99 protein-coding genes, 1 other RNA gene and 1 pseudogene (2 of these 101 only partly in view) are annotated in these 115,343 nt (G+C 53.3%); 89 read left to right on the top strand and 12 right to left on the bottom strand.

The window, feature by feature from the left end; all coding sequences use genetic code 11:
- Positions 1-373: the final stretch of a LacI family DNA-binding transcriptional regulator gene (locus tag HQN87_RS04635; protein ID WP_173128479.1), read on the top strand. It extends 653 nt beyond the left edge of the window; 373 of the gene's 1,026 nt are visible here — the last part of the coding sequence; the start codon falls outside the window, past its left edge; its stop codon occupies positions 371-373.
- Positions 374-533: 160 nt separating this feature from the next.
- Here HQN87_RS04635 and HQN87_RS04630 read toward each other — a convergent pair whose 3' ends face one another.
- Entirely contained in the window at positions 534-1,487 is a 954-nt protein-coding gene (locus HQN87_RS04630) for a sugar kinase (RefSeq protein WP_173128476.1), read from the bottom strand.
- A 341-nt stretch (positions 1,488-1,828) separates the two neighbouring features.
- On the opposite strand from HQN87_RS04630, the gene HQN87_RS04625 reads away from it, so the two are divergent.
- From HQN87_RS04625 to holA, 5 genes are all read left to right on the top strand, one after another.
- Positions 1,829-2,470 carry a bifunctional 2-keto-4-hydroxyglutarate aldolase/2-keto-3-deoxy-6-phosphogluconate aldolase gene (locus HQN87_RS04625; protein ID WP_173128473.1) on the top strand — a complete coding sequence of 214 codons (642 nt, stop codon included), beginning with the start codon at positions 1,829-1,831 and terminating at the stop codon, positions 2,468-2,470.
- Positions 2,471-2,788: 318 nt separating this feature from the next.
- Positions 2,789-3,049 (top strand): hypothetical protein, encoded by a 261-nt coding sequence (locus HQN87_RS04620; protein ID WP_173128470.1) that lies wholly within the window; start codon positions 2,789-2,791, stop codon positions 3,047-3,049.
- Between the two features lie 191 nt (positions 3,050-3,240).
- Positions 3,241-3,792, top strand: a complete 552-nt coding sequence (locus tag HQN87_RS04615; protein WP_068724820.1) for an RNA polymerase sigma factor — start codon at positions 3,241-3,243, stop codon at positions 3,790-3,792.
- Positions 3,789-5,033 (top strand): anti-sigma factor family protein, encoded by a 1,245-nt coding sequence (locus HQN87_RS04610; protein ID WP_173128467.1) that lies wholly within the window; start codon positions 3,789-3,791, stop codon positions 5,031-5,033. Before HQN87_RS04615 ends, HQN87_RS04610 begins: the two co-directional genes overlap by 4 nt.
- Before the next feature lie 286 nt (positions 5,034-5,319).
- Complete coding sequence (gene holA, locus HQN87_RS04605) at positions 5,320-6,339, top strand: DNA polymerase III subunit delta (RefSeq protein ID WP_173128464.1); 1,020 nt, start codon at positions 5,320-5,322, stop codon at positions 6,337-6,339.
- A 178-nt stretch (positions 6,340-6,517) separates the two neighbouring features.
- Here the strand turns inward: holA and rpsT are convergent, their stop codons facing one another.
- Positions 6,518-6,790, bottom strand: coding sequence for a 30S ribosomal protein S20 (rpsT, locus tag HQN87_RS04600; protein ID WP_039309591.1), 273 nt, complete (start codon positions 6,788-6,790; stop codon positions 6,518-6,520).
- 180 nt (positions 6,791-6,970) lie between these two features.
- Between rpsT and gpr the strand changes: the two genes are divergently transcribed.
- From gpr to HQN87_RS04570, 6 genes are all read left to right on the top strand, one after another.
- Complete coding sequence (gene gpr, locus HQN87_RS04595; protein WP_173128461.1) at positions 6,971-7,981, top strand: GPR endopeptidase; 1,011 nt, start codon at positions 6,971-6,973, stop codon at positions 7,979-7,981.
- A 169-nt stretch (positions 7,982-8,150) separates the two neighbouring features.
- On the top strand, positions 8,151-9,521 hold the full coding sequence (locus HQN87_RS04590; RefSeq protein WP_173128458.1) for a stage II sporulation protein P: 1,371 nt from the start codon (positions 8,151-8,153) through the stop codon (positions 9,519-9,521).
- A gap of 34 nt (positions 9,522-9,555) precedes the next feature.
- Positions 9,556-10,068 carry a hypothetical protein gene (locus tag HQN87_RS04585; protein WP_173128455.1) on the top strand — a complete coding sequence of 171 codons (513 nt, stop codon included), beginning with the start codon at positions 9,556-9,558 and terminating at the stop codon, positions 10,066-10,068.
- 128 nt (positions 10,069-10,196) lie between these two features.
- Positions 10,197-12,008: a translation elongation factor 4 gene (gene lepA, locus HQN87_RS04580; RefSeq protein ID WP_173128452.1), complete on the top strand. Its 1,812-nt coding sequence runs from the start codon at positions 10,197-10,199 to the stop codon at positions 12,006-12,008.
- A gap of 173 nt (positions 12,009-12,181) precedes the next feature.
- Complete coding sequence (gene hemW / locus HQN87_RS04575; protein ID WP_173128449.1) at positions 12,182-13,354, top strand: radical SAM family heme chaperone HemW; 1,173 nt, start codon at positions 12,182-12,184, stop codon at positions 13,352-13,354.
- A gap of 74 nt (positions 13,355-13,428) precedes the next feature.
- A complete protein-coding gene (locus HQN87_RS04570) occupies positions 13,429-13,938 on the top strand; it encodes an N-acetyltransferase (RefSeq protein ID WP_173128446.1) in 510 nt (169 codons plus the stop codon).
- A 100-nt stretch (positions 13,939-14,038) separates the two neighbouring features.
- Here the strand turns inward: HQN87_RS04570 and HQN87_RS04565 are convergent, their stop codons facing one another.
- Positions 14,039-14,704 (bottom strand): hypothetical protein, encoded by a 666-nt coding sequence (locus tag HQN87_RS04565; RefSeq protein WP_173128442.1) that lies wholly within the window; start codon positions 14,702-14,704, stop codon positions 14,039-14,041.
- A gap of 261 nt (positions 14,705-14,965) precedes the next feature.
- Between HQN87_RS04565 and hrcA the strand changes: the two genes are divergently transcribed.
- The 4 genes from hrcA (at position 14,966) to dnaJ (ending at position 19,835) form a co-directional block, all read left to right on the top strand.
- Positions 14,966-15,997 carry a heat-inducible transcriptional repressor HrcA gene (hrcA, locus tag HQN87_RS04560; protein WP_173128439.1) on the top strand — a complete coding sequence of 344 codons (1,032 nt, stop codon included), beginning with the start codon at positions 14,966-14,968 and terminating at the stop codon, positions 15,995-15,997.
- 49 nt (positions 15,998-16,046) lie between these two features.
- The gene (gene grpE, locus HQN87_RS04555; protein ID WP_246552972.1) at positions 16,047-16,634 is read left to right on the top strand and encodes a nucleotide exchange factor GrpE; all 588 of its coding nucleotides are present in this window, start codon (positions 16,047-16,049) and stop codon (positions 16,632-16,634) included.
- Between the two features lie 109 nt (positions 16,635-16,743).
- Positions 16,744-18,591 carry a molecular chaperone DnaK gene (gene dnaK, locus HQN87_RS04550; RefSeq protein ID WP_173128436.1) on the top strand — a complete coding sequence of 616 codons (1,848 nt, stop codon included), beginning with the start codon at positions 16,744-16,746 and terminating at the stop codon, positions 18,589-18,591.
- A 119-nt stretch (positions 18,592-18,710) separates the two neighbouring features.
- On the top strand, positions 18,711-19,835 hold the full coding sequence (dnaJ, locus tag HQN87_RS04545; RefSeq protein ID WP_173128433.1) for a molecular chaperone DnaJ: 1,125 nt from the start codon (positions 18,711-18,713) through the stop codon (positions 19,833-19,835).
- Between the two features lie 451 nt (positions 19,836-20,286).
- Here the strand turns inward: dnaJ and HQN87_RS32650 are convergent, their stop codons facing one another.
- Positions 20,287-24,429 carry a S8 family serine peptidase gene (locus HQN87_RS32650; RefSeq protein WP_301953152.1) on the bottom strand — a complete coding sequence of 1,381 codons (4,143 nt, stop codon included), beginning with the start codon at positions 24,427-24,429 and terminating at the stop codon, positions 20,287-20,289.
- Between the two features lie 472 nt (positions 24,430-24,901).
- On the opposite strand from HQN87_RS32650, the gene HQN87_RS04535 reads away from it, so the two are divergent.
- The 13 genes from HQN87_RS04535 to HQN87_RS04475 all read left to right on the top strand — a co-directional run bounded on the left by HQN87_RS04535 (position 24,902) and on the right by HQN87_RS04475 (position 37,168).
- Positions 24,902-25,261 (top strand): hypothetical protein, encoded by a 360-nt coding sequence (locus HQN87_RS04535; protein ID WP_173128427.1) that lies wholly within the window; start codon positions 24,902-24,904, stop codon positions 25,259-25,261.
- A 26-nt stretch (positions 25,262-25,287) separates the two neighbouring features.
- Entirely contained in the window at positions 25,288-25,476 is a 189-nt protein-coding gene (locus tag HQN87_RS04530; protein WP_425516969.1) for a YfhD family protein, read from the top strand.
- Between the two features lie 125 nt (positions 25,477-25,601).
- Entirely contained in the window at positions 25,602-25,976 is a 375-nt protein-coding gene (locus tag HQN87_RS04525; protein WP_173128424.1) for a hypothetical protein, read from the top strand.
- Positions 25,977-26,105: 129 nt separating this feature from the next.
- The gene (locus HQN87_RS04520) at positions 26,106-27,017 is read left to right on the top strand and encodes a methyl-accepting chemotaxis protein (RefSeq protein WP_173128420.1); all 912 of its coding nucleotides are present in this window, start codon (positions 26,106-26,108) and stop codon (positions 27,015-27,017) included.
- A gap of 208 nt (positions 27,018-27,225) precedes the next feature.
- Positions 27,226-27,723, top strand: coding sequence for an RNA polymerase sigma factor (locus HQN87_RS04515; protein WP_254075369.1), 498 nt, complete (start codon positions 27,226-27,228; stop codon positions 27,721-27,723).
- Positions 27,683-29,344, top strand: a complete 1,662-nt coding sequence (locus HQN87_RS04510) for a DUF4179 domain-containing protein (RefSeq protein ID WP_173128414.1) — start codon at positions 27,683-27,685, stop codon at positions 29,342-29,344. Before HQN87_RS04515 ends, HQN87_RS04510 begins: the two co-directional genes overlap by 41 nt.
- A gap of 109 nt (positions 29,345-29,453) precedes the next feature.
- Positions 29,454-30,032, top strand: coding sequence for a DNA-3-methyladenine glycosylase I (locus HQN87_RS04505; RefSeq protein ID WP_173128410.1), 579 nt, complete (start codon positions 29,454-29,456; stop codon positions 30,030-30,032).
- Between the two features lie 89 nt (positions 30,033-30,121).
- Positions 30,122-31,177, top strand: coding sequence for a 50S ribosomal protein L11 methyltransferase (gene prmA, locus HQN87_RS04500; RefSeq protein ID WP_173128407.1), 1,056 nt, complete (start codon positions 30,122-30,124; stop codon positions 31,175-31,177).
- Between the two features lie 2 nt (positions 31,178-31,179).
- Positions 31,180-31,863: a site-2 protease family protein gene (locus HQN87_RS04495; protein ID WP_173128403.1), complete on the top strand. Its 684-nt coding sequence runs from the start codon at positions 31,180-31,182 to the stop codon at positions 31,861-31,863.
- A gap of 165 nt (positions 31,864-32,028) precedes the next feature.
- Positions 32,029-32,793, top strand: a complete 765-nt coding sequence (locus HQN87_RS04490; RefSeq protein WP_173128399.1) for an RsmE family RNA methyltransferase — start codon at positions 32,029-32,031, stop codon at positions 32,791-32,793.
- Between the two features lie 3 nt (positions 32,794-32,796).
- Positions 32,797-34,149: a tRNA (N(6)-L-threonylcarbamoyladenosine(37)-C(2))-methylthiotransferase MtaB gene (gene mtaB, locus HQN87_RS04485; RefSeq protein ID WP_173128396.1), complete on the top strand. Its 1,353-nt coding sequence runs from the start codon at positions 32,797-32,799 to the stop codon at positions 34,147-34,149.
- A 265-nt stretch (positions 34,150-34,414) separates the two neighbouring features.
- Entirely contained in the window at positions 34,415-36,643 is a 2,229-nt protein-coding gene (locus HQN87_RS04480; RefSeq protein ID WP_254075350.1) for a hypothetical protein, read from the top strand.
- A 99-nt stretch (positions 36,644-36,742) separates the two neighbouring features.
- Positions 36,743-37,168 carry an RpnC/YadD family protein gene (locus HQN87_RS04475; protein ID WP_173128389.1) on the top strand — a complete coding sequence of 142 codons (426 nt, stop codon included), beginning with the start codon at positions 36,743-36,745 and terminating at the stop codon, positions 37,166-37,168.
- Positions 37,169-37,306: 138 nt separating this feature from the next.
- Here HQN87_RS04475 and HQN87_RS04470 read toward each other — a convergent pair whose 3' ends face one another.
- Positions 37,307-38,296, bottom strand: a complete 990-nt coding sequence (locus HQN87_RS04470; protein WP_173128385.1) for a Na/Pi cotransporter family protein — start codon at positions 38,294-38,296, stop codon at positions 37,307-37,309.
- 106 nt (positions 38,297-38,402) lie between these two features.
- Here HQN87_RS04470 and HQN87_RS04465 point away from each other — a divergent pair, with 106 nt between their 5' ends.
- From HQN87_RS04465 to recO, 21 genes are all read left to right on the top strand, one after another.
- Positions 38,403-39,803, top strand: a complete 1,401-nt coding sequence (locus HQN87_RS04465; RefSeq protein ID WP_173128382.1) for a class I SAM-dependent rRNA methyltransferase — start codon at positions 38,403-38,405, stop codon at positions 39,801-39,803.
- Positions 39,804-40,116: 313 nt separating this feature from the next.
- Positions 40,117-43,779 carry a helicase-exonuclease subunit AddB family protein gene (locus tag HQN87_RS32235; RefSeq protein WP_254075349.1) on the top strand — a complete coding sequence of 1,221 codons (3,663 nt, stop codon included), beginning with the start codon at positions 40,117-40,119 and terminating at the stop codon, positions 43,777-43,779.
- A complete protein-coding gene (locus tag HQN87_RS04450; RefSeq protein ID WP_173128379.1) occupies positions 43,776-47,966 on the top strand; it encodes a UvrD-helicase domain-containing protein in 4,191 nt (1,396 codons plus the stop codon). Before HQN87_RS32235 ends, HQN87_RS04450 begins: the two co-directional genes overlap by 4 nt.
- A 54-nt stretch (positions 47,967-48,020) precedes the next feature.
- Positions 48,021-49,208: an exonuclease SbcCD subunit D gene (locus HQN87_RS04445; RefSeq protein WP_173128376.1), complete on the top strand. Its 1,188-nt coding sequence runs from the start codon at positions 48,021-48,023 to the stop codon at positions 49,206-49,208.
- Positions 49,205-52,867 carry an AAA family ATPase gene (locus tag HQN87_RS04440; protein WP_173128373.1) on the top strand — a complete coding sequence of 1,221 codons (3,663 nt, stop codon included), beginning with the start codon at positions 49,205-49,207 and terminating at the stop codon, positions 52,865-52,867. Before HQN87_RS04445 ends, HQN87_RS04440 begins: the two co-directional genes overlap by 4 nt.
- 1,225 nt (positions 52,868-54,092) lie before the next feature.
- The gene (locus tag HQN87_RS04435; protein ID WP_173128370.1) at positions 54,093-54,452 is read left to right on the top strand and encodes a histidine triad nucleotide-binding protein; all 360 of its coding nucleotides are present in this window, start codon (positions 54,093-54,095) and stop codon (positions 54,450-54,452) included.
- A gap of 142 nt (positions 54,453-54,594) precedes the next feature.
- Positions 54,595-54,768 carry a 30S ribosomal protein S21 gene (rpsU, locus tag HQN87_RS04430; RefSeq protein WP_005547957.1) on the top strand — a complete coding sequence of 58 codons (174 nt, stop codon included), beginning with the start codon at positions 54,595-54,597 and terminating at the stop codon, positions 54,766-54,768.
- 15 nt (positions 54,769-54,783) lie between these two features.
- On the top strand, positions 54,784-55,227 hold the full coding sequence (locus HQN87_RS04425) for a GatB/YqeY domain-containing protein (RefSeq protein ID WP_173128367.1): 444 nt from the start codon (positions 54,784-54,786) through the stop codon (positions 55,225-55,227).
- 244 nt (positions 55,228-55,471) lie between these two features.
- A complete protein-coding gene (locus tag HQN87_RS04420; RefSeq protein ID WP_436836454.1) occupies positions 55,472-56,803 on the top strand; it encodes an NfeD family protein in 1,332 nt (443 codons plus the stop codon).
- 35 nt (positions 56,804-56,838) lie between these two features.
- The gene (gene floA / locus HQN87_RS04415) at positions 56,839-57,840 is read left to right on the top strand and encodes a flotillin-like protein FloA (protein ID WP_173128361.1); all 1,002 of its coding nucleotides are present in this window, start codon (positions 56,839-56,841) and stop codon (positions 57,838-57,840) included.
- Positions 57,841-57,856: 16 nt separating this feature from the next.
- A complete protein-coding gene (locus HQN87_RS04410; protein WP_173128358.1) occupies positions 57,857-58,462 on the top strand; it encodes a hypothetical protein in 606 nt (201 codons plus the stop codon).
- A 172-nt stretch (positions 58,463-58,634) separates the two neighbouring features.
- Positions 58,635-58,928, top strand: coding sequence for a sporulation protein YqfC (gene yqfC / locus HQN87_RS04405; protein WP_173128355.1), 294 nt, complete (start codon positions 58,635-58,637; stop codon positions 58,926-58,928).
- On the top strand, positions 58,925-60,106 hold the full coding sequence (gene yqfD / locus HQN87_RS04400; protein WP_173128352.1) for a sporulation protein YqfD: 1,182 nt from the start codon (positions 58,925-58,927) through the stop codon (positions 60,104-60,106). The genes yqfC and yqfD overlap by 4 nt, the downstream gene beginning before the upstream one ends.
- Positions 60,107-60,121: 15 nt before the next feature.
- Positions 60,122-61,093, top strand: coding sequence for a PhoH family protein (locus HQN87_RS04395; protein WP_173128349.1), 972 nt, complete (start codon positions 60,122-60,124; stop codon positions 61,091-61,093).
- Positions 61,094-61,110: 17 nt separating this feature from the next.
- Complete coding sequence (locus tag HQN87_RS04390; protein WP_173128346.1) at positions 61,111-63,390, top strand: HD family phosphohydrolase; 2,280 nt, start codon at positions 61,111-61,113, stop codon at positions 63,388-63,390.
- Positions 63,362-63,862: an rRNA maturation RNase YbeY gene (ybeY, locus tag HQN87_RS04385; protein WP_173128343.1), complete on the top strand. Its 501-nt coding sequence runs from the start codon at positions 63,362-63,364 to the stop codon at positions 63,860-63,862. The genes HQN87_RS04390 and ybeY overlap by 29 nt, the downstream gene beginning before the upstream one ends.
- Entirely contained in the window at positions 63,862-64,257 is a 396-nt protein-coding gene (locus HQN87_RS04380) for a diacylglycerol kinase family protein (protein ID WP_173128340.1), read from the top strand. The genes ybeY and HQN87_RS04380 overlap by 1 nt, the downstream gene beginning before the upstream one ends.
- A gap of 255 nt (positions 64,258-64,512) precedes the next feature.
- Positions 64,513-64,932: a cytidine deaminase gene (locus HQN87_RS04375; RefSeq protein ID WP_173128337.1), complete on the top strand. Its 420-nt coding sequence runs from the start codon at positions 64,513-64,515 to the stop codon at positions 64,930-64,932.
- Between the two features lie 642 nt (positions 64,933-65,574).
- Complete coding sequence (gene era, locus HQN87_RS04370; protein ID WP_173128333.1) at positions 65,575-66,465, top strand: GTPase Era; 891 nt, start codon at positions 65,575-65,577, stop codon at positions 66,463-66,465.
- Positions 66,466-66,572: 107 nt separating this feature from the next.
- On the top strand, positions 66,573-66,716 hold the full coding sequence (locus tag HQN87_RS04365) for a YqzL family protein (RefSeq protein WP_173128330.1): 144 nt from the start codon (positions 66,573-66,575) through the stop codon (positions 66,714-66,716).
- 36 nt (positions 66,717-66,752) lie between these two features.
- Positions 66,753-67,508: a DNA repair protein RecO gene (gene recO, locus HQN87_RS04360; RefSeq protein WP_173128327.1), complete on the top strand. Its 756-nt coding sequence runs from the start codon at positions 66,753-66,755 to the stop codon at positions 67,506-67,508.
- Between the two features lie 70 nt (positions 67,509-67,578).
- On the opposite strand, the gene HQN87_RS32025 is transcribed toward recO, so the two are convergent.
- A complete protein-coding gene (locus HQN87_RS32025; RefSeq protein WP_216857142.1) occupies positions 67,579-67,737 on the bottom strand; it encodes a hypothetical protein in 159 nt (52 codons plus the stop codon).
- Between the two features lie 220 nt (positions 67,738-67,957).
- Between HQN87_RS32025 and glyQ the strand changes: the two genes are divergently transcribed.
- From glyQ to rnpB, 9 genes are all read left to right on the top strand, one after another.
- Positions 67,958-68,845, top strand: coding sequence for a glycine--tRNA ligase subunit alpha (gene glyQ / locus HQN87_RS04355; protein ID WP_173128324.1), 888 nt, complete (start codon positions 67,958-67,960; stop codon positions 68,843-68,845).
- Complete coding sequence (gene glyS / locus HQN87_RS04350) at positions 68,838-70,919, top strand: glycine--tRNA ligase subunit beta (protein WP_173128321.1); 2,082 nt, start codon at positions 68,838-68,840, stop codon at positions 70,917-70,919. Before glyQ ends, glyS begins: the two co-directional genes overlap by 8 nt.
- A gap of 186 nt (positions 70,920-71,105) precedes the next feature.
- The gene (locus HQN87_RS04345) at positions 71,106-71,567 is read left to right on the top strand and encodes a YaiI/YqxD family protein (RefSeq protein ID WP_173128315.1); all 462 of its coding nucleotides are present in this window, start codon (positions 71,106-71,108) and stop codon (positions 71,565-71,567) included.
- 30 nt (positions 71,568-71,597) lie between these two features.
- A complete protein-coding gene (gene dnaG, locus HQN87_RS04340) occupies positions 71,598-73,433 on the top strand; it encodes a DNA primase (protein WP_216857141.1) in 1,836 nt (611 codons plus the stop codon).
- Positions 73,434-73,473: 40 nt separating this feature from the next.
- Positions 73,474-74,607, top strand: a complete 1,134-nt coding sequence (gene rpoD, locus HQN87_RS04335; RefSeq protein WP_036690273.1) for an RNA polymerase sigma factor RpoD — start codon at positions 73,474-73,476, stop codon at positions 74,605-74,607.
- Between the two features lie 120 nt (positions 74,608-74,727).
- Positions 74,728-75,555 (top strand): hypothetical protein, encoded by an 828-nt coding sequence (locus HQN87_RS04330; RefSeq protein WP_173128312.1) that lies wholly within the window; start codon positions 74,728-74,730, stop codon positions 75,553-75,555.
- Positions 75,552-76,331, top strand: coding sequence for a tRNA (adenine(22)-N(1))-methyltransferase (locus tag HQN87_RS04325; protein WP_173128309.1), 780 nt, complete (start codon positions 75,552-75,554; stop codon positions 76,329-76,331). Before HQN87_RS04330 ends, HQN87_RS04325 begins: the two co-directional genes overlap by 4 nt.
- Complete coding sequence (locus HQN87_RS04320) at positions 76,307-77,422, top strand: Nif3-like dinuclear metal center hexameric protein (protein ID WP_173128306.1); 1,116 nt, start codon at positions 76,307-76,309, stop codon at positions 77,420-77,422. The genes HQN87_RS04325 and HQN87_RS04320 overlap by 25 nt, the downstream gene beginning before the upstream one ends.
- A gap of 78 nt (positions 77,423-77,500) precedes the next feature.
- Positions 77,501-77,918: RNase P RNA component class A (gene rnpB / locus HQN87_RS04315), an RNA gene on the top strand.
- A 119-nt stretch (positions 77,919-78,037) separates the two neighbouring features.
- Here the strand turns inward: rnpB and HQN87_RS04310 are convergent.
- Positions 78,038-79,252, bottom strand: a complete 1,215-nt coding sequence (locus tag HQN87_RS04310; protein WP_173128303.1) for an aminotransferase-like domain-containing protein — start codon at positions 79,250-79,252, stop codon at positions 78,038-78,040.
- A gap of 95 nt (positions 79,253-79,347) precedes the next feature.
- On the opposite strand from HQN87_RS04310, the gene pdxR reads away from it, so the two are divergent.
- The gene (pdxR, locus tag HQN87_RS04305) at positions 79,348-80,787 is read left to right on the top strand and encodes a MocR-like pyridoxine biosynthesis transcription factor PdxR (protein WP_173128299.1); all 1,440 of its coding nucleotides are present in this window, start codon (positions 79,348-79,350) and stop codon (positions 80,785-80,787) included.
- A gap of 7 nt (positions 80,788-80,794) precedes the next feature.
- On the opposite strand, the gene HQN87_RS04300 is transcribed toward pdxR, so the two are convergent.
- A complete protein-coding gene (locus tag HQN87_RS04300) occupies positions 80,795-82,663 on the bottom strand; it encodes a S8 family peptidase (protein WP_173128296.1) in 1,869 nt (622 codons plus the stop codon).
- A 231-nt stretch (positions 82,664-82,894) separates the two neighbouring features.
- Here HQN87_RS04300 and HQN87_RS04295 point away from each other — a divergent pair, with 231 nt between their 5' ends.
- The 6 genes from HQN87_RS04295 to thiI all read left to right on the top strand — a co-directional run bounded on the left by HQN87_RS04295 (position 82,895) and on the right by thiI (position 87,692).
- Positions 82,895-83,392 carry a YpuI family protein gene (locus HQN87_RS04295; RefSeq protein WP_173128293.1) on the top strand — a complete coding sequence of 166 codons (498 nt, stop codon included), beginning with the start codon at positions 82,895-82,897 and terminating at the stop codon, positions 83,390-83,392.
- Between the two features lie 167 nt (positions 83,393-83,559).
- Entirely contained in the window at positions 83,560-83,781 is a 222-nt protein-coding gene (locus HQN87_RS04290) for a DUF1540 domain-containing protein (RefSeq protein WP_216857140.1), read from the top strand.
- An 11-nt stretch (positions 83,782-83,792) separates the two neighbouring features.
- Positions 83,793-84,197 carry a hypothetical protein gene (locus tag HQN87_RS04285; protein ID WP_173128290.1) on the top strand — a complete coding sequence of 135 codons (405 nt, stop codon included), beginning with the start codon at positions 83,793-83,795 and terminating at the stop codon, positions 84,195-84,197.
- 188 nt (positions 84,198-84,385) lie between these two features.
- On the top strand, positions 84,386-85,099 hold the full coding sequence (locus tag HQN87_RS04280; RefSeq protein ID WP_173128287.1) for a lytic transglycosylase domain-containing protein: 714 nt from the start codon (positions 84,386-84,388) through the stop codon (positions 85,097-85,099).
- Between the two features lie 142 nt (positions 85,100-85,241).
- Positions 85,242-86,393 carry a cysteine desulfurase family protein gene (locus HQN87_RS04275; RefSeq protein ID WP_173128284.1) on the top strand — a complete coding sequence of 384 codons (1,152 nt, stop codon included), beginning with the start codon at positions 85,242-85,244 and terminating at the stop codon, positions 86,391-86,393.
- A gap of 57 nt (positions 86,394-86,450) precedes the next feature.
- Positions 86,451-87,692, top strand: coding sequence for a tRNA uracil 4-sulfurtransferase ThiI (gene thiI / locus HQN87_RS04270; RefSeq protein ID WP_173128884.1), 1,242 nt, complete (start codon positions 86,451-86,453; stop codon positions 87,690-87,692).
- A 24-nt stretch (positions 87,693-87,716) separates the two neighbouring features.
- On the opposite strand, the gene HQN87_RS04265 is transcribed toward thiI, so the two are convergent.
- A complete protein-coding gene (locus HQN87_RS04265) occupies positions 87,717-88,412 on the bottom strand; it encodes a TerC family protein (protein ID WP_173128282.1) in 696 nt (231 codons plus the stop codon).
- 141 nt (positions 88,413-88,553) lie between these two features.
- Between HQN87_RS04265 and HQN87_RS04260 the strand changes: the two genes are divergently transcribed.
- The 6 genes from HQN87_RS04260 to HQN87_RS04235 all read left to right on the top strand — a co-directional run bounded on the left by HQN87_RS04260 (position 88,554) and on the right by HQN87_RS04235 (position 94,169).
- Entirely contained in the window at positions 88,554-89,213 is a 660-nt protein-coding gene (locus HQN87_RS04260) for a TerC family protein (protein WP_173128280.1), read from the top strand.
- A gap of 183 nt (positions 89,214-89,396) precedes the next feature.
- Positions 89,397-89,909 (top strand): hypothetical protein, encoded by a 513-nt coding sequence (locus HQN87_RS04255; protein WP_173128278.1) that lies wholly within the window; start codon positions 89,397-89,399, stop codon positions 89,907-89,909.
- Between the two features lie 254 nt (positions 89,910-90,163).
- Complete coding sequence (gene typA, locus HQN87_RS04250; protein WP_173128276.1) at positions 90,164-92,008, top strand: translational GTPase TypA; 1,845 nt, start codon at positions 90,164-90,166, stop codon at positions 92,006-92,008.
- Between the two features lie 122 nt (positions 92,009-92,130).
- Complete coding sequence (locus HQN87_RS04245) at positions 92,131-92,427, top strand: YlaH-like family protein (RefSeq protein WP_173128274.1); 297 nt, start codon at positions 92,131-92,133, stop codon at positions 92,425-92,427.
- A gap of 83 nt (positions 92,428-92,510) precedes the next feature.
- Complete coding sequence (locus HQN87_RS04240) at positions 92,511-93,620, top strand: LCP family protein (protein ID WP_173128272.1); 1,110 nt, start codon at positions 92,511-92,513, stop codon at positions 93,618-93,620.
- A gap of 96 nt (positions 93,621-93,716) precedes the next feature.
- Positions 93,717-94,169, top strand: coding sequence for a pyridoxamine 5'-phosphate oxidase family protein (locus HQN87_RS04235; protein WP_173128268.1), 453 nt, complete (start codon positions 93,717-93,719; stop codon positions 94,167-94,169).
- A 57-nt stretch (positions 94,170-94,226) separates the two neighbouring features.
- Here the strand turns inward: HQN87_RS04235 and HQN87_RS04230 are convergent, their stop codons facing one another.
- On the bottom strand, positions 94,227-94,802 hold the full coding sequence (locus tag HQN87_RS04230; RefSeq protein WP_173128265.1) for a YhcN/YlaJ family sporulation lipoprotein: 576 nt from the start codon (positions 94,800-94,802) through the stop codon (positions 94,227-94,229).
- Between the two features lie 107 nt (positions 94,803-94,909).
- On the opposite strand from HQN87_RS04230, the gene HQN87_RS04225 reads away from it, so the two are divergent.
- Positions 94,910-96,241: a PhoH family protein gene (locus HQN87_RS04225; protein ID WP_173128262.1), complete on the top strand. Its 1,332-nt coding sequence runs from the start codon at positions 94,910-94,912 to the stop codon at positions 96,239-96,241.
- 495 nt (positions 96,242-96,736) lie between these two features.
- The gene (locus HQN87_RS04220; protein ID WP_216857139.1) at positions 96,737-97,969 is read left to right on the top strand and encodes an extracellular solute-binding protein; all 1,233 of its coding nucleotides are present in this window, start codon (positions 96,737-96,739) and stop codon (positions 97,967-97,969) included.
- On the opposite strand, the gene HQN87_RS04215 is transcribed toward HQN87_RS04220, so the two are convergent.
- Complete coding sequence (locus HQN87_RS04215; protein ID WP_216857138.1) at positions 97,961-99,097, bottom strand: coiled-coil domain-containing protein; 1,137 nt, start codon at positions 99,095-99,097, stop codon at positions 97,961-97,963. The two genes, HQN87_RS04220 and HQN87_RS04215, sit on opposite strands and share 9 nt — an antisense overlap.
- 172 nt (positions 99,098-99,269) lie before the next feature.
- Complete coding sequence (locus HQN87_RS04210) at positions 99,270-99,506, bottom strand: DUF2626 family protein (protein ID WP_173128255.1); 237 nt, start codon at positions 99,504-99,506, stop codon at positions 99,270-99,272.
- Between the two features lie 345 nt (positions 99,507-99,851).
- On the opposite strand from HQN87_RS04210, the gene HQN87_RS04205 reads away from it, so the two are divergent.
- The 15 genes and pseudogenes from HQN87_RS04205 to HQN87_RS04140 form a co-directional block, all read left to right on the top strand.
- Positions 99,852-100,499 carry an RsfA family transcriptional regulator gene (locus HQN87_RS04205; RefSeq protein ID WP_173128252.1) on the top strand — a complete coding sequence of 216 codons (648 nt, stop codon included), beginning with the start codon at positions 99,852-99,854 and terminating at the stop codon, positions 100,497-100,499.
- A gap of 136 nt (positions 100,500-100,635) precedes the next feature.
- Positions 100,636-101,616 carry a ketopantoate reductase family protein gene (locus HQN87_RS04200; protein ID WP_173128249.1) on the top strand — a complete coding sequence of 327 codons (981 nt, stop codon included), beginning with the start codon at positions 100,636-100,638 and terminating at the stop codon, positions 101,614-101,616.
- 6 nt (positions 101,617-101,622) lie between these two features.
- Positions 101,623-102,009 (top strand): DUF3397 domain-containing protein, encoded by a 387-nt coding sequence (locus HQN87_RS04195; RefSeq protein WP_173128246.1) that lies wholly within the window; start codon positions 101,623-101,625, stop codon positions 102,007-102,009.
- Positions 102,010-102,159: 150 nt separating this feature from the next.
- Entirely contained in the window at positions 102,160-103,878 is a 1,719-nt protein-coding gene (locus HQN87_RS04190; RefSeq protein WP_173128244.1) for a peptide ABC transporter substrate-binding protein, read from the top strand.
- Between the two features lie 226 nt (positions 103,879-104,104).
- Positions 104,105-105,037 (top strand): ABC transporter permease, encoded by a 933-nt coding sequence (locus tag HQN87_RS04185; RefSeq protein ID WP_173128242.1) that lies wholly within the window; start codon positions 104,105-104,107, stop codon positions 105,035-105,037.
- A 3-nt stretch (positions 105,038-105,040) separates the two neighbouring features.
- Positions 105,041-105,988, top strand: a complete 948-nt coding sequence (locus HQN87_RS04180; protein WP_301953151.1) for an ABC transporter permease — start codon at positions 105,041-105,043, stop codon at positions 105,986-105,988.
- Between the two features lie 5 nt (positions 105,989-105,993).
- A pseudogene (locus tag HQN87_RS32230) lies at positions 105,994-106,485 on the top strand (oligopeptide/dipeptide ABC transporter ATP-binding protein); the annotation flags it as partial.
- 8 nt (positions 106,486-106,493) lie between these two features.
- Positions 106,494-107,414 carry an ABC transporter ATP-binding protein gene (locus tag HQN87_RS04175; RefSeq protein ID WP_173128879.1) on the top strand — a complete coding sequence of 307 codons (921 nt, stop codon included), beginning with the start codon at positions 106,494-106,496 and terminating at the stop codon, positions 107,412-107,414.
- Between the two features lie 186 nt (positions 107,415-107,600).
- Positions 107,601-109,232 (top strand): bacillithiol biosynthesis cysteine-adding enzyme BshC, encoded by a 1,632-nt coding sequence (gene bshC / locus HQN87_RS04170; protein WP_173128240.1) that lies wholly within the window; start codon positions 107,601-107,603, stop codon positions 109,230-109,232.
- A 25-nt stretch (positions 109,233-109,257) separates the two neighbouring features.
- Complete coding sequence (locus tag HQN87_RS04165) at positions 109,258-110,529, top strand: adenosylhomocysteinase (RefSeq protein ID WP_173128238.1); 1,272 nt, start codon at positions 109,258-109,260, stop codon at positions 110,527-110,529.
- Positions 110,530-110,737: 208 nt separating this feature from the next.
- The gene (mraZ, locus tag HQN87_RS04160; protein WP_173128235.1) at positions 110,738-111,175 is read left to right on the top strand and encodes a division/cell wall cluster transcriptional repressor MraZ; all 438 of its coding nucleotides are present in this window, start codon (positions 110,738-110,740) and stop codon (positions 111,173-111,175) included.
- Positions 111,176-111,215: 40 nt separating this feature from the next.
- Positions 111,216-112,169, top strand: coding sequence for a 16S rRNA (cytosine(1402)-N(4))-methyltransferase RsmH (gene rsmH / locus HQN87_RS04155; RefSeq protein WP_173128233.1), 954 nt, complete (start codon positions 111,216-111,218; stop codon positions 112,167-112,169).
- A gap of 23 nt (positions 112,170-112,192) precedes the next feature.
- Entirely contained in the window at positions 112,193-112,588 is a 396-nt protein-coding gene (locus HQN87_RS04150) for a hypothetical protein (RefSeq protein WP_173128231.1), read from the top strand.
- A 47-nt stretch (positions 112,589-112,635) separates the two neighbouring features.
- Entirely contained in the window at positions 112,636-114,867 is a 2,232-nt protein-coding gene (locus HQN87_RS04145; protein ID WP_173128228.1) for a penicillin-binding transpeptidase domain-containing protein, read from the top strand.
- Positions 114,868-114,960: 93 nt separating this feature from the next.
- A protein-coding gene (locus HQN87_RS04140; RefSeq protein WP_173128225.1) for a stage V sporulation protein D crosses the window boundary here: on the top strand, positions 114,961-115,343 show its beginning. It continues 1,546 nt past the right edge of the window; the window shows 383 of its 1,929 coding nt (coding positions 1-383); it begins with the start codon at positions 114,961-114,963; its stop codon lies off the right edge, out of view.

The following is a 115,343-nucleotide window of genomic DNA, read 5'->3' as shown; positions in this document are numbered from 1 at the left end:
ATACATGCGCAGTGTGCCCCGCGAAGATATCGCTGCTGCACTGGACGAGCTGCTGCAGCTGCCCCAGCCGCCGACAGCGCTGCTTGCCGCCAATGATCTGGTGCTGGGCGAAATTCTTAAATATGCGAACCGCCATGCCATTGCGATCCCCGGCCAGTTGTCGGTTATCGGCATTGACGATGCCGAATTCGCCCGAATCTACAATCCTGACATTACTACGATCCGTCAGCCTGCTTACGAGATGGGGATGCAGGCAGCGAAGATTATGCTCTCATTGATCAACGATGCGGACGGCGCAATCCCTATCACTTACAGATTTCCGCCTTCCTTGCAGCAGGGAGCCTCTGTACAATCACCGGCCCATTCGAATTAAAACGGTTTGCTATTCGATCTGCATACCAAAAGGACCGCTCTCCAAGCCGTAAGGCTTCATGTGGCGGTCCTTATTTGTGAACAAGCTATCCAAGGGGCTTGAGAAGCTAAGGATGGATAGCAGCTAGGCTCCTTTTGCAGCACCAGAAGGTCTGCTTACATTACACGCCTGCGTTCATGAAAGCTTCCAGCTCATCGCGGGTCGGAAGTCCATCCATATCGCCAGGCGACATTACGGCGAGTGCGCCGATTGCATTGCCGCGCTTCACGGCTTCGGCTACGCTCAGCTTCTCCAGCATGGCACTGATGACGCCAACCGCGAAGCCGTCTCCGGCACCAACAGTATCCACAACCTGCTCTACCTTGAAGCCGTCCACATAACCTTCTTCACCAGCGGAGGTTTTGTAGTATGCACCCTCAGGACCGAGCTTGATCACTACAAGCGATACGCCGCGCTCCAGATAGAACCCGGCAATCTCCTCCGGCGTCTCAAGGCCGGTGAGGATCTTGCCTTCGCTGTGTCCAGGCAGGAACCAGTCGCAGCGGGTCGCCAGATCATTAATTGTGTTGACCATGGTTTCGGTGTCCGGCCAGAGGGTAGGACGCAGATTCGGGTCGAGCGATACGGTTGCGCCGCGCTGCTTCATGAATTCCATGGCATGCAGCGAGAACTCGTGACAGGAAGCCGAGAGCGCAGCAGAGATGCTCGTTACATGCAGATGGCCTGCGGAAGCGAAGTATTCCTCATTGAAGTCGGCCAGGCTCAGCTTGGAGGCGGCGGAATTTTTGCGGAAATATTCAACCTTGGGATCTCCGGTCAGTACCTTGGATTTGATCAGCATACCTGTGGGGAATTCCGGGGTAGTTGTGATGCTGGCGGTATCAATCTTCTCCTTGTTCAGTGCTGAGACGATGAATTGCCCGAAGTTGTCTTCGCCCAGCTTGGTCACATAACCGGTCAGATGCTTAAGGCGCGATAATCCGGTCGCTACATTGCTCTCTGCACCTGCCAGCGCCTTGGAGAAAGAAGTGACCTCATGTAAGGGGCCGGCTTCATTGGCGTAGAACATGGCCATCGGCTCTCCGAATGTAACTGCATCCAGTTGTTTGTTCATCAATAGTTCCTCCTAAAATGAAACCGTTATTATGGTGTGGAATAGAATATAAGTTGAAATTATCACATAAAACGGTTTTGTACAATATAGCATTGCTCATCCAGCGGGAAAATTTGGGGCGGGAAATGAGCGTGAAAGTCCGTAGAACGTTGATACATAAGTGTTTTGTGCATAGATTTGAAGAAGGATGCCTCTGCGCGGATAAATATATATTGACTGATGGCGACATTATTATTACTATTTTCTTAGAGGGATACTGCCTGATGTTAGTAAATTAGATAAATTAGTTTATCTAAATTAATATTCTTGCTTGAAATATAACCAGAGAGGGAGTTTCTACCATGAAAAAAATTAAAGTATTGCAGAATATCACATCTGTCGGCGTAGTAGCCGTTATCCGTGCGGACAATGCGGATGATGCCTATGCAATGTCGGTAGCCTGTATAGAGGGCGGACTGAACAATATAGAAGTTACCTTTACGACTCCGGGTGCAGAAGTAGCGATCAAGCGCCTCGTTGCCGAATATGGGGGCCGCGCTGTGATTGGTGCCGGTACTGTGCTTGACCCGCTTACGGCAAGAATCGCTATTCTGGCAGGCTCGGAATTTGTGGTCAGCCCGTCTTTTGAAGAAGATACCGCCAAGATGTGTAATCTGTACGGCATTCCGTATATGCCAGGCTGCATGACGCTGAATGAAATGAAGGAAGCCCTGAAGCTGGGCGTGGATGTGCTGAAGCTGTTCCCTGGCAGTGCGTTCGGACCGGATTATGTCAAGGCTGTCAAGGGTCCTATGCCGCACGTGAACATTATGCCTACCGGCGGCGTGGATTTGAACAATATGGAGAAATGGATCAATAACGGCTGCATCGCTGTCGGTATCGGCGGCAATCTGACTGCACCGGCCAAGGAAGGCCGTTATGACCAGATCACGGAGCTGGCTGCGCAGTATGTAGCGAAGTTCAAGGAGATCAAAGGCCTGTAACTTAGAATTAAGCCAGACTCGCTCGCCGATCTGGAGACTCTCCATATAATAGGAATGTCTTGTCTCTATGGGGCAAGGCATTTTTTGTTGAAACGGTACCATCCATTAAAAGGAGGGCAAAGCCATGTCCACTTGCTTGCCTATCATGCTCGGTAATCAGGAAATTAAGATACGTTTTTCCATTTGCTTGTTGCCGGGGGCGGAGATAGTCAGCGGGTGTAAATGATGGAAATGCTGATGATCAGGGCAATACTTAGCTATAGGGATGGTGCATAAGCGCCTGCCGATATTTGAGAAGTTGACCTGAAAGGTGATGCCATGACCGGCGATGAGCTTCGCAGCAAGCTGTACCCGACACTGATAATAGAAGAAGCCGATTATGTGGGAATCAGAACTGCAGTACATGGCTGCAGGGTGAGCGCAGGAGCGATTTATCAACTGCACCGTAACTATAATCATCCGCAACTTTTTGAGCAGGGGGAAGTATATGTGCTTGATGATGATTCCAGAGAGAATTATGCGGTGCTCCTGCTGTGTGCTACAACATTATATACATTGAAGGAGCCGTCTTCTTCGTAGCCTGGTCTGGTACGGAGCGGACGGCTTGTCATGTCATTTCTGTAACTAACTTCTATAAAAAGAGTATTTGAATGATTGCAGCATCCCTTGTATGCTTAGTAGGGATTGTGGACTATAAAAAAATGATTACAGCTTGCAACAAATTCGCAGTCTTGCGCGTCAGTAAGATTGCATAGAGAGGGGGAACCTTCGTGGTGGAGCAGGGACTCATCAGAGCCGCTCAAGCGGGCGATCGCGACGCTCTAATCACCCTATTGCGCGAAATTGAAGGGCATGTATATAAGACGGCCTTCTATATTCTGCATAATGAACAAGATGCTCTGGATGCCTCCCAGGAAGCGTTGATCCGGGTGTACACCAAGATCGGCTCCTATGAGGAGAAGGCTCAGTTCAAAACATGGGTTCAGCGGATAGTAACCAACATATGTATTGACAAATTCCGGAGAACGAAGCCTACAGTTTCTATTGATGAACACGAAATGGTGTTCCAGGATAATAAACATAACGTAGAGCGCGAAGTGATGTCGGGTTATCTGGCGGAGGATATCCGTGAGGCCATTGACCAGCTTCCGGAGCATCACAGGACCGTGATCGTGCTTCGCTATTTACAGGATTTTTCTTACAACGAGATTGCAGATTGTCTGGATCTGCCTTTGAACACGGTGAAATCTTACCTGTTCCGGGCGCGGCAGCAACTGCAGAATAGACTTCAGGAGTATCAGAAAGGTGGTGTGTCAGGATGAAGTGCGCGGAGGTGATGGAATGGATGCACCGCTATTTAGATCATGATCTCAGTCAGGAAGAAATGCTTGAAATGTTCCGTCATATCGACGATTGTCCTTCCTGCGCGGAAGTCTTGGACCGGCTGACGATGCTCTCCGAGCAGCTTGAACAGCTTCCGGAGGTGAAGCCGCCGTTCAGTCTGGTCGACTCTATCCTGCCTCAGCTGGAGCAGCTGGACCGGGGTGTCCGGGAAGAGCCTGCTGTGATGGAGCCGGAAGATCCCAAGGTTATTCCCTTTACACGTTCAAGCACCCGCGAGAAGACGCCCAAGGGCGGTTCCCTGGCTAAGCGGACAGGCATAGGTGCTGCTGCGGCAGCGGTGATTCTGCTCTTTGCCATACTCAAAATGCCGGAGAGTATACCGGGTGCGGACATGAACATGGCTTATGATAAAAACAGCAATGAGGCGGCAAGCTCCAGCCTGAGAACGGGGAGCGCAGAGAATTCAGCTCCGGCTGCCGGACAGGCGGACAGCGGCGGCAGCGGGGATGTCAGCTCCATGGATCAGGTAATGCCGAGTGATTCTGCGGACGTTAATCTGAAGAATACACCGCCTGCCCCCAGTGAGAATGCTGACACAGCGGCAGGAGCCGTTAGCGGTCCTGCCATGAGCAAGGAGCCTGTTGTAACAGAAGCTCCTCCGCTACACAAAAGTACGGCTACTTCGCCTCCGGCGGACAGCCCCCGGAGCAGCGGTCAGGCGAATACTCAGTCCGCAGGCCCCAAGAGTACGATTCTGAGTACACCGGGGCAAGAGATTGCTTCGGATGACAAGCCGGCTGGAGATGCCCGGATAGCACCGACTCCAACCCCTGCAGAGCCGGAGGCGTTTAGCCTGATGGCTGCCGAGACTTCATGGCCTTCTCCGGACGGGCGCTACACCGCAGAGCTGGCCGGCAAGCAGGTGGTAATCTACAGCTCGCCCGCAGAGGGGACAGGAGAACGCGTGGCGCTGACCTCTCTTCCTGTAGAGGGGGATTGGGTCTCCGGTGAGTGGTCGGGAGATGGCAGCCAGTTCACCTATGTGTCGCAGCTTCAGGATGGCACGCAAGCAACGAAGGTGTACACCGTTCCGGCAGAGCTCAGCGCACCGGTACCAACACCAACACCGGTACCTTCTACTTCTCCGGAGGCTTCCGCCGTCCCTTCCCCGGATTCCAGCCCGGCTGTGACGCCGGATGCGGCAACATCCACAAAATAGGCGATAACCGGAACTATTTATGGACCTGGTGAATATGCTAAGGTAGGAGAACAAAAATTACAGGATCCTGCGAGTATCGTCGGTATGACCGGCGGCACGGAGAGTTTCTAGAGCTTCTCCCTCCGTCGTTTATATAGATGCGCCGCTTAAACGGAGCAACTTTGGCCCTGGCTGCCGAGGTTGCTCCGTTTTTGTGTGCTATGTTTTCAGATGTTTTTTTGTTAAAATGTACGAATGTATGTGTTGTATACCGACCAGGCAAGAAACAAGAAAAGGAAGTGGCGGGATGGATGCCAAAACGGCGGCCAAAGACATCAAACAAGGGAAGGTCTCTCCGCTGTACCTGCTGTATGGCAGTGAGAAATTCCGGATGAATGAATTCACGGCCATGCTGGAGGAACACCTGATAGCCAAAGAAGACCGCGATTTCGCGGTGATCCCCTTCGATCTCTCCGAAACTCCGGTGCAGGCGGTTATAGAAGAAGCGGAGACGGTTCCGTTCATGGTCGAGCGCAAGCTGCTGCTGGTGCGGGATGCGGCTTTGTTCACGGCAGGCAAGGAGAAGGTCAAGCTTGAACATAATGTAGAGATGCTGAGTGAGTATATGCAGCACCCTGCCGAATTCAGTGTGATTGTATTTATGGTGAACGGCGACAAGCTGGATGAGCGGAAAAAAATTGTCAAAAGCATCAAAACCGCCGGTACAGTGCTGGCGTTCAATCCCCTGGGGGCGGAGGAGCTGCTGCGCTGGGTGGAGAAGGGCTTCCGCGAACGCGGCTGCTCGATTGCCCCCGGGACAGCCGAGGCTCTGATCGCAAGCAGCGGGACCGGGCTTCAGGGCTTGTCGGCAGAGATGGACAAGCTATGCCTGTTCGCCGGTACCGGCGGGCGGGTGGATGCAGCAGCCGTGGAGAGCCTGGTCCACCGGGGGACGGAGCAGAACATCTTTACGCTGGTCGAGGATATTGCGAATCTGCGTCTCGATAAGGCGCTAAATACGCTCTATGAGCTGCTGAAGCAGCGCGAGGAGCCGATCAAGATTGCCTCTCTGATTACCCGGCAGTTCAGAATTATTCTGCAGGTCAAGGATTTGTCTGCCCTCAGCTACTCCCAGGGGCAGATTGCCTCCCAGCTCGGACTGCATCCGTACGCGGTTAAGCTTGCCGGGGAGCAGGCTCATAAGTTCGGAAGCCAGCGTCTGCGGCAGATTCTCAGTATTCTGGCCGATCTGGATTATCAGATGAAGACAGGGGCAGTCGATAAGGTGCTGGGGCTGGAGCTGTTTATGCTGCGCCTTGGAGCCTGAGCTGTGAGCGTATACGATTGCAAAAGAGCCTGTCCATCCCGTGATACATATGGGTGTACAGGCTTTTTAAAGTTGCACCTAAATTCAAATAATGCTGTTAACAAACATAAAAAAACCTAACCGTATGCAGCATAGCGGTCAGGTTCTTCAATTGCTCGTTATGATTGTCGCCCTTGGCTTAGGCTTGAGCCTTAAGAGCGTTCAATTTCTTAGCCAAGCGTGATTTTTTGCGGGCAGCCGCATTTTTATGAACCAGGCCTTTAGTTACAGCCTTGTCCAGCTTTTTGGAAGCCGCTTGGAAAGCAGCGTGAGCAGTTTCAACTTCCGTACCTGTCAGTGCTACATCAGCAGTTTTCACAGCTGTACGAAGCGCGGACTTCTGGGAAGCGTTCAGAGCACGGCGTTTCTCGATCGTCTTGACGCGTTTAACCGCGGATTTGATATTTGGCATTGCATTCACCTCCTGAAAGACATTCGAAATCAACAAATGATTCACAACTTAAAATAGTTTAGCATGAAGAGTAGCAAAAAGCAACAGAAAAAGCATTGGAATTCCCTCGCAGCGGTTTGTATAAACAGAGGCTTTCTCTCGCACACTATCAGCAATATGCAAAAGGAGGCTGGACTAATAATGGAACTGGATCTTCAGCTGTATTCGGTACGTACGGATTTGGCGGTGGAAGCGAAGGAAATGGCAGAGCGGCACTCCAATGCGCCGATACCTGGCGTTAATGAAGAAGTGGAAGAAGCCGATGGCATCAAGGTTACCAGACTTTCTGTAGCAGACCCTGCCGGTTCTCAGGCTATCGGACGGGCTATCGGCAATTACGTGACCCTTGAGGTGCCTGCGCTGCGCGGAGGGGACACCGGTCTGCAGCAGAAGGTCTCCATTGTGTTTGCCCGTGAATTCGAGCAGTTCCTGGTCAAAATCGGCATCGGCCGCGATTCCAAGGTGCTGATCGTGGGCCTCGGCAACTGGAATGTGACGCCAGACTCGCTGGGGCCGCTGGTCGTGGAGAATGCGCTGATTACCCGGCAGTTCTATGAGCTGATGCCCGATCAGATCTCGCCCGGTTACCGGAATGTGAGTGCGATAGCTCCCGGAGTGCTTGGGCTGACAGGGGTTGAATCGAGTGAGGTCGTTCAGGGGATTGTGGACCGGACCCGCCCGGATGTCATTATTGCCATTGATGCGCTGGCTTCCCGTTCGCTGGAAAGAATTAATACAACGATCCAAATTGCCGATATCGGCATTCACCCCGGCTCAGGCATCGGGAACAAGCGCAGGGGGCTGACCAAGGAAGTGCTGGGCGTTCCCTGCATCGCGATTGGCGTCCCCACGGTCTGCTATGCTTCCACGATCGTCAATAACGTACTGGAGATGATGAGCAGACATTTCGGACAAATGGCTGACGGAGGCGCCCACACCAAAGAGATTATGGGACTGCTTGATGATATCTCCGAGCATGAGCGGCTGGCCCTGGTGAAGGAAGTGCTCGAACCTCTGGGGCATGACCTGATTGTTACCCCCAAGGAGATTGATGAATTTATTGAAGATATCGCCAATATTGTGGCAAGCGGCCTCAACGCTGCACTGCATGAAGCTGTAGATCCGGGCAATGTCGGAGCCTACACTCACTAATTGGCTTCAGAACAGGCCCGCACCGACTGCCGCAAGGCAGTAGTGGTTGCGGGTCTATTTCTACTTCTCGCCCAAACTGTCTCTCATTCTGTAGTTCTAGCATAACTCTTCCGCTCATAGATTTGGAGTATGAGAGATTACAGAGGGCTTAGAGGAGGACATAACAATCATGAACAGAAAATGGTTTCAGCTATGGAATATTGGGCGGCTGCGCGGACGGCTGATGGATATTCTGTCGCTGGGAAGGACGATGCTGCTGCTGGCCGGAGGTTCACTTGTGTTTTTCATGCTGCTTGGAGCCGGCGGGTTAGCCGGGCAGAAGCTGAACTCTTCACCTATTCCGTCTATGAAGGGGCTGGCCGCCTCGCTCTCCAGCGGGTTCTTCATGGAACTGCTGGGTATGGAGGTTCCCCATCTGCCGCAGGGCAAGGAGCCTTCGGCCTTCTCGGGGGACAAGGTAACCTCCTTCGTATTCCGGCTGCTGACCAGCGTCGATCCGGGTGACCCGAAGAGTCTGGTCTCGCGTGAAATGCCCGGACTTGCTGCAGATGATCCCTTCCTGCTGCGGGAAGGCTCAGGAGGGAGCACGGGGGCGCCTGCCGATTATCATCCCGGGGGAGATGAACTGGCGGCCGGGGAAGAGCCGGGTACAAGTGCCGATCCTGGGGGGGCAGAGACCGGAACGGATACGGGCAACGGCGAAGGCCATCCGGGCGGAGAGGTTACGCCGCCGGAGGCCTCGCCTGCCCCTGATTCACCCGGAGAGGATGTGGACCAGGGTTATTCCGGGAGCGGTGATCCGGAGAACCAGACCGGAGATACCTCTATTAAGCGTATTCTTGTCTATCATTCTCATCCCCGGGAGGCGTATAACCCGCTGCTTGGCGCACAGAGTGATAATCCCAGCTCTGCCGTCCCTTCCAAGAATGTAATGCTGGTGGGGTCCTATATTGCCAAGAGACTGGAAGAACGCGGGATCGGGACGGTTCATGCACAGGAGGATTATGCCACGGAGGTACCGGGCTACAACTGGAACTTCTCCTATAAATATTCACGGATGACTGTGAAATCGGCAATGGCAACCCATGATAGCATGAGCGAGCTGATTGATATCCACCGGGATTCACAGCGGCACGGCAAAACAACCGCACAAATCAACGGCAAAAATTACGCCCAGGTGTACTTCATTTTGGGTCATGCGAATAAAAACTGGAAACAAAACGAGGCCTTCGCCAACAAGATCCATCAGCTGCTGGAGAAAAATTATCCTGGGATCTCCCGCGGCATATGGGGAAAATCCTCCGGAAACGGGAATAATGGGGAATATAATCAGACGTTATCCCCGAACAGTGTCCTGATTGAGGTCGGCGGAATCGACAACAGTGCCGATGAGCTGAAGCGGACAGCGGATATTCTGGCGGATGCGATTGCTGATGTGTATTGGGACAGCCGGGATGCGGAGAAGGCGGCAGCGCCTGAACAGGGCCAGGTTCAATTGGAAGGTACTGATGCGAAGACGCCTGCAGGCGGGGCTTCCTGAGCGGATAACATTATATTGAAAAGGAGCGGGGCATATGACGCGGTTCGGTAAAAAGCTGGTAGTGGTCGGGATATGGGCGGGAGTGGGGCTGCTGATTGGCCTGCAGTTCGGCGGAAGCGGCGGTTCGGGAATCTCCGGCATGCTGCCGGACTGGAGCAAGCCGGCCGGGAATACGGCAGCAGTCCGGCAGCTTCCGGCGGGTCAGAACGGAACGGCTGGAGCTGCGTCTGTTCCGGCTGCTGGTACGGCACCAAATGGACAGGCATATGTATACGTGCCTGTGGCCATTGATCCGGCAACGGGTGCTTATACCGCACTGCCGGTACAGCAGCCGTTGCCGGATCAGGGGAAGACTGCCGGTTCGGGAAGCCTTCCCCAGCAGGAAGTGAAGGACTATTCTACACTTAGTCCTGAGCAAATTCTGCTTCCGGAGGAGCAAAAGCCCACGGTGGATGTGCTGGCGGATAAGACAGCCGGTCTGCTGCAGCAGGCCTCGCAGAAGGGCATCCGCTGGGTGGTCTCACTCTTCGATTCATCGGAAGAGTGAGCCGGGGCGGCGGAATTTCCGGCCGTCCCGGCAGTTTCTTTCTTTTCCAGGAGCCGGCGGGATTGATGGGTGAAGCCCGTACTGTTATAATAAGTGGATTAACATTAGGCTGTCTGTGGGGGTAAGGAATGACTGACGTTCAGAAACGACAACAACAAATCCGCAATTTCTCGATTATTGCACATATAGACCATGGCAAATCGACACTGGCTGACCGCATTCTGGAGTATACGGGTGCGCTCACTTCGCGTGAAATGCAGGAGCAGGTACTTGATCAAATGGATCTGGAGCGCGAGCGCGGCATCACCATCAAGCTGCAGGCCGTTCGCCTGACTTATCGTGCCGATGACGGACAGGATTATTATCTGAATCTGATTGACACACCGGGGCATGTCGATTTCACCTATGAGGTATCCCGCAGTCTTGCGGCCTGCGAAGGCGCATTGCTGGTTGTGGATGCAGCGCAGGGGATTGAGGCCCAGACTTTGGCTAACGTGTATCTGGCTCTGGATAACAATCTGGAGATTCTTCCGGTACTCAACAAGATTGATCTCCCGAATGCCGATCCCGACCGGGTGAAGCAGGAGATTGAAGATGTCATCGGGCTGGATGCAAGTGATGCGGTTCTGGCTTCGGCCAAAGCAGGCATCGGCATCAAGGAGATTCTTGAGCAGGTCGTGAAGCAGGTTCCCGCGCCGACAGGCAACTCGGAAGAGCCGCTGAAGGCGCTGATTTTCGACTCCCATTATGATCCGTACAAGGGCGTTATTGTCTACGTCCGCGTAATTGACGGCAGTATCCGGGCCGGTTCCAAGATCAGAATGATGGCTACCGACAAAACCTTTGAGGTTATAGAGGTCGGGGCCTTCATGCCGCGTATGACCATTGTCAATGAACTGAACATCGGCGATGTCGGTTTCATTGTGGCCGGGATCAAGCATGTAGGCGACACCCGTGTCGGGGATACGGTGACGGATGCCAAGCGTCCGACCGCTGAGCCGCTGCCGGGCTACCGCAGAATTAACCCGATGGTCTACTGCGGTCTCTATCCGATTGAGACTTCCGATTATAACGATCTTCGTGAAGCGCTGGAGAAGCTGCAGTTGAATGATGCTTCCCTGAGCTTCGAGCCGGAAAGCTCCAGTGCCCTGGGCTTCGGCTTCCGTTGCGGCTTCCTTGGGCTGCTGCATATGGAGATCATTCAGGAACGGATTGAGCGTGAGTTCAATCTGCCGCTGATTACAACGGCACCGAGCGTTATCTACCGGATTAAGCTGACCAACGGAGAGACGATTCAGATTGACAATCCGTCGCATTATCCGGAGATCGGGACGATTGATTTCATTGAAGAACCGTATGTGAAGGCGGGGATCATTGTACCTAACGACTTCGTGGGTACCGTTATGGAGCTCTGCCAGAACAAACGCGGCGAATTCGTTAACATGGAATATCTTGATACGAACCGCGTAACGATTACGTATGAGATTCCGCTGTCCGAAATCGTCTACGACTTCTTCGATCAGTTGAAATCCGGCACTAAGGGTTATGCTTCCTACGATTACGAAATCTCCGGCTACCGCCAGTCTAACCTGGTGAAGATGGACATCCTGCTGAATAATGAGCAGGTGGATGCATTGTCCTTCATCGTTCACCGCGACCGGGCGTATAACCGCGGACGGGTCATCTGTGAGAAGCTGCGCGGCATTATCCCGCGCCAGATGTTCGAGGTGCCGATCCAGGCATCCGTCGGCACGAAGGTTGTAGCACGTGAGACCGTTAAGGCCATGCGCAAGAACGTGCTCGCCAAATGCTACGGCGGCGATATCTCGCGTAAGCGGAAGCTGCTGGAGAAGCAGAAGGAAGGCAAGAAGCGCATGAAGCAGGTCGGCAGCGTTGAGGTGCCGCAGGAAGCGTTCATGGCCGTGCTTCAGATTGAATAGCCGGGTATAAGCTCCCTTAGCTTATGGCTAAGATTATAGTCGGAATATATCGCTCTATTTCTCACAGAAACGGTTGCCGTCCTAAGCAGGGCGGTGCAGCCGTTTCTTCTTGCTTTTCAGCAGCAGTGGCTGCGGCAAGCTTATACATTAATAATGGAATAAAGGAGACTGCTATGAACACAACGAACAATGGCCGTCCCCCTGAGGCTGTATATATTCATATCCCGTTCTGCACGAATAAGTGCTTCTACTGTGATTTCAATTCTTATGTGCTGAAGGACCAGCCGGTGATGGATTATCTCTATGCGCTCGACCGTGAGATGGAAATGACCGTGAAGCACACGCCTCCGGGGGTGATCAAGACTATATTTGTCGGCGGGGGTACGCCTACTGTACTGAAGCCAGATGAGATGGCGTATTTCCTCCAGTCGGTCCGCAGGCATTTCCCGCAGTGGGACGAGAATATTGAGTTCTCTATGGAAGCTAACCCCGGCACTACCGATATTGATAAGCTCAGAGTCATGAAGGAAGGCGGGGTCAACCGGGTCAGCTTCGGGGTGCAGGCGTTCCAGAATGAGCTGCTGAGCGGAATCGGCCGGATTCATGATGTGAATGACGTATACCGCAGTCTGGAGAATGCCCGTGCGGTCGGGCTGGATAACCTGTCTCTGGATCTGATGTTCGGCCTGCCGAACCAGACAGTGGATATGCTGAGAGAGAGCATCACCAAGGCGCTGGAGCTGGATCTTCCCCATTATTCCATCTACAGCCTGAAGGTGGAGGAGAATACGCTGTTCCATACTCTGTTCAACAAAAACAAGCTTCCGCTGCCGAATGAAGAGGATGAGCTGGCGATGTATCTGCTGCTTATGTCTACCATGGAGGCTGCGGGGTATACGCAATATGAGATCAGTAATTTTGCCAAGCCGGGGCTGGAGAGCCGCCACAACATCACGTACTGGCGCAATGAGGATTATTATGGCCTTGGCGCAGGAGCGCACGGGTATGTGGGCCGGCAGCGGCACATGAATATCAAGGGCGTGAATCCGTATATTGAAGCTTCGCGCAGCGGGCTGCCGCGTCTGGACAGCTTTGAGATCTCCGAGCAGGAGGCGATGGAGGATTTCATGATGGTTGGCCTGCGGATGCGCGAAGGGGTATCGGATGCGGACTTCCGCTCACAATTCGGGAAGCCGCTGGAGGAAGTTTTTGCCGGCCCGCTGCATAAAATGCTTAAGGCGGGGCTGCTGGAGCAGACCGGGGACACCTATCGTCTGAGCAAGCAGGGCATCCTGTTCGGGAACGATGTTTTTGGCGAATTTGTCGGTGCTTTGACAGAGGTTTAATTTTGAAATACCCCTTGAATTGTAATTCACTCTGTTGTATATTTATTCATATTAACAACGAGGGGTGAGTCAAAGTGCTTGTCAAAACAGATGGGTTCCGCCAGGAATCTGCTGCGGGAGAGCAGCAGGTGATATGCAGAAATGCTACGGTGGAGGATGTTGAGCCGCTGTATCTGATGATAGAGGAGTATGCTAAGCAAGGGATTATGCTGCCCCGTTCAAGGCAAGCACTGACCCGCCAGATCGACCAGTTCGTGATTGCTGAAATCGGCGGCAAATTTGTCGGCTGCGGTTCCTTGTTCCGGCTGGGAAGCGACCTTGTTGAGGTACGGTCGATTGGTCTGAACGATGCAGGCAAGGGCAGAGGCGTAGGCTCGATCATTCTGGAGAAGCTGACGGAAGAAGCCAGACGCCAGAAAATTCCGAAGATTATGGCGCTGACCTATGCAGTGGATTTCTTCCTCAGAAACGGCTTTGATGTGGTAGAGAAGGAGATTTTCCCCGAGAAGGTCTGGACCGATTGTGTGAACTGCAAGAAGCAGCATGCCTGCGATGAGATCGCGGTGCTGAAGAGATTGGACTAATCCGGCGGGCACCCGCCCCCGGTAAATTATATAATAAGAAACCACTGTCCTTCCCGGGAGCGGATGCTTTAAGGGGAACAGTGGTTTTTTGATGAATAGGTTATTGTGCATAGATAAGCTTGCGCTGCTGCTCTACAAGTTCGGCAAGCTCCGGTGTGGCATATGCGGAAGGCAGGAAGGATGGGAACATTGTATTATAGGTAATTCTTACGGCAGACCCGTCCTTCATTTCGATCTCCATCCAGTACTTGTCGCCTACCCAGCTCTTGGTCTGCTTGGACAGCTCCTCGAACGGGAGGTATTCCAGCTTGGGGAACTCTCGGATGAACACGGCGTTGGCCTCCGGGGTGAAGTCCATCAGGTCAGACCCGTCATTGCCGCTGATGAAGCGGACGGTTTGTATTTTGCCGGCAACATCCAGCAGATCGTTAAGCGTTCTGGCAGCAGGATTGTTGCTTGCTTCATATAGCCTGTCCCCCGCCCAGAGTCTCGCCGATGTCTTATAACCCTTCACTTCATACAGCTCCGTTCCCACCGCAAGATTGGTAGCATCGCCATCCTGGAGCCCCTGCCGGGGACACTCATGCTCGGATTTACTATAAGTGATTGTACCGATGGCCTTGCCTTTCGCAAGCGGGCTGGGATCGGGACCGGTCTGATCAGCATATAGGACGCCGTCCCATTGCAGGATGGATACATAATCCGCATCGACACCGATGCACTTGCTCTGTAATATCTTATGGGTGCAGCCCGTAAGGATTAGCATAGTTAAAAGGACTGCGGATATAGCAGAGCCCCCTGTTTTCATTACACGCATCTCATCACTCCCTGATTATTGGACGCCATCATCCAGGAAATGGTTGCGGTTATTTATGCGAAATAATGTTTTGACTGAAATAGGCGCAGGTTAGGGCGCTGAATGACTTGACAATGCTGAGGTCAGTTTGGTATTTTTGTATTAGTGGTTAGCACTCATCTCGTTAGAGTGCTAACGAATCGGAGCCACAGCCGGATAGGAGGGAATAACATGTTAACTGAACGCCAGAGAATGATACTGAATGCAATTGTCGATGATTATATTTCTTCTGCTGAGCCGGTAGGCTCGCGCAGTATCTCGAAACGCGGGGATGTGGGCTACAGTCCTGCCACGATCCGCAACGAAATGGCCGATCTGGAGGATCTGGGTTACCTGGAACAACCTCATACTTCGGCAGGGAGAATCCCGTCCCATAAGGGCTACCGCTATTATGTGGATCATCTGGTACCGTGGAATTCCGCCGAAACGGCCGAACTGGGCACGATCCGCGCTTTTTTCGCAGAGAAGCTGAATGCTACGGAGCAGGTCATCCAACATGCGGCAATGATTCTTTCCAATATGACGAATTATACTTCCATCCTGCTTGGACCGGAGGTTTTTCATACTTCATTGCGCCATTTCCAGCTGCTTCCGCTCGATGACAAGACCGCTGTGGCGATTATCGTTACAAGCACCGGGCAGGTAGAGAACAAGACCGTAAGCCTTCCTCCCGGGATATCAGTATCCGAGATGGAGAAGGTCGTGAATCTGCTGAACAGCAAGCTGGTCAATGTACCGCTCTATAAGCTGAAGAGTCAGCTCTATTCCGAGCTGGGTGAAGAAATGCAGCGTCACATCTCCCACTATGAAGAATTAATGCAGGTGCTGGATACGGCACTTGAGAGCGACCATGAACAGCGTATCTACCTAAGTGGAGCTACGAATATGCTCACCCAGCCGGAGTTCAAGGACGTCGATAAGGTGAAGACTATTCTGGATCTGCTGGAAGAGACACCTACCCTGCTCAAAATGCTTACCCCGGCCAGCGGCGGAACAGGAATGCAAGTGCGCATTGGTACAGAGAATAAGCATGAGGCCTTCGCCAACTGCAGTCTGATCACCGCAACGTATTCACTCGACGGCAAGCCGCTGGGAAGCATCGGTATCCTGGGCCCGACCCGAATGGAGTACGCGCGTGTCATGGGTATTCTGGGGATTCTATCCCGGGATTTGACAGCGATGCTGGCACACTGGTATAAGTGAACAGAGTGTAATTGTTCATCGTGAATGATACTAAGGAGGTGAAGACAACTTGAAAGAGGAAGAGGTTCAAGAAATGAATGAGAAGAATGATCCTAAGGTGAATGAGAACCAGGCGGCCGATGAGGCTGAAGCTGGAGCAGACAGCGGCTCATTTACGGCTGAAGAGGCCGGCGAGGCGGCTTCAGACAATGAGGAATACAGAAGGCTGCAGGAGCTTGCAGATGAACATCAGGCGCGTACCTTGCGTGTGCAGGCTGATTTCGATAACTTCCGCCGCCGGACCCAGAAAGAAAAGGAAGAGCTGGCGCAATATGCGACCTCGAAGCTCGTAACCGAATTACTTCCGGTCATGGATAATTTTGAACGCGCATTGGCTACTCCGGCGGCAGGTGCCGATTCCGAGGCGTTTATCAAAGGCGTGAATATGATTTTCCGCCAGCTGGAGGGAGTCCTGAAGTCTGAAGGACTGGAAGCCATGGAAGTGGTAGGACAGCCTTTTAACCCTGAATATCATCAGGCGATCATGCAGGTGGAGAGCGAGGAGTACGGGGAAGGTATCGTGACGGAAGAAGTCCAGAAGGGCTATCTCCTGAAAGATAAAGTTCTTCGTCCGGCCATGGTCAAAGTCAGCATGTAGTTCTGTTCTATATAAGGCAAGACTGCAAGATATGGCGAAGCACAATTCTACTATAATATAAATGGCTGAAGCCCCGGGCTTCACATTATTTCTGAGGAGGCAAATTACAGTGAGTAAAGTTATCGGTATTGACCTTGGAACCACGAACTCTTGCGTTGCCGTTATGGAAGGCGGCGAAGCCGTCGTTATCCCGAATCCGGAAGGTGCGCGTACAACCCCATCTGTTGTAGGCTTCAAGAAAGACGGCGAGCGCATCGTCGGTGAAACAGCGAAACGCCAGGCGATTACGAACCCTGACCGTACCATCGCTTCCATCAAGCGCCACATGGGTACGGGCCACAAAGAAAGCATTGACGGCAAAGACTACTCTGCACAGGAAATTTCGGCAATGATTCTCCAGAAGCTGAAATCCGACGCTGAAGCCTATCTGGGCCAGACCGTAACCCAGGCCGTTATTACGGTTCCTGCATACTTTAATGACAGTCAGCGTCAAGCTACCAAGGATGCGGGCAAAATTGCCGGCCTTGAAGTACTGCGTATTGTCAACGAGCCAACGGCAGCCGCACTTGCTTACGGTCTGGAGAAATCCGAAGACCAGACGATCCTGGTCTATGACCTTGGCGGCGGTACGTTCGACGTATCGATTCTTGAACTGGGCGACGGCTTCTTTGAAGTTAAGGCTACCAGCGGTGACAACCGTCTGGGCGGTGATGATTTTGACCAATTGGTTATGGATTATCTGGTGTCTGAATTCAAGAAAGAGCAAGGCATTGACCTGAGCAAGGACAAAGCAGCGGTACAACGTCTGAAGGATGCTGCAGAAAAGGCTAAAAAAGAGCTGTCCGGCGTACTGACTACTACAGTGTCGCTTCCGTTCATTACGGTGGTAGACGGAGTTCCTCAGCACTTGGAGATCAACCTGACCCGTGCCAAATTCGACGAGCTGACAGCAAGCCTGGTAGAGCGTACACTGGGACCTACCCGTCAAGCGCTGAGCGATGCCGGCATGACGCCTGCTGATCTGAACAGAATCGTACTGGTCGGCGGCTCCACACGTATTCCTGCGGTACAGGATGCAATCAAGAAGCTTACAGGCAAAGATCCGCACAAAGGCGTTAACCCGGATGAAGTTGTAGCCCTTGGTGCTGCTGTTCAAGCTGGCGTACTGACCGGTGATGTAAAAGACGTAGTGCTCCTCGACGTAACTCCGCTGTCCCTGGGGATCGAAACTGCAGGCGGCGTATTCACGAAGATGATTGAGCGCAACACTACCATCCCTACAAGCAAATCGCAGGTATTCTCGACCTTCGCTGACAACCAGCCAAGCGTTGAAATCCACGTATTGCAGGGTGAGCGCCAGATGGCGAACGGCAACAAGACGCTGGGACGCTTCATGCTGAACGAGATTCCACCGGCACCGCGCGGCGTACCGCAGATCGAAGTTACCTTCGATATCGACGCCAACGGTATCGTTAACGTATCCGCTACAGACAAAGGCACCAACAAGAGCCAGAAGATCACCATCACTTCCTCCAGCGGCCTGAGCGATGCCGAAGTGGAACAGATGATGAAGGATGCTGAGCTGCACGCTGAGGAAGACCGCAAGCGTAAAGAACTGGTCGAAGCGAAGAACGGCGCTGACCAGCTCGTCTACTCCACGGACAAAGTCATCAAAGACCTTGGAGATAAGGTTGATGCTTCTGAGATTGACAAGGCCAATGAAGCTAAGGATAAGCTGAAGGCTGCACTTGAAACTGACAACCTGGAAGAGATCAATGCAGCTACAGAGGCGTTGAACGAGATCGTACAGCAATTGTCCGTGAAGCTGTATGAGCAGGCTGCACAGGCAGAACAAGGCGCTGAAGGCGGCCAGGGAGCTTCTGAAGGCAACGCCAAGAAAGACAACGTGGTAGATGCGGATTACGAAGTGGTTGACGATGAGAAGAATCAAGGGTAACCTTGAACGATAAGTTCTATTTTGGACAGAAGGGAAGGTCAAGACCGGGGCATCCCGTGTTTTGACTTTCCTTTTACCTTGTAAATAGGGATAATTGACGATGTGCGGAGGTGAAAGCAGTGGCAGATAAACGTGATTATTATGAGATTCTGGGCCTCGGCAGAGATGCTTCAGAGGATGAAGTGAAGAAGGCGTACCGCAAGCTGGCGCGCCAGTATCACCCGGATGTGAATAAGGCCAGCGATGCTGAGGCTAAGTTCAAAGAAGTGAAGGAAGCTTATGACGTCCTCAGCGATGGACAGCAGCGGGCAAGTTATGACCAATATGGACATATTGACCCTAATCAGGGGATGGGCGGCGGCTTTGGCGGCGGTGGCGGAGATTTCGGCGGTCTTGGCGATATCTTCGATATGTTCTTCGGCGGCGGCGGACGGCGTGATCCGAATGCACCGCAGCGCGGCGGCGATTTGCAGTATACGATGACCATTGAGTTCAAGGAAGCGGTGTTCGGCAAAGAGACCGATATTACCATTCCGCGCACGGAGACCTGCGATACCTGCTTCGGCTCCGGTGCCAAGCCGGGCACGAAGCCGGAGACCTGTTCGGTATGCCACGGCAGCGGACAACAGGAATTCGTGCAGAATACACCGCTTGGACAGATGCGTAACCGCCGTCCCTGCTCACACTGCAGCGGCACAGGCAAGATCATCAAAGAGAAATGCACCACCTGCGCAGGTCAGGGTAAGGTTAAGAAGCAACGCAAGATTCATGTGCGTATCCCTGCCGGTGTCGATGACGGCGCACAGCTGCGCATGACCGGTGAAGGTGAAGGCGGCACACGCGGCGGCCCGGCCGGAGATCTGTACATTGTGATCCGCGTGAAGAATCATGACTTCTTCGAACGCGAGAACGATGATATTATGTGCGAGGTTCCCTTAACGTTCGCTCAGGCGGCGCTCGGTGACGAGATTGAAATCCCTACTCTGACGGAAAAAGTGAAGCTCAAGATTCCGGCGGGCACCCAGACCGGAACCTTCTTCCGCCTCAAAGGTAAGGGCGTTCCTCATCTTCGCGGCAATGGCGTCGGCGATCAGCATGTCCGCGTCATTGTGGTCACGCCAAGCAAGCTCAGCGATGAGCAGAAGGACCTGCTCCGCCAGTTCGCCTCCTACAATGGAGAGAACACGCATGAACAGGAGCAGTCGTTCTTCGACCGCGTGAAGCGGGCGTTCCGCGGGGACTGATCTTTTCATAGCATTGAATAATGGTTACACCAAGGATACAGCCGCGCCCCGCCTCCAGTGATGGAGGCGGGGCGCTTCTTGTAGATGTGGCGGAGATATAGGGAATCGAATAGGAAAGGAGGGGAGTCCCAGCCTGTTGATTGTACTTTGTACAGTAGATGACTTGAAAATCGGCCGAAAAATACAATCTATGGTACTTTGTACAATTGAATTTTGTGAAAAAGGTGTTTTGGAGCATCTATCCGGAATTCAAATGTATGAAATACATTAGATAAAGTTTTAGGACGAATAAAAGCAAAATCTATTGTATGAAATGCAATCTGCGCCTAATGGTGAACAGAATGGGGGCACAGGACCCTCCAGTGTTAAGATTAATCTTGTATGAACAAACAAAAGGCTGTCCCAAGTAGTCATATCCATGACTATGGGACAGCCTTTTATGTTTCTTCTACTACTCGATCAATCCGCTCTTGCTCAGCAATGCGTAGAGTGCAGCGGCTGCTGTCTCACGGGTTGCCGGAGCTTTGGGATTGAATGCAATGCCTGATTCGCTGGCGAAGATGCCGGCTTTGCTTAGGGATTGCAGACTGTCCTTGGCATAAGGTGCTACGTTGGCACTGTCAGTGTACGTAGTGAACGAAGGATTAGCGACAGCCTTCAGTTCAGTTCCTGTCAGTTTCAGCGCTCTGTCCAGAATGACAGCGAGCTCCTGACGGGTTACTTTTTGCGTTGGAGCAAACTTGCCGTTGCCAATGCCCAGGATCAGACCTGCTTTGGAAGCGGCCGCAACATCCTTGGCATACCAGTCCGATGATTTCACATCAGAGAAGGTTACGCTGGCATCGGTACGCAGACCCAGTGCACGGGTTAACAGTGCTGTGAACTCGGCACGGGTCAGATTGCTCAGCGGCGAGAAGGTCGTTGCCGAGGTGCCTTGGATAATCAGCTTGTCGGCCAGAGTCTGAATAGCGTCAGACGCTTTAGAAGAAGCGATATCCGTGAAAGCTGCTGCCGGTTTGCTGACTGCTCCATACACGGAGAAGCCCGGACGGCTTACCGTAACAATCGTTGTTCCATCTGCCTGAGGTGAGAAGACAGAAGCAACCGGGGTTACCAGTCCGTCTTTTTCAAAGAGTACGCCTGCGGTCTTCGGTTCGATCTTACCAGGTACAGTGAAGGAGCGCTTAATGAATACGTTGGTTGGAACGTTCAAGTAAGTGCTGCCTGTCGCTGTAGTCCATGAAGCTTCAAAGGATACCGGGGTTCCGATGACCTTGGCACCCGGAGTAGCTGCAATCAGCTTGCCTGCTGCATCAGGCTCTTGCTTGATTACAAGCTTCAAGCTCTGGCCTGCAGGAGAAGCTGCCAGCAGGGATACCGGCAAGGATACAGCAGATCCGCCAATATTTACAATGATCGAGCTGCCAGCTTGAAGGCCGGCCAGCAATTTCAACTGATCTGCCGTCAAGCTCAATTCAGCAGCTTTGTCAGTAAGAGTGCTTACTGATATCACAACGGCTGTCTTGGTGGCAGTGGCTTTGGCCAGAGCAGCCTTCAGATCGCTGTCACTTACCGTTACTGTTGTCACGCCATCCTTCGAGGAAGTTATAGGCGTTACCGTTACTTGCTGGACCCCTTCTTCAACTAGGGACTTAACCGTGCCTGGAACCACAACAGGAGTCGGCGTTACCACTGTACCGCCACCTCCACCACCGCCGCCACCGCTGCCACTGTCGGAGACTGTTACAAAGCGGAATGAAGTGTAAGTGCTGTAGTATTCATCATTATTCAAGTCAATCTTAATTGGAGTCTTTGTGTTGTCTTCAGCAGTAATTCCAAGAATCTCAAGCTTGTAAGTCCCGTCTGTAATACTTGCTACTGCGGGGTTACCGTTGGTGTCCAGAATAGGGTCACCATTGTGATCATACGGATGATAAGTGGCACCTATAACTGTGGTGTAGCTGCCCGGCTCAAAGAATTTATCCGGTGAACCGGTAGTGGATACCTGGAAGGAGCCTTTCTTGATATCATCAAGGCCAACCAGATTCACTTCATAGTAGTTAATATTCTTAGCTTTCAGTTTGTAGTTCAGAACCGCACCTGAATTAGTGTAGACGATTGGTTGGCTCAGTGTAGCTTCTTGAATGCCAGTACCCCAACTTGGCTGTTCTGTTGTCTTATCTACACTGATAGCAAACGGCAAGTGCAGAGTAGGAAGATTTGGTTGACCATCTGCCTTCAGTACGATATTGCCTTGCAGCGATTGTGGCACAGTATCCGCAGCGACGTTAACCTTCAGGTTGAAGGTGGAGGCACTCTTACCGGAGGCTGTTACCGATGATTGATCCAGGGTTGCAGAGACATGCTCTGGATCACCATAGTTCCATTCCACGGAAGCAGAATAGGTGAGGGCAGTGTCGCTCATATTTTTCAATTGCAGCACTTGGCTAGCTTCAGAACCAGGCAGCAGTGTGCCAAAGCTTGTAGAAGGGTTGTAGTTAATCACATTCTGCGGGACAAAGTTCTTGTCCAGAATGGAGATTGGCTCAATCGATTGCAGCAGTGCCGGAGTAATGATAGCATTCTCTACATTGGCGCGCCCAGGACCTTGAAGATAAAGGTCTTCCGGACTGTCTTGATACATTAACCGTTCTGCTGTATTGGCAAGCGCGGCGCGAATATCAAGTGGAGTGTATTCCGGGTGTGCCTGCTTGATCAGCAAGGACAAACCTGCCACATGAGGTGTAGCCATGCTGGTGCCGCTAATGCGATTGTATGCTTTGGAATAATCTGTTTCTGGATGACCTTTGCCATAAGCCGGCCATGTAGACAATACTCCATCACCAGGAGCAACGATGTCCGGTTTGATGCTCAGATTGCCGTCAAAGTTCGGTCCTAATGAAGAGAAATTACTCATTGTATCACCAGTTGTCATTTCATGGTTATATTCTGAACCAAAGGTGAAATATGTTGGATTATCACCATTTGCCAGAATTGCTCTGGCTAACTTGCGTCCTTTGGAGCCTTCGATGTCAAACGTAGGAATGTTCTGATATCCATTGCCTAAATTCACACCGATGAAGTCACTACGGTCTTTGTAGTCTTCGTCTAGAATAGCTTCACTCTTACCGTCTACCTTCTGGGCGTTGCCGTTGAAAATTACGATAGCGTTAGCATTATGGGCTTTTGCAATCGCAATTTTGTCTGCAAAACCCAGTTCACCACGTGATACCAAAACGATGGAACCGCTAATGTCTTCTGCAGGGTAATCTTCTTCTGCCCCAAGGTCAGCATATACAACTCGGACAGGCTTTGTGCCAATGAGAGTTGCGAAATCATCGTTTGCTAGCTCATACGCCATCATATGGAATGGGAAATAGGTATCGTAAGTAACAGAAGTTACCGAGTTTGCAATTTCTGCCTTGAATTCGCCGGAGTAAGCGTCAATAGGGCTGGTCACTGAACCTACTGAAATGCCCAATTGGGAGGCCGCCGGGGAGCCCATGGAGAAATAACCCGCTTCCCCGTTGTTCCCATTAGCAATTACAGCAGTCACTCCAGAGAGTACCGCATTATTAATCGCAATGGAGTCCGGGGAATTCACGTCCTTCTCGGAATCGGAGCCGAGCGACAAGTTGATGACATCCATGCCATCCTTCACCGCACGTTCGATTCCGTCAATGACTTGAGCGGAAGATCCGGAGGAAGTATTCGGCTTCTCAAGATTGCGGCCCAATACTTTATAGACGTACAGTTCCGCTCCCGGAGCTACGCCCTTTTGCGCAACATCCCCTGTGGCTGCATACTGACCGATGATAGTGCCGGCTACATGCGTACCGTGGTAAGTTCCCGCATAGCCTACACCATATTCGATATCTTCTTCCGGAGTCAACGGAACTTCTTCATAAGGATCATTGTCCTGATAGAAGGAGTCATAACCGCCCTTATAAGCCGGGGCAATATCCGGGTGCGTATAGTCAACACCGGTGTCGATCACACCGACTTTCAGTCCTTCACCGTCGAGACCTTGGTCTGCTGCCCAATCAGCATGAATCTGCTTCAGGGGGGCATTGTCGTTTCTGTACGTTACTTCGCTAACCGTCTGATCAGGGAGAGCGTACCAGGTGCTGTTCGGATAGATGGAGGTAACACCTGAGAGCTTGGCCAGCTCCGGGATCTTGTCCGCCGGAACAGTGACTTCAAAGCCGTTCAGGATGGTGTCATACTTGTAATTGACGGTCAGGTCAATGCCTTTGGCTTCGGCCTGGTCAAGCACCTTCTCCTGTTGACTCTTCGCCGCAGCTTCAGTGGCCGTGTTGGCGAGAGAAGTGATTCCTTGCTTGGCGGCATATTTGCCGACTGCGGCAGGCTGACCGCTGAGTTGAACGATAACCCGGACCTGATTAGAGGATTTGGTGTTAATCTGTGGAGAAATGAAAGGCTGATTCTTCTGAATCAAGGCTGGAAGATGAGTGCTGGATACCGGCGTCTGCAGGCTGCTGGCGGCGAATGCCGCGCCCGGAACTAGACTTGCAGTTACGCCTAATGATAATGTTAGTAATGATAGCTTACGAGGTAGTTTTGTCCACTCCAAATGTAATCCCCTCCACAATATGATGTTGGTTCTGGCTCACATCTCTCCTGCTTCAGACAGTAGGCGGATTCTCCTTTTCTATTAATCCGGTTTTATTCCGTCAAGATTACTAGGAAAAATATTAAGAAGATTTTACCACTGGTTATTTGTAAAATCCACACTAAATTTATAAAGTTTTGAAAACGAATTCTTTTCAATGAAATGTAATGTGACATATTTCGGCTATTAAATATAAAAAAGGACTATAAAAGACAGGAATATACAAAATAAAAAAATATAAAAATCGTATTTTGTCATAAATACTCACATGATTGGTATATGAGAACTAGGACCTGATTTGCAGGTCCCGGTCGTATCTGTCTCCAATTGAAGGAGCCGCTTCTTGAACAAACGTATAAATTCCTGTCCTGAAATCCAAAATAGACTGTAACCTTTGGTGAATGTATTCCATTGTAGAAGGCGGGGAATTCCCATGTCTGAAAAAAGTATACTGGCGTACTTCAAAACCCCGGAAGAAGCGGAAGGCGTCTCCCGCAAACTGCAGGCATTGCGTGCTGAGGAGATCTCCATTGACCGGTTCAGCAGATTCGGTGGAGCCGGGGAGCAGTCGGGAGTGAATCCGGTTACCGGCAATTTGGCGAGCATGGATTCCATGACCGCGGTCAGTGACCATGCGGGCATCTTAGCGGCGGCACATACGAGCGGCAGCGGGATGAGCCACGGCGGGGACGGCGGGCCGACTGGCAGAGATATCCTGCTGACGGTCATTGTGGATCCAGCCATCCACGATCAGGCTTTGTCGCTTATTGAGGAAGCCGGCGGAATGATTTGAAGGTCTGACTACTTACGAGGGAGCTGATGGCAGGAATGGATAGAGAAAACTCGAAAATATTCTCCAAAACGGAAAAAATGAAAATGCTCTATGAGGCAAAGGCGGAGGATGTTGAATTCTCGGCGGCCGAAGCGGATCACGATGATATAGAGGCGATGGATCGCTCACGGGAGGCCGATAAACGGCAGCTGGAAGAGATTATAAAGAAGGACTGAGATTACAGGCTAAGTCAAGAAGAAATGAGCAAACGAATTGTGCAACGGATACCCCGCGCGAGTGGGGTATTTTTGTGCGTGGCGGTGTATAATGGAACGATATGTTGAACCGGGAGGTTGCTTAAGTGAGTACTGTTATAATGTGGGTTGGACTGGCGCTGCTTGTGGCGCTGTTAACCTTCCTGAACCAGAAGCAAGTCTATTCTTCCAGAGTCAAAAAAGCCTACCGCGAGCTTCGGGAGCTTACGGTGAAAGTCCGTGCCGAACAGTCGGAGGCGGCTGATCTGGAACGCTGGGAACCCTCGCTTGCCGAGATGGAGAAGCATCCCAATGAGTTCAACAAGCTGGAGCAGGAGATCGGTCTGCGCCGGGCCTTCGTCCAGTATCTGGAGCGGCATCATCCGCAGGATTCCAGGCTCCCGGGCCTTCAGGAAGCAGCCGCTTATCAGAAGGATAGTGTGTGGGGAATTAAAATGGGGGATTACGGCCCCAGGAAGTAGTTCGGCACACTTTTTTGTGAGATTAATATCATCCAAATGCTTCGGGCATCCGTTAATATGAATATAGGAATCATGAGGGTACCCGTCCGGAATCTTGATAAAAATTGAGTTATATAGGGAGTAGTCAACATGGAAAATCCAGCAGACCCGGTAGTTACAGACGAATTGGTTGTCAAAGCCTTGGAAAAGAATCTCGCCATGATCCGGTTCGATCTTGACCGCCGTGTCGCCTATGTGAATGAGATCTTTGCCCAATCGGTAAAATACAAGGTAGAGGATATGTACGGTATGCAGCACAAGCAGCTCTGCTTCCCTTCGTTCGTAAACAGCCCTGAATATGAGTTGTTCTGGCAGAATCTGTTTGCGGGCCGGAGCTTTCAGGACAAGATTGAACGGATGGACGCAGAGGGGAATTCGGTCTGGCTGGAGGCCACCTATATGCCGGTGTTCGATGAGACGGGTACCCATGTCATTGGCGTATCGAAGGTAGCCACCAACATTACGGACAGACAGAATAACATGAGCCATGTAGTGGAGCTGATGCAGGGAATGGCGGACAGTCTGAATCAGCGTGCCGACAAAGGGATTGAGCGGAGTCAGGAGCTGCTGCTGAGCATTGATAAGATTGCAGAGGTGTCGAGCGAGAATACCGAAACGCTGCTGAGTCTCCAGAAGCAGGCGGCTGCGATCCGCGGTGTGGTGCAGACGATCCGTGATATTGCCTCCCAGACTCATCTGCTTGCGCTGAACGCGGCCATTGAGGCAGCCCATGCCGGAGAGTTCGGCCGGGGATTCGATGTGGTAGCCAAGGAAGTAAGGAAGCTCTCCGCCATGGTTCAGGATCAGATCACCGAGGTACGGGACAGTGTTCAGGCCATTACCGAAGAGGTAGGCAGAATATCGACCGGATTAAATCTGGTGCAGGATAATGTGGAGCTAAGCCAGCAGCAGATTCAAGTGGCGCTGAATGAATTCACGTTGATTGCCACCTCTGCCCAGGAGCTGGATAATCAGGCGCGCGAGGTCATGAACATTATCTGAGACTTATATTTCCTTATACAGCATGTATCCCGTTCATTGCGGGAGGACATGCTTTTTTTAATTTCAAGGGTGAGTAGAGAAAATGAACCTTTTGCAGCCGGGGATTGTTATAAGAGGTAGTTCAAACAAGAAAGGAGGACATACTCAAGTGGGCAACAAGGAATTGTTCCAGACCTACAGCAAGGAGGTATACCGGACCTGCTACTATATGGTGCACGATGCTGTCGATGCCGAGGATCTGTGCCAGGAGGTGTTCATCACCCTCTTCCGCAGCGAATGGCAGAGCATTGAATATTTGAAGGCCTGGATTATGAAGGTTACCGTCAACACCTGCCTGAATCATTTGAAACGCAGAAGCAGTCTGCAGCAGAAGCTGACGGCAAGCCTCCATATATTGAGAGAGAATGCGGAACCTCCGGTGGACAGGCTGGTTGAGCAAAAGGAAACGAAGCTGGAGTGGGCAACCTATATGTCCCGTCTCCCGGCGAAGTTCAGGGCGGTGCTGACCCTGCGTTATATGCATGATTTCAGCCTGGAAGAAATCCGCAATATGCTGGATATTCCGCTGGGGACGGTTAAGTCCAGGCAGCACAAAGGGCTGCGCTTGATGAAGAAGATTCTTGAAGATGCAGGAGTACAGACCTTATCTAAGGAGGAAGAACCCTATGGACAGAACAGAAACACAGCTAAAGCGTCGACTAAATGAGGAGGAGGTAACTTATCCTGACTTTGATCAGATGTGGGAACGGATGGATCAGGCCGGATATACTTCCTCTCAAGGCAGAAGCCGTGCAGAAGCTGCGGCTCCAAGCCGCCACCGCAACTGGCGCAAGATCACCGTCGCTGCTTCTCTCAGTGCACTTTTGATGGCAGTCCCTGTATATGCCGCTGTCCAATATGACTGGGGCAGCCTGCTTAAGGATAAGGGGGGTGTACAGACCGCATTGGCGCAAAATATGGGCCAGCCGCTTGGACAGACGATTACCAGGGATGGAATAACCCTGACGCTACATACAGCGCTCACCGACGAGAACCGGACGGTGATTCTGTACAGCCTGGATGTGGGTCCGGACGGGGGCGACGGCAAGTTGTGGAGCATCAATGGAATGGCCCTCAAGGATGGCTCGGGACGCAGAAACCAGGAATTCAACAATCAGCAGTGGGACGAGAAGAACAAGCGGTACAACGGTTATTTCGAGACGGACTGGACGCCGGATCAAGAGACAGCCAAGGTAAGTCTGACGGCTGAGCGGATTCAATTGTACTCGCAGCAGGAGGTAGACTTGAAGCTGGATACGGACTCGCCGGAGCGGCAGAGCTTTCCTGTGAACCGGGATGGACTGGAATCCTTCAGCGTTCAGCCCTTTAAGGAAGGTACTGACCATCTGATGCTCTCCACTGCCGCCATCTTCGATGATCCGGAAGCCAAGAACTGGGCCTTTCCGCAAATCACTGCTTACCGGGGAGGGCAGCTTGTAAAGAACTCGCGGGCAGGAGCAATGGGCAAGCCGGGAGATAACGGAGAATACACCTCGGTTCAGTATTACAAACCTGCCGATGTGCCGAAGGATCAAACCGTCTATAAGCTGGATTACACGAAGCTTGAACGGAACATCGACGGTCCTTGGGCGTTTGATTTTGAACTGAGCAAGAAGAAGATGGCGGGCGCGACAATCAAAACTGCGCTGGATCTGCCCCTGGAAGCAGGAAATACAGATAATCGTATTGAGCAGATGGTTGTGACACCTACGCAGGTCCGTGTGTCGGTTCGCAGCACAGCTAAGCCGTTCTCTGAATTGCCGTATGTCAATTATTCTCTCGAGGTGGGCGGTCGGACGCTGGAAGGCGGATTATGGTATTCCATGTCTGAGGACAAAGAGCTGATTGCAGTGCGCTTCGAGCGGCCGTCGGACCTGGAGATTACCAACGACACGCCAATGACGCTTGTAGGTAATTATAAGGTTACCCGGCATAGGGGTGACAAGAAGCCGCTTCAATTAACTAACATCTCCAGCGAGAAGCAGACGGTGATCCGGGAGACCGGCGGTTATCCGGTACAGTGGACCTACTATATGCAGGGTGCGGATCTCTATGTGGAGACGAGGAGCGATGATCCGAAGTTTGGCGGCGTGAACCAGACTCATATCGGTACCGGTAAGGACCGGATCGTAAGTAAGATCGTTTCAACGAAATTCCGCGGAGACGGAAATAACCGGAGCATTGATGTATATGAGAACTTCAAGGGAACAGAAGCTTCTATATACATGTTCTTCTACACCACCAACGAGCCTGACCAGGAGACGCGGGTGCAGCTGCAGGGACAATAGTGACATTATTTTAACGGGAAGAACCTTGTGTTCTTCTCTTTTTTTCGTATACAGTTAGAAGATACGGCTATGAAAAGCTGTAGGAACACAGGGAAAAGGGAGAGGACGTATGGAACTGACGCGCTGTGACTGGGTGAATGCGGACCCGGTATATATAGCTTATCATGATGAGGAATGGGGCAAGCCGCTGGTTGACGACCTGAAGCTGTTCGAGCTGCTGATGCTGGAGGGCATGCAGGCCGGACTGAGCTGGTATACCGTACTGAAGAAGCGGGAGAGCTTCCGGGAAGCCTTTGACGGATTTGATCCGCAGAAAATTGTACTGTACGGGGAGGACAAAATTGCTGAGCTGATGAACAATGAGGGGATTATCCGCAACCGCCTGAAGATTAAGTCTATAATCACCAATGCGGAGATATATTTGCAGATCTGCCGGGAGGAGGGCAGCTTTGCCGGATATCTGTGGAGCTTCGTCGGCGGGGCGCAGGTGGTGAATCACTGGAATACTAGAGCCGAGGTCCCCGCGACCACTCCCCAGTCCGATCAGATGAGTAAGGCGCTGAAGCGCAAAGGGATGAAATTTGTCGGGTCAACGATTTGTTATGCCTTTATGCAAGCTTCGGGTATGGTGGATGACCACATGATGGATTGTTTTTGCCGCAGCAACAAGGCTCAAGCCGAGGGCTAACCCGCAGTTTGGCACTGCACGGGTAAGAAATGCTATACTATCGTAGATAAGCAGTAATGCTCGCAAAACTTTTAGGAGGATTTATTAACATGCTATGGCACGAACTGACGGTACATACCACGGAGGAAGCCCAGGAGATGATATCCAATCTGCTGGTCGAGGCCGGAGCGGGCGGAGTTTCCATTGAAGAATCCGGGACACTGAATAAAATACGGGATACACGTTATGGTGAATTATACGATGAACCGCTAAATGATATCCCTGAAGGGGAGGCGGTCATTAAAGGCTATTATGCTGAATCCGAAGCTATGGATGAGATTGTGGCTGAGCTGACTCCAAGGGTGGAGGAGCTTAGAACGTTCGGCATTGATCCGGGCCTGGCGCAGATCTCCTGGAAGACGGTGGATGAAGAGGAATGGGCCCATGCCTGGAAGCAGTACTTCAAGCCGCTGCGCGTCTCGGAACGGCTGACTATTAAGCCAACATGGGAAGAGTACACCCCGGCCTCTGCGGCTGAGAAAATTATTGAAATTGATCCCGGCATGGCCTTCGGAACCGGGACTCATCCGACGACGGCACTCTGCCTCCGCGCTCTGGAGAAGCACATTGTCAGCGGTGATGAAGTGATTGATGTCGGCACAGGCTCCGGTATTCTGGCCGTGGGGGCAGTGCTGCTGGGGGCTTCATCGGTACTGGCGCTGGATCTGGACCCGGTGGCGGTGGTCAGCGCCCGCGAGAACGTGGAGCTGAACCGGCTGGAGGCGGCTGTCACAGTGAAGGAGAGCGACCTGCTCTCGCTGCTTGGCGGTGAGGGAGCGTCGGATACCGCAGCGGGCGGCATGTGGCCGTCAGCCAGACCCGGCCATTCCATTGAGCCGGACGCCATGCCTGCTGCTCCGGCTGAAGGCGGACTGGGCGTTACCCTGCCGGTACGGGTCGTAGTGGCCAATATTCTGGCCGAGATTATTGTATTGTTCACGGATGATGTGTACCGTGCGCTCCAGCCGGATGGCATCTATATCACCTCCGGTATTTATAAGGATAAGGAAGAGCTTGTGGCGCAGGCGCTGAAGTCTTCCGGTTTCGAGATTATAGAAGTAACCCGCGAAGAAGACTGGGTGGCGTTTACAGCCGGAAAGAGGTAGAGATGGGTTCCCTGGATCAATTTTTAGTATATCCCTTGCAGCAGCTTCCGTTTTTTCTGATTACGATTGTGATTGCTTTTACGGTACATGAATTCGCACACGCCTATTTTGCCAATAAATTCGGCGACCCGACAGCTCGCCTGCTGGGCCGTATGACCCTGAACCCGGCGGTGCATTTTGATCTCTTCGGAATTATTCTGCTGCTGATTGCCGGCTTCGGCTGGGCGCGTCCGGTTCCGGTGAACCGGGATAATTTCCGCCGTCCCCGTCTGATGGGCGTGATTGTATCTGCTGCCGGACCCATCAGCAATTTGCTGCTCGGTATTCTGGGGGCGCTGATCTATGCGATCCTGCTGGGAACCGGCACGATGGATTCGATCAAGAACGAGCAGGTGCTCCGCGCGCTGATCTGGTTCTTCGGGATGTTCATCCACTTCAACTTCTTCCTCTTCGTGTTCAACCTGATTCCGCTGCCGCCGCTGGACGGTTACCGGATCGTGGAGGATATCGCACCGCGTCCGATCCGGGGAAGACTGCAGCAGTATGAGCAGTGGACGGTCTTTATTTTCCTGCTGATTATCTTCATTCCGGGTCTGCGTGCGTACACGATAGAACCGCTTAGTTATTGGGCGACCCAGACCGGCAATGATTTCCTCCGGCTGTTCCTAAAGATGTTCGGGGTCTGAGTACAGCAGTACGGACAGGGGCTGTTCAGTCCAGGACAAACGTTGTAGAATATAATGTGATTATTTTACGAGCATGAATGATGTGTGTGAAGCGGCGGCCGGAACCTGTGATGACGGGGACTACGCCGCTTTTACGCTGAATAACGGACAGGATGAGGATGAGAGATGCAGCGTTATTTCGTAACTCCGGCACAGTTCGGACAAGACAGGGTTAGCATTGACGGCGAAGACGCCCGTCATATTGCCAAGGTGATGCGCGGCAAGGCCGGGGACAAGCTGATCGTCAGCGACGGTGTGTCCCGCGAGGCGCTGGCCGAGATCGCTGAAATAGAGATTGGCCTGGTTACCGTGAGTATACTGGAGCCCTTGGCCATGACGCATGAGGCGCGTATCCAGATTACCGTTGCCCAGAGCCTGCCCAAAGGGGACAAGCTGGAGACGGTTATCCAGAAATGCACCGAGATTGGTGCGGTGGCCTTCACGCCTTTTCTCTCGGAGCGGACCATTGTGCAATACGATGAGCGCAAGGAGAGCAAGCGGGTAGAACGCTGGCGCAAAATCTGCAAGGAGGCCGCTGAGCAGGCCCACCGGAACATCGTTCCGGAAGTGCGTTCGCCGCTCAACTGGAGGCTGCTGCTGAGCAGCTTCAGCGGGTATGATGCCGTGTACTTCTGTTATGAGAAGGAAGAGGGGCTGCAGCTCCGCAGCGCAGCCGCGCCGTGGCTGGCATCGCTTCCGCAGGATGCTGCCGCCAAGGTGATGATTGTGGTTGGGCCGGAGGGCGGCTTCAGCCTGGAGGAGTGCCGCCAGGCTGAAGAAGCCGGAGCCGTCTCTGTCGGCCTGGGTCCGCGTATTCTGCGCTGTGAAACCGCAGGTATGGTTGCCGCCGCCTGCATTTTATATGAATCCGGAGAAATGGGGGGAGCTTAAACAATGCCATCCGTAGCTTTTTATACGTTGGGATGCAAAGTCAATTTCTATGATACTGAAGCCATCTGGCAGCTATTTAAGAATGATGGATACGAGCAGGTGGATTTCGAGGGTACCGCCGATGTCTATCTGATTAACACCTGTACGGTGACCAATACGGGCGACAAAAAAAGCCGGCAGATGATCCGCCGGGCCGTGCGCCGCAATCCGGACGCTATTGTAGCGGTAACCGGCTGCTATGCGCAGACCTCACCCGGAGAGATTCTGGACATCCCCGGAGTGGATCTGGTCATCGGCAACCAGGACCGTGAACAGATCATGACCCATGTGAAGAATATTCAGGAATCACGCCAGCCGGTGAATGCAGTCCGCAACATTATGAAGACACGGGAATTCGAGGAGATGGATGTGCCCGGGTTCGCCGACCGGACGCGGGCGTTCATGAAGATTCAGGATGGCTGCAACAACTTCTGCACATTCTGTATCATTCCCTGGTCGCGCGGCCTGTCGCGCAGCCGTGATCCGAAATCCATTGTGGCCCAGGCGCACCAGCTGGTGGAAGCCGGTTACAAGGAGTTCGTGTTGACGGGCATTCATACCGGGGGGTACGGCGATGATCTGGATAACTACCGTCTCGCGGATCTGCTCTGGGAGCTGGATAAGGTGGATGGGCTGGAGCGGGTACGGATCAGCTCCATCGAGGCGAGCCAGATTGACGAGAAGCTGATGGAGGTGCTGAACCGCAGCACGAAGATGTGCCGTCATCTGCATATTCCGCTCCAGGCGGGCCATAACGAGGTACTGAAGGCGATGCGCCGGAAGTATACTACGGAAGAGTATTTTGCCAAAATGCAGCTAATCCGCCAGGCCATGCCGGATGTGGGGATTACAACCGATGTGATCGTCGGCTTCCCGGGCGAGACGGACGAGATGTTCCGGGCTGGCTATGACTTCATGAAGGCGGTCAACTATTCCGAGATGCATGTGTTCCCGTATTCCAAACGGACCGGGACCCCGGCGGCACGGATGCTGAATCAGGTCGATGAAGAGATCAAGAATGCGCGTGTGCAGGAATTGATTGATCTCTCCGAAGAGATGCAACTGGCCTATGCCCGGAGCTTCGTCGGCAAGACGTTGTCCGTTATCCCGGAGCGTGCTGCCAAAGGCTCGGCAGGACGCAGCATACAGCATGGCTTCAGCGACAATTATCTCCAGATTCTGTTCCCGGGCGATGATTCGCTGCAGGGTGAGCTGTGCCAGGTGAAGGTAACGGAAGCCGGCGTGAATGAATGCCGCGGTGAGCTTGTCAGTGTGAGCCAGCCGGCAGCAGCCGGGCTGGGCGGAAGTGTCCGTTAGGACAGAGACTTACCAATGAAAGGATGTCTATTTAGCCCTGATGGCGACTAGACATCCTTTTTTCGTTAGCTCGTAAGGGCGGAAGGGAATTTTGGAGCTGTAGGAGCTATATAGTTACAAAGACCTGAATTTGCCCGGGATTTGAAAAAAACTGAAAATAGGGTAAAGACTTGGGCCTTATTTGTCGATATAGTGGAAGAGTGTGGTAAAAATCCACCGATAATAAGACCGTCTAAGGAGAGAACAGATGACCGTGTACAGGAAAATGACAAAAACGCTCCTCATTATGATATTGCTCGTTGCTGCAGCTTTTCCGGTAACCGTCTTTGCCGCTGCTGGAGACACTATCTCTATTGAATTCGACAGCTCCGCCAAGGTAGAACTTACCGTTGGCCAGTCGCCGAAGCAGCTTAAGGTATATGCCAATGTAGAGGGCTCCGCTTCCAAACGGGATGTAACGGCAGCCGCCACATGGACCTCCTCGAAGCAGGAAGTCGTAACGGTACTGAACGGCCAGCTGAAGCCGGTGGATGCCGGAACGGCAATGATTACAGCAACCTACAATAATGCAATAGCTTCGGTAGAGGTGTCGGTCTCCCATTCCTTCAAGGAACTGAAATTGACCCGCAGTACAGAGGGCAGCTATAAATTAGGCGACAAAGAGGAATTGCTGTCCGTTACGGCAACCGCCATCGGCGGAACTTCAGCCACGGCGCAGAAGGATGTAACGAAGGACGTTGAATGGAGCAGCTCGAATACTGGCGTGCTGACCATTGCAGCAGGTAAGATTACGCTGGTAGGTGAAGGTAAGGCTACGATTACCGCCAAGTACAAAGGATTAACCGAGACGATCAAAGCGGTGGTGGAGCTTCCTTATGCCGCCATTATGCTCAAAGACAAGAGCGGCACTGTTGTCAAAGAACTCGAAATGCTGGTCGGGGATAATCCGGTGCATGTGACTGCGGTGACCAAAGCCACAGCGGTGAGTCCAGAGCTCACGATCGACAAAGAGGCAGAGTGGAGCAGCTCCAGCGAAAGTGTAGCTACAGTAAAAGACGGCGAGATTACCATTCTCGGCGTGGGCAAGACTGTCATTACCGCAAGCTATCTGGGTGTCACCCAGTCGGTGGATGTCTATGTGCGCGCACCATATGAAGCGCTTGTGCTGAAGCCTTCCGGCGACCAGTCACTTTTCCTGGGGGAGAGTCTGAATGTAACGGCAATGATGCGCAATGCGGTCAATTCGACCTCGAACGAAACAGCATCCGCAGTCTGGACCTCTGACAACCTGATGAACGCTACGGTGACTGCCAATACGGCGGATGCGGCCAACGCTTTTGCCACGGTTACAGGTAAAGCGGTAGGGACCTCGATCATTAAGGCGAGTTATCTGGGCATCAGCAAAACCTTCAAAATCACCGTCCTTCCAACCCTGACGGAGCTCAGTCTGGAGAAGACGGAACAGGAAATATACACGGCGGATGCTGTAAGCCTGCCGAAGGTGAACGGAACCAAGTATGATGGAAGCAAGCTGGATATCAGCGATGAGATGGATTGGACCTCTGCGAATGAAGAGATTGTCTCCATCAAGGACGGGAAGCTGGTTGGCGGCAAGGCAGGCACAGCTATCCTGACCGGGAAGCTCAAGGCTGGCGAAGTGAATTCCGCCTCCGCTGCAGCCATCCGCTCCAAAAGCGTTCAGTTTACTGTAACGGTTCAGAATAAAGTGCTTGTCCTGATTGGACCCGATGCTGCTCTGGGAGTAGTAATCGGTGAAGAATTGCCGCTGCCCGCTGTCCAGGCTGTGCTGGAGAATGGCGACGAGCTGGATGTATCGGGAAGCATCAAATGGGAGCTGAGCGGCAGCAATGCGGTTCTTAAGCAGACCACTGCTGCCAAGACGATCAAGGGACTGGTCAAAGGGACGGCGACCCTGAAGGGCACCTACTCCAACAAGACGATCAGTGTTCCGGTAACGATTGAACAGAAGGTTGTGAAGCTGGTTGTGGAACCGGCAACGCTGGAGATGAATATCAAGGCCTCCAAGAGTATTAAGGTCACCGGGTATTTCTCCAACGGCAAATCTGCCAACTTCTCAGGGGCGATGAACTGGGAATCCTCTAACCCTGCTGTAGCCTCGATCAAAGGCACTTCCGTCAAAGCCTTGGCAGAAGGTACAACTACACTGAGCGGCTCCTATCAGGGAATTCAGGCAACGGTCAAGATCAATGTTGTTCCCAAGCTGATGAAGCTGACGGTCAGTGAGAAGCGGCTGAGCCTTGCGCCGGGTGCAGGCAAAAGCGTGGTTGTAACTGCGCTGTATGATACCGGCCAGACTGCGGTAGTCACGGGAAGCATGGTCTGGACCAGCTCCAAATCCTCTGTAGCCAAGGTGAACGCATCCGGTATGATTACAGCGGTAAGCAAGGGAACTACATCTGTTAAAGGAAAGCTGGGTACCAAGACAGTATCGGTATCGGTCAGTGTGAAATAGTGTAATGCTGCTGCTGGCGGTTAAGGCAGCAACCAGACCTGTGCATTCGTCCAGCGGACGGTGTGCGGGTCTTTTTTGTTGAGTTAAGTAGGGCAATTTATGAATTCGGACAATGCGGTGGCTGCTGCGTTATTAGCCAAGATGGGTTATACTACAAGAGAAGCAAGGGAAGTACGCCGGGAATTCCTGCGTATGTTCATGAAGCTCCGGACGCGATTGGATCAGGGGCGATTGGCGCTAATTATGTCGGTGGCGGATTTGTATTTCAAGCCGGACCGGACACAGGATGAGGAGATTCTAAGAGAATTAATAGATCATTACCCGGAGGAGGGGGAAGCCATAATGGAATTGATGCCAGCCTGGAAACGTTGGGGATACGAAGAGGGCAAAGCCGAAGGAATAGAGGAAGGCAAAGAAGAAGGCCAAGCGGAGCTTATCCGTAAATTGCTGCTCCATGGATTTTCTCCGGAAGCGGTATCAGAGGCCGTCGAATTGCCACTCGATAAGATTAAGAAGCTGATGTAGATATAGACCCGGGGTGAATGTTACCCAAGGTCTTTTTTTTCGTGCATGAATTCCCGCTGGTTGACAGAGAAATCCTTGATTAGAACTGCGGGGCTGTTTGCAGTATAATTAGGGCGGCGATCACGATTCTCGGAAGGCTCAGGGCTGCAGCCGCTGCTCCAGCCTGGACCATACAGGCAGATAACATAGCGGCAGCACCCCAAGTGAGCAGACGACATTGAACAGAGTCTGGGCGTGGGCCAGCTGAGCGGCAGGCCCGCCGCCGATCCAGGCGGATAGGGACTGCAGCGGCCCTATAAAAGGCAGGAACAGCAGGGCGCCGCCGACATTGAGCGTCACATGCGACCAGGCGACGAATACGCCGGAAGGCGTACTGCCGATGGCGGCAATGACGGCAGTGGCGCAGGTGCCGATGTTCGCGCCGAGGACAATGGCAATGCCAAGTGCTGGAGGCATCACGCCGCTGGTAGCGAGGCCCATCGCCATGCCGATGACCGCCGCGCTGCTGTGCACCATCGCGGTCAGCACGGCCCCGGCGGCCAGGCCCCAGAGCGCGCTGGTGGCGGCATGACCAAGGAACCAGCGGAACAGGCCGCTGCCTTCAAGAGCGGGGCCGATGGACTGCATGACCGCGATGCCCCACAGGATCAGTGCGAATCCGAATACCGCCAGGCAGATGAACTGCAGCGGTCCCGAGATTCGGCGGCAGGTCTCAAGCAGCCGCCACGACTGCGGCGGCAGCTCGCCGGCCATCACGGCGGCGGCCCACAGGCAGAGCGCGGCGATCAGCAGCGGCATAGCCAGTGTGCTGATCTGCAGGCTGATCAGCTCTGTCGTCAGGCAGGTGCCGATATTGCTGCCGAGAATAATGCCGAGCGTGCGGGCATAGGTCAGCAGCCCGGCATTGACCATGCTGATGGTCAGCACCGTCACGGCGGTGCTGCTCTGTAGCAGCGCAGACAGCAAGGCGCTGGCAATCAGGCCTTTGGCCGGTGTAGAGGTAGCCTTGTGCAGGCTGCGCTTCAGCAGCGGACCGGCCAGCCGTGACAGTGAAGCTTCCATCACCTTCATGCCGGCGAGGAATATGGCAAGACCGTAAAGGACAGGGAATAGCAGTTCACGGATCATAAGGACAGGCTCCTTTTTGAACAGGGGTTGTACCCAATATATGAACGCCAGGCGTGGGACATGTATATTAATCCGGCAACAAGACAAGAACAGGGAGTTGAAGTCATTGGCATCGGTAATTCTGGAACGTAACCGTAAAAAAAGACTGGAGCAGGGCCATCCATGGGTCTACGCCAGCGAAGTGGCCTCGGTGGACGGAGAGCCGCAGGCAGGAGGACTGGTGGATGTACTGAATCACCAGGGGCGTTATCTGGCTACCGGTTATTACAATCCGGCCTCGCAGATCCGGGTAAGAATCCTGTCGCAGCGTAAGCTTGCAGCGATGGACACGGCGTTTTTTGCAGAACGGTTCGCGGATTGTCTGCGGCACAGGGAACGTTTCCTGCCGGGGGCAGACGCCTATCGTCTGGTGTATGGGGAAGCGGATTTTCTGCCGGGGCTGGTGATCGACCGCTTCGGTGAGGTGCTCGTGGTGCAGCTGTTGACGCTGGCGATGGATCAGCACCGGTCCGAGATTGTTGAAGCGCTGGTACAGGTGGTGGCGCCGCGGGGCATCTACGAGCGGAGCGATGTCAGTGTACGGGAGCTGGAGGGACTGGAACAGACCACGGGTGTGCTCTACGGCGAATGCCCGCGTCACATCACCGTTAGTGAGAATGGGCTGAAGGTGATTGTGGATATTGAAGAGGGGCAGAAGACAGGGTACTTCTTCGATCAGCGGGAGAACAGGGCGTCTATCGCTCCGCTGATGAAGGGCTGGGGCGGACGCAGCGGAATTACACTGCAGAGTATAGAGGCCGAGGACGGTACACTCCAGACGCTGCCGGTTAACAAAAGCGGCAAGCCGGTCTCCTTCCCGTACTGGGACGGTGCTACCGTACTGGAATGCTTCGCGCATACCGGAAGCTTCACGCTGCATGCCTGCAAGTACGGCGCCAAGAAAGTAACCTGCCTGGATGTCTCCGCACATGCCATCGAGAGTGCGAAGGCCAATGTAGAGATCAACGGATTCAGCGACCGGGTTGAGTTCGTGGTGGATGATGCGTTCGCCTTCCTGCGCAATCAGGTCAAGGGACAAGAGGAACGCAGCGAGCGGGCTACAGGCCCGGCGGCGGAGGCCAAGCCCGGCTCCAAACCGGCAGCCAAGGCAGACACCGCGAAGCCGATGACCGCCGGCGGCGGACGTACGTGGGATGTCGTGATTCTGGACCCGCCCGCTTTTGCCAAGACCAAAAGTGCGGTTGCAGGTGCGGTCCGCGGCTACAAAGACATCAATCTGCAAGGCATGAAGCTGGTCAATGAAGGTGGATATCTGGTTACCGCCAGCTGCTCGTACCATATGCAGCCGCAGTTGTTCCTGGATACGATTATGGAGGCGGCCAAGGATGCGGGCAAGGTGCTGAGACTGATCGAATGGCGGGCCGCAGGCAAGGACCATCCGCAGATTCTCGGCGTAGAAGAAGGACATTATCTGAAGTTCGCCATCTTTGAAGTGCGCAGCAAATAAAGGTCGTAGACTGGCGAAATAGCCGGTTAGGCAGGAGAGTCTCTTTAATAGAGGCTCTTTTTTTCTTGTTTTATAGGAAATATTAATATCCGTCTGTTGCAGGCTGAATGAGAAAATGACGAGCGCCTTGTCGCCGGATTTCCACCGCGAACAGCGGGATCCATCTGGAAATCTGCAGTGGCAGGCATTTGTAAACTATGGCAAACGTACGTTCTGGAGCGCGCGGAGGAGGTGTGCTATACTATTGGAACGAGAGTTACATAGATTGTGATTGGCATAGAGTGCTAGTGTTCAACGGAAGGGGTCTGCTGAAATGACGGTTAACTTTATCATCGGCCGCTCGGGCAGCGGCAAGACTACTACAATATGGGAGAGGGTATCCTCCCGGCTGAAGTCAGAGCCGCTTGGAGCGCCGATTATTCTTCTGGTGCCGGAGCAGGGCTCGTTCGGTGCGGAGCGCGGACTGCTGGCAGCGGGCCAAGTGCAGGGAAGTATCCGTGCACAGACGCTAAGCTTCTCGCGGCTGGCCTATCGGGTGAAGCAGGAGACCGGCGGCAGCGCAAGTCTGCCGATCAGCGAAGAAGGCAAGAAGATGCTGATCTATAAGATTATCAGCCGGCGCAAGGAAGAACTGAAGCTGTTCGGCGCTTCTTCGGACAGGCCCGGATTTGTGGAACGGCTCAGCAGTCTGCACACGGAGCTCAAGCGCTGCTGCCTTGGAGCCGGTGACCTCGAAGAACAGCTTGGCAGAATGCGGGATGCCCTGGGAGGAAGTCCGATTCTGGCCGGCAAACTGGAAGATCTGCACACCGTCTACAGCGAGCTGGAGCAGGAGATGTCACAGCTCTATATTGATGAAGAGGACAGGCTGGCCGAACTGGCTGAGCATATCATTGATTCGGCTTACCTCCGCGGCTCAGAGATTTGGGTGGACGGCTTCCACGGCTTCACCAACCAGGAATTCATCGTTCTGCGTGAGCTGATGCAATACGCCGACAAAATGACCATTGCCCTGACGCTTGACCGGACGTATCCGTCAGAACAGGCTCCGCATGAGCTGGAGCTGTTCCATCCGCCCGCAGTTACTTATATTAAGCTGCGCGGGATGGCGGAGGAACTGGGCCTTACAGTATGGGATGAGCTGCTGGCTCCGCCGGTGCTCCCCAGATTCATTGACCGTCCGGCACTTGCCCATCTGGAGCGCGGGCTGCAGCGCCGGATGGCATGGGGAGGTTCAGCCGAACAGGTGAATGAAGCTATCAGTATCCGGGCAGCAGCTTCACGCCGGACCGAGGTGGAGGGCGTACTGCGTGAGATGCTGGACCTGGCCAGAGATTCGGGGGCGAAATATGGCGAGATGGCTGTATTCATGCGGAATATGGCGGATTATGAGCCGCTGCTTGCCCCGCTGTTCCAGGAATTCGGGGTTCCGTTCTTCCTGGATCAGAAGCTGAATGAGCTGCATCATCCGCTGGTGGAATTCATCCGTTCTGCCCTGGATGTGGTCCGCCGCCGCTGGCGTTATGAAGATGTGTTCCGCTGTGTGAAGACAGAGCTGCTGCTTCCGCTGGACGGGAGTATTACCCGGGCGCATATGGATGAGCTGGAGAACTATGTGCTGGCCTGCGGCATTCACGGCTACCGCTGGACGGACGGACGCTCCTGGAAGGGCATTCCCCGTCTCTCCCTGGAGGGCAGTGAAGCCGTGGATGAAGCGATGCTGGCCAGGATGGAGGCCTGCCGCAGAGCGGTAACAGGACCGCTGCAGGCTTTTGAGCAGAGAATCAAAGCCAGCCGCAGCGGTCTGGAGCTGTGCAGGGCAGTCTATCTTCTGCTGGAAGATACGGAAGCCGCCCGCAAGCTGGAACGGATGGGAGCGGAAGCGCTGAAGCAAGGCCTTCCTGAAGCGGCCCGTGAGCATAACCAGCTGTGGGGCGCTGTTCTGGATCTGCTCGACCAGATTGCCGAGATGATGGGTAAGGAACGGATGGAATTCGGTTTGTTCGCCGGGGTGCTGGAGACCGGACTGGCTGAGCTTAAGCTGGGGCTTGTTCCGCCTGCCTTGGATCAGGTGCTGATAGGTACGATGGACCGGACGCGGGTGTCCGGAGTGAAGTATGCGTTCCTGCTGGGATTCAATGAAGGTGTCGTTCCCGCACAGTTCAAGGAAGACGGCATCTTGTCCGAGGGGGAACGCCTGTTGCTGGAGAAGTCCGGGCTGGAGCTTGGTCCAGGCTCATCCCGCAAGCTGCTGGATGAACGGTTTCTGATCTACAATGCGCTTACGGCGGCCAGCCGGAAATTATGGGTGAGTTATGCCGCCGCAGATGATGAGGGCAAGGCACTCTTGCCCTCGGAGGTGATCCGTCAGCTGCAGCAGTTGTTCTCCCAGCAGCTAGTTCCACAGTTTATGTCAGGAGTTCCGCAATCGCCGTCCCCAGCTGATGACGGAGAGGCTGTGCATATGAGCTATATCGGCCATCCCGAGCAATCTCTGCGCATGCTGATGCTTCAGCTCCGGCAGTGGCGCCAGGGATCAGAGATTCCCGGATTATGGTGGGATGTGTATAACTGGTTTGCGGCGGGAAGGCCGGCAGATTCAACGGGAGACAGGCTCTCAGATATAACGGTTGATCTGCACTCAGGCGTGATGCTGAATTCAGAGCCGGATAAACAGGTAGACCCGCATACAGGTACTTCGCCGGATTCAAGCGTGAACGGGCAGCCGTTCCTGCAGCCGATGAAGCCGCAGCTTGACCGGCTGCTGGGTTCACTGTTCTACCGCAATGAAGGCATCCGGCTGAAGAAGGAGACCAGTCTGAGGTTGTATGGCGGCTCTACCCTGCGCGGAAGCGTGTCGCGTATGGAGAAATTCGTCGCTTGCTCGTTCTCCCACTTTGCCTCCTATGGACTTAGGCTGAAGGAGCGCCAGCTCTACAAGCTGCAGGCACCGGATATCGGTCAGCTTTTCCATGCGGCCTTAAGCGAGATGGCCAAGCAGCTTCAGGAGCAGGGGCGCAGCTGGGGCAGCCTGACGGCTGAGGAATGCCGCAAGGAGGCGGGGGCGACAGTGGACCGTCTCTCTCCGCTGCTTCAGGGGGAGATTCTGATGAGCAGCAAGCGCTACAGCTATATTTCGCGCAAGCTGAAGAACATCGTCGGCCGCGCCTCGGTCATTCTCGGTGAGCATTCGCGCCGGGGCAGCTTCGAGCCGGTTGGACTGGAGCTGGATTTCGGCCCGGGCAAGGACCTGCCTCCGCTGAGAATTACACTGCCGAACGGCTGTGTGATGGAGGTGGTCGGCCGAATTGACCGTGTAGACAAGGCGGAAGGCGAGCAGGGGGTTCTGCTGCGGGTTATTGATTACAAATCCAGCCAGAAGGATCTTAAGCTGCATGAGGTCTACTATGGATTATCTCTGCAAATGCTGACCTACCTGGATGTCCTGCTCACCTACTCGGAGCAATGGCTGGGTACAGCTGCCCTTCCGGCTGGTGCGTTATATTTCCATGTTCATGATCCGCTGCTGGCTTCAGCCAACGGAATGAACCGGGAGCAGGCGGAGCAGGAGCTGATGAAGCGCTTCAAGATGAAGGGGCTGCTGACGGCGGACCGCGAGGTGGTCTCCCTGATGGATACGACACTGGATAAAGGGTATTCATCCATAGTTCCTGTTGCGCTCAAAAGCGACGGCAGCTTCTACAGCAGCGCGTCTGTAGCTACGCCGGAGCAGTGGGGACAACTGCTGACTTCGGTGCGCAGCACTATATCGGATATCGGGACAAGCATTACAGAAGGCGATGTGGCGATTAAGCCTTACCGTATCCAGCAGGAGACAGCCTGCACATTCTGTTCTTTCCGTCCGGTGTGCCAGTTCGATGAGACAGTAGAGGGCAATGGATACAACCATCTGAGCAAGCCGGGCAAAGACGCGATCTGGGAGCTGCTGTCCCGCAAAGGAGGAGAGAAACGGTGAACCTAAGACCTGAAATAGAAGCGAAGCCTGAAGGCAGTCTGTGGAGTGATGACCAGTGGAGCGCCATTGCCGAGCACGGCAGCGATATCCTCGTGGCGGCGGCAGCTGGTTCCGGCAAGACGGCGGTGCTGGTGGAGCGGATTATCCGCAAAATCAGCAACCTGGAAGCGGGCTTCAGTGTGGACCGGCTCCTGGTGGCCACCTTCACCAAAGCAGCAGCCTCCGAGATGCGCCAGCGTATCCGTGAGGCGCTGGAGCGTAAGCTGGAAGAGAGCGCGGATGCGGAGCATGAGTACTTGCGCCGCCAGCTTGCCCTGCTGGGCAGAGCCTCCATTACAACGCTGCATTCCTTCTGTCTGGAGGTCATCCGCCGGTATTACCAGCTGATTCCGATTGATCCAGGATTCCGCATTCTGAATGAGCATGAAGCGGAAATGATGCGCCAGGAGCTGCTGGAGGAACTGATGGAGGAGAAATACGGTGAGGTTAACACGGATGGCGAAGATACGGTATTCGTACGGCTGGCGGACTGGTTCAGCGGTGAGCGCAGTGACGATGCTGTGCATGCGCTGATTCAGCGGCTGCATGATTTCGCACGCAGCCATCCCTGGCCGGGGCAATGGCTGCGGGATACCGCTGCCGACTTTTCGCTGCCGGATACGCAGTCGCTGAGCCACTCGCCTTGGGTGCAGAGCATCCTCGCCGAAGCGAAGCTGACGCTAAGCGGGGCGATCAGCCAGCTGGACCAGGGCAGGGACATGGCCCTTCAGCCTGGGGGACCGGCGCCTTATGCGGACAATCTGGCAGCTGATAGGGAGATGGCGCAGGGATTGCTGGAGGCGGTGGAAGATCAGCCATGGTCCGCTCTGTATGACATATTCATGGAGATCTCTTTCAGCAAGCTGAGGCCGTGCAAGAAGGATGCTACGGACCCAGGGCTTCAGGAGCGGGTGAAGGCCATCCGTGACAATGTCAAAAAAAGCTTGCTGGAGCTGCAGAAATCATTGTTCGGCCGCCCGGCGGAGGTATTCCTTGGGGAGCTGCATGAGGCGGCTCCGCTGATGCATGAGCTGGCGGAGACCGTTATTGAATTCGGCGAGCGTTACCGGCTGGAGAAGGCGGGCAGAGGCCTGGTCGATTTCAGTGATCTGGAGCATTATTGCCTGCAAATTCTGCGTCACCCGGATTCGGTTCCGGGACACTCGCTGCCTTCAGATGCAGCGATGGAATACCGCAGCCAGTTCGATGAGGTGCTGCTGGATGAATATCAGGACACGAATAGCGTACAGGAGGAGATTGTCCGTCTGATCTCCCGCGAGTCCCCCGGCAACCGCTTCATGGTCGGGGATATGAAGCAGAGTATCTACCGCTTCCGCCTGGCTGAGCCGGGCCTGTTCCTGGACAAATACCGCCGGTTCAGCAGCGGACAGCCCGCTGTTGAACCGGCGGAGGATGAGTCCGCATCAGGCCGGGATGCCTTGGCCGGCGGATCGGTTATAGATCTGGCCCGCAATTTCCGCAGCCGTATGGAGGTTGTGAATGCCGTGAATATGATTTTCCGGCAGATTATGGACAGTAATGTAGCCGAAATAAGCTATGACGAGCGCGCAGAGCTGGTCTATGGGGCGAGCTTTCCCGGCGCGGAGGAGAAAGGGCCGGATACTTACTTTGCACCAGAGCTGCTGCTGATTGACCGAGGGGCTTCTGCATCTGCACCCGGTTCGACGGAGGAAGCCGGTGAGGAGGATGAGCTGGGCCAGCAGGAGAATGAAGCTGTAGAGAGCGAGACGGCGCAGCTGGAGGCCCGGGCTATTGCCCGGCGCATTCTGCAGATGACAGGCATGACCGGCGGTGAGCCGCTCCTGATCTACGACAAAGCGCTGCGGATGATGCGTCCGGTCGTATACGGCGATATTGTTATTCTTCTGCGCTCCGCCCGTGTGTGGACGCCGCAGATCATTGAGGAGCTGCGGGGTGAAGGTATCCCTGCATTCGGGGACCAGAATAAGGGCTATTTTGAAGCTACAGAGGTGGAGATTGCGCTATCGCTGCTGCAGATCGTCGATAATCCCCGCCAGGATATCCCCCTGGCCGGAGTGCTGCGTTCACCGGTGGTGAACCTGCGCGAGGAGGAGCTGGCGAAGGTACGGCTGTGCAGCAAGGGCTCATTCTATGATGCACTGGTGGCAGCAGCGGACTGGCAGCCGGAAGCGGAAACCGGGAATGTGCAGCCCGGTACACCGTCACTTACAAATTGGGCAGCTTCTGCAATACTGGAAGATGATGACGGAGCAGCGGGGGAAGTCTCGGCTTCTGCGGAGAGGCTGCCCGGCGACGATCTTGTTGCCTGGAATCGGGAAGCGGCGCCGGAGACGGTTGCTGCGGATTCGGGTGTCTCTGAGGCGGTGAGAGAAATTGACGGGCAGCTCCGGAACAAGCTGAAGGCCTTCCTCGATCTGCTTAACGGCTGGAGAGATGCTGCCCGGCAGGGAAGTCTGAGTGTGTTAATCTGGCGTATTTACCGGGAGAGCGGGTATCTGGAATGGCTCGGAGGACTCCCTGGAGGCTTCCAGCGCCAGAACAATCTCCGGGCACTCTATGACCGCGCGGTTCAATTTGAGAATGAGACCTCGGCCAGAGGGTTGTTCCGTTTCCTTGTCTTCATCTCGCGGCTGAGGGAGAATGGCGGTGATCTGGGTGTTGCCGGCGGAAGCGGGGAGGAAGCCGGAGGCGTGCGGATCATGACGATTCATAAGTCCAAGGGTCTGGAGTTCCCGGTCGTCTTCCTGGCAGGCATGGCCAAAATGTTCAACCGCCAGGATCTGCATTCTCCATTCCTGATGCACAAGGAGCTGGGCTTCGGCCCCCGCTTTGTGGAGCGGGAGACGCGGGTCAGCTACCCGACGCTGCCTTATCTCGCCATTAACCGCCGTTCACGGCTGGAGCTGCTGGCGGAGGAGATGCGTGTGCTCTATGTCGGGCTGACCCGTCCGCGCGACAAAATGATTCTTGTCGGCACCCTGAGGGATTTGCCGCGTACGGTATCCGGCTGGACGGCCATGCAGGGCCGCGAAGAGCTGCTGCTGGCTGACCATCTGCTGGCCCGGGGGCGCAGCTATCTGGACTGGGTCGGACCGGCGCTAATCCGCCATCCTGCTGCGGCTATTCTGCGCAAGCTGGCCGGAAGCGAGGGAGCGGTATCCACCGTACTGCATCAGGATGAGTCCAATTGGAGCATTACAACGGTTAATGTGCAGGAGCTGGGCTCCGGGACCCTCGCGTCACCAGACGAGGATCATGACAAGAACAGGCAGCGCAGTCTGGTGCTTGATGCCCTCCGCAGGGGCAAGGCCGTCCCCTCGCTGGCAACACCAGCTGCGGAGCAGATTGCGGACAGGCTGGAGTGGGCTTATCCCTATGCAGCGGCTTCGGGCATTCCGGCCAAAACCTCGGTTACCGAGCTGAAGGCCTTGTTATCCATGCAGGAGCAGCCTTCCCATGATCTTTTGGAAGAGAGGGCTGCCGGAGAAGGACGGGAAATGCGCAGCGGAGCTGGCGGACATGGATACAGGGACAGTCTGCATCTGCAGCGGCCCCGATTCATGGAGGCACGGGGATTGACCCCCGCCGAGCGCGGAACGGCATACCACACCGTAATGCAGCATATTCCCCTGGATGAGCCGCTGAACCGGCAGGTCCTTGAAGCGACGCTGGAGCGTCTGGTAAGGCTTGCTATTCTAAGCAGGGAGCAGGCGGACGCAGTGGCGCTGGAGGAGATTGAGGGCTTTTACAGCAGTGAACTGGGCCGCAGGCTTATGCAATCCGCATGGAAGACAAGAGAGCAGCCGTTCAGCTACAGCGTACCTGCGGACGAAGCCTACCAGGGGCTGGACTATCTGAATGAAGCGGCCGCGGGGCTTGCAGGGGAAGACGGTAGAGGTGCTTACAAGGAAACTGTACTGATCCAAGGGGTAATTGACTGCCTGTTCCGTGAAGAAGGGCGGCTGATTCTGCTGGATTACAAAACAGATGCTATACCGCCGCAGGAAGACGGGCTGAAGCTATTGTCGGAGAAATACCGTTTCCAGCTGGAGCTGTACAGCAAGGCTCTGCTTGATATTCTGGGCGAGCCGGTCAGCGAGGTGTGGCTGTTCTTTTTCGACGGGGGCCGCGCGGTAAGGCTATGAGGTTCGGATACAAATCTATGATTGCCGCAGACAGGCGGGGAAAAGAGGGCGTAAATGCGCATATTGCATACGGGAGACTGGCATCTGGGGCGGACGCTGGAGGGCAGAAGCCGGCAGAAGGAGCAGGAGCAGTTCATGGATGAACTGGTGGAGATTGCAGATTCCTCCGGGGCGGATCTGATTCTGATGGCGGGAGATGTCTATGATTCGGTCAATCCTCCCGCTGCGGCTGAGCAGCTGTTCTATGATGCGGCGGCCAGACTGACAGCGAACGGCCGGCCGCTGGTTGTCATCTCCGGCAATCACGACCAGCCGGAGCGTGTGGCTTCCGTATCCCCGCTTGTCCGCAGACAGGGAATCACGCTGGTGGGGATGCCGACTTCCGAGCCGGTGACAGTGCATGCTGCAAGAACCGGTGAGATTGCCAAAATCGCTGCGCTTCCCTACCCCTCCGAAGCCCGGCTTGGCGAGCTGCTCGCCGGGGACAGCGGAGAGGCTGAGCTGCGGCTGGCTTACAGTGCACGCGTCGGCAGGCTGATGCAGATGCTCGGCCGGGAGTTCACACCGCAGACGGTCAATCTGGCGATGAGCCATATTTATGTGCTGGGCGGTGTGGAGTGTGACTCCGAGCGGCCGATTCAGGTAGGCGGTGCCTATACCGTTGATCCTTCGGCCCTCTCCTGCGGCGCACAGTACACGGCGCTTGGCCATCTTCACCGTGCCCAGCGGGTCAAGGGCGACGGAATGATCCGCTACAGCGGCTCGCCGCTGGCGTACAGCTTCTCGGAAGCAGGACAGGCAAAGTCCGTGGCATTGATTGACGTTGCCCCCGGCGGGGAGCCTGTGTTCGAGGAGATCTATCTGCGCAGCGGGCGTCCGCTGGTGAACTGGAAGTCTGCGGGCGGATTGCAGGAGGTGTACGGCTGGCTGGATGAAGGCAGGGATGCGGGCGCATTCATTGATCTGGAGCTTCGGCTGACAGAAGCCATGTCCATGAACGATATCCAGCGTCTGCGCAAGTCACGGGAAGGCATCGTACATATCCGTCCGATATATCCGCAGATGGAGCAGGAGCTGGAAGAGACGGCACGCTCACGGATGCCGGTGCAGGAGCTGTTCCGCAGATTCTATCAGCGCCAGACCGGCGGGGCGGAACCTGAGGACAGCCTGATTGAGCTGTTCCTGGAGCTGGCGGAGGAAGAACGGCAGGAGCCTGCTGAAGGGGAGGAGTTACTGAAGTGAAACCGATACTACTGAAGGTGTCCGGGCTGCAGAGCTACAGGGAGCAGCAGGAGATTGATTTTGCCAGTCTGACCGAGACGGGATTGTTCGGGATTTTTGGCCCGACCGGCAGCGGCAAATCCAGCCTGCTGGATGCCATTACGCTGGCGATGTACGGCAAGGTAGAACGCGCGGTGAACGGAACCCAGGGCATCATGAACCATTCCGAGGATCAGCTCAGTGTGGCGTTCACCTTCGAATTGACCTCGTCTTCGGGGACAAGGCGCTACCGGGTGGAGCGTAAGTTCAAACGGACCGGCGAACAGTCCGTCAGCAATACGATCAGCCGGTTCATTGAGGTTAAGGAGGACGGGGATACCGTCATGGCCGATAAGCTGGCGGATGTCACCCGCTGTGTGGAAGAGCATATCGGACTGAAGATGGATGACTTCACCCGGGCGGTTGTCCTGCCGCAGGGCAAGTTCGCCGAGTTCCTGTCCTTGCGCGGTGTAGACCGCAGGCAGATGCTCCAGCGCCTGTTCCATCTGGAGCAGTATGGAGACGGTCTGGCACTGAAGCTTAGCCGCCGCGTCAAAGAGAATGAGGCGGCGCTCCGCGCTGTTGAAGCCGAGCAGCAGGGGCTGGGCAGCGCAGGCAAGGAGGATGTGGATGCCGCAGCCGTCCGCGTGCAGGAGGCGGTCCGCCATGCGGCGGACTGCCGCAAGCGGCTTGCAGAGGCGGTAGAGCGCGCTGAGCGCTACGCCCGTATCCGCGAGCTGCAGGACGAGCATGAGCGCCGCAGGCTGCAGCGGCAGGCGCTTCTGGCCCAGGAGGAGCAGATCCTCCTCCTGGAGCAAAGGCTCGGCAAGGCGGACGATGCCGAGCGGAGATTGCCCGCGCTGAAGGCCTGGCGCAGCGCGGAAGAGGCCTGGAAGGCCCGGGCGCAGCGCGCCGTGGGCCTTGAGGCACTGGCCGCAGCTGCCGTGCAGGAAGCGGCGGCAGCGGGGGAAGCGGAAGCGGCGGCACAAGCCGCGCTGTCCGCAGGTGAGCCGGCCCTCCGTCAGGAGGAGGGCCGGTACCGGCGCGCGCTCGAGCTGGAAGCTGAGCTCGGCGAATTGCACCGCGAGCGCGCGGCGCTGCAGGCACGCCGCGAGGAAGCCGCCCGGGGCCTGGCCGCCGGGAGGGAGAGCCTGGCCCGGGAGCGTGAACTTTTGGCCCGCGGCCAAAAGAAACAGCACGAGCTGCAGCAGAGCCTGCAGCCGCTGGCGGTCCGCTCCCAGGAGCGGCAGTCTCTGCAGGAAGCCATGCAGAGACTGCAGGGACTGCGTTCTGCCGAGGCCCAGCGGGAATCGGCAGAACGTGAGCGCCAGGACCGCGCGGCGGTGCTCGCGGCGGCGCAGGCGCGGCTGGCCGCTGCTGCTGCGCGGCGGCAGGCGCTGGATGCCGGGCGCGGAGAGCTGCTGGCCGCCGCTGCCCTGCACCAGGAAGAGCTGCGGGCGGCCGAAGGGACAGCGGGAGCCGCTGCCGGCCGCTTGGAGCTGCACATCAGCGCGCTGGAGGCTGCCCTGAAGGAGCAGGAGGTTCACCGGCTCTCGCAGGCGCTCGCCGGTGAACTCCAGGCAGGGGTTCCCTGCCCGGTATGCGGCAGCGAACATCACCCCTCCCCTGCGCTGAAGCAGGAGCAGGGGGCGCTGGATGAGCTGGACACCCGGCTCCGCCATGTCCGCACTCAGGCCCGGCAGGCGCTGGAGACGCGCCATCTGCTGCATAGCCTGCTGGCGCAGGACAGTTCATGGCTCGCTCAACTAGGGGGAGCAGCACCGGAAGAAGCAATGAACCAGACTGCCGCTGGAACAGAAACAGCTACGGACAAGACCACAATCCTTGCCTCCCATGCCGCTCCTGGTACCCTCGACAGCACCGAGTCTCACTCAGGTTCCGGTTCCCTCACCCGTGCAGAACCTCACCCAGGTTCCGGGTTCCCTGCCAGTGAAGAGACCCACGCAGATTCCAGTTCCCTCGCCAGTGAAGAGACCCACCCAGGTTCCGGGTTCCCTGCCAGTACTGAGTCCTACGCGGATTCCGGTTCCCTCAACGCTCCGGCGGCGCCAACAACCGCACCGCTGCCGGATGAACTTGCTCTAGCCGCGATGAATAACGAGCTGTCCGCCTTGAACGACCAGTTGTCGGCCCTCAAAGGCCGCTCCGCAGAGCTGCGCCGTGCGGCCGCAGACTGGCAGCGTTCCATGCAGGAGCTGGAGCAGCTGTATCACAAGGAAGCGGCAGGTGTTGAAGCGGAGCAGACCTGGCTGCAAGATCTGGCTGCCAAGGCAGCACAGCTGGCCGGTTCCGCCGATAAGCTTAGGGAAGAATGGAACAGCCGCTTTCCGGAGCTTGCCCCGGAAGCGGCTGAGGCAACCTACCGTGAGATGCTCGGCAAGGATGAACGCGCCGAGGAAATCCGCAGCCGGCTGGAGATCAGCGTCAAGTTCCTGGAAGATAAGAGTCTCGCGGTGCAGACGCTGAACGAACAACTGGCCGGGCTGGACAAGGAGCTGGCGCAGTGGGATGCGCAGCTGGAAGGCAAGGAGGCGCTTGCGCGCGACAAAGAGCAGCGGCTGAGGGAAGGGACCGGCGGCCGCCCTGCGGGGGCGCTGCTGGCCGAGTGTGAGCGCAGGCTGCTTGAACTGCAGACTGCGCTCGAACGCAGCCGGCAGGGACACCGCCTGGCAGCGGAGAAGGCCCAGCAGCAGACCCGTGAAGCTGCGGTAGCCCGTCAGGCGGCAGAGTCGGCGCAGGAGCATTATACTGCAGCCGCTGCCCAGTGGGAGGAGAGTCTGCAGTCTTCACCGTTCGCCTCAGCCGCAGAGGTCGAGGCCTCGTCGCTGGAGATTGGAGAACGGACGCAGGCCGCTGAGCGGGTGAAGGCGCACCGGGAGGAGGAAGCTGAGTGTGCGCTGCAGCTGCGTAGCATTGAGGACAAGCTGGCTGGAGCTGTGCTCAGCCGTGAAGAATGGCAGGAGAGCCAGGAAGCGCTGCGCAATTGCAGGGAGGACGACGAAATCTCGCTTCAGGCCCGGGCACGGGCGGAGCGGGATCTGGAGGATCTGCAGCAGCGCCATATCCGCTGGGTGGAGCTTGAGGACAAGAGAGCGGGATATGCGGCGCTTCAGGAGCGTTTATCCAAGCTGCAGACTGTGCTGCGCGGCAATGCTTTTGTGGAGTATATTGCGGAGGAACAGCTGATGCAGGTCTGTCAGGCCGCCTCACAGCGGCTCCGTTTCCTGAGCAAGCAGCGTTACGCGCTGGAAGTGGATTCGGGCGGGGGATTCGTCATCCGGGATGACGGGAACGGCGGCGTCAGACGGCCGGTGTCCACGTTGTCCGGGGGAGAGACCTTCCTGACCTCCCTGTCGCTGGCGCTTGCCCTGTCGGCCCAGATCCAGCTGCGTGGGCAATATCCGCTGCAATTCTTTTTCCTGGATGAGGGCTTTGGCACACTGGACCCGGACCTGCTCGATACAGTGATTACTTCACTGGAGCGGCTGCATAATGATCAGTTGTCCGTAGGCATCATCAGCCATGTCCCCGAGCTTCGGGCCCGACTGCCGCGCAAGCTGATTGTAGTTCCCGCAGGGCAGGGCGGCGGGGGTTCAACGATCCTGCTCGAAAAAATGTAATACCCGGGGTTGGAAGTGATAAGAATCACAGATACACCTCCAACCCCCTGTTATAATACAGCTAAGCCGACATTATTTGAAACACCTCGGCGGACGTATGACAGGGAATTGTTCCTTATCATACGTCCGCCGCCGAAGCAGCTTATCTAAGCTGTGAAGGGTGTTTCTTTTTTTTGTCTTTTTTTATTTACAAGATGCTCATACGGGGTTACAGACAGTAACTTATCCTTCTTCGTTCTTTGTTTTCATTGAAAGGGTACCCTTCCCATTTAAGAGGATAGCAATGTTGCATCACTTATATTTGAATTTACCGAAGTAAAGGGTAGCCGCAGACCTGTTATAATACAGCCTGTCCTTCCTGTTTTTATTAAAAAGAGTCATTATGCTTCACATGCTAACTTCTCCTTCTATTTCTCGCAGAAACGAATGTCGTGCTTTACAAGGAAGTCGGACCATTTATTATGCATAAGGATTAGAAGTCAAAGGGAGAAATGATTAGAAGCAGTCGGAATTCGGCTACACATAGTGAGGTCAAAGTGAGCTAATCCCTGTGCTTGTGCCGAGTGTGGGTGAAGAAGAGCAATGAGTAACATTAATGCACCTGAATTCACCATACGCTACCCAAATGAGCCAATGAGGAGCATTAATGCACTTGAATTCACCATACGCTACCCAAATGAGCCAATGAAGAGCATTAATGCACCTGAATTCACCAAACGCTACCCAAAGGAGCCAATGAGGAGCATTAATACACCTGAATACACCAGACGTAGCCCAAATGAGCCAATGAAGAGCATTAGTGCTCCTCATTATGCCGGATCCCGCCAGAAGTAGGCGAATGGAGAATCCTGAGTTCGCCTTACAGGCTTCATTGGTCGCCTTACAGGTACATAGGCCGCATTACAGACTGCATGAGCCGCATCATTTCTTACTTCATTCACCAGTTAGAGTGTTTTGTATACGAATCTGCCTGAATTTGAGCGGATGATTCTGCTGGCAGCCCGGCACCTGTTATTTGTTTGCAGGGAATGCCGTCCCTGACTTTCACAATCGCTCAACATCCTGTATGATTAGAGCCATATACTAACTATTTGTCGCGAAGCAAATCAGGCCGGAAGTCAGGAAGACATTCAGGCAAATGCGCCCCGCCGGACACCAGGACTGTGCCGCGGAAAGTGCCGGATGCAAGCTTCTGCATTACACAATCAATGGGAGGAAGCGTGGTATGGAAACTGTATTCAGCAAAATTATTGAAGGTTCGATCCCGTGCAAAAAAGTGTTTGAAAACGAGCGGATTCTCGCATTCTACGACATTGAGCCTGCAGCCCCAGTGCATGTGCTGATTATCCCGAAGAAATTCATCGCTTCCATGAATGACGTTACGCCTGAGGATCTGCCGCTGATCGGCGAGATTCATGCCGTGGCCCAGCAGATTGCAGGTGAGCTGGGAATCGCGGATACCGGATACCGGCTGATCAACAATTGCGGCCCGGACAGCGGGCAGGCGGTGCCTCATTTGCATTATCATCTGCTTGGGGGTACCAAGCTCGGAGCGCTGGTTGGGAACTCCGCTTCCCACGCCTAAGAAGGAATTTTAAGCACACAACCCCGGACTGAAAAAAGAATAAAACGAAGGTTGACACCTTATTTAGGTTTGACCTATAATGAAAGGTGATGAACCGTGTTGTTATGCTCTTGGACGGTCTGGTCGGAGGGAGGGAAAACTGGTGTCTGAAACGAAAGTTCGCAAAAACGAGACAATTGATGCTGCACTTCGTCGCTTTAAACGTTCCATTGCTAAGGATGGTGTCTTGGCTGAGGTGAAGAAACGCAAGCATTATGAGAAGCCAAGCGTAAAGCGCAAGAAGAAGTCTGAGGCTGCTCGTAAGAGAAAGTTTTAGGAGGATTACCCACGCATGAATCTTAGCGAACGATTGAACGAAGATATGAAGCAAGCGATGAAGAGTAAGGACAAGTTCACACTCTCCACCATTCGAATGGTTCGTTCTACAATAAAGTATCTTGAAATAGATTTGAAGAGAACATTAGACGACAACGAAGTGCTTGATATCCTTAGTCGTGAAATCAAACAGCGCAAAGATGCCCTCCAAGAATTTGAAGCAGCGGGTCGCGAAGAGCTTGCCGCGAGTACTAAGGCAGAAATCGAGATTATCATTAAATATCTTCCCGAGCAGCTTTCCGAAGAAGAAATTAAAGTAATTGTACAGCAGACCATCCAGGAAACCGGTGCTTCTTCGAAAAGTGAAATGGGTAAGGTGATGAGCGCACTGATGCCTAAGGTCAAAGGTCGCGCCGATGGTAAACTCGTGAACCAGGCGGTTCAGCAATTTCTGCAATAATATAACGCTAGCACCCCTTTAATTAGGGGTGTTTTTCATTATATACATAATTAATCCCAGTTTTCCTAGTGCAATATGAATGTGCAAAGCCGATGAAACGCCCGGATCGAACCGGTCGTACTAGGATTATCTGCTGCGTTATAATATATGATAAGAATGCGAAAGGTTACATGTGCTTACAAAGGGGGGCGCCAGCTTGAACAGGTTACGCACCATCATCTTGTCCTGCATCGCCGCATGGCTGATTCTTCTGCTGCCGGTAGCGGGGACTGCCCGGGCAGATAATGAAGCGGTTCGTGCACCGGGGGCGGCTGCAGGTGAAACGGTGAACGGACCGGTCTTCGTTATTCCGGTAGATCAGGAAATCGAACGCGGCCTGCAGAGTTTCCTCGAACGGGGATTCCAGGAGGCGGCCAATTACGGCGCGGTTCTGATTGTTCTGGAGATTGATACACCCGGAGGACGGGTGGATTCCGCCGAAAGCATCGGCACGATGGTCAGGGACAGCAAGATTCCGACCGTGGCCTACATCAAGGGCAATGCTGCTTCCGCAGGCAGTTATATCGCGCTGAACGCCGGGGCTATTATCATGAAGCCGGGGAGTATGATCGGTGCCGCGTCGCTGGTGGACATGAACGGGAAGAGCGTAGAGGATGCCAAAATGATATCGTATTGGAAATCCAAGATGACCGGGGCCGCAGCGCTGAACGGGCGTGATCCGGAAGTGGCGGCGGGGATGGTGGATCTCCAGCTGGCCGTGAACAAGCCCGAACTCGGCGTGAGCAAGAGGCAAGGGGAGATCATTGCTCTAAGCAGCGAGGAAGCGCTTCAGGCCGGTTACGCTGACCGGATTGCAGGCACAGCCAATGAGGCGATTAGTTGGCTGGGTTACTCCACAGACGACATTTTTCGCGTTGAGCACACCGGTGCGGAGAAAATGTCGCATTTTCTGACCAACCCGGTGATTATGGTCATTCTGCTCTTCGTCGGAATTGCCGGGGTGTTCATTGAGCTGCTGGTGCCCGGCTTTGGGGTGCCCGGAATTGTCGGTACACTGGCATTCGCCCTCTATTTCTTCGGCAACTATGTGGCGGGCTTCGCCGGGGCGGAGACGCTGCTGCTGTTCATTCTGGGGCTGGTGATGCTCGTGCTGGAGCTGTTTGTCCCGAGCTTCGGAATCCTGGGGCTGCTGGGCTCAGTCAGTCTTGTGGCGGGTGTTGTCCGAGCGGCATACAGCTTCACCCATGCGATGTTCAGTCTGGGAATTGCTTTTTCAGCAGCGGCAGTTGTGATAGTGATTGTCGCCGTAGCCTTCAAGGAGCGGGGAATCTGGAACCGGTTCATCCTTCAGGACAGCCTTACCAAAGATCAGGGTTATGTGCCTGTCCAGGAGAAGCTACGTCTGATCGGAGCCTCAGGAATCAGTGTAACGCCGCTGCGTCCAGCCGGAACCGCCGCCATTGGCGGTGAGCGGATAGATGTGGTTACAGAGGGCGGATTCATTGATGCGCACACTGCGGTTTCAGTGGTGAAGGTCGAGGGAGGCCGTGTGGTTGTGAAGGAAGCTGTGAACTAAGGCTGCTCAAAAAAATTACGGAGGTTATCAAACGTATGATGGAAGCATCTATGATTACTTTTCTGCTGATCGCGGTTGTCGTGATCATTGTACTAAGCGTATTCTTCAGCTTCTTCCCGGTTATGCTCTGGGTGTCTGCCTGGGCATCCGGTGTCAAAATCAGCATTATTACACTGGTGGCAATGCGTCTGCGCCGGGTCACGCCGAGCCGGATTGTCAATCCGCTGATTAAGGCCACCAAGGCCGGGCTCGGTCTGAATATCAATCAGCTTGAGAGCCATTACCTTGCCGGAGGGAACGTAGACCGGGTAGTTAATGCGCTGATTGCAGCTCAGAGAGCGGATATTCCGCTGGAATTCACGCGTGCCGCGGCCATTGATCTGGCCGGACGCGATGTGCTGCTGGCCGTTCAGATGAGCGTTAACCCGCGGGTAATCGAGACGCCGATTGTTGCGGCCGTTGCCAAGAACGGGATTGAAGTTAAGGTCAAGGCGCGGGTGACGGTCCGGGCGAATATTGACCGCCTTGTCGGCGGTGCGGGGGAAGAAACCATTATTGCCCGTGTCGGCGAGGGGATTGTAACCACAGTAGGCTCAAGTAATTCGCATAAGGACGTACTGGAGAATCCCGATTCCATCTCCCGGACGGTTCTGTCCAAGGGGCTGGATTCAGGTACAGCCTTTGAGATTCTGTCGATTGATATTGCGGATGTGGATGTCGGCAAGAATATCGGCGCTTACCTGCAGACTGAGCAGGCGGAGGCGGATAAGCGCATTGCCCAGGCCAAGGCGGAGGAACGCAGAGCCATGGCCGTTGCCCATGAGCAGGAAATGAAGGCCCGGGTGGTCGAAATGAAGGCACTGGTGGTTGAATCCGAATCCCAGGTTCCGCTGGCGATGGCCGAAGCGCTGCGCTCCGGCAAGCTTGGAGTGATGGATTACATGAATCTCAAAAACATTGAGGCCGACACGCAAATGCGCGGTTCGCTCGGCAAACTAAACGACGGGGACGACAGCAGCCGTCCGCCCCACAAATAAAGGGATGTGATTCCCCATGAGCAGCTTGATCTATTTGGTGGTGATTGCAGTGATCGCGATCATTACGAACTGGAATAAAAATAAAGGAAAATCAGCCCCGCGCGGAGGCATGCCGACCTTTGGCGGCGGGGGCGAAGGCAATCCGCTGCGCCGCCCCCGTACTCCTGCCCGGACAGCGGACAGCGGACGCCCTGAACAGCCGGGCAGCGGATTCCCGGCGCCTGCCGGAGGCCGGGCGGCTTCGGGCCGGCCTGAGCCGGAGCAGGAGGCGCAGGAGTCCGGCGCAACGCCTGAGTGGCCCGGGCAGGCGGCACAGCCTGCTCCTGATTACGAGACAGGCGAAGGCGTGTCTCTGGAGCAGACCGGGGACCTGGACGGCGTAGAGGTCCGTATAGCGCGCATGCAGGAGGAGCTGGAGCGAATGCAGGCTGCGTTTGACGGGATGGCGGCAGCCGTGCCGTCTGCGGGCTCTGATGCTGCAGGAGACAGCCGGGACGCATCCCAAGATGCACTTGCCCGCCATCTGCTCGTCGGTGACCGTGAAGCGCTGCGCAGCGGCCTCATGTGGGCTGAGGTGCTGGGCCCGCCCCGTGCCCGCCTGCCGCATTCCACGCGCCGCTAAAGCGGAGCACTGCCGTTAGCGGCGGCCGCTTCCGGCCACAATTCCATTGATCTATACACATAAGCTTGAATCTGCTCCCTGACCGGAGAGGATTCAGGCTTTTTTTTGCTCTCATAAAAAAGTGCGTTACCGCATAAGGTGTACAGAAGGCAGGAAGGGGGAGCGTCTACTTATGACCCGTATCGGCCGCAGGCTGCGGGGATGGACAAACGGGGTACTGGATCTTCCGCAGGATGTGCTGCAGGAGATGCCCCGGATCACCCTGATCGGCAACAAGGAACTGTATATTGAGAACCACCGCGGCGTGCTGCATTTCTCATCGGAGCAGCTCAGGCTGGCGCTTGTCAAAGGCGTTCTGGAGATTACCGGCGAAGAGCTGGTGATCCGTAATATTCTGGGCCAGGAGCTTGCTGTAATCGGGATTATCAGTGAAATCAGATATAAGGAAAGTGGGGAGAATCCATGAAAGAGCCGCCTCTGTCATCGCTGCGGGGGTTCGTTACACTGCATGTGACGGGACCGCAGGTGGAACGGTTTATCAATGCTGTAACCGGAGCGGGCATCATCATCTGGGATGTGAGGCCTGCCGGGGACGGCGCTTCTTTGAATCTGCTGCTGGATGACTTTTTCAGTCTCCGCCCGCTTCTGAAGCAGACAGGCTGCCGGATGCATGTTACGGCCCGTCACGGGCTTCCGTTTAGAATCGCGCGCTTGTGGAAACGGAAGTTTTTTGCCGCAGGTGTGCTTGTGTTCGGTGTAGGGCTGCTGCTGCTGTCCTCTATGGTGTGGAGCGTCAAGGTTGAGGGGAATACCCGCATTCCCACCGAGGACATCCTGGAAGCCGCCCGCAGGGAGGGGGTCTACCCGCTTCAGTGGATCTGGCGTATGAAAGAGTCGGACGAGCTATCCAGGGAGCTGACCAGCCTTGTTCCGGGGCTGACCTGGGCCGGGTTCCACCGGACGGGGACGAGCATTACCATCCAGGTCGTCGAAGCCGACCGCCCGGAGCAGAAGCCGCTGCTCAGCCAGCGTCATCTAATCAGCCGGACCGATGCGGTAGTCACCGAGATCTATGCAGAGCAGGGCAGACCTGTCGTGAGCCGCAATTCACGTGTCAAAAAAGGGGATATCCTGATCTCAGGAGCGCTGGGTGACGAGGAAAATACAGAATTTGTGGTTGCCAAAGGCAACGTTAAAGGCCTGGTATGGCATGAATACAAGCTGGAGGTGCCGCTCCAGAGAACGGGCAGCGCTTATACTGGAGAACGCAAAGACCGCACATATCTCGTACTCGGCAAATGGGCGGTTCAGCTCTGGGGCTACGGGGATTCCGGCTTTGACAAATCGCGCACGCTTACGGAGCCCGACATGCTGTCTTGGCGTTCCTTTGAGCTGCCGCTGGGCCTGATGACCGAGAAAGAGCTGGAGGTTAAATATACCACTGAAGCGCTTACTCCGGAGGAGGCCCGTACGGAAGGGCTGACGCGGGCGAAGAGTGATATTTTCGCGCGTTATGGCGCTGATAGCGTCATCAAAAGTCAAAAAATTTTGCATGAGAAGAAAGAGAATGGTAAAGTTTATATGAAAGTGCTGTTTGAGGTGGAAGAGAGAATTGCGGAAGAACTTCCGATAGTAAACAATTGAGGAGAATGAGGCTACTTGTCAGAACAGACTGCAAGCATTCAAATATCTTTACAAAATGCGGGAGAAGCGCAATCCCTGTTCGGCCCGCAGGACGGATTCCTGAAAATCATCGAAAAAGAGATCCCGGCGGTCATCAACTCACGTGAAGCAGAAATTACCATACGCGGTGCGGAGCGGGAAGTGGACATGCTGGGTCAATTGTTCAACGTGCTGCTGTCCCTCGTACGCGGGGGTTACGTGCTAAGTGAACGTGATGTGCAGTATGCCGTGGAGCTGGCGAAGGATTTCCGTGCCGACCAGCTGCTTGACCTGTTCAAGGGTGAGATTACGACGACTTTCCGGGGCAAACCGATCCGTGTCAAGACCATTGGCCAGAAACATTATGTGACAACGATCAAAAAGCGTGATATCGTCTTTGGCATCGGGCCGGCGGGAACCGGTAAGACCTATCTTGCCGTGGTGCTCGCCGTAACCGCACTGAAGGAAGGCTCGGTTAAGCGTATCGTGCTTACGCGTCCGGCCGTGGAGGCTGGGGAGAACCTGGGCTTCCTTCCGGGAGATTTGCAGGAGAAGGTTGATCCTTATCTTCGTCCGCTCTACGACGCCTTATATGACGTTATGGGGCCTGATCAGGTGGCCAAGGCGCTGGAGCGCGGGCTGATTGAGATTGCACCGCTTGCTTATATGCGCGGGCGTACGCTGGAGGATGCTTTTATAATCCTCGATGAAGCCCAGAATACGACTCCAGAGCAGATGAAAATGTTCCTCACCCGTCTGGGCTTCGGCTCCAAGATGGTCATCACCGGCGATGTTACCCAGATCGATTTGCCGCGCGGCAAGAAGTCAGGGCTGATTGAAGCCAAAACGATTCTTTCCGGTATTGAGGAGCTTGGCTTCGTCTACTTCGCAGAACAAGACGTAGTCCGGCATTCCCTGGTGCAGAAAATTATCGTTGCCTATGACCGCTCTGCCGAAAACCTCCAATAAAAAAGGGGATTGTCTTCATGGCCTCAAAGCAACCATCGAAATTAAGCGGATTTGTATATAGCACCAGCGGGTGGAAGTATAGCGCGGTTTCGCGCTATGCTCTTTTCCTGTTACTGGGGCTTGTATTCTACTTCAGTCTATCCTCTGATCTGCTGCCCAAAAAGTATGATATCAAAGAGGGGACCCGCAGTGCCAAGGAGATTACAGCCCCCAAGCAAATCCTGGACACCAATGCCAAGCTGAAAGCCCAGGAGACAGCGGCCGAGAACGTGACCAACCGGTATGCAATCATACCTATGAGAACTGAGAATCTCGTAACCCTGCTGCTAGACCGGATCGACCGGCTGAATCAGGATGATACGATATCACAGAGCGAGAAGACGGAAATCTACCGGGAGGAGATTCCGCGGCGCGCCAGTGATTTTATACTTAATTTTGTGGCTGCCAGCAGCAAAGCCGGAACGTATTCCGAGCATCTGCTGGATGAAATGCAGTCTGTCATCAACGACCAGACCTATGTTATTCCGGAAGAAACGTATATTAAGATCCCACGGCTGACCTCCCAGGACATCATCGAGATGAAGCCGGTCGCCCGGGATATAGTCATCAAGCTGATGAATGACCAGATTACCGACGCCCAGACCGCACGCGCCAAGGTGGCCGAGCAGGTCAGCGTCAGTTCACTGAGCCAGCGGACCGCCCGTGAGGTGGTGCAGGAGCTGGTGCGGCTGGTTATAACCAGCAACAAATTCTATGACGAGGAAGCCACGAAGGAAGCGAAGGTGCAGGCCCGCCAGAATACGCCGGATGTGTTCATCGAGCAGGGGGATGTGCTGGTCGCCAAGAATCAGGAGATTACTCCCGAGCTGTATAAGCTGCTGGATGAGAACGGGCTGCTCAGCAAAGAAGTCAACTATTGGCCGCAACTGGGCCTGCTGCTGCTCTCTGCGCTTCTGTCCTTTGGCCTCCTGACCTTTATCCGTTATAGCGGAGGAGCCTCCGGGTTCAAGTATAATAACTCCCAGCTGCTTATGCTGGTACTGGTATTTATCATTACGATTATTATGATGAAGCTGACCGCCTTCCTGCAGACGGACGTCAGGACGTATATCGGCTTCCTGGCTCCGGTTGCTGTCGGGGCGATGCTGATCACGATGCTGCTGGACATGACCTTAGCCTATTTCTGTTCCATTCTGTTCAGTGTATTGGCCAGTATTATCCTGAATGTCCAGCAGAGCACCGTATTTGATTTCACCTTCGGGTTCTTTGCCCTTATCGTGAGTTATGTCGCGATCTTCTCCACTCATCGTGCCGGACAGCGCTCTACGCTGCTGAAGGGCGGGATCATGGTGTCCCTGTTCGGCTGTCTGACGGTAGCCATACTGACCATGTTAAGCGGAGGCGTGTGGAACGAGACCAATACTTTGTATGCCCTGGGCTTCTCCTTTGCCGGCGGTCTGCTCACTGCTGTACTGGTCATCGGGCTGATGCCTTTCTTCGAGGCTACGTTCGGCATTCTGTCGGCTCTGAAGCTCGTCGAATTATCGAACCCGAACCATCCGCTGCTGCGCAAGCTGCTTACAGAGACGCCGGGAACCTATCACCACAGTGTGATGGTGGGCAATCTGTCTGAGGCTGCGGCGGAAGCGATTGGTGCGGACGGCCTGCTCTGCCGGGTGGGGTCGTATTATCATGATATCGGCAAGACGAAGCGGCCGTTCTATTTCATCGAGAACCAGAACAATATGGAGAATCCTCATGACTCAATTGAGCCGAAGCTGAGCAAATCCATCATTGTGGCCCATGCCCGTGACGGGGTCGAGATGCAGAAAGAATATAAGCTGCCGAAGCCGATCCGGGATATTGCGGAGCAGCATCATGGCACGACCTTCCTGCATTATTTTTATCATAAAGCGCTGAAGCTTGCGGAAGAAAAAGGGGTGGAGCCGGACTTCACGGAGGAAGATTTCCGTTATCCGGGCCCGAAGGCGCAGTCGAAGGAATCGGCAGTCGTCGGGATCGCCGACAGTGTGGAGGCCGCGGTCCGTTCGCTCCGCAAACCGACCGTTGTGCAGGTTGAGACCATGATTGAGAAAATCATCAAAAGCCGGCTCGATGACCATCAGTTCGATGAATGTGATCTGACCATCAAGGAGCTGGATATTATTGCACGGACACTTAAAGAGACAGTAATGGGCATTTTCCATTCCCGGATTGAATACCCCGAGGATGTGCGCAAGCCCAAAAAAGAGGAAGGGGCCAGCAAAAATGAGCCTGAGCGTCGTTTGGAACAATGAACAGGATGAATATGAAATTAACGGCGATCTGATTGAGCTGCTGGAGAAAATTCTGCAGAAGGCGGGTGAAGCCGAAGGGATTGACACGGGCGAAGTGGATCTTACCTTTGTCAATAATGAACGTATTCATGAGCTGAATCTGGAATACCGGGGAATTGACCGTCCGACGGATGTGCTGTCCTTCGCGATGAATGAGACCGGGGAAGACGAACCGGAGATTATATACGCTGAGGCAGAGGAAGATGAAGATCTGGAAGAGGTTCCTTACGTGCTGGGGGATATCATCATCTCTGTCACCCGTGCGCAAGAGCAGGCGCTGGAATACGGCCATTCGCTGGAGCGGGAACTGGGCTTCCTGTTCGTCCACGGGTTCCTGCATTTGCTGGGCTATGACCATCAGGAGCCGGAAGCCGAGGCCGAGATGATGTCCAAGCAGGAGAAGGTGCTGGCTCAGGTCGGGTTGACACGCTAATGGTCAAGAATACGGCGGTTGGCCACAAAAAATTCTGGCATTCCTTCCGGTTTGCGGCTCATGGCATTGCGGCGGCGTTCCGGTCGGAGCTGAATATGAAGGTGCACAGCGGCCTCGCTGTTCTTGTGCTGGCCGCCGCTGCTGTATTCAGGCTCCCTCTGTCAAGCTGGATGCTGCTGCTGCTGGCGATCACACTGGTGCTTGCAGCCGAGCTGCTGAACACGGCGATTGAAGCAACGATTGACCTGCTCTCGCCGGAGATACACCCCTTGGCCAAGAAGGCCAAAGATACCGCCGCAGGAGCCGTCCTGCTTACGGCGGTGTTTGCCGTTATAGCCGGAATCTATGTTTTTTATCATCCCGTGATGGACTGGATCACGAGTCTTATGTCATAATCAGTTTACAACTTCAGCTTATGTAAGAGGCGGACCCGCTTTGTGCGTTCCGTCATCTTTACTTAGAACGACAAAACCGGGTTAAGTTTGTTATGTTTACAAAGCGGGTTTTGTACGAAGAATAACCGATGCGGTGAATGTTTACGGTGCTTAAGCGGATGCTCACAAAACTTAAGCGGATGCTTACGAGGCGAGTTTTATTTCGAAGAAGATTCAATGAAGTGAATGCTCAATAAAACTTTCAGGAGGACAACTATGGATTCTGCTCTACTTCTTCAGGAAGCGATCAAGGCAAGAGCCAATGCATATATACCGTATTCCCGGTTCGGGGTCGGTGCTGCGCTGCTGGATCAGGACGGCAAGGTCCACCACGGCTGCAATATTGAGAATGCCGCTTACGGTCCAACCAACTGCGGTGAGCGGACCGCCATGTTCCGCGCGATTGCGGACGGTCATAAGCCGGGTACCTTCAAAGCCATCGCTGTGGTGGCCGATACGGATGGACCCGTGTCGCCTTGCGGCGTCTGCCGCCAGGTAATGGTTGAGTTGTGCGGGCCTGACATGCTGGTCATCCTCGGTAACCTGAAGGGTGACATTGTGGAGACTACCGTGCGTGATCTGCTCCCGGGCGCTTTCGGCCCTGCGGACCTAGAGCAGGGGCAGGCTCCGGAGTAAACGGCAAGGTTGTAAAGACGGTTGCCGTACGGTAGCAGGATCATAAGTACATACCGTATGAGCCCGGGCTTTAAGTGTATTTGGTACAACTATATTTCCGTCAGGCTAGCTATAATAGGGTTTAAGTGTAAAATGTACAACTAAATTCGCGGTGGATTGCCAAAAGTGGCTTTGCTGAGGAAAATAGATGTACAAATTACAGCTAAACTGCAAAAACCTCTGATTTTGAGCAGAATAAGTGTACAAAATACAACTAAAAAATGTTATCAGGTGTATAGTTACCTAGGCAGTTCGATGTTTAGGTATCCAAGTAACCAGCTTCTTCACGCGCCGAAGTGAAGCGTGTTCCCGCAGGGAACGTAAGCGCTCATGCTCCAGAGCGTCTTGTTCACGCCAAACGTTGGCCACCGCCAATTAACCGCGCCGCAGTCAAGTGTGTTCCTGCAGGGAACGAAAAGCGATCCTGCTTCCCAAGTCTCTTACCGTGCCAAGCGCTGCGCCCACGCCAGTTCCGGGTGTCCAGAGGGCCGGGGCCCTTGGGGTCCCCCTTGGCGAAGGGGGATTTAGGGGGATCGAACTCTTTTGATCGAACTCTTTTGACGCTTTTGACCAAGTTGTTAGACAAATAGGAAGGAAGATTATATGAAATTCAAATCAGGGTTTGTCGCCATTATCGGCAGACCGAACGTAGGCAAATCAACGTTAATGAATCAGGTGATCGGCCAGAAGATCGCCATTATGTCGGACAAGCCGCAGACCACCCGCAACAAAATTCACGGGGTATATACGGCAAATAACTCACAGATCGTATTCCTGGATACACCGGGTATTCATAAAAGACAATCCAAGCTGGGCGATTACATGAATCAGACGGCGATGAGCACTCTGCATGAAGTGGAAGCGGTATTGTTCCTCGTGGATGCCTCAGAGGGTATGGGCGGCGGCGACCGCTTTATCGCGGAACAGCTGGGCGCGATTAAGACACCGGTTATTCTGGTCATGAACAAAATTGATAAGATTGAGCCGGAAGCGCTGCTGCCGATGATTACGGAATACAACAAGCTGCATGAGTTCGCCGAAATCGTACCGATCTCTGCCAAGATGGGTAATAATGTCAACACGCTGCTGGAGCAGGTGCAGAAATATCTGCCGGAAGGCCCGCAGTATTATCCTGACGACCAGATTACCGATCACCCCGAGCAGTTCGTCTGTGCGGAGCTGATCCGCGAGAAGATTCTGCATCTGACCCGCGAAGAGGTCCCGCATTCCATTGCGGTGGCGATTGAGGACATGAGTGTTGAGCCTAACGGGGTTGTGCATATTTCGGCAGTTATTTTTGTGGAGCGGGATTCCCAGAAGGGGATCATTATCGGCAAGCAGGGGGCTCTGCTGAAAGAAGTCGGACGCCGTGCGCGGACAGATATTGAGAACCTGCTGGGCTCGAAGATTTTCCTGGAATTATGGGTGAAGGTGAAAAAAGACTGGCGCAACCAGGACCGCGTACTGCGGGATTTGGGCTTCCACAAAGATTGATTACCCTCCTCCAGCAGCCTTGGCAGGAATTGCAAGGATAGATCCCCCAGCTTCGCACATCCTACTTCTGAAGGAACATCGTGTTTCCGAAGAAAGGATGAATACGAATGCGGAATTTTTCGTGGAAGTATTTTGCAATGACTGGAGATCTCGATGCGTATTTGCTGTACAGGGAAGCTGGGGATTCGCCGGAGGGCAGCGGTCCGCTGCCGGCGGAGGAAGAGATGGATATCAATGAAGAAGCACAATAAGAACTGGTTGCTTGCCGAGTGGTTGGGGGAAGAGGCATGCTATACAGGGTGGAAGGGATCGTCATCCGCAGCATGGACTACGGCGAAGGGAACGCCATTATTACGCTTTGCACCGAGAACGCCGGTAAAGTAGGGGTTCTGGTACGGGGCGCCAAGAAGGTCAAAAGCCGCCATGCTGCCCTGATCCAGCTGTTCACAACAGGAGAATTTGTGTTCTTCCGCAACAACGGCGGACTGGGAACACTGAATGCCGGAGAGATCACGAAGTCCCATCACCCGCTGCGCGAGGATCTTGTCAAAGCGGCATACGCATCTTATGCCTGCGAGCTGCTCGACCGGGTGCTGCATGATGAAGAGACGGGCAGCTTCTGGTTCCGTCAATTAAGCGCCTGCCTGAATGCACTTGAAGAAGACAAAGAGCCTGGCATCATCATCAATGTATTCGAAATGAAGGTATTGCAGGCTGCAGGCTACGGCCCGCAGCTTGATACCTGTATCGTCTGTGACAAGGACAAGCCGGAGGAAGAGCTGAGAATCAGCCCCCGCCTTGGCGGCGTTTTATGCCGAAGCTGCCGTCATAATGATCCTGCGGCGATGGAGATTTCCCCGCGGGCCCTGAAGCTGCTGCGGGTATTCGCCGCACTTGATCTGACCCGGCTCGGCAATGTGGATGTGAAGCCGGAGACCCGCACCGAGCTCAAGACCGTGATGCGCGGATTTATGGATATGCAGCTGGGGCTCAGACTGAAGTCACAGAGCTTCCTGGACCAGCTCGACAAATACAATATTTGACGAAACACGAATTATCCGTTACTATAAGTTCAGTTTCATTGAATGAATAATTTGCCGTGTCTGCTCCAGATTATGGAGAGAGTGCATTGATCGGGAAAGTAGTGAACTGAATTGTCGCTTCAGCGAGCCGGGGAGAGTGGAAGCCTGGCGGGACAACGTTCATGAACAGGGCGCCCGGGAGTACGGAAGCGGCAGCATGAAAAGTGGATTTCGCGCGAAGCGTAATCAAGTAGGGTGGAACCGCGGGAGAAGAACTTATAGCTCTCGTCCCTATGTCTGTTCATCAGGCATGGGGGCGGGAGCTTTTTTGCATGTGGCAGGGACTGGAGAGAACTCTCCCATCGTCCGCCGCAGAATATAGAAGCTAGTGCCGCCTCCATCGCGCAGCAGCAAGAGACAGTCACAAGCAAGAGGCAGTACACACTTGTAAAGCGAAGGAGCCGGTAGTTATGAACTTTCAGCAGATGATTCTCACCCTGCAGCAGTTCTGGGCAGCCCAGAATTGTATTCTCGTCCAGCCGTATGATACGGAAAAAGGGGCGGGCACGATGAATCCTATGACTTTTTTGCGTTCCCTGGGTCCGGAGCCGTGGAAGGTTGCTTATGTTGAGCCTTCACGCCGTCCGTCCGACGGCCGGTATGGAGAGAACCCGAACCGTCTGTACCAGCATCACCAGTTCCAGGTCATCATCAAGCCATCACCCGATAATATTCAGGAGCTGTACCTGGACAGCTTGAAGGCACTGGGCGTAGATCCCCTGCTGCATGATGTGCGGTTTGTCGAGGACAACTGGGAGAATCCGTCCCTGGGCTGTGCGGGTCTCGGCTGGGAAGTCTGGCTGGACGGGATGGAAATCACCCAATTCACTTACTTCCAGCAGGTAGGCGGAATTGAAGCAAGTCCGGTAGCGGTGGAGATTACCTACGGTATGGAGCGTCTCGCCTCCTACATTCAGGATAAAGAAAATGTCTTCGACCTGGAATGGGTGGACGGCATGACTTACGGGGATGTGTTCCATCAGCCGGAAGTCGAGCATTCCACGTATACCTTTGAAGTCTCAGATGTCAAAATGCTGTTCAGCCTGTTCAACACCTACGAAGAGGAAGCCCGTAGAGCGATGGAGAATCACCTTGTCTTCCCGGCCTACGATTATGTGCTGAAATGCTCGCACACCTTCAACCTGCTGGATGCGCGCGGAGCAATCAGTGTAACCGAACGTACAGGTTTCATTACAAGAGTACGTAATCTTGCCCGCACCGTAGCGGCAACATATCTGGAGGAACGCGAGAAGCTGGGCTTCCCGCTGCTGAAGAAAGAGGGTGCTGACCTTGTCTAAGGATATTCTGTTCGAGATCGGTCTGGAGGAAATCCCTGCACGCTTTATCCGCGCGGCTATGGAACAATTGAAGGACCGGACCGTGAAGTGGCTGGAAGCCTCGCGGATCAGCCATAGTGGCGTTACAGCCTATGCGACACCGCGCCGTCTGGCCGTACTGGTGAAGGATGCTGCGGAGCGCCAGGAGGACGTAAGTGAAGAAGTCAAAGGTCCGTCACGCAAAATCGCCCTGGATGCCAGCGGCGAATGGAGTAAGGCTGCACTGGGCTTTGCCCGCAGCCAGGGCGCCACACCGGAGCAGTTCACGTTCAAGGAGCTAGCTGGCGTCGAATATATCTATGTGACCAAGAGCAGCACCGGTATCGAAACAGCCTCATTGCTCTCGGAAGGCCTGTCAGGCATTGTAAGTGCCATGACTTTCCCGAAAAATATGCGCTGGGGTGCTTATGATTTCAAATTTGTCCGTCCGATCCGCTGGATGGTTGCTCTTTTCGGTCAGGAGATTATTGACCTTACGATTACCGGAGTCAAAGCCGGCAATGTGAGCCGCGGCCACCGGTTCCTCGGAGAAGAAGCGGTGATTGCTGAACCTGCCCTATACGTGGAAGCTCTGCGCAGCCAGCATGTGCTGGTAGATGTGAAGGAACGCGAAGAGCTGATTCTAAGCGGAATTCATAAGCTTGCGGAAGAGAAAAGCTGGAAGATTGCCATCAAGGAGGATCTGCTGGAAGAAGTGCTGTTCCTGGTAGAGACACCGACCGTCTTGTTCGGTACCTTCGACCCTGCCTTCCTCAATATTCCGCAGGATGTGCTGATTACCTCCATGCGTGAGCATCAGCGTTACTTCCCTGTTTTTGGAGCAGACGGCAAGCTGCTGCCATTCTTCGTAACCGTGCGTAACGGCAATGCCGTCTCGCTGGATGTTATCGCCAAAGGCAACGAGAAGGTGCTGCGCGCCCGGTTGTCGGACGCCAAGTTCTTTTATGAAGAAGATCAGAAGCTGCAGATTAACGATGCGCTGGCCAAGCTGGAGAATATCGTCTATCATGAAGAGCTGGGCAGTGTCGGTGACAAAGTGCGCCGTATCCGCGCGATTGCAGACCGTCTTGCTGTGAAGCTTGGGCTGCCGGCAGGAGCTGCTGCTGAAGTCAGCCGGACTGCGGATATTTGCAAATTCGATCTGGTTACCCAAATGGTGGGTGAATTCCCTGAGCTTCAAGGCACGATGGGTGAGGATTATGCCCGCAAGGCCGGTGAGCCTGAGCAGGTGTCGAAAGCGGTCTTCGAGCACTATCAGCCGCGATTCGCCGGAGATGCTGTTCCTTCTACACAGGCAGGCCTTGTAGTCAGTCTTGCCGACAAAGTCGATACGATTGTTGGCTGCTTCTCCATTGGAATCATCCCGACCGGTTCCCAGGACCCCTATGCGCTGCGCCGTCAGGCGGCAGGCATTGTACAGATCGTGCTGGAGCATCAGCTTAATATCAGCCTGGAGGAGATTTTTGCCGCGGCGCTGGAAGTTCATGAAAGTTTACGGTCAGAGAAACATTTCACCCCTGAACTGCGTATTAACCTGTACGAGTTCTTCGGCCTGCGCGTCAAACGGCTGCTGTCTGACAACAATGTCCGCTATGACGTTGTGGATGCAGCACTAGCCGCAGGGTTCGATGATATCGTTGATGTAGTAAGCAGAAGCCTGGCCTTGATGAATGCGGTGACAGATGTGGCAGATTTCAAAATCACTGTGGATTCACTGACCCGTGTCAGCAATCTGGCCGCCAAAGCCCCGGAAGGTGCAGTGATCGAACCTTCACTGCTTAAGGAAGAGGCGGAGCAGAAGCTGTACGATACTTGGCAGAGTATTCATGAGCCTTACCGCGCAGCACTGGAAGTCAGACATGCTGCTGAAGCGCTGCAGATTCTGTCGGGCCTGAAGGATGCCGTTACCGGATTCTTCGATTCGGTTATGGTTATGGCTGAAGACGAGGCGGTTCGCGTTAACCGTCTGGCGCTCTTGTCAGGCATTCATGCGGATTCCAGATTGTTTGCCGATTTCAGCAAGCTGGTGTGGTAATCACGGGCTGTTTTAAGTAATGTTTGTGATTTTATGGTATAGATCGAGGGTTTAGGGTATAAATATACGGAACGGTGCCAATGCGTAAGTTGACATTCGTTCCGTATTTATGCTTTACGAAAGAAGGATTTTGCCGGGCACGGAGCGTAATATATATTACACGGGAATTTGGTGAGGCTTGTGGTAATGTCCCAGTCCAGAAAGATTGTCGTTGATGGGGATGCTTGTCCGGTCAAGACGGAGATTATTGCCGTGGCCCGCAGCTTTGGCCTTCCGGTGCTGATGGTTTCCTCCTACGATCATGTGCTGAGAGCCGAAGAAGGCGTTACGGTGGTCCAGGTGGACCGCGGGGCTGACAGTGCCGATTTGTATATCGCCAACCATATTGCTGCAGGAGATGTCGTAATTACGCAGGATTATGGACTCGCGGCGCTGGCGCTGGGCAAACGCTGCAAGGTGCTCTCGAACCGTGGACAGGAATATGAGGATTCCAAAATGGATTTTATGCTGGAGGGCAGACATGCCCGCGCGGTAGAACGCAGACGGGGCCACTATTCCAAGGGGCCAAAAGCGATTACCGCAGAGGAAAAAACTTTTTTTCAACATAAACTGACAAAACTTTTGAGAATTTTGCAGGAGAATGTCTAGCTGTAGCGAATTATATTTATTTGTTAAGAGATGAAGGTGGTTGAAGTGGCTAGCGGACATGGTACGATTCCCGAAGAGGTTATCGAGAACGTGCTGGCACGGCATGATATTGTCGATACAGTCAGTAAGGTTGTCCAATTGTCCAAGCAAGGCAAATATTTATGGGGCCTCTGCCCGTTCCATTCGGAGAAATCGCCTTCCTTCACCGTCACCCCTGACCGGGGGGTCTTTCATTGCTTTGGCTGCGGTATGGGCGGAAATGCCATCAAATTCAGGATGGAAATCGAAGGATTATCTTTCCCCGAAGCAGTCAGAATAATGGCGGAAGAGAGTGATATCCCCGTTCCTGAGGGTAGAGGCGGGGCCATGGCTCCGCCTGATCCGGAGCGGGACAGGCTGATTCAGGCCTATGAATTATCGGCGAAGTTTTATCATTTTTTGCTGAAGAACACGGAATACGGCACTGCCGCCATGGATTACTTAAGAACCCGGGGCTTCAGCGACAAAATGATCGACCAGTTCCAGATTGGCTATGCGCCTGACCGCTGGGACACGCTGCTGCAGTTTCTGGAGAAACGCAGCTTCGATCTCGCCGAGATGGAGAAGGGCGGGCTGCTGTCCGTCCGGGGAGAGAACAAAGGATATCTGGACCGCTTTCGCGGCCGGGTTATTTTTCCGATTGCGAACCGGATGGGCAAGACGATCGCCTTCGCCGGACGAATTCTCGGGGAAGGGCAGCCGAAGTATCTGAACTCCCCAGAGAGCCGGTTATTTAACAAAAGCCGGATTCTGTACAATCTGCACCAGTCCAAAGCATCCATCCGCAAAACGCGGCAAATCGTCCTGTTCGAGGGATACGGTGATGTCATTTCGGCTTGGGAGGCAGGTGTGCATAACGGGGTAGCCACGATGGGAACATCGCTCACCGAGGGTCATGTGGCATTGATGAAGAGCCTCGGGGATGAGATTGTGCTTGCCTATGATGGAGATAAGGCTGGACAAGCCGCAGCCCTTAAGGCTATTCCCCTCCTGGAAGACAGCGGGCTGAGAGTTAAGGTTGCACTGCTGCCAAGCGGTCTGGACCCGGATGAATTCATCTCCCGGCATGGCGGGGACAGGTTCAGGGAACAGGTGATTGACTCTGCGGTGTCCTCCATCAAATTTAAGCTTATATATCTGAAAAAAAACCATATACTCCTAGAGGAAGACGGCAAAATTGCCTATGTCAAGGAGGCTCTGGAGATTATCGCCGGGCTTCATTCTTCAACGGAGCGGGAGGTGTACCTGCGGGAAATCTCCTCCGAACTTGAGCTGTCCTATGACAGCTTGAAGCAGGATTGCAATTTACTTCGGGCCTCCATGCAAAAAAACAACCCCGAAGGGGATAATAACGATAAAAGGTGGAATAATGGTAGGCATAAAAAAGGGCAAGTGCAGACACCTACATTACTGCCTGCTTACCATGTTGCGGAACGGCGCCTTTTGTCATTCATGATTCAGGACCCGGAAGCGGCGGCCTATGTGGGTGAACGGCTCGGGGAAGAGTTCAATATTGATGATCATGCGGCAATAGCCGCTTATCTATATGCTTACTATGCGCAAGGCAAACCACCCGGCATCAGCCGGTTTCTATCATCGCTTCAGGATGACCGTCTGGAGAAAACCGCAACGGCAATCTCCATGATGGACACCCCTCCGGACTGGAACACGCAGGTGCTGGACGATTGTATTCGTGAAGTGCAGAAGTATCCTCTGCTGCGCAAAATTGAGCCCAAGCGTGAAGAGATGATCCAGGCGGAGAAATCCGGTGACTTTTTGCGTGCAGCACAAATAGCAAGTGAAATTTTAGCCCTAGAGAGACAATGAGAAGTTGACAGGATGTACCTAGGGAGGAGGGAGTCGAATTATGGCGAACGATCAGCACACTGAACTGGAAGCGGAATTTACTCTGGATCAGGTTAAGGATCAGCTTATTGATCACGGCAAGAAAAGATCATCACTCAATTACAAAGATATTATGGAGAAATTGTCACCATTTGATCAGGACCCTGAGCAGATGGAGGAATTCTACGAACAGCTCAGCGATCTGGGGATCGAGGTTGTGAATGAGAATGATGAAGAGGTGAACAGCCTCCGCCCAAGCGAGGACAATGAGGACAAAGAGGGAGATGACTTCAGCTTTGACGATGATTTGTCGCTGCCTCCGGGTATCAAGATCAACGACCCCGTCCGGATGTATCTGAAGGAAATCGGCCGTGTGCCGCTGTTATCGGCTGACGATGAAGTGGAACTGGCGATGAGAATCAAGAACGGCGATGAGGAAGCGAAGCGGAGACTGGCAGAAGCGAATCTGCGGCTCGTGGTCAGTATCGCCAAGCGTTATGTGGGCCGCGGGATGCTGTTCCTGGATTTGATTCAGGAAGGCAATATGGGTCTAATCAAAGCGGTTGAGAAGTTTGACCATAACAAAGGGTTCAAATTCAGTACCTATGCAACCTGGTGGATTCGCCAGGCGATTACACGTGCGATTGCCGACCAGGCGCGTACGATCCGTATTCCGGTGCATATGGTCGAAACCATTAACAAATTGATCCGGGTCTCCCGTCAATTGCTGCAGGAGCTGGGACGCGAGCCGTCGCCGGAAGAAATTGCGGCAGAGATGGAGCTTACCGTTGAGAAGGTTAGAGAGATTATGAAGATCGCCCAGGAGCCGGTATCCCTTGAGACACCTATCGGTGAGGAAGATGATTCGCATCTGGGAGATTTCATCGAGGATCAGGAGGCGTTGGCGCCTGCAGATGCAGCGGCTTATGAGCTGCTGAAGGAACAGCTGGAGGATGTACTGGACACGCTCACGGAGCGTGAAGAGAATGTGCTTCGGCTACGCTTCGGACTGGATGACGGCCGGACGAGAACGCTGGAGGAAGTGGGCAAGGTGTTCGGCGTTACCCGTGAGCGGATTCGTCAGATCGAAGCTAAGGCGCTGCGTAAGCTGCGTCACCCGAGCCGCAGCAAGCGGCTGAAGGATTTCCTCGAATAGGCTATACAACCGGACCTTCTGCTGCACGGTGGCAGGGGGTCCTATGTGTTTGTGGGGGGTCCCGCTTGGCGGGGGTTCTTGCTATACGGTGAAGGCAAGTTCTGGAAAGAGGGATGCCGGTTGAATCTGGAGAAACGTGACACTATATTAAGAGAAATCCAATACTGGAGAAGAAGCAAGCTGCTGCCCGAGCAATACTGTGACTTCCTGACCAACCTCTATGATGAGGATCAAGCAGAGATGAAAGACAGCAATCCGGTATCCTTGCGGAATCTCCAGCAGGGAAGCATCAAAATTTGGCTGTTTGGTTTTGGAATTATTTCCTTGATTTTCTTGATTAGTCTTTATTTTAGCGTTTTTCCCTGGCCTTTGCAACTTGGAACGGCGCTCAGTGTCTTAATTATTTGTTATGGATATTCGGCTATTTATTTGAACCGCAACAAGATGATCAGTCTGATGCTGGCGGGAATTGGCAGCGTATTAACGCTGGGATTCGGACTCTGGCTGATTGAGCTGCATGATCTTGATCCGGCTTTCTGGAGGCCTTTGTTAATTGCAGGCTGCGGTCTTTTATGGTGCGTGCTGGGATTCTTACTGCGCATCGGACTACTTCACTTCTGCGGATATGCCTTTTGGGCACTGCTGTATGCAGGGTTCTTCGGCCAGGTACGGCCGGATGCATCTATGCTTGAGCTGGAGCTGCTCTGGCTGCCGCTGTGTGTACTCATGATCTGGATGAGCTGGCTGCTGTATCACAAGGTCAGCGGGGTCTCAGGAGTGTATCTGGGCGTTGGAGTCTCCCTCTGGCTGATGCCGGAGGTGGATGCGTTGTGGCTCAGATCGGGATTCCCCGAATGGACTACACTTGTATTAATACTGAAGATAGCAGTGGGGCTTGCGCTGCTGTTCCTCTTCAGAAAAAAATGGATAACGTGGGTGGCCTCATGAACAACGTAAAATTATCAGACCGGCTTCAGCTGCTGCTGGAGCAGGTGCCGCAGGGCAGCAGACTGGCCGATATTGGATCGGATCACGCGCTCTTGCCGGTTGCGGCTGTACAGAGCGGAATAGCTCCTGCTGCCATTGCAGGCGAAGTGAATCCTGGTCCCTATGATGCTGCACTCCGGGGCGTAGCAGAAGCAGGGCTCGGCGGACAAATCACCGTACGGCGCGGAGACGGGCTTGAGGTGCTGGAGCCTGGAGAAGCGGACTGCATCACCATTGCCGGTATGGGCGGATCATTGATCGCAGCTATACTTGAACGCGGTCGGAAGCTGGGTAAGCTGGCCGGAGTGAAGACCCTTGCGCTGCAGCCGAATGTAGGCGAGGATATTCTCCGCCGCTGGCTGCTGGATAACGGCTGGGTGCTGGTCTCGGAGCATATTTTGGAAGAAGACGGCAAACGGTATGAGATCCTGACAGCTGTTCCTGAAGATGCTGAAGCTAAGCGGACGAATGAACAGCTCTACAGCGAATATGCTCTCGCTGGAGGCAAGGTAGTCTGTGACCAAGCGCTGCTGCTGCAGATGGGACCCTGGCTGCTGCAAGCACCGAATGAAGTGTTCGCGGCTAAGTGGCAGGGGGAAATCGCCAAGCTGGAAGGGATTCTAAGCTCGCTGTCGCGTTCAGAGCTGGAGGCGGCAGAAGAGAAGCGCAGCAAGATCAGACTGCAGATTAAGCGGATTACGGAGGTGCTGGAATGTTTGCCAAAGGACAGACTGTAATTGGATACATGGAGCAGCTTGCCCCGAAGCATCTGGCGGAGGAATGGGATAATGTCGGGCTTCAGGTAGGCAGCCTGCAGAAGGAGATTACCGGCGTACTGGTTGCTCTGGATGTCAATGAGCATATCGTGGACGAGGCGGTGGCCAAGGGCTGCAATCTGATTATTGCTCATCATGCTGTTATTTTCCGGCCGATCAAAGGCATTCTTACCGATACTCCCATGGGCCGGCTGTATGAGAAGCTGATCAAAAACGACATTGCCGTGTACATCAGCCATACCAATCTGGATGTGGCAGAAGGCGGAATGAACGACTGGATGGCGGAAGCGCTGGGCATTGAGAACGGCGCACCGATCAAGGATATTCATACGGAGCAATTGTCCAAGCTCGTGGTATTTGTGCCGAAGGATCATCATCAGAAGGTGCTGGATGCCGTCCTGAACGCCGGAGCGGGCTGGATTGGCAATTACAGCCATTGCAGCTTCAATATCGAAGGCTATGGAACCTTCATCCCGCAGGAAGGCACAGACCCGTATATCGGTACGCCGGGCAAGCTGGAGCGCGCTGAAGAAGTCCGTATCGAGACGATTGTGCCGCATACCATCCGGAACAAAGTCGTACAGGCCATGCTGAAGGCCCATCCGTACGAAGAGGTGGCCTATGATCTGTATTCTATGGACCTCAAAGGCCGCAGCCTTGGACTTGGACGGGTGGGGAAGCTGACAGAGCCAGCCACGCTTGGAGAATTCGTCGAAACGGTCAAACGCGGGCTGGATGTGGAGAGCGTACGGGTCGTTGGAGATCTGAACCGTCCGATCCGCAAGGCAGCAGTGATGGGCGGGTCCGGTGCCAAGTACTACAACAGCGCCATCTTCAAAGGGGCCGATGTGCTGGTGACGGGAGATATTGATTACCACACTGCGCAGGATGCGCACCTGGCTGGTATCGCATTGATCGATCCGGGTCATAATGCGGAGAAGATTATGAAGGAGAAGGTGGCCGAATTTCTGTCCGGCAAGCTGACTGAGCATAAGTATGGCACAGGGGTACATGCTTCTGCGCTGAATACCGAGCCTTTTCATTTCATGTAACTGTATTTCAGGGAGACTGTAATTATTTACACTTGTGCGGGCTTATGCATATCTGTATAATATACAATGTTGTTTCGGAAAGTTTGACAGACAATCGCCGGTATGCGTGTGAACGTATGCGGGAGGAAAGTCCGGGCTCCACAAGGCAGGGTGCTGGATAACGTCCAGTCGGCGCGAGCTGAAGGATAGTGCCACAGAAATGGACCGCCGATGGCCGCTTTCGGGCGGCACAGGCAAGGATGGAACCGAGGTGTAAGAGACCCCGAGGAACGCTGGTGACTTCGTTCCTGGTAAACCCCATCTGGAGCAAGACCTAATGAGACGCAGCAGCTTCCTTAACCGGGAGCCGCAGCCTTCGCCTGAGGCGCGTCTAGGTTGGTCGCTGGAGCTGTGCAGTAATGTATGGCCTAGATAGATGATTGTCGCTTATGGTGGGAGGGTAGTTCCCGTTTGAACCACAACGAGCACAGAACCCGGCTTACGGCAAACTTTCCTAACTGACAACTATGACTATCTCTCAATAGCTAATACGTTAATAAAACAGCGATTCTCCGGTTACTTGGAGAATCGCTGTTCTGCGTTCCGGGCCTGTCCAGAGTAGCGTACACGCTTGAATTATAGAGGGAGCAGGCGCTGCTCATAACGGGACAGTGCAGTCTCCAGCCGCTTCACGGCAAGCGGAAGCAACTCCGGCCGTGTATGAGTGAAATTCAGGCGCATGGCATTCCTCAGCGGCTGCTCGGAGTAGAACACTTCACCGGGAACAAAGGCCACCCCCTCCTCTACGGCAAGCGGCAGCAGATCGGCAGTATGGATATGGGCAGGCAGGCTCAGCCATAGGAACATGCCGCCGCGAGGCTCCAGGAAGCTCGCTTCCTGCCAACGCTGCGAAGAGAGCTCTGCCGAGAGCAGCCTCATCCGTGACTTATACTCCCGGGAGATCCGGCGGATATGTGCTTCAAGGTCGAACACGAGCAGTAGCTCATGCAAGGCCCGCTGATCTATCGTACTGGAGTGCAGATCGGCTGCCTGCTTGGCCTTGGCGAGTATCTGGACCAGCTCCGCAGGACCCGCGATCCAGCCTGTGCGCAGCCCGGGTGCTGCAATTTTGGAGAAGGTGCCTGTATAGACCACACAAGGATCGCCGCCCAGTCCTCTGTCAATAGCAGCCAGGGTAGGCGGATAAGCTTGCGGTGATTCATCAAAGGCAATCTCCCCGTACGGGTTATCCTCCAGAATCAGCACACCATATCTCCGGCACAGTGCCACCACTTGTTCACGGCGTTCTCTGCTCCAGGTTGCACCTGTCGGATTGTTGAAGGTAGGCACAGCGTACAAGAGCTTAGGGCGGTGTGTGCGGAGCTGCTCTTCCAGATGCTCTGGAAGCATTCCTGCATGATCGCTCATCACAACCTGAATGTCGGCGCGGTAAGAACCCAGGACCTGCAAGGCAGCAAGATAAGTCGGTGCCTCCACAAGCACGGTGTCCCCCGGATCAAGCATTATCCTGCAGAGCAGATCTATTGCTTGCTGGGAGCCGGTAGTGAGGATCATTTCATGGGCGGACACAGGCATACCCTGCTGCCCCAGTCTGGCCGCGATCTGTTCCCGCAAGGGAAGATAGCCTTCAGTCAGTCCATATTGCAGCGCAGTAGGACTGCTCGTCAGTACACGGCTGTAAGCCTCCCGGATCGCCTCTGCCGGAAACAGCTCTTCAGCAGGCAGTCCGCCTGCGAGCGAGATGATGTCTTTGCCCTGTGTAATTTTGAGAATATCGCGGACAGCGGAGGACCCCAGATGGTTTGTCATTTCCGCATAGTTGATCTTCATATTCATGCTCCCTGCTATTCTGAATTTTGTAGTATCATAACGTTATAGCGGTATAACAGTAAAGCGGTAAATATAACAGTCAGGAGGAAGCAGCCATGCATATTGAATTACTCCGTAGCGGCGACAAATCGCTGCCGCAGCAGATCAGTGAGACGATCTCCCAGCGGATAACCTCAGGACTGCTGCAGCCGGGTTCCCGGCTGCCGTCCGTCAGAGGCCTGTCTTCCTCCTTGAAGGTAAGCCAGGTAACGGTAAGCAAGGCTTATGCAGACCTGGAGACACGAGGGCACATCCTGTGCAGCCAGGGCAAAGGCTGCTATGTAACCGATCGGGAGCCAGGCAAGCAAGGCGCAGCAGCCGGATGGCAGGACGGTTACGATGACTATCTGCCCCGGGCCCAGCTATGGCGTAATTTCGATGTTACAGAGGTGGACTATCCCTTTCACCTGGCGGCCATTCACAGCAGCCTTCTCCCGCTCGGGACGATTGGAGCGACGATGGCGGCTCTCGTAAGGGAACAGCCGGAGCTGATGGCCACCTACGGTAACTTCCAGGGTGATCCGGAGCTGCGCGAGGTGATGCGCAGGCATCTGCAGAGCCGCGGAATCCGGCTTAGCTCCGGTGATTTGATGATCACCAGCGGCTCCCAGCAGGGGATTGATCTTGTGGCCCGGACGTTCGTTGGTCCGGGGGATACCGTGTATCTGGAAGCGCCCAGCTACACAGGGGCGATTGATGTTTTTGCCGGGCGGGGAGCAGAGATGATCTTCGTTCCGATGGACGGGGAAGGTATGAGGGTAGACAAGCTGACAGCAATGTGTGACCGGAAGCCGCCTAAGCTTATCTATACCAATCCGACCTTTCAGAATCCTAGCGGAGTCACGATGAGCATGACAAGAAGACAGCGGCTGCTGGAGCTTGCCCGCAGCTACCACTGTCTCATTGTGGAGGATGATCCGTTCAGTGACCTGTATTTCCATCAGCCGCCTCCGGCTTCCATCAAGTCGATGGATACCGCCGGGCATGTAGTGTATATGAAGAGCTTCAGCAAGGTCCTGGCCCCCGGCTGCAGAATCGCCTGTGTTGCCGCTGAGGGCAATATTCTCTCCAGGCTGATCGCTGCCAAGTCTGCGAGTGACCTCGGCAGTCCGCTGTTGACCCAGCGGGCCGTATTACCCTTCATAGAACGCAAATATGAGGACTATGCAGCGAAGCTGAGGATAGCGCTGCGTATGCGTCAGGAAGCGGCGGCGAAGCTGCTTAAGCAGTATGCCCCGGCCGGGGTAACCTGGCGATTGCCGGAGGGCGGCTTGAATCTGTGGCTGCAGCTGCCGGATTCTCCTGCGATTGACAAGCTGCATGCCCTGGCTGAGCAGGAAGGAATTTCGTTCCTGCCGGGCGATGTCTGCTATGCCGGTGATATGCCCTCACGGCATATCCGGCTATGTTATTCGCAGCTTACGCAAGAAGGCATGGAGCGTGGACTCCGGCAGTTCCTGCTGCTGCTGGAACGGCATTTGCGCTTCGGCAGCTAGCTTATTGCTATTGTATAGAGTTCAACTGTTTGCCGACATGCTGCGGGAACAATTGCAGCGGAACCTCGCCTCCGCCTGCCGCCTGGAGGGTGCGGTAGATATCGACCTGGCCCCAGCCGTAATATTTATCATGTCCGGCATTCCCCAGATCCACAGCGTTAGTAGTCAGTAACTCCGTGACCTCCTTATTGGTCAGTGCAGGATTGAGCGAGCGCACCAGCCCGGCCAGGGCGGCCACATGAGGACTGGCCATCGAGGTACCGGATAATGCCGCATACTGGTTATCAGGATAGGTGCTGGCAATACTCTCCCCCGGGGCAGCTACATCAATGTATTCCCCGTAATTGGAGAAGGAGGCTCTGTCTCCGGAGGCGTTGGTTGCAGCTACCGCAATAACCTCTTCATATGCCGCCGGATAACCGGGACGCTCCGTATTGTCATTACCTGAAGCGGAGACAATGACGATATCGCGGTCGTAGGCATATTTAATGGCATCATGCAGAAACTGTGAGTCGGCATAGTTGCCAAGGCTGAGATTAATCACCTTGGCACCCTGGTCAGCCGCCCAGATGATCCCTTCGGCAACCGAATAGGTCGTGCCCGCCCCGGAGTTGTCGAGTGCTTTTACCGGAAGAATCTTGTTGTACCAGCTGATTCCGGCCACACCCTCCTGATTATTGGTCAATGCTCCGATAATGCCCGCAACATGCGTTCCATGGCCTACATCATCATCCGGTGTGGAGCTGTTAGTGATCGCATTATATCCTGTAAGCAGTTGCCCCTTCAGGTCGGGGTGGTTCGCTTGAACACCGGTGTCCACAACGGCTACGACGACTTCCTTGCTGCCCTTGGACAGATTCCAGCCCTGCGCAGTTTCAATCGCCGGCAGATTCCACTGGTAAGTCGAGAAGAGCAGGTCATTGGGCGTAATCACGTTAGCCCCTGTATTTTCGCTGGCCGCATCATTGGTTAAGTACATATAGTGAGGCTCTGCGTACAGCGGATGCCACTTATTAGCGAAGTAAGTTTTGAGCTGGGAATAGCTCATTTGGTCTGAACGGAAGACATAAGCGTAGCCCAGCTTGCGCGGGGCCTTACAGCGGATATCGGCAGCGATCGTCTGAAGCTGTGCCGCAGTGGGATGCCCGTTAGGGAACCGGACTACGATCTCATTCTCGTAATAATGGCTGGCATTCTCATTGTCATGTCCTGTCTTGACCGTGATATCCTTCAGGGTATCCGCATGTACGGACTCAATACGGTACTTGCCTTCCTTCGGATACGGGATAAGCCGCAGATTCTTGAGCTGATGCAGAGCAACCCGGTCCAGAATCTTCTGATTAATCAGGGCGATGACCGCAAGCTGGCCTTCCCGGTTACGCTGGGCAACGAAGTAATACTTTTTATCGCCGATTATAAAGGAAGGGGACTCATAGGCCTGGTGGCCTTTGATGGCTGATTTTGCTGTATTCAGGTATTGGAGCAGCAGCTTATTCTCCTGGTCGGTTCCTTCAGGCAGGGAGGATTTATAGGTAGTCGTCTTATGTGTGCGGAAATCAACCAGCATCAGCAGGGTAATATGTCCGTGTCCCTGCTGCAGGCTAGTGGCATATGCTGAAATATCCTCAGGCGAAGCGCCATGGATATCCGCCAGCAGCGTGCTTAGATGTCTGTTTACATCCGCGCGGTTCAGCTGGTCAGTGGCCGTTACATCCTGGACAAGAGCGGCTTTTTTAATGGTTTTCTCCTGCGGGGGATTAGGAACTGAGGCTTGTCTGAGTGTACCGCGGTCCTCCGGCCGCAGGGCAAAGGTGAGCAGCAGCACAGTCAGCGCAGCAGTGACCAGACCGGCGACGGTTAAATTTTTACGGGACATGATTTCCGCTCCTTCATCGTTATAGAATACCTGTTAGGGTTAGAAGGGAGGGCATGTTTTATGCATCATAGAAAAGGATACCGCCGTCCTTGGTTTTATGTTAATATCAGAAAGTAAGCGCCTTCCAGGGTTTTGAATTTGCGTCCGGGTGGAGGCATAAGAGATTTTGTGATACTATCAAGAGAGTACAACAACTACAAATGCAAGGAACAATAAGGGGGAGCAATCGCCATGTCAGCAGCCAATGTGCAGAAATTGTGTGAATCGACAAGAGAAAAACTTAAATCCGTAATCGAAAAAATGGAACTGTTCCTGAACGAGCATGCCCTGCCGCAGCTTGTTACCGAAAAGGATGAAGAAACGCTACATTTCTATCGGGGGTTCTTGTCCGATCTCCGCCATCTGCTGGTGTTCTCGGAAATGTCTTATGAGAAGCTTGGGCTTGCACTGCGCCGCGCTACCTTTGATGAAGTCTTCGCGCAAAAAGCGCTATATAATGTATATCATCTCGGAGTTAATAATTTCTTCTATCCCAAGAATGAGAGCTATTCGGAAGATGGACGATATGCTTATACCGGCCAGGATGCGATCCGTTTCCGTAAGAAGCCTGTCCGTCCGGCACGCGATATCATCATGGAGATCACCAAGGTATACGAAGAATTGCGCGATGATCTCACCTATTATGAGAATGATTATTTGACTGAGAAGCGGATGCAGAATCAGGTATAATTGATCCGTCGTTATCCAGTATATGAAGGTTCTGCCTAAGACCAGGTGTGTCATGTGATCATGACGTCACCTGGTCTTATTATATGTGCGCGGCATACATCAACTGGCAACGATCTGCCGCATAGCCGAAAATCACGGCGGGCATAATAGAAGCCGAGGTGATCATTATGACAAACGCCAAACCGCTTGTGAAGTGCAGTGTGAGCAACTGTCATTATTGGGGAGAACAGAACCTGTGCCGTGCCGAAGAAATTGTCATTGAGATTGATCAGCATTCAGGCAGCCGTTACATGGAAGAATATGCTGAAGAGATGACGGACAATAATCATCAGGACCATGCTGAGACTTCATCCGCCACCTGTTGTCTGACGTTTAAGCCGAACGCTTAGAGGGGGACCTTATGGATAATCCGAATGATGAACCCAAAGTGGACCGTTCAGAGCGCAGGAAAATTATTCTCAGGCCCCGCAGCAGGGTGGATTATCCCCGCAGGGACAGAAGACACAATGAGGAATACGCTGCCGAGCTCAGCCCTCCCGCGCAGCTTCAGAGAACAACCGTACGGGAAGAGGATCAGCGGTCAACCGGCGGTGTGAACGAAGGAGAGGACCGGAGAATCGGCTATATCGGCTTAGGATTCGGTGTGGTCTCTTTATTCATCTGGTCCATTATATTGGGGCCGGTTGCGGCTGTGCTGGGGTATTATGCTTATGCCAGAGGGCAAAAGTCAGCCGGTGCCTGGTCAATGGGGCTGGGAATAGTGTCTACGTTAAGTTATTTCGTCTTAATTCCTTTTGCCCGTTAGAGCAGACGGAACCTGCACATCTGATTTCAAAACAGGCTATCAGACCTAACTATGCAGGTCTGAGGTCTGTTTTTTAGCTTGTACATATAGTAATCGCCATGAATAAATAGTAAAATTAATCCGTATTTCAAATTTAAATTTTATGGGCTATGTTTAAATAGATTCAAACTGAAAGAGGGAATGGAGACATGTCAATCAATGCCGCTGCTCCAAGCGGCCAGCTGAAATGGGTGGATCTGAGAAGCTCAACCGTCAAGCGCGAAGCCGGTAAGGTCTCATCGCCTGAAGTCACGGGTTCATCAACAGCCGAGTTTGCCGCATTGCTTCAGCAGGCAGCCGTGCAGCCGCCAACTACTGGCAGCAGCAGTAGAAGCTCGTTAACTTCTCTGCCCGATGCTTCTTCCATGGATACTCTGCTGTGGCAGCAGCTTGGCGGAGCAGCAGAAGCCAAGGACAACATTTCCGGGGAAATAACAGCGACAGTGCCGACGGATTATGAAGAGCTGATCCAGACAGCCAGTGCGAAATACGGCGTCCCTGTGGATCTGATCAAGGCGGTAATTGACACAGAATCCTCGTTCAATCCTAACGTCGTATCTTCTGCGGGAGCCAAGGGGCTAATGCAGCTTATGGATGGAACAGCGAACGGATTGGGCGTCTCCGATCCTTTTGACCCGGCGCAGAGCATTGACGGCGGGGTAAGATACCTCTCTTACCAGCTTAAGCGGTATGACGGACAGGAAAAGATGGCTCTGGCCGCCTATAATGCCGGGCCGGGCCGGGTGAACAAGCTTGGCGTCAGCAACGATGCTGAGCTTATGGCGAATCTCTCCGCACTCCCGAAGGAAACTCAGGCCTACATTGCCAAAATAGAACGCGCCCGCGCGCAATACGCGGTATAATATAAAGGATCAAACGGATCTGCAATCCGCCGCTTACAGCGGCAGCAGGCCGTTTGATCCTTTTTGCAAATATAAAAAAAGGTCGGATTTTGCTATACTTATATTTCTCACTGAAATGATAAACAAAGGAGAACACCGATATATGCTGTATTGGGATTATGCCGCTGCTGCTCCCCCGTATGAAGAGGTTGTGCAGACCATGGAGCAGGTGATGCGGAAGCACTTTGCCAATCCTTCCTCCCTGCACCGGGCGGGAGAAGAGGCAGACAGGCTGGTGAAACGTGCACGGGAGGTGTGTGCAGCTGCGCTTGGCGTATTGCCGCAGGAGATTGTGTTCACCTCAGGAGCTACCGAGAGCAACAACCTGGCTGTCAAGGGGGCTGCGCTGCAATACCAGAGCAGGGGACGACATATCGTGACTACGGAGCTGGAGCATCCCTCAGTCTATGAGAGCTGTCTCCAACTGCAGAAGCTGGGCTGGGAGATTAGCTTCATTGCACCCGACAGCCAAGGTGTTGTCGAACCTTCGCGAATAGCAGCGGCGGTCCGTGCAGACACTGTGCTGGTCAGTGTAATGCATGTGAACAATGAGATCGGTACAGTACAGCCGCTGCGCGAGATCGGGCGCCAGGTGAAGGCTGTGAACCGCCGGACCCTGTTCCATGTCGATGGAGTGCAGGGCTACGGCAAGCTTGAGGTGGAGCTGAGGGACTGGCAGGCCGATCTGTACAGCTTATCAGCACATAAATTGCGCGGTCCGCGCGGAACAGGGATTCTATATGTCAGAGAAGGGGTAACGCTGTTTCCTATACTGACCGGCGGTTCCCAGGAACGGGGCCATCGTGCCGGAACAGAGAATGTGCCGAATATTGTAGCCTCAGCCAAAGCGGTGCGGATGAGCGGGGAACGGCGGCAGGAATTTACCACACGGATTCGCCCGCTGAAGACACGGCTGGAGAATTATATATCAAGAATCCCGGAGCTTGTATTGAACAGCAGCGGGGACGGGGCGCCGCATATTGTCCACTTCTCCTATCCCGGTATGAAGGGAGAGGTCATGGCCCGCAGGCTGGAGGAGCTTGGGATGGCGGTTGCCACACGTTCCGCCTGCTCCTCGCGGCTGGCGGAACCCAGCCGGATTCTGCTGTCAATGGGCAGGGATACCGCTGCTGCGCTTGGGGGCATAAGGATCAGTCTGGGGGATGGCCACACTGAACAGGATATAATACAGCTGGAGCAGGCCTTGCTTGCAGCCGTTCAATCTTTGAAGATTGCCGAAGGAGGCATGAAATAACTAATGACAACAATAGACACAGGAACCGGAGTGAAGAATGCCGGATACGGGAACAGCATGGAGTTCGCAGACATGCTCCTGCTACGCTTTGGAGAGTTTACACTGAAAGGGAAAAACCGCAGCCGGTTCGAGAAAACGGTATTGCGCCATGTGAAGGAAATGGTCAAGCCGTATCCGAAGGTGACGCTGAGCAGGGAATTCGGCCGGATTTATGTAGAGCTGAACGGTGAACCGGCGGGAGAATTAACGGATGCGCTCAAAAAAGTATTCGGGATCGCCTCGATTAGCCCGGTGAAGGTGGCACGCTCGGAATTCGAAGATATTCTGGATGCCAGCCGGACCTTCCTCCATATTGTGGCTCCGGCGGCCGGAACCAGCTTCAAGGTTAGCGCCCGCCGGGTGTGGAAGGACTTCCCTTATGGCTCGATCGAGATGAATAAGCTTGTAGCTACTCCGCTGCTGCAAGGCTATCCCGGATTGCTTGTAGATGTGAAGTCTCCGCAGCTGGAGCTGAGGATTGAGATCCGTGAAGGATACACCCTCATCTTCTGCGAGAATATTGCCGGTGTCGGCGGATTTCCGTTAGGCACGAACGGCAAAGCCATGCTGCTGCTCTCCGGCGGCATCGACAGTCCGGTTGCGGGCTGGTCATCCATGCGCAGAGGGCTGGAGGTAGAGTGTGTACACTTTTACAGTTATCCTTATACAAGCGAGCTGGCCCGGCAAAAGGTTGTAGATTTAACTCGGGTTCTGTCACGTTATGCCGGGGTGATCAAGCTGCATCTGGTACCGTTCACCGGGGTACAGACCTCCTTTACCGGGATCGGGCAGGATAATCTGATTATTACCCTGATGCGCCGGGCGATGCTGCGGATTGCTACAGGGCTCGCTGAGCGCGAAGGAGCGCTGGCTCTGGTTACCGGTGACAGTCTGGGCCAGGTGGCCAGCCAGACTTTGCCGAGTATGAATGTAATTGGCCGTGCCACCAGCCTGCCATTGCTGCGTCCGCTGGTGATGATGGATAAGAGTGAGATTGTGGAGCTGTCCCAGAACATCGGGACGTACGACTTGTCCATTCTTCCTTACGAGGATTGCTGTACGCTGTTCGTGCCCAAATCACCGACAACGAATCCGAACATGCGGATTGTGGACAAAATCGAAGCCACACTGCCCGGGTATCAGGCTCTGCTGGATGCTGCGGTTGCAGGAACGGAGACAGTGTCCATTACGCCATATGGCAACGAGAAGCCTAATGACTTAGTGCCGGCTCAGGCAGGGCTGGAGGAAGAGTGGTTCTAAATAGACAGGGATTATTCGGGGGGATTAAACAGAGCTTCCGCTGCGCGGAATACTGCTGTGCGTATGGCGGCGTTTCCAGTGACCGGCGGCGAGGATGCCCGCAATCACTGCGGCAATGAACAGATAGTGCAGCAACGGGTGTATGGTGAAGTAAGCGGCAATCTTCTGCTCACTGGCGATCATGCTGGAGGCTGTGAAGCCCAATACGGCTGAGCCGATATAGATAATCCAGGGGTATCTGTTGATCAGTCTGATGAACAGGGTACTGCCCCAGACGACAATCGGCACACTGATCAGCAGCCCAAGCACAACAAGCGTAATATTATGTTTGGCTGCACCGGCGATAGCAATTACATTGTCCAGGCCCATGGCGGCATCCGCTATAACGATGGTCCGCACAGCCGCCCACAGAGTGCCGCCCGCGTGAATATCCGTTTCCGTATTGTCTCCGGACAGCAGCTTGAAGGCGATGAGGATAAGCAGCAGTCCGCCGCATAGCAGCAGCCAGGGAATCTGAAGCAGCCACACGACCAGAATGGTGGCGATTATCCGCAGGACGACAGCGCCGCCTGTTCCCAGCAGAATCGCTTGTTTCTGCTGGCTTCCCTGAAGGTTCCGCGCGGCCAGACCGATTACAATCGCATTGTCGCCGGCCAGGATCAGATCCAGGAAAACAATATTGAGCAGAGATAATATGAAATCCACAGCGGATGTATTCATTCCGGATCACTCCTCTATACTCTGATATACGCTGGAATCCGGCTGCTCATGCTCAGTTTCTATAAAAAACGGGACAAGAAGCATAGCTTGTCGCCCCAGGGCATACATGTAGATACATGGAGCCCGGGGAGGTAGAGTTGGATGGATTCTTTATTGCTGCTTGGTGAGATATTGATGATTAATCTGGTGCTCAGCGGGGACAATGCCATGGTCATCGCGATGGCCAGCAAGAATCTTCCGGAGAAGCACCGGAAGCTGGCCGTCTGGTGGGGCGCCGCCGGAGCTGTCGCACTGCGCTGTATTCTGACCTTTGCCGCAGTGCTGCTGCTCAAGATCCCCTATATTCAGGCCGGAGGGGCAATGCTGCTGCTCTGGATTTCCTTCAAGCTGCTGCTTGAGGACGAAGGTGAACTCAGGATTGAGGGAAGCGCGAGCGTCTGGAAGTCGGTGCGCACCATTTTGCTGGCTGATTTCATCATGAGTCTGGACAATGTACTGGCGATAGCAGGACTGGCCAAAGGGGATCTGGCACTTATCGTGATCGGGATTGCGATCAGCATACCGATTGTAGTCTGGGGAAGCGGCATTATCGTAGGCTGGCTGCACCGCTTTCCGGTGCTGGTCTTCATCGGTGCTTATATCCTGGCGTATACCGCCGGTAACATGCTGCTGCAGGATGCCAAATTCGGCCCGGTGATTTCGTTCCTGCTGCCAACCCTTCACGCGCTATTGCCGATGCTGCTGGGTATCATCGTTGTGATAACGGGCATGGTTAAGCGCAGAACCCTGTCCGCAGGTTGAGAACCGGCAATACCGGCAATACTGAGGCTGTACCAAAAGCTGGAAGGCTTTGGTGCAGCTTTTTTCTTTATTATAATCGTCCAGTGCCTGAAGAATGATGGTGTTTTATGTCTTTATCAGATAAAATAAAAGGGAATGCTGTCGCCAGTGAAAAGACACGAATTTTGAAGGGATAGGTGAAAAATGTCTTCCAAAAATGACATGAAACTGGGTGTGTATATCGCAGCCGCCGGCCTTGTGATTCTGCTGGGCAAGCTGGGGGTGTTCGGTTTTCTGGGACGAACCTTGTGGCCGCTCATCATTCTGGTTCCGGGCCTGATCCTGCATGTGCTCTTTTTCACCCGCCGCGCTTCTGCATCAGTACTCATTCCTGCGGGCATACTAACGGTGTACGGCTTGCTCTTTGGCTTATGCAATACCTGGGGCTGGGATCTTATGAGGCATTTATGGCCTGCACTTCTGCTGGGTATCGCGGTCGGACTATACGAATATTCGCTGTATGCTTCAGCCGGAACCAGAGGATTGACAACCACCTCCGTGATTCTCGGGCTGCTTAGCCTGGTGCTGATTATTTTCACTCTGCTGGGTACCGGGGCGTTGTATCTGCTCGGCGCTGTACTGGTTGCTGCAGGTCTCTGGCTGATGCTGGGCAGAGGCAGACCGGGAAGCCGCAAGAAGTGGAACGGTGGCTGGTAAGCGGTGGACAAGCAGACCTTGATCCGCTGAATATGCCCCGTTGAATCAGCCTTATGGCAGAATTAGAAAAATTAAGCGAGCCTGGTAACGTTTTTTTTCAGAAAAAGACTTGCTTTTCATAGTACTTTCACTATAAAATTAAGGAATGTTGGAGCGTCGGCTTTCTGCCTGGCGCTTCTTTTGTGAGACTGCCGTGACATGCTATAAATTTAAACATTTTTAATTTGATAAATGAGAGGATTTGGATACAAATCATGCATTCAAGAAAAGATATCCGTAATATTGCGATCATTGCCCACGTTGACCATGGTAAAACAACACTCGTCGATCAGCTTCTTCAGCAGTCCGGGATTTTCAGCGCGCACGAGCACTTGCAGGAACGGGCCATGGACAGTAACGATCTGGAGCGGGAACGCGGAATCACCATCCTAGCCAAAAATACAGCAATTACCTATAAAGAGTTCCTGATCAACATCGTAGATACCCCTGGACATGCCGACTTCGGCGGTGAAGTTGAACGGATCATGAAGATGGTTGACGGCGTACTGCTCGTGGTTGACGCTTATGAAGGCTGCATGCCGCAGACGAAATTCGTGCTGCGCAAAGCGCTAGAACAGAACCTGACCCCTATCGTAGTCGTGAACAAGATTGACCGTCCGGCTGCGCGTCCGAAGGAAGTTATTGATGAAGTCCTGGATCTGTTCATTGAGCTTGAAGCCAATGACGATCAGCTTGAATTCCCGGTTGTGTATGCTTCTGCACTTAACGGCACATCAAGTATGGTCCCTGAGAAGCAGGATGACACGATGCTTGCCCTGTACGAAACAATTGTTGAGCATATTCCGGCTCCAACCGAAAAGATTGAAGAACCATTGCAGTTCCTGGTAACCCTGATGGACTACAATGAATACCTGGGCCGTATTGCCATTGGCCGCGTGAACCGTGGTGTAATCAAGCAAGGCCAGTCCGTGACTGTAATTATGCGTGACGGCAAGAGCAAGACTGCCCGGATTGAGAAGTTGTTCGGCTTCCAGGGTCTGAAGCGTGTGGAGACGGAAGAGGCTGGCGCAGGCGACATCGTTGCCATTGCCGGTATCAAGGATATCAACATCGGTGAGACCATTGCTGATCCGCAGCATCCTGAAGCTCTTCCGGTGCTGAAGATCGACGAGCCTACGATGCAAATGACATTCCTCGTGAACAACAGCCCGTTCGCAGGTAAAGAAGGCAAGTGGGTTACCTCCCGTAAGCTGCGTGAGCGTCTGTTCAAAGAGCTGGAGACCGATGTCAGCTTGCGTGTAGATGAGACAGATTCCCCTGACGCATTTGTTGTATCCGGCCGTGGTGAGCTTCACCTGGGTATCCTGATCGAGAACATGCGCCGTGAAGGTTACGAAATGCAGGTATCCAAGCCTGAAGTTATTGTTAAGGAAATCGACGGAGCCAAAATGGAGCCGCTTGAGCGTCTGATGATTGATGTTCCGGAAGAAAGCATGGGCGCTGTTATGGAAAGTCTGGGCACACGCAAAGCAGAAATGGTCAACATGATCAATCATGGTACTGGCCAGGTTCGCCTGGAGTTCCTGATTCCTGCACGTGGTCTGATTGGTTACAATACCTACTTCCTGACCCTGACCCGTGGTTATGGCGTTATGAACCATGCGTTTGACAGCTATGCCCCACTGATTGGCGGACAGGTTGGCGGACGTCACCAGGGCGTACTCGTATCCAGTGAAACCGGCAATACGACTCTCTATGGCATGATGGGAGTAGAAGACCGCGGTATTCTCTTCCTGGAACCGGGAACTGAAATTTATGAAGGCATGATTGTGGGTGAACACACCCGCGATAATGACATCATTGTAAATATCTGCAAAGAAAAACAGCTGACCAACGTACGTTCTGCTACGAAGGATGAGACTGTGAAGATGAAAACTCCACGTATGTTCTCACTGGAAGGTGCTCTTGAGTACCTGAATGATGATGAATATTGCGAAATCACTCCTAAATCTGTTCGTCTGCGCAAAAAGATCCTGAACAAGGGCGAGCGCGAACGTGTAGAGAAGCAGCGTAAAGCGGCGCAAGCCAGCCAAGCTTAAACTGCGATCCATTCAAGCCGCCGGATGAAGAATCCGGCGGCTTTTATTGTGGTTTTGCAGTATAAAACGGCTGTGGATGATATAATGTAAGCGATACTTATATCCGGGAGGAGTGACGGGTTATGCAGAGCTGGTTCGCAGAGCATCCAATTGTCGCTTACATTGTCATCTTTATTCTACTGACGTACGTGTATAACCGTGTATTTCGCGTTAACCAGAAGCTGCCTATCGGCAAAGAGATCGTACTCTACATCATGATGGCTGCGGGTTCGGGGATGCTGCTCATTTTCCAGCATGACAAGCTGCCGATTATCCAGTGCCTGCTGGTGGCTGTCGGACTGATGCTGCTTGTGCGTGTCCGCTATCTGGTAGAGGCCCGGCAGAAGCGGAAGGCTTCCGCTGCAGCGAAGCGTAACTAGGGCGCAACTTTTGCTGCCCATATTCGTCTAAGTTATTATAAAGTGATCTTATTCTACCTGAATGAAAAGGAACTAAATCAATTATGAATACAAGCAAGGGCGGTCTGCCACCCAGAAAGAACAGCCCGCAAGGAAGCACCAATAACAGACAACAGCCCAGATCAACGGCACCAGCTACAACCAAAAAATCAACCGCAAGCAAAAAGAAAAAGCCTAAAAAGCGCAGCTTCTTCTTCCGCCTGATGAGACTCCTGCTGGTCATTCTCCTGATTGCCGTATTGGCAGCCTTAGGTTACGCAGGATACTTGTACTGGAAGGTTGACCGGGGAGGATTCGGAGTGGATCAGCCGGTTCAGGCGGGACAATCCGCGTCAGAGAAGCCGCTGACCCTGCTTTTGCTAGGCACCGATAACCGTCCGAAGCACCCGTCCAACCTGACGGATGTGATTATGGTCGCGGCCTTGAACCCGGAGACCAAATCGGCCACTGTGGTTTCATTGCCCCGTGATACATACGTCGAGCTGAGCGGATACAAGAAGAGTAAGATCAACGCTTTTTACTCCCGCTTCAAGGGTAAAGAGAAGACCTCAGGCATTCTTGCCGAGGACGAGATGAAGAAGATGATGAGCAAATATCTGGACATTGAGGTTGATTATACAACGGTGCTGGATTTCCAGGGCTTCCGGGATATTGTGGATGAATTCGGGGGCGTAGACGTTAATATCAGCGCAAATATGTGTTATACGGACAGCGTGGACGGCACAGATATTAATCTCAAGAAGGGCCAAGCCCAGCTAAACGGAGACAAAGCCCTTGATTATGTACGTTACCGTAAGTCCAACTGCAAACCGGCTACGAAGCCTTCCGATGATTTTGAACGCAATAAACGCCAGAACGAGGTGCTGAATTCACTGATCTCCCAGATGCAGTCGCTGGGCGGTGTACTCAAAATCGGCCGGGTGCTGGACGCAGTGGACGATAACCTGGAGAGCGATATTGAAAATGCGCAGATTAAGAGTCTGATCGCCACCTACTGGGATATTTCCAAGGAGAATGTCGAATATGTGCCGGTTACCGGAACCTGGCGCAGTCCTTATGTATATATTAACGACAAAGAGCTTGAAGCGGCCAAGAAAAGCCTGCAGGACCGGATATCCGGTGTCTCTGCTTCCGTGGCGGCAGGCAGCCGATGAGCCAGGGTACATTCTCTGTAAATTGAATGCAAGTTTTGTCCTGTGCTATAATATAATAAATTGAATGTACTCATGCCGCATAGGGGGCCTGTAACTATGTCCGAAGCCGTTGCTCAGCTCAATGAAACTTTGCTAGCTATGCTGCAATCAGAAACCTTTGTTCTTCTTAATACTGTGGATGCAGAATCCGGAGGACCTACGTCGACTGCGATCTCCTGGATCTATGCAGTGAGCCCGTCTATTGTCCGGCTGGCTGTGGACCACCGCTCCCGGCTTGTGAACAACATGAAGGTGAACCCGCTGGTAACGATTACAGTGTTTGGTGAGGGGACTGTACATGCCATCAACGGCCGTGCTGCGGTTAGGCAGGACCCACTAGCGGATGTCCCGTTCAAGATGTGCTGTTTTGATGTTGAGATTGAAGCAGTCCGCAATGCGCTGTTCTACGGCGCCCATCTGGAATCTGCTCCAAAATATGCGAAGGTATACGATGCACGTGCGGCGGAGAAGCTGGACGGTCAAGTGTTTACCGCCATGCAAAAAGCCTAGTGTGCTGTCACTAGGCTTTTTACGTCCAAAAATAACAAGGATTTGTCATACGCTCTGCTATCGGGTATTCCCTTGCGGCTCTATATCCTCCGGAAGCTGCGGGATGATCCGGCCGATAATATCGGCCATTTCAGAAGCGAAGCCGGAGACCGGATTGCCCTTGGCAATATGCTTGCCCATCTCGGCCAGCCTGCTGCTGAGGTCCATGTCGGCAGTGACCAGGACTCTTACGCCTCTGGGGTCCTTGCGGATCGCTTCAGCTACAGAGTACTTCACGCTTCCGACCCGTGAACGGGTAAGCGCCCCGTCCACATCAATGCCGACAACGGCAAGATTGTTCATAACGACACAGTGGACGCCTTTGACACCGGGAACTCTTTTAGCTAATTGTTCAAAATGGTCCTTAAGTGCAACATCGCTGTCGCCCTTACCGCGTGCGGGTTGTCCCGATCCCGGTGTGGGTTCAATGGCAGTTGTACCATCTTCGGATAAAGTCCGTACTCCGCGGTTCCCCTGACGGTCTAAAGCCTTAGCCGATTGTTTATCCTGAGGAGAGGGTGATGTCTCTTTATTAGCGATACCGCAGCTTGTCAGCAGCAGCAGTACCAGCAACAGACACATTGATTTTCTCATATGTGCGTACTCCTTTCAGCCTGAGAATCAGTGGTTACTCTTATCTTGCCCTTGCTGAATAGAGTTATGTATGGATCAATCAAACCAGGCGCTGTGGAGGGGATAACATGAAAAAGATATTCGTACTGGACACCAACGTGCTGTTGCACGACCCCAATTCGATTTTTGCTTTTAAGGCGAATGAGGTGGTCATTCCTGCTGTAGTCCTGGAAGAAATCGACTCCAAAAAACGTAATGCCGATGAAATCGGCCGCAACGCCCGCACTGTGTCACGTTTGTTAGACGGACTCCGGGAGCTGGGCCACCTGCACAGCGGAGTGGTACTGGACCATGGAGGTACGCTGAAGGTAGAGCTTAACCACCGCAGCTTCGTAAAGGTACAGGAGATGTTCGGCGAAGTCTCGAATGACAACCGGATATTGGCTGTAGCACTTAACTATCTCCATGAGGAGAATGAGAAGGCTGATCCCAGTCCTGTGGTACTTGTAAGTAAAGACGTACTCGTCCGGATCAAAGCGGATGTGCTTGGCATAACTCCGGAGGATTATTTATCCGACCGCACCGGAGATCTGAATGAACTCTATAACGGCTGCCAGTCGCTGATGGCTCATCCATCGCTGATTGATGAGTACTACAGCCAGCGCTACCTGTCCACGAAGCAATTGTCGTTGTCCTATCCGCTATATCCGCATGAATTTGTGATATTGAAGGATGAGATTGGCAGCGGCAAATCTGCTCTGCTGAAGGTAAACAGCGACGCTTCCCGGCTGGAGCCGCTCTATCTCGGCAACGATGCAGTATGGGGGATCAGCGCCCGGAATGCCCAGCAGCGGATGGCACTTGAGCTGCTTCTGAATGATGACATTCCGCTGGTTACCATCACCGGCAAGGCGGGAACAGGCAAGACGCTACTGGCGCTTGCCGCCGGATTGTTCAAGGTGGAGGATGAGCATAAATACAAGAAGCTGCTGATTGCCCGCCCGGTTGTTCCGATGGGTAAGGATATCGGGTACTTGCCGGGAGAGAAGGATGAGAAGCTCCGTCCATGGATGCAGCCGATTTATGATAACCTGGAATTCTTGTTCGATACAAAGAAAGCAGGGGATATTGATAAAATATTGATGGGCCTGGGAAGCATCCAGGTAGAGGCTCTGACCTATATCCGCGGACGCTCGATTCCGTCACAGTTCATTATCATTGATGAAGCGCAGAATCTGTCCCGCCATGAAGTGAAGACCATCGTCTCCCGTGCCGGTGAAGGCAGCAAGGTGATCCTGATGGGTGATCCCGAGCAGATTGACCATCCTTATCTGGATGCGGCGAGTAACGGACTCAGCTATATCGTGGAGAAGTTCAAGCAGCAGGGCGTCAGCGGCCATATCACTCTTGAAAAGGGTGAGCGTTCGCATCTGGCTCAGCTGGCTGCGGATTTGCTGTAGTCACTCAAGGCTCCAAGCAGCGTGGTAGTAACCATATGTCTGGATTTATCGGATTCGGTTCTACTAGCTTGGTTTACTGGCTGATATTCTTTACTCAGTCAGAGATACTTGTTTTACCAGCCGGGAGATGACCACTCCCGGCTTTTACCTGCTCGCCCCCGGAAGCGGCGGGAGGGGATTTGGCTGGGATTAGCTGGAGCAACATGGCGATAGCACCGGAGGGGGAATTTGGAGCTGTAGGAGGGGCAGCGTCCGCCTTTGACTCCGGATTTCAACCGCACACAGCGGTCTAATCGAAGAAATCTGGAGTCAACAGCGGCCGGAAGCCCAAATTTCACCGCAGGTGCGACTACCGCCCAAATTGCGGCCATGCTCTTCAGATACTTCGATCCCGCCGTTTCCTTCTATATAAAGAGAACGGTTTCACAAACGCAGACAAGGCTGAGCATCTCTGCTAAAATGAGGAATAAGAAACAGCCGAAGGAGAGAGAGCATGTGCTGAAACGCAAAAATTATTGGCTGCTGTTTGCTGTTCTGCTGCTGGCGCTGACAAGCTTGTCGCCCAGTATGGAGCTGGATACGGACAACGGTAACTATCCGCCCAGACAGCCGCCTGACCAATCAGAGCGTCCTCCTTCAGGTGAAGCAGGGGAGATTCAGAGCCTTAACATCCGCGTATCGCTTAGCCGCGAGGAATTCAGTGTCCTGGAGCGGATCAGCAAGAATTATACCTTGTCCAGCGGAGTTAACGTAATGCTTAAAAATGTAGATTCGGAAGACGGGGCGGCGCAGGTGCGGGAGGAATTGACCGTTGGGGCCAGTCCGGATATCGTGATGCTTGACGGTCACAGCATTTATGATCTGGCGACCAGGGGATATCTGCTTCCTGTAGATATCTATCAGAGTGTTCCGGGAAGCACGCCGCTTACGATGCTTATTCCGCAGATGCAGTGGAACGGATACAACTGGGGGGTGCCGCTGGATATCGATCCTTATGTGCTGGTATATTCCCCGGAACGGCTCGCCAAGCTGGGTCTGGCGCAAGCACCGACAAATCTGGAACAATGGAATGAGCTGCTTGCACGGCTGAAGGGTGAAGCGGAGAAGAACCGATATCTGCTGGCTATGGATACGCGGAATCCGTACGGGTATGCTGCGGTGCTGCAGAGCATGGGCAGCGGGCTGCTGTCTGCGGGTCTGGCTCAGGCACAGTGGACAGAAGGGGCACGCAGTTATTTTTATCTGACCAGCCGGTACAACCAGAAGATCTGGGAGATGCTGCAGGATGGACAGCTTGCGGTGGCGGCAGTGCCGCTCTCGGAATGGAAGAAGCACGGGAACACGGCGCTGGCGGTACAGGTGCCGCAGGAACAGGAGGGCGCACATCGCTATGAGGTCATCAACAGCCGCTTTTTCGCCCTTCCGGCCCAATCCGGCAGTCCTGAAGCAGCAGTCAAGTGGCTGGCCTATGTAACCTCAAGCACTGCCCAGCTGGAATGGCTGAAGAACACGGACCGTCTGCCTGCACTGGACGAGCTGTACCGCTCGGACCAGCTTAAGCTTGAGCGGCTGCCCATGGATGCCGGATGGTTCTTTGCAGAGGACAACACTCCCGGCTCAGGCTCAGAAGCTGAGTGGAACCGGAAGGCGGAAGCGGCGCTCAGTTTGCTGACCGGCAAGCTGGATGCAGCCGGCTATGAAGCTCAGGTGAAGCCCCCTTCAGAATGAGAGGGACAGCTTCACATGGAGGATGCCATCCGAGCTGGATACCTCGGTGGCCTGCAGGAAGGAGACGATTTTGGACGGATAGAAGCCGAGATCGAATTCTTCCTCCAGAGCCTGGCGGGTCGTATCCGGCAGCTCCAGCCCATTGAAGACTACATGATCAACATGGAACATCAAGCCGTTGACCGGCTCCTTTTGGATGGTATACCGTCCGGTCAGCGACAGCGACAAGCCCCCGCTTTGTCCCGTAGCCGTAATCGAATGGTCCTTGAACTCGAAGCGGAAATCCTGGAATAACTTGTTCTGCGAGACCAGGAACGTATTCAGATCCTCTTGCGAAAGCGCCAGATTATAAGTCATCCCCTTGCGGACCAGCACGCCATCCCGGTTCTGGACGAACTCCGGCAGATGCTTCATGGCTGACGCTAATGCTTTGAAGTAGGTCCGTACCTCATGAAGTCCGATACTCTCCCAATATTTGCTGAACTCCTCCAGCAGACGCTCCATACTCGCGGGATCTGTACTGGCCTGAATACCGCCTTCGATTTCCTTATTCAAGGCGAGCACACGTGTCTGCTGCTCTTCAAGTGCAGTTTTGAGCTCTGTAAGCTCCTTGCTGCTGCGCTGGGCGGCTGTGAGCGTGCTCTTCAGATCTTTATACTGATCCTCATACTCCGTGAGCGTTCTCCGGTCCTGCCCCATAATAATCTCATAATAATCGACTAGAGCGAGCAATCTGCTGATACTTTTGGCAGACAGGAAGGCTGTAAGAAGTCCGTCCCGTTCCCCCATATAATACGCCCGCACAACCGCACCGGCCTGTTCCTGCTTATCCGCGATACTCGTCTGCTTGTCGGCTGCCTGCTTCTCCAGCATCGCGACTTCGTGTTCGAGTGTCTGCTGCTCCACAGTAATCCGGGCAATTTCGCGTTCAATCTCTGCAGAGGAGAGCGTCTGCTCCAGCAGTTTGCGGGTTTCTTCATTATCCGGCATAGAGGGCGGCGAAGCACTGACTCCAGAGCTGGAGCCGGTACCGGCAGACAGATATACCGTGGAAGCCGGCGGCACAAGGATGCAGGTGAGAATGAATACGGCTGCGAATAACCGGCGTAAGCAATTACGGAATAACACCACATCACCACCTTGAGCAGAGTTTAACAGGGCTATACTAAACATATGTTTCGGCCTGTTAAAATATCATACCCTGTTTTTGAACTCCCGGAACTATAATTCTGCAAACAAAAAAACGGAGATGCTTCCTTAAGGCAAGAAGCCATATCCGTTTCGTTCCTATATATATGCGTTACAGCGGCAATCCCATTTCAAATATCGTCCAGTAGCTGAAGCCTGTAAACGTCAGGATCATATAGCCCCAAAAGAGCAGGATGTAGGTCTTTTCCGTAAACTTCATGTACCCCAAAATCACAAAAAAAGCGGTTTGCAAAAAGAATAACAGGGCCATTTCCGTGAGATTACCGGCAAAAGCCATAAGTCCGATGGCGAGTGTGAAAAATCCCAATACGCGAAACATGCGGTCCAAGAGAGGGTCCCCCTTCCAGTATGAATCCGGCTACTGCTGCTTACCATTCATTATAACGGCTGTCTAAAACACTGTAAACGAATTCATCGAAAAAATTACAGAAATTTATAAAAAATATGATTTTTATAATTGACACAAGCCTTTTACGGCTGAAAAGAGAATTTATAGCAAAGGTAGTATGAGGTGCAGACAAATTGGCAATACAATTTAGTATCAAATAGATTCTATGAACTCTAATAGAGGCATAGAAATGGAGTAAGCAGCTTTTATCCCTATTCACTACCCGGCGGAGCTGCCGGTTCTGAAGATGGTTATTTCATGATGTTGTTAGGAGGGTTTGGCTTTATGACAGCCGTTAGACAGGATGCTTGGAGTGCGGAAGATGATCTGATATTGGCAGAAATAACGCTGCGTCATATCCGTGAAGGCAGCACACAGCTTGCTGCTTTTGAAGAGGTGGGTGAGAAAATCGGCAGAACGTCGGCTGCCTGCGGTTTCCGCTGGAACAGCTGCGTGCGCAAAAGTTACGAGGATGCTATCGGAATTGCCAAGAGCCAGCGGCAGAAACGGAGTTATCTGAAAAAACAGCCGTCCTCCCGGGGGGCGCAAGTCGCCGGATTAATTCTGGGAGACATTGAGGAAGACTATGGACGCAGCGAAGGCTTAAGCGAGAACAGCTTGTCTATTGATGCTGTGATCCGGTTTCTGAGACAATGGAAAGGAACGTTCCAGGAGGCTGGCAGACAGCTTAAGATGCTGGAGCGGGATCTGCGTGAGAAGGAAGATGAACTCACAGAGCTTAGAATTGAGAATGAACGCTTGTCCAAGGAAGTCAATCTGGCCCAAAGCGATTACCGAGTGGTCAATGATGATTACAAGGCGCTGATCCAGATTATGGACCGTGCCCGCAGACTTGCTTTTCTTAATGAAGAGGATGAAGAGAAGACCCGGTTTAAAATGGACGCGAATGGAAACCTGGAACGGATTGAATAGAATAGGAATACAGCGAACCTTGCAGCTCCAGTGCCGTATAGCACCAGTGTTGCAGGGTTTTTTGTTTTGCTTTTGAAGAGACGGGCAGGATATAATTAGGAAAATTATTGGAGCTTGGCTGGAAGGCGGCATTGGCATGAGAATAGATGTGATCGGCGCGGGCTCTCTGGGGCTGCTGCTGACAGGCAAGCTTATCGCTGGCGGAGCTGAAGTGCGGATATGGTGCCGGAGTGAGCAGCAGAGCCGGGCTTTGACGGAGCACGGGCTAACGCTTAGCTATGAAGACGACAGAGCAGCAATGCTGCTGGCAGGCGGGAGCTTCTCTGCTGAACCGGTGGGGAAGTATGCGCAGCGGCAGCTGACCGATCCCGGGGATGTTACATTGATCACCGTCAAACAAAAGGTGCTTCATGAAGCTTTTCCGGAGCTTCTTCAGCCCCTTAAGGACCGGAAACTTATAATGATAGGATTCCAGAACGGCTGCGGACACCTGGAGCTGCTTCAGGAGCTGCTGCCGGAGTCATCCATCTGGGCGGCTGTAACAACAGAGGCGGCCAAGAGGAAAACATTAACAGAGGTTATTCATGCAGGTAAAGGGGAAATATGTATAGGAAAGAGCAGCTCATCTATCCATATTAATGAAACAGCTCTGCCGGATTCTGAACCTGCTGCAGTAATTAGTTTCATAAAAGCTCTGAGCGCAGCAGGATTCAACGCTTCTCTGTCGAAAGAAGTGGATACCATCATTTACCGGAAGCTCATGATCAATGCTGTAATTAATCCTCTAACCGCAATATGGCGGGTCCCGAACGGCGAATTGCTGGCTTCCCCTGAACGTGTACAGCTCATGAAGGAACTGTATGCAGAGGCCGCCCGTATATTCGATGCCTGCGGGATTACCCTTAAGCAGCAGACCTGGGAGGCTATTCTTGAAGTATGCCGCGCGACGGCGGGCAATATTTCATCCATGCTGGCCGATGTGCTTGCTGACCGGGAGACGGAGATTCGCTGGATTAATGGAAGCATTGTGAATATTGGACTGCAAAGGGGCGTTGAGGCTCCGCTGCACCGCTGGATCTGCGGGCTGGTAGAAGGCATGACTGTGAGGGAGAGGTGAGGCTGTTTGGAATTTCTCCGGAATTCGTTCGGCGTGTTAAGCGTTATTCCGATTGTTCCTTTTTTGATTGTGTATTTCGCAGGGATTGGGTTAAGGCATGATAAAAGAAAAACGATGATGATGGCAATGGACATCACTACATTGTTTCTGCTGCTGTCAGTTTCTGGACTGTTCAATATTGTTTTTAATTCAACCTTTGGATTCTTTCTTATACTACTTATTGTATTAATATCCGCCGGACTGATTGGCGGCGCGCAAAACCGGCTCAAAGGAGGGGTAGACGGAAAAAGGCTACTCCGTGCAGTATGGCGGCTTTCTTTCTTTTTTCTCGGCGTAGGTTACGTATTATTTATGATTGTAGGCCTCATTCAATACATATCACAAGCGATGTAACGTTCCACTGCTCCGGTGAAGCGTCAACGTCACAAAATTTTAAAGAATTAAAAAAAAGTCGTTTTCAGAAAATATTGCTCTAGATTTTTTTGACCACTGGTTGTATAATCATAAACCATATACCACATTCTATTTAGGGGGAACTGCTAGATGAAGAAGAGTAAAAGTCTATTGCTCATGTTCGCATTAGTTTTGGTTATCGGCACAGTGCTTGCTGGCTGCGGCGGAAACAAGAACAATGCAAACAGCGGCACCAATGCAGCGGCGACGACTGCACCAGAGGGCAGCACGAACACAGGAACAACAGGTGACGAGAAACTGGCTGCTGACCAGACACTGAGAGTTAACCTGACTGCAGAACCACCTACTTTTAACCCTGCACAAGCTCAGGACAGCCAAGCCAACACCGTCCTGAAAACTATGTATGAAGGCTTGACCCGCATGAATGATGAGACTGGCCAAGCTGAGCCAGGTATTGCCGAGAAGTGGGATGTTTCCGCTGACGGACTGGTATATACTTTCCACCTGCGTGATGCACAATGGAGCAACGGCGACCCTGTAGAGGCTGCTGACTTTGTTCGCGCTTGGAAAATCGTGCTGGATCCAAACACAGATCCTACCGCACCATATGCTTACCAATTGTACTACCTGAAGAATGCTGAAGAATATTATGGAAAGAAAATTACAGATTTCAATCAAGTGGGCGTAAAAGCTGTTGACGCGAAAACTCTTGAAGTTACGCTGAAAGCACCTACTCCTTACTTCCTTGGACTTCTGTCCTTCTATACTTATTACCCTGTACACAAATCCGTTGAGGGTAATGCGAAATGGGCAACAAGCAAAGATACTATGATCACTAACGGTGCGTTCACCTTGACTGAGTGGACTACCGGCCAATCCCTGCAAGTAAGCAAGAACGATAAGTATTGGGATGCTGCTAGCATTAAGCTGGCCAAAATTGACTTCTCCTTGGTTAACAGCGGCGCAACTGAACTGCTGAGCTACAAGAACGGCGAACTTGACCGTGCTGGCGCACCACACGGTGAAATCCCGCAGGAACAGATTCCAATCGTACAGAAAGAGCTTCCTAACGAGTTCCAGAGAAAAGGTATCGCAAGTACCTACTACTATGAATTCAACATCACAGAAAAACCGTTCGACAACGTTAAAATCCGTAAAGCCCTGGCAATGTCTATTAACCGTCAGGCACTGATCGACAATGTAACATTGGGTGGACAAATCCCTGCATTTGGTTATGTACCTCCGGGTATCGCCGGCGCTGACGGTGAATTCCGTAATGCAGTCAAAGACGACTACTTCAAAGAAGATATTGAAGGAGCTAAGAAGTTGCTGGCTGAAGGTCTGGCTGAAGAAGGCCTGACTGCACTGCCACCGGTTGAACTGTCTTACAACACAAGTGAAGGCCACAAGAAAATTGCTTTGGCTGTAGCTGATATGTGGAAACAGGCTCTGGGTATCACTGTTAACACTGTGAACCAGGAATGGGCTGTATTTATCGACAACCGTCAGAACCTGAACTACCAGATCGCACGTGCCGGCTGGACTGCGGATTACAATGATCCAATGACCTTCCTGGATATGTGGGTAACAGGCGGCGGTAACAATGATACAGGTTACGCTAACCCTGAGTATGACAAGCTGATTAACGAAGCTAAAACAAGCTCCGACCTGGCAAAACGTCAAGAATTGTTTGCTCAAGCAGAAAAAATGATCATCCAGGATGATATGATTCTGATTCCGTTCTACTACTACACAAACAACTCCCTGAGTAAAGAGTACCTCAAAGGTGTAACTCTTGACTTCAGTGGTGCCATTGACTTCACTCGCGGCTATCTGCTCGAGCACTAAGTTTGGCAGAACCTTGAGATTGCTTAACTGAATAGTGGTAGTCTGAAGGGAGCAGTACACTTCGGGATATATATGTGGAATTCCATATATATCCCTTTTTTTTGCATTTCAGGCTTTTTGTTAAACATTTCACGAACTTACAAAATAAGAAATTAGACAAATGGCCAATTTTTTCATAAAATCTAATTATGTGTCTTAAAAAAAGTCAAAGGAGGTGTTGATGGGGATGGCCCGTTATGTTGCCAATAAGTTTTTCTATATGGTTGTCTCGCTGTTCGTACTGATTTCAGCGACCTTTTTTCTGATGAAAGCTATTCCGGGGGACCCGTTTACGGCTGAGAAGAAGATTCCACCAGAAATAAGAGCGCGTTTATACGAGCAGTATGGATTGGACAAGCCGCTCTATCATCAGTATTTCAAGTATTTGGGTGAAATTGTCCAAGGTGATCTTGGTGTATCCATGAAGCGTCTGAATCAGGATGTAACTCACTTGATCGGCCAGACATTCTCGGCGTCTCTGAAGCTGGGGGTTATCGCAATTATTGTGTCGGTTATTGTCGGTGTCTTTCTCGGCATGATGGCGGCACTCTATCACCGCAAGTTTATAGACAGTGCAGCAATGGTGCTGGCGGTGCTGGGGATTGCGGTTCCGAGCTTTGTAGTCGCCTCGCTGCTGCAATATGTGTTTGCCTACAAGCTCCATATGTTCCCGGTCTCCGGGTTTAAGGGGCCGATGTATTATTTCTTGCCTGTCGCCGCACTATCAGCGCAGCCGATAGCCTTCATAGCGAGGCTAACGCGATCTAGTATGCTGGAAGTCCTGCATGCGGATTACATCAAGACGGCTAAGGCCAAGGGCCTAAGCTGGGCAGCTATCCTGAGCCGCCACGTGCTGCGCAACGGGATTCTGCCGGTTGTAACCTATATGGGACCTATGACAGCTAACATCGTAACAGGTTCTGTAGTTATCGAGCAGATCTTCGGTATCGGCGGTATCGGCAAACAATTTGTCGAAGCAATTGGTGTCCGCGATTATACCGTGATTATGGGGATTACCATTTTCTATGGTGTACTGCTTATGGTGGCCCGGTTTATCACTGACATTGCTTATGTATTTGTAGATCCGCGTATCAAACTAACTGGTGGAAAGGAGGGCTAACCATTGGCTTCTGACAAAAACTTGGTATCGCCGGATGCGAACCTGAAACCGGACGATTTCCGTCATATCGGAATTGATGAACGGCAGGCCGAAGTCATTCAGCGCGAAAGTCTGTCCGCTTGGCGGGATTCCTGGGAGCGTCTGCGCCAGAACAAAATGGCAATGACCGCACTTGGTATCCTTGGACTGATCATACTGGCGGCAATTTTTGCTCCGTTCTTCTCAAAGTTCAATTACTATTCTAACGATCTGCTCAGCACCAACAAGCCTCCTTCATCCGACCACTGGTTTGGTACAGATGATCTGGGCCGTGATATCTTTGTCCGTACCTGGTACGGCGCGCGTATCTCACTGATTGTCGGTCTTGCTGCCGCTGCAATTGACCTCTTTATCGGAGTAATCTATGGCGGTATTATGGGCTTCTTCGGTGGCCGTGTAGACAACATCATGAATAAGATTTCTGAAATTCTGTACTCCATCCCTTACCTGCTGGTTGTTATCCTGCTCTTGGTTGTCCTTGAGCCAAGCCTTGGAACCATCATCCTGGCACTAACCATAACAGGCTGGATTACCATGTCCTGGATTGTGCGCGGGGAGATTATGCAGCTGAAGAACCGTGAGTTCGTCTTGGCTTCACGTTCGATGGGTGCAAGTTCCAAAAGACTGCTGTTCAAGCATCTTTTGCCGAATGCTGTAGGACCGATTATCGTAACGATTACACTATCTGTGCCGAATGCGATTTTTGCCGAGGCGTTCCTGAGCTTCCTCGGACTGGGTGTACAGGCTCCTATTGCTTCACTCGGATCAATGATCAGTGACTCACTGACTGGCTGGATGTATTATCCGTGGCGTTTCCTGTTCCCGGCCATCCTGATCAGCTTAACGATGCTTTCCTTTAACATTTTCGGTGACGGTCTGCGTGATGCGCTCGACCCTAAGCTGAAGAAATAGACCATATGGAATCCATTCGCGGCAAGATATTGGCATGATCCTTCAAGACCCGATGACTTCTTTGAACTGAGCGATCAAGGTGGGCAAACAGATAACCGAAGTTTTGATCAAACATCAGAATATGTCAGCGGCCGAAGCGAAATGATCGAGGTATTGAAATGCTGAAGCTAGTAGGCATTACAGGATGCGACGGCTCGCTTTAACCAATATCCCCACGAATTCTCCGGCGGAATGTGTGACTGGTTCATCGTTACACCAAAGGTCTTGTGCGGTTAGTGCCGCGTCTTGACCACAAGAAGGGTAAGCTGCTGATTCCAATCATCAGAAGCTTCCCCTGATCTAATTAAGCCGCCGGCCGGTTGTCATTTCACAGCACGTTGCAGTGAAGAAGTGCATAGCTGTGAAGGGATGGACCCCGGCTCCACAGATTCAGTGATACGCATATGGCGCGCTGCTGGAATCTGCATTCGATGGCCAAGGAGGTGCAGTTCGTTTGAGTAAGAATTTGAGCAAGAATCTGATTGAAGTAGAAGGTCTTAAGAAGTATTTCAATGTTGGTAAGGGAAGAGTTCTTAAGGCTGTTGATAATATTAATTTCTCGATTCGCGAAGGCGAAACCCTGGGTATGGTAGGGGAGTCGGGCTGCGGGAAGACTACTGCAGGCCGTACCGTTCTCCGCTTGTATGAGCCGACTGCAGGAAGTGTGAAATACAATGGTACAGATATCTACAAGTTGTCCGGCGGCAAGATGAAGGCCATGCGCCGTGATATGCAAATGATCTTCCAGGACCCGTATGCCTCGCTTAACCCGCGGTTTACGGTATCTGACATCATCGGGGAAGCGCTGGATATCCATGGTCTGGCCGGAAGCCGGCAGGAACGCAAGAAACGGATTGAGGAGCTGCTGGATATGGTTGGACTTAACCATGACCATGCCACCCGGTATCCGCATGAGTTCTCCGGCGGACAACGCCAGCGTATCGGAATTGCGCGTTCTCTTGCCGTGAATCCTAAGTTCATCGTCTGCGATGAGCCGATCTCCGCACTGGACGTATCGATTCAGGCGCAGGTCGTTAACCTGCTCAAGGAGCTGCAGGACCGTCTCGGACTGACTTACCTCTTCATCGCGCATGACCTGTCTATGGTTAAGCATATCAGTGACCGTGTGGCTGTTATGTACCTGGGCAAAATGGTGGAGCTGGCGGAAAGTGAAGAACTCTATGCTAACCCGCTGCATCCTTACACCAAATCGCTGTTATCTGCTATTCCGGTTCCAGACCCGGAAGTCGAAGCGAACAAAAAACGCATTCATCTGCATGATGAGCTGGGCAGCCCGATTTATGCTGCCGGTGAAAAAACAAATGACAGCGACTTTGAGATGATTGAGGTGTCCAAGGGACATTTCGTTGCCAAACAGTTTGCCTGAAATGAAAAGGGTAGTATTATGTAGGCGGGAGCGTTCAGCTCTCGCCTATTATTTCAATTGATAAGAATAGTTTTCCCGATCCCGGCGCTTCTTTCTTTGACGCCGCACCTTACTTTGGATACAATCATAAAGGGTTTACCGATTTATGATTACATATAGCAGGTTTAGAACAGGAGGCAATTGCATATGAATGTTGTACCGGAACCACTGCCGGGCGGATCTGCGCTCGCCAGTGACTATATACATCAATATGAAACAGTAGGACATTTGTATGGCGGGGACTTCCGCAGCCAGGAGAGCCGGGCTGAACGCGCACAATGGCTGGATCGTACAGGAAGCTTACGTGCAGACCGTGCAGACGTAGTTACATACTTACGCAGATATAACGGGAAGCACAATGCCCATGAGGCCGTCCTTCGTTCGCTTGAGCTGCTGGAGCAGCCCGAGACTCTGGTGGTGACAGGCGGACAGCAGAGCGGCTTGTTCACCGGCCCCCTCTTCGTGGTCTATAAAGCTATTACTACTATACAGGCTGCCCGGGAAGCTGCTGCCCAGCTGGGGCGCCCGGTCGTTCCGCTGTTCTGGATTGCCGGGGAGGATCATGACTGGGATGAGGTCAATCATACGTATGTGCTGAACCGCACTGGCGAAATTACCCGGATTAAGCTGGAAAAGGGCGAAGGACCCCGGTCTTCCGTCAGCGAGATTAAGGTAGACGCAGACAGCTGGATTCAGGTGATAGCGCAGCTGGACGGCTTGCTGCAGGACAGTGAGTTCAAGCCGCAGCTTATGGAGCTGGTGACAGCTTCATCACAGGGTGCTGAGAATATGACGGAGGCTTTTGCCAAGCTGATGGGTGCTTTGTTCGGGCAATTCGGACTTATTCTGCTGGATTCTGCAGATCCTGCCCTGCGCAGGCTTGAAGCCCCGATGTTCGCCTCCATGATCGAACGGAATGATGAGCTGGAGACGGCCTATCTTGCTGCGGCGGAACAGATTAAGGCGAGCGGATATGAGCTGCAGGCTGATGTAACGCCGGGCAATGCTAATCTTTTCTATATTCATGAAGGTGCACGGCTTCTGCTCCATAAGGTGGAGGGGCGGTTCACAGACCGGAAAGCTACGGTATCCTTCACCCGTACTGAACTTCTGGAGCTGCTGGAGAGCCATCCCGAACGGTTCAGCAACAATGTGCTTACCCGCCCGCTTATGCAGGATTATGTGCTGCCTGTCCTGGCTACGGTGCTTGGACAAGGGGAAATGGCCTACTGGGCGATTCCGCATCAAGCCTTTAAGGTATTGGACGGACAGATGCCGCTGATTATTCCGCGTATGTCATTTACAGTGATAGAGGGAACGCTTCATAAGCATATGGATAAATACGGCTTGTCCTTCACGGATGTACGGATGCATCTGGACGATAAGCGCAAAGAGTGGCTGAGCGCTCAGGATGAGCTGAAGCTCGAAGACAAGTTCGAAGAGATCAAAACAGCGTTCTCCGGGATGTACGAGCCGCTGATTGAACAGCTTGGCGGTATTCAGGCAGGGCTGCTGAAGCTGGGCAACAATAACAAGGATAAGATTATCGACCAGATCTCTTTCCTCCAGGGTAAAGCACTGGATGCGTTGGAGAAGCAGAATGAGGCTGGGCTGCGCCAGTGGGAGCGGATCGAGCTATCGCTTATGCCACTGGGTAAGCTGCAGGAGCGGGTCTATAATATGATGTATTATTTGAACCGTTACGGCCTGGGCTGGCTGGATGAATTGATGGCTGTGCCCGCTGACTACAGTGGAACACACCGTATTATTTATATGTAAGAACAATATTCTAGGGGGTTCTACCATGAGTTCATTATCCAAGCACAACAGCATTGTCGCCGATCTGTCGCTTGCACCTGAAGGCCATCTCAAAATCGACTGGGTTCGCCAGCATATGCCGGTGCTGAACCGTATCCGTGAGCAGTTCGAAGCGGAGCAGCCGTTCAAGGGGCTGAAGGTCTCGATCACGCTTCACCTGGAAGCCAAGACCGCTTATCTGGCTAAGGTAGTACAGGCGGGCGGCGCCGAGGTAACGATCACAGGTTCCAATCCGTTGTCTACTCAGGACGATGTGTGCGCCGCGCTTGTTGAGGACGGCATTACGGTGTTCGCCAAGTATAATCCCTCCCCGGAGGAGTTCAAGGCATTGAACATCAAGGCGCTGGAGAGTAAGCCGGATCTGATTATCGACGACGGCGGTGATTTCGCCACCCTGCTGCATTCCGAACGTCCCGATCTGATGGAGAATATCCGCGGGGGCGCTGAGGAGACCACCACTGGTATCATCCGCCTTAAGGCGCTGCAGAAGCAAGGAATGCTGAAATTCCCGATGGTGGCTGTTAATGACGCCTATTGTAAATATTTGTTCGATAACCGTTATGGTACAGGACAATCGGCATGGGACGGCATTGTTCGCACAACGAACCTGATTGTGGCCGGCAAGACAGTGGTTGTAGTGGGCTACGGCTGGTGCGGCAAAGGTGTAGCGATGCGGGCCAAGGGGCTGGGGGCGAACGTAATTGTTACGGAAGTGGACGCGATCAAGGCCGTGGAAGCCCACATGGACGGGTTCCACGTGATGCCGATGCTGGAAGCTGCGAAGCGCGGAGATTTCTTCGTTACCGTCACTGGTAACCGGTATGTCATCCGTGGTGAGCATTATGATGTGATGAAGGACGGTGCGATCCTCTGCAATGCCGGGCATTTCGATGTGGAAGTGAACAAGCCGGAGCTGGCGGAGCGCTCAGTGTCCCAGCGGACGGTACGCAAGAATATCGAAGAGTATCAGCTGAAGGATGGACGCAAGCTGTATTTGCTGGCTGAAGGACGCCTGGTGAACCTTGGCGCAGCCGATGGCCATCCGGCAGAGATTATGGATACCACCTTCGCACTGCAGGCCCTATCGCTTAAATATGTGAATGACAATTATAAGAGCATTGGCGTCAAAGTGGAGAATGTTCCCTATGATCTGGATGAGCAGGTAGCACGTTACAAGCTGGAAAGTCTGGGGATTGCCATTGACAGCCTCACCCAGGCACAGACCGAATATCTGGACAGCTGGAATCTGAACGATTAACGATATGGATCTGCACGAGCCCGGAGCCAATCACATTGGCCCGGGCTTTTGCGTGTGATGAGAGTCTTAAGAATAGGCTCTTGACAAATAAGCAAAAATTACCTTGCTCCGGAAAAAGGTTTTTGATTTTTAATGGCGAATCTATTATGCTTAGGTGGTGAAAAGTGGGGCAAAGTGGGGAATCGGGAACCAGAGGTGGGGACAAAGCATGTTTATGGGGGAATACCAGCATAGCATTGACGATAAAGGCCGGATCATTATCCCTGCCAAGTTCCGTGAAATGCTCGGAACCTCCTTTGTAGCGACCCGCGGCCTGGACTCCTGCCTGTTTGTTTATCCCATGGAAGAATGGGGAATCATGGAGCAAAAGCTCAAAAGCCTTTCACTGATGAAATCGGATGCCCGCGCCTTCAGCCGCTTTTTTTTCTCAGGAGCGACCGAATGTGTATGGGACAAGCAAGGCAGGGTGAATCTGCCGGGGAATCTGCGGCAATATGCCAAGCTGGACAAGGACTGTGTTATTCTGGGCGTTTCGAACCGGGTGGAGATCTGGAACAAGGAGCTATGGGAGCAGTACTTCGAACAGTCAGAAGAATCGTTCAACGAAATTGCCGAGAAATTGGTGGATTTCAATTTTGATCTATAATACACACACAAATCGAATTACTGCCTTGGAGGGATGCAGCTTGTTTCACCACATCACGGTACTTAAGGAAGAAGCGACAGAAGGGCTGCACATCAAGAAGGATGGCATATATGTAGACTGTACGCTCGGGGGAGCCGGGCACAGTTCGCTTATCGCCTCCAAGCTTAGCGGCGAGGGCCGGCTGATCTGTCTGGATCAGGATGACTGGGCGCTGAATAATGCTAAAGAGAAATTGTCCGGATACGGCGACAAGGTGGTTATGGTCAAGACCAACTTCCGTGATCTGGAGCAGGTACTGAAGGAGCTGCCGTTTGTTCCGCAGAAGGACGGAGTTCCCCAGGTAGACGGGATTCTCTATGATCTGGGGGTATCTTCTCCGCAGTTTGATGAAGGGGAACGTGGATTCAGCTACAATCATGACGCTCCGCTGGATATGCGGATGGACCAGTCGGCAGAGCTGACTGCAGCCGATATCGTCAATACCTGGAGCGAGCAGGAGATTGCCAAAGTGTTATTCCAGTATGGCGAAGAGAAATTCTCACGGCGGATTGCCCGTAAGATTGTGGAGCGCAGAGAAGAACATCCGGTGGAGAACACGGAAGAACTGGCCGAGCTGATTAAGGAAGGCATTCCGGCGGCGGCCAGAAGGACCGGAGGACATCCGGCCAAACGGAGTTTTCAGGGACTGCGGATTGCCGTCAATGATGAGCTGGGTGCTTTTGAGGAAGGGCTGCATGCTGCTGTACGTTGTCTGGCGCCTGAAGGAAGGGTATCTGTCATTACCTTTCATTCGCTGGAGGACCGGATCTGCAAACAGATTTTCAGCAGTTATCTGAGCCGCTGCACTTGTCCGCCTGACCTTCCGTACTGCGTGTGCGGTGCCAAAGGTACCCTGAAGCTAATCAACCGTAAGCCGATTGTGCCGGGAGAAGAAGAGCTGGAGCTTAACTCACGTGCCCGTTCAGCCAAACTGCGTATCGCAGAGAAATTGTAGATGACGATAAAGGAGAATCAGAGATGGCTTATACCCGCGGAAATTTAGCAGTTCAACCCAAGAGAAAACAAGAGACCAACCCGCTCTACCGTGAGAAGAAGAAAGTTGTTACCACGCGGAGAGTGCTTCCGCTGCAGGAGAAGCTTATGTACATGCTGACACTGGGAGCCTTCATTCTGGTAGCTGCCGCCCTGATCTGGCGTTACGTCCATATTTACGATTTGAACTTGCAGGCCCAGAAGCTGGACAGCGAAATTGCCAAGAACAAAAAGCAAATTGCCACGTTTCAGATGGAGAAGCAGACTTTGGAACAAACGATTGTCAAACGAGCGAAGGAAATGGGATATGTGGTTCCTCCTATGGATTCTACAATCTATGTTCCACTTAGCAGCCAGGCTACTGACAAAGCCGGTAACTAATCAGCGATGAACGGCAATCGCAATAATAGAGGTTGTGAGGTTCCCTTATGGTCAAAAGAATAAAACTTCGCACGCTGTTTATAGGAGGGTGTATTACCCTCTTTTTTCTTGTTTTAGTCGCCAGAGTATTCTGGATTCAGATTGTGCAGGGTGAAAAGTGGCAGGTGAAAGCCGCCGAGCAATGGGCGCATACCTCTACGATCAAGGCCGTCCGCGGGGTCATCCAAGACCGGAACGGCAGTGTTCTGGCCAGCGATGTGCCTGCTTACACTGTAGTTGTCAACCCTAAGGTCATTGCCGAGAAGAAGATCGGTGAAGAGGTGATCCAGGGCCTGCATGAGCTGCTGAACAAACCGGTGGATGAGCTGAAGAAGCTGATTGAAGCCAAGGATAAAGACGGTAACTACTATAAGAACCGGGAAATTCGCAATGAGGGCTGGAAGATCAGCCAGGATATGGCCGACAAAGTGACTGCTTTTGTAGAGAAGCTCAAGAAAGAGCATGATACGCTGGAAACGGGGGTAGGACTCGTTCGGGAGCAGAAGCGTTATTATCCGAAGGATACGCTCGCTGCACATATTCTGGGGTACACCGACAGAGACGGCACAGCGGTCATGGGGCTGGAAAAGTATCTGGACAAACAGCTCTCCGGTACGGACGGCAAGCTGAATTACCAGAGTGACGGCCAAGGCATCAAGCTGCCCGATTCCAAGGATACGTTTCAGCCGGTGGTTAACGGTACCAACTACAAGCTGACCATTGACAGCACGATTCAGCTCTATATTGAAGAGGCCATGAAAAAGGCATATGCGGAGTACAGACCGAAGTCGATCAGTGTGATCGCTGCGGATCCGAAGACGATGGAGATTCTGGGCCTGGCGAACATGCCGACGTTTAATCCGAATGAATATTATAATACGAATCAGGAGGCAGCTGGCTTCTATAACCATGCTATCATGTCCAGATTTGAGCCGGGTTCGACGTTCAAGATTGTGACGCTGGCGGGTGCTGTTCAGGAGAAGCTGTTCAATCCGAATGCTTATTTCATGTCCGGCCAAATCAAACTCAAGGGTCTGCGCAAGCCTATTCCTGATATTAACCGGGTAGGGTGGGGCGAAATTACTTACCTTGAAGGAGTTAAACGTTCAAGCAACGTAGCTTTTGTAAAGCTTGGCTATGAAATGCTTGGTAAGGAAAAGCTGCTGCAATATATCACTGATTTTGGTTTCAAAGAGAAGACAGGTATTGATCTTCCGGGAGAAATCATCGGGCTGGTTAATCCCGCTCCGAACAATGTGTCGGAAAATGCCACGCTATCTTATGGCCACGGTAAGCTGCTGGTTACACCGATTCAGCAGCTCACGGCAATTGCGGCGATTGCGAACGGCGGCAAGCTGCTGGTGCCGCATGTGGTGAAGGAGGTTAGCGATCCGAATACCGGCAAGACTACGGTCACTCAGCCGGAGGTTGTGCGCCAGGTACTCTCGGAGGAAAGTGCACGTGAGACTGGCAGCTATCTGGAGCAGGTAGTGGCAGATCAGCAGCACGGAACCGGGAGACACGCCTTCATTGAGGGTTACCGGGTGGCAGGCAAGACCGGTACGGCTATCAAGCCGGATGGTAAGGGAGGATATGACCGGGACAAGGTACGTTCATCCTTCCTTGGATATGCACCGGTCAATGATCCGAAGATTGCGGTCTTCGTCATTATTGATGAGCCTGCCGATGCTGCCGGCGGAGGTGTCGCTGCAGGTCCGATCTTCAAAGAGATCGTATCCCAGGCGCTTCCTTATATGGGCGTACCCAAAGCTGGAGAAGTCACCGACGATGCGGGCAAGAAGCCAGTGAAGACTGAGGTTGTTGTACAGCGCAAGGCACCGGACTTAACCGGCAAAACGGTGAAGGCAGCGAGACAGCAGTTAATCAATCAGGGATTTGATTTTGAAGCGGTAGGCCAAGGCGCGAATGTAGTCAGCCAGTACCCTGAGAAGGGCACGCCCCTGACAGCCGGACAGCGGATCTATCTGTTAAGCGAGCAGGGCGGGAACCTGACGCTTCCCGATCTGCGCGGGCAATCCCTGCGCGATGCTCTGGAGATTCTCAATCTGCTGAAGGTGGGAATATCCGTCGATGGAGAAGGTTATGTGACGGAGCAGACGCAGACCAAGAATAACGGCAAAACGCAGGTGGCACTGAAGCTTAGCCCTCTGAATGAATATGGAGAAAATATTCCCGTAGCGGTAGCGGATGACACCGAAACGGAAGACACGCCGGAGTAACCGCGAACACAGGCTTGTTCTAACCCCTGTTTGTCCCGAATAGTCATGAAGATAAGAGATCATGTCTATACGAGCGAAAGCGGGGAGAACGCAATGAAGGTGTCAAAAGTCGAAAGTCGGCGGAGAATACTGTGGACGCTGCTGGGACTGGCCGTGTTGTTCGGTGCGCTGGCTGTGCGTCTTGCCTATGTTCAGTTAACCCAAGGAGAGAAGCTGAGCGATAAGGCAGAGGATTTATGGCGGCGGAATATCCCCTTCACTGCCAAACGCGGCGAGATTCTGGATAGGAAAGGTGTGGCGCTGGCTTACAATATCAGCTCACCGACGATATATGCCATTCCTGTACAGGTGAAGGATAAGCCACAGACGGCGAAGCAGCTGGCTCCGCTGCTCGGGATGACCGAGGAGAAGCTGGTTACGCTGCTCTCCCAGAAGAAAGCCTCAGTGAAACTGCAGCCCGGAGGCCGCAAAATTAC

Source organism: Paenibacillus tritici, assembly GCF_013204885.1.
Taxonomy (GTDB): Bacteria; Bacillota; Bacilli; order Paenibacillales; family Paenibacillaceae; genus Paenibacillus_AQ; species Paenibacillus_AQ tritici.
Note: the sequence above shows the minus strand (reverse complement) of the source record. Positions and strands in the feature narration are given on the sequence as shown.

Coding starts and splice junctions, on each gene's coding strand:
- HQN87_RS04630 (WP_173128476.1), bottom strand. CDS start 1,487: ATGAACAAACAACTGGATGCAGTTACATTCGGAGAGCCGATGGCCATG.
- HQN87_RS04625 (WP_173128473.1), top strand. CDS start 1,829: ATGAAAAAAATTAAAGTATTGCAGAATATCACATCTGTCGGCGTAGTA.
- HQN87_RS04620 (WP_173128470.1), top strand. CDS start 2,789: ATGACCGGCGATGAGCTTCGCAGCAAGCTGTACCCGACACTGATAATA.
- HQN87_RS04610 (WP_173128467.1), top strand. CDS start 3,789: ATGAAGTGCGCGGAGGTGATGGAATGGATGCACCGCTATTTAGATCAT.
- holA (WP_173128464.1), top strand. CDS start 5,320: ATGGATGCCAAAACGGCGGCCAAAGACATCAAACAAGGGAAGGTCTCT.
- rpsT (WP_039309591.1), bottom strand. CDS start 6,790: ATGCCAAATATCAAATCCGCGGTTAAACGCGTCAAGACGATCGAGAAA.
- gpr (WP_173128461.1), top strand. CDS start 6,971: ATGGAACTGGATCTTCAGCTGTATTCGGTACGTACGGATTTGGCGGTG.
- HQN87_RS04590 (WP_173128458.1), top strand. CDS start 8,151: ATGAACAGAAAATGGTTTCAGCTATGGAATATTGGGCGGCTGCGCGGA.
- HQN87_RS04585 (WP_173128455.1), top strand. CDS start 9,556: ATGACGCGGTTCGGTAAAAAGCTGGTAGTGGTCGGGATATGGGCGGGA.
- lepA (WP_173128452.1), top strand. CDS start 10,197: ATGACTGACGTTCAGAAACGACAACAACAAATCCGCAATTTCTCGATT.
- hemW (WP_173128449.1), top strand. CDS start 12,182: ATGAACACAACGAACAATGGCCGTCCCCCTGAGGCTGTATATATTCAT.
- HQN87_RS04565 (WP_173128442.1), bottom strand. CDS start 14,704: ATGCTAATCCTTACGGGCTGCACCCATAAGATATTACAGAGCAAGTGC.
- hrcA (WP_173128439.1), top strand. CDS start 14,966: ATGTTAACTGAACGCCAGAGAATGATACTGAATGCAATTGTCGATGAT.
- HQN87_RS04535 (WP_173128427.1), top strand. CDS start 24,902: ATGTCTGAAAAAAGTATACTGGCGTACTTCAAAACCCCGGAAGAAGCG.
- HQN87_RS04530 (WP_425516969.1), top strand. CDS start 25,288: ATGGCAGGAATGGATAGAGAAAACTCGAAAATATTCTCCAAAACGGAA.
- HQN87_RS04520 (WP_173128420.1), top strand. CDS start 26,106: ATGGAAAATCCAGCAGACCCGGTAGTTACAGACGAATTGGTTGTCAAA.
- HQN87_RS04515 (WP_254075369.1), top strand. CDS start 27,226: ATGGTGCACGATGCTGTCGATGCCGAGGATCTGTGCCAGGAGGTGTTC.
- HQN87_RS04510 (WP_173128414.1), top strand. CDS start 27,683: ATGGACAGAACAGAAACACAGCTAAAGCGTCGACTAAATGAGGAGGAG.
- HQN87_RS04505 (WP_173128410.1), top strand. CDS start 29,454: ATGGAACTGACGCGCTGTGACTGGGTGAATGCGGACCCGGTATATATA.
- prmA (WP_173128407.1), top strand. CDS start 30,122: ATGCTATGGCACGAACTGACGGTACATACCACGGAGGAAGCCCAGGAG.
- HQN87_RS04495 (WP_173128403.1), top strand. CDS start 31,180: ATGGGTTCCCTGGATCAATTTTTAGTATATCCCTTGCAGCAGCTTCCG.
- HQN87_RS04490 (WP_173128399.1), top strand. CDS start 32,029: ATGCAGCGTTATTTCGTAACTCCGGCACAGTTCGGACAAGACAGGGTT.
- mtaB (WP_173128396.1), top strand. CDS start 32,797: ATGCCATCCGTAGCTTTTTATACGTTGGGATGCAAAGTCAATTTCTAT.
- HQN87_RS04480 (WP_254075350.1), top strand. CDS start 34,415: ATGACAAAAACGCTCCTCATTATGATATTGCTCGTTGCTGCAGCTTTT.
- HQN87_RS04475 (WP_173128389.1), top strand. CDS start 36,743: ATGAATTCGGACAATGCGGTGGCTGCTGCGTTATTAGCCAAGATGGGT.
- HQN87_RS04470 (WP_173128385.1), bottom strand. CDS start 38,296: ATGATCCGTGAACTGCTATTCCCTGTCCTTTACGGTCTTGCCATATTC.
- HQN87_RS32235 (WP_254075349.1), top strand. CDS start 40,117: ATGACGGTTAACTTTATCATCGGCCGCTCGGGCAGCGGCAAGACTACT.
- HQN87_RS04445 (WP_173128376.1), top strand. CDS start 48,021: ATGCGCATATTGCATACGGGAGACTGGCATCTGGGGCGGACGCTGGAG.
- HQN87_RS04435 (WP_173128370.1), top strand. CDS start 54,093: ATGGAAACTGTATTCAGCAAAATTATTGAAGGTTCGATCCCGTGCAAA.
- HQN87_RS04425 (WP_173128367.1), top strand. CDS start 54,784: ATGAATCTTAGCGAACGATTGAACGAAGATATGAAGCAAGCGATGAAG.
- floA (WP_173128361.1), top strand. CDS start 56,839: ATGATGGAAGCATCTATGATTACTTTTCTGCTGATCGCGGTTGTCGTG.
- HQN87_RS04410 (WP_173128358.1), top strand. CDS start 57,857: ATGAGCAGCTTGATCTATTTGGTGGTGATTGCAGTGATCGCGATCATT.
- yqfC (WP_173128355.1), top strand. CDS start 58,635: ATGACCCGTATCGGCCGCAGGCTGCGGGGATGGACAAACGGGGTACTG.
- yqfD (WP_173128352.1), top strand. CDS start 58,925: ATGAAAGAGCCGCCTCTGTCATCGCTGCGGGGGTTCGTTACACTGCAT.
- HQN87_RS04390 (WP_173128346.1), top strand. CDS start 61,111: ATGGCCTCAAAGCAACCATCGAAATTAAGCGGATTTGTATATAGCACC.
- ybeY (WP_173128343.1), top strand. CDS start 63,362: ATGAGCCTGAGCGTCGTTTGGAACAATGAACAGGATGAATATGAAATT.
- HQN87_RS04380 (WP_173128340.1), top strand. CDS start 63,862: ATGGTCAAGAATACGGCGGTTGGCCACAAAAAATTCTGGCATTCCTTC.
- HQN87_RS04375 (WP_173128337.1), top strand. CDS start 64,513: ATGGATTCTGCTCTACTTCTTCAGGAAGCGATCAAGGCAAGAGCCAAT.
- era (WP_173128333.1), top strand. CDS start 65,575: ATGAAATTCAAATCAGGGTTTGTCGCCATTATCGGCAGACCGAACGTA.
- HQN87_RS04365 (WP_173128330.1), top strand. CDS start 66,573: ATGCGGAATTTTTCGTGGAAGTATTTTGCAATGACTGGAGATCTCGAT.
- recO (WP_173128327.1), top strand. CDS start 66,753: ATGCTATACAGGGTGGAAGGGATCGTCATCCGCAGCATGGACTACGGC.
- glyQ (WP_173128324.1), top strand. CDS start 67,958: ATGAACTTTCAGCAGATGATTCTCACCCTGCAGCAGTTCTGGGCAGCC.
- HQN87_RS04345 (WP_173128315.1), top strand. CDS start 71,106: ATGTCCCAGTCCAGAAAGATTGTCGTTGATGGGGATGCTTGTCCGGTC.
- dnaG (WP_216857141.1), top strand. CDS start 71,598: ATGAAGGTGGTTGAAGTGGCTAGCGGACATGGTACGATTCCCGAAGAG.
- rpoD (WP_036690273.1), top strand. CDS start 73,474: ATGGCGAACGATCAGCACACTGAACTGGAAGCGGAATTTACTCTGGAT.
- HQN87_RS04325 (WP_173128309.1), top strand. CDS start 75,552: ATGAACAACGTAAAATTATCAGACCGGCTTCAGCTGCTGCTGGAGCAG.
- HQN87_RS04320 (WP_173128306.1), top strand. CDS start 76,307: ATGTTTGCCAAAGGACAGACTGTAATTGGATACATGGAGCAGCTTGCC.
- HQN87_RS04310 (WP_173128303.1), bottom strand. CDS start 79,252: ATGAAGATCAACTATGCGGAAATGACAAACCATCTGGGGTCCTCCGCT.
- pdxR (WP_173128299.1), top strand. CDS start 79,348: ATGCATATTGAATTACTCCGTAGCGGCGACAAATCGCTGCCGCAGCAG.
- HQN87_RS04300 (WP_173128296.1), bottom strand. CDS start 82,663: ATGTCCCGTAAAAATTTAACCGTCGCCGGTCTGGTCACTGCTGCGCTG.
- HQN87_RS04295 (WP_173128293.1), top strand. CDS start 82,895: ATGTCAGCAGCCAATGTGCAGAAATTGTGTGAATCGACAAGAGAAAAA.
- HQN87_RS04290 (WP_216857140.1), top strand. CDS start 83,560: ATGACAAACGCCAAACCGCTTGTGAAGTGCAGTGTGAGCAACTGTCAT.
- HQN87_RS04285 (WP_173128290.1), top strand. CDS start 83,793: ATGGATAATCCGAATGATGAACCCAAAGTGGACCGTTCAGAGCGCAGG.
- HQN87_RS04280 (WP_173128287.1), top strand. CDS start 84,386: ATGTCAATCAATGCCGCTGCTCCAAGCGGCCAGCTGAAATGGGTGGAT.
- HQN87_RS04275 (WP_173128284.1), top strand. CDS start 85,242: ATGCTGTATTGGGATTATGCCGCTGCTGCTCCCCCGTATGAAGAGGTT.
- thiI (WP_173128884.1), top strand. CDS start 86,451: ATGGAGTTCGCAGACATGCTCCTGCTACGCTTTGGAGAGTTTACACTG.
- HQN87_RS04265 (WP_173128282.1), bottom strand. CDS start 88,412: ATGAATACATCCGCTGTGGATTTCATATTATCTCTGCTCAATATTGTT.
- HQN87_RS04260 (WP_173128280.1), top strand. CDS start 88,554: ATGGATTCTTTATTGCTGCTTGGTGAGATATTGATGATTAATCTGGTG.
- HQN87_RS04255 (WP_173128278.1), top strand. CDS start 89,397: ATGTCTTCCAAAAATGACATGAAACTGGGTGTGTATATCGCAGCCGCC.
- typA (WP_173128276.1), top strand. CDS start 90,164: ATGCATTCAAGAAAAGATATCCGTAATATTGCGATCATTGCCCACGTT.
- HQN87_RS04245 (WP_173128274.1), top strand. CDS start 92,131: ATGCAGAGCTGGTTCGCAGAGCATCCAATTGTCGCTTACATTGTCATC.
- HQN87_RS04240 (WP_173128272.1), top strand. CDS start 92,511: ATGAATACAAGCAAGGGCGGTCTGCCACCCAGAAAGAACAGCCCGCAA.
- HQN87_RS04235 (WP_173128268.1), top strand. CDS start 93,717: ATGTCCGAAGCCGTTGCTCAGCTCAATGAAACTTTGCTAGCTATGCTG.
- HQN87_RS04230 (WP_173128265.1), bottom strand. CDS start 94,802: ATGAGAAAATCAATGTGTCTGTTGCTGGTACTGCTGCTGCTGACAAGC.
- HQN87_RS04225 (WP_173128262.1), top strand. CDS start 94,910: ATGAAAAAGATATTCGTACTGGACACCAACGTGCTGTTGCACGACCCC.
- HQN87_RS04205 (WP_173128252.1), top strand. CDS start 99,852: ATGACAGCCGTTAGACAGGATGCTTGGAGTGCGGAAGATGATCTGATA.
- HQN87_RS04200 (WP_173128249.1), top strand. CDS start 100,636: ATGAGAATAGATGTGATCGGCGCGGGCTCTCTGGGGCTGCTGCTGACA.
- HQN87_RS04190 (WP_173128244.1), top strand. CDS start 102,160: ATGAAGAAGAGTAAAAGTCTATTGCTCATGTTCGCATTAGTTTTGGTT.
- HQN87_RS04185 (WP_173128242.1), top strand. CDS start 104,105: ATGGCCCGTTATGTTGCCAATAAGTTTTTCTATATGGTTGTCTCGCTG.
- bshC (WP_173128240.1), top strand. CDS start 107,601: ATGAATGTTGTACCGGAACCACTGCCGGGCGGATCTGCGCTCGCCAGT.
- HQN87_RS04165 (WP_173128238.1), top strand. CDS start 109,258: ATGAGTTCATTATCCAAGCACAACAGCATTGTCGCCGATCTGTCGCTT.
- mraZ (WP_173128235.1), top strand. CDS start 110,738: ATGTTTATGGGGGAATACCAGCATAGCATTGACGATAAAGGCCGGATC.
- HQN87_RS04150 (WP_173128231.1), top strand. CDS start 112,193: ATGGCTTATACCCGCGGAAATTTAGCAGTTCAACCCAAGAGAAAACAA.
- HQN87_RS04145 (WP_173128228.1), top strand. CDS start 112,636: ATGGTCAAAAGAATAAAACTTCGCACGCTGTTTATAGGAGGGTGTATT.